This window comes from Sporosarcina sp. QA0331, assembly GCF_055808055.1.
This window is the reverse complement of the sequence record NZ_CM147850.1, coordinates 1,437,988-1,553,330: the sequence shown is the minus strand read 5'-3', so window position 1 is coordinate 1,553,330 and position 115,343 is coordinate 1,437,988. Positions and strand designations below refer to the sequence as shown.

At 43.9% G+C, this 115,343-nt stretch carries 104 protein-coding genes, 18 tRNA genes, 3 rRNA genes, 1 other RNA gene, 2 pseudogenes and 3 other annotated features (2 of these 131 only partly in view); of the genes and pseudogenes, 7 read left to right on the top strand and 121 right to left on the bottom strand.

All coding sequences use genetic code 11. The features are described from left to right. The 6 genes in view from yqeK to AC0L13_RS07490 are tightly spaced (at most 13 nt apart) and all read right to left on the bottom strand, a layout consistent with a single transcriptional unit that may run on beyond the window. On the bottom strand, positions 1 to 558 hold the 5' portion of the coding sequence (gene yqeK / locus AC0L13_RS07515) for a bis(5'-nucleosyl)-tetraphosphatase (symmetrical) YqeK (RefSeq protein ID WP_473645486.1). The gene continues 3 nt to the left of window position 1, outside the view; 558 of the gene's 561 nt are visible here — the first part of the coding sequence; it begins with the start codon at positions 556 to 558; its stop codon lies beyond the left edge, outside the window. Then, positions 533 to 1,117: a nicotinate-nucleotide adenylyltransferase gene (locus tag AC0L13_RS07510; RefSeq protein ID WP_473645484.1), complete on the bottom strand. Its 585-nt coding sequence runs from the start codon at positions 1,115 to 1,117 to the stop codon at positions 533 to 535. Before AC0L13_RS07510 ends, yqeK begins: the two co-directional genes overlap by 26 nt. 10 nt (positions 1,118 to 1,127) lie before the next feature. Then, the gene (gene yhbY / locus AC0L13_RS07505) at positions 1,128 to 1,415 is read right to left on the bottom strand and encodes a ribosome assembly RNA-binding protein YhbY (RefSeq protein ID WP_473645482.1); all 288 of its coding nucleotides are present in this window, start codon (positions 1,413 to 1,415) and stop codon (positions 1,128 to 1,130) included. Continuing rightward, the gene (aroE, locus tag AC0L13_RS07500) at positions 1,416 to 2,246 is read right to left on the bottom strand and encodes a shikimate dehydrogenase (protein WP_473645480.1); all 831 of its coding nucleotides are present in this window, start codon (positions 2,244 to 2,246) and stop codon (positions 1,416 to 1,418) included. It lies immediately after the preceding gene. Between the two features lie 13 nt (positions 2,247 to 2,259). Then, positions 2,260 to 3,375, bottom strand: a complete 1,116-nt coding sequence (yqeH, locus tag AC0L13_RS07495; protein ID WP_473645477.1) for a ribosome biogenesis GTPase YqeH — start codon at positions 3,373 to 3,375, stop codon at positions 2,260 to 2,262. Further along, a complete protein-coding gene (locus AC0L13_RS07490) occupies positions 3,363 to 3,878 on the bottom strand; it encodes a YqeG family HAD IIIA-type phosphatase (protein ID WP_473645475.1) in 516 nt (171 codons plus the stop codon). The genes yqeH and AC0L13_RS07490 overlap by 13 nt, the downstream gene beginning before the upstream one ends. A gap of 169 nt (positions 3,879 to 4,047) precedes the next feature. Here AC0L13_RS07490 and sigK point away from each other — a divergent pair, with 169 nt between their 5' ends. Further along, positions 4,048 to 4,749: an RNA polymerase sporulation sigma factor SigK gene (gene sigK, locus AC0L13_RS07485; protein ID WP_060206077.1), complete on the top strand. Its 702-nt coding sequence runs from the start codon at positions 4,048 to 4,050 to the stop codon at positions 4,747 to 4,749. Between the two features lie 237 nt (positions 4,750 to 4,986). Here the strand turns inward: sigK and mtnN are convergent, their stop codons facing one another. The 15 genes from mtnN to cymR all read right to left on the bottom strand — a co-directional run bounded on the left by mtnN (position 4,987) and on the right by cymR (position 19,814). Beyond that, a complete protein-coding gene (mtnN, locus tag AC0L13_RS07480) occupies positions 4,987 to 5,679 on the bottom strand; it encodes a 5'-methylthioadenosine/S-adenosylhomocysteine nucleosidase (RefSeq protein WP_473645473.1) in 693 nt (230 codons plus the stop codon). A 41-nt stretch (positions 5,680 to 5,720) separates the two neighbouring features. Next, positions 5,721 to 6,446: a YrrS family protein gene (locus tag AC0L13_RS07475; RefSeq protein ID WP_473645471.1), complete on the bottom strand. Its 726-nt coding sequence runs from the start codon at positions 6,444 to 6,446 to the stop codon at positions 5,721 to 5,723. Between the two features lie 67 nt (positions 6,447 to 6,513). Further along, complete coding sequence (gene greA, locus AC0L13_RS07470; RefSeq protein WP_473645469.1) at positions 6,514 to 6,990, bottom strand: transcription elongation factor GreA; 477 nt, start codon at positions 6,988 to 6,990, stop codon at positions 6,514 to 6,516. Between the two features lie 101 nt (positions 6,991 to 7,091). Further along, a complete protein-coding gene (gene udk, locus AC0L13_RS07465; RefSeq protein WP_473645467.1) occupies positions 7,092 to 7,730 on the bottom strand; it encodes a uridine kinase in 639 nt (212 codons plus the stop codon). A gap of 33 nt (positions 7,731 to 7,763) precedes the next feature. Next, the gene (locus AC0L13_RS07460) at positions 7,764 to 8,405 is read right to left on the bottom strand and encodes an O-methyltransferase (RefSeq protein WP_473645466.1); all 642 of its coding nucleotides are present in this window, start codon (positions 8,403 to 8,405) and stop codon (positions 7,764 to 7,766) included. A 28-nt stretch (positions 8,406 to 8,433) separates the two neighbouring features. Then, positions 8,434 to 9,552 carry an endolytic transglycosylase MltG gene (gene mltG / locus AC0L13_RS07455; RefSeq protein WP_473645464.1) on the bottom strand — a complete coding sequence of 373 codons (1,119 nt, stop codon included), beginning with the start codon at positions 9,550 to 9,552 and terminating at the stop codon, positions 8,434 to 8,436. Positions 9,553 to 9,651: 99 nt separating this feature from the next. Next, complete coding sequence (locus AC0L13_RS07450; RefSeq protein WP_381445312.1) at positions 9,652 to 9,945, bottom strand: DUF1292 domain-containing protein; 294 nt, start codon at positions 9,943 to 9,945, stop codon at positions 9,652 to 9,654. Between the two features lie 10 nt (positions 9,946 to 9,955). Further along, on the bottom strand, positions 9,956 to 10,375 hold the full coding sequence (gene ruvX, locus AC0L13_RS07445; RefSeq protein WP_473645461.1) for a Holliday junction resolvase RuvX: 420 nt from the start codon (positions 10,373 to 10,375) through the stop codon (positions 9,956 to 9,958). Beyond that, positions 10,372 to 10,644, bottom strand: coding sequence for an IreB family regulatory phosphoprotein (locus tag AC0L13_RS07440; RefSeq protein WP_060206092.1), 273 nt, complete (start codon positions 10,642 to 10,644; stop codon positions 10,372 to 10,374). The genes ruvX and AC0L13_RS07440 overlap by 4 nt, the downstream gene beginning before the upstream one ends. Positions 10,645 to 10,725: 81 nt before the next feature. Next, a complete protein-coding gene (gene alaS / locus AC0L13_RS07435) occupies positions 10,726 to 13,359 on the bottom strand; it encodes an alanine--tRNA ligase (RefSeq protein ID WP_473645459.1) in 2,634 nt (877 codons plus the stop codon). Positions 13,360 to 13,926: 567 nt separating this feature from the next. Further along, positions 13,927 to 16,380 (bottom strand): SF1B family DNA helicase RecD2, encoded by a 2,454-nt coding sequence (gene recD2, locus AC0L13_RS07430; RefSeq protein WP_473645457.1) that lies wholly within the window; start codon positions 16,378 to 16,380, stop codon positions 13,927 to 13,929. Between the two features lie 36 nt (positions 16,381 to 16,416). Then, complete coding sequence (locus AC0L13_RS07425; protein ID WP_473645455.1) at positions 16,417 to 17,070, bottom strand: tetratricopeptide repeat protein; 654 nt, start codon at positions 17,068 to 17,070, stop codon at positions 16,417 to 16,419. A gap of 11 nt (positions 17,071 to 17,081) precedes the next feature. Further along, a complete protein-coding gene (gene mnmA / locus AC0L13_RS07420; RefSeq protein ID WP_473645453.1) occupies positions 17,082 to 18,206 on the bottom strand; it encodes a tRNA 2-thiouridine(34) synthase MnmA in 1,125 nt (374 codons plus the stop codon). 20 nt (positions 18,207 to 18,226) lie between these two features. Then, positions 18,227 to 19,369 (bottom strand): cysteine desulfurase family protein, encoded by a 1,143-nt coding sequence (locus AC0L13_RS07415; RefSeq protein WP_473645450.1) that lies wholly within the window; start codon positions 19,367 to 19,369, stop codon positions 18,227 to 18,229. 25 nt (positions 19,370 to 19,394) lie between these two features. Next, positions 19,395 to 19,814, bottom strand: a complete 420-nt coding sequence (gene cymR / locus AC0L13_RS07410; protein ID WP_440501645.1) for a cysteine metabolism transcriptional regulator CymR — start codon at positions 19,812 to 19,814, stop codon at positions 19,395 to 19,397. A 154-nt stretch (positions 19,815 to 19,968) separates the two neighbouring features. Between cymR and AC0L13_RS07405 the strand changes: the two genes are divergently transcribed. Continuing rightward, complete coding sequence (locus AC0L13_RS07405) at positions 19,969 to 21,255, top strand: replication-associated recombination protein A (RefSeq protein WP_473645447.1); 1,287 nt, start codon at positions 19,969 to 19,971, stop codon at positions 21,253 to 21,255. 54 nt (positions 21,256 to 21,309) lie between these two features. Here the strand turns inward: AC0L13_RS07405 and AC0L13_RS07400 are convergent, their stop codons facing one another. Further along, entirely contained in the window at positions 21,310 to 22,215 is a 906-nt protein-coding gene (locus AC0L13_RS07400; RefSeq protein WP_473645445.1) for a chemotaxis protein, read from the bottom strand. An 86-nt stretch (positions 22,216 to 22,301) separates the two neighbouring features. Between AC0L13_RS07400 and AC0L13_RS07395 the strand changes: the two genes are divergently transcribed. After that, positions 22,302 to 22,439, top strand: coding sequence for a hypothetical protein (locus AC0L13_RS07395; RefSeq protein ID WP_473645443.1), 138 nt, complete (start codon positions 22,302 to 22,304; stop codon positions 22,437 to 22,439). Positions 22,440 to 22,468: 29 nt separating this feature from the next. Here AC0L13_RS07395 and AC0L13_RS07390 read toward each other — a convergent pair whose 3' ends face one another. From AC0L13_RS07390 to hisS, 4 genes are all read right to left on the bottom strand, one after another. Beyond that, positions 22,469 to 23,236, bottom strand: coding sequence for a tRNA threonylcarbamoyladenosine dehydratase (locus tag AC0L13_RS07390; protein ID WP_473645441.1), 768 nt, complete (start codon positions 23,234 to 23,236; stop codon positions 22,469 to 22,471). A gap of 96 nt (positions 23,237 to 23,332) precedes the next feature. Further along, positions 23,333 to 23,514, bottom strand: a non-coding RNA gene (gene ssrS / locus AC0L13_RS07385) — 6S RNA. 94 nt (positions 23,515 to 23,608) lie between these two features. Further along, positions 23,609 to 25,366 carry an aspartate--tRNA ligase gene (aspS, locus tag AC0L13_RS07380; RefSeq protein WP_473645439.1) on the bottom strand — a complete coding sequence of 586 codons (1,758 nt, stop codon included), beginning with the start codon at positions 25,364 to 25,366 and terminating at the stop codon, positions 23,609 to 23,611. A gap of 18 nt (positions 25,367 to 25,384) precedes the next feature. Beyond that, a complete protein-coding gene (hisS, locus tag AC0L13_RS07375; RefSeq protein WP_473645437.1) occupies positions 25,385 to 26,656 on the bottom strand; it encodes a histidine--tRNA ligase in 1,272 nt (423 codons plus the stop codon). Positions 26,657 to 26,722: 66 nt separating this feature from the next. Then, positions 26,723 to 26,957, bottom strand: a binding site (T-box leader). A 118-nt stretch (positions 26,958 to 27,075) separates the two neighbouring features. Between hisS and AC0L13_RS07370 the strand changes: the two genes are divergently transcribed. Further along, positions 27,076 to 28,617, top strand: coding sequence for an N-acetylmuramoyl-L-alanine amidase (locus AC0L13_RS07370; protein WP_473645435.1), 1,542 nt, complete (start codon positions 27,076 to 27,078; stop codon positions 28,615 to 28,617). Positions 28,618 to 28,720: 103 nt separating this feature from the next. Here the strand turns inward: AC0L13_RS07370 and dtd are convergent, their stop codons facing one another. The 7 genes from dtd to AC0L13_RS07335 all read right to left on the bottom strand — a co-directional run bounded on the left by dtd (position 28,721) and on the right by AC0L13_RS07335 (position 37,631). Further along, on the bottom strand, positions 28,721 to 29,161 hold the full coding sequence (gene dtd, locus AC0L13_RS07365; protein ID WP_473645433.1) for a D-aminoacyl-tRNA deacylase: 441 nt from the start codon (positions 29,159 to 29,161) through the stop codon (positions 28,721 to 28,723). A 16-nt stretch (positions 29,162 to 29,177) separates the two neighbouring features. Next, positions 29,178 to 31,373, bottom strand: coding sequence for a RelA/SpoT family protein (locus tag AC0L13_RS07360; RefSeq protein ID WP_473645431.1), 2,196 nt, complete (start codon positions 31,371 to 31,373; stop codon positions 29,178 to 29,180). Between the two features lie 129 nt (positions 31,374 to 31,502). Further along, positions 31,503 to 32,015, bottom strand: a complete 513-nt coding sequence (locus tag AC0L13_RS07355) for an adenine phosphoribosyltransferase (protein WP_473645429.1) — start codon at positions 32,013 to 32,015, stop codon at positions 31,503 to 31,505. Then, positions 32,006 to 34,354, bottom strand: coding sequence for a single-stranded-DNA-specific exonuclease RecJ (gene recJ, locus AC0L13_RS07350; RefSeq protein WP_473645428.1), 2,349 nt, complete (start codon positions 34,352 to 34,354; stop codon positions 32,006 to 32,008). Before recJ ends, AC0L13_RS07355 begins: the two co-directional genes overlap by 10 nt. Before the next feature lie 130 nt (positions 34,355 to 34,484). Continuing rightward, on the bottom strand, positions 34,485 to 34,823 hold the full coding sequence (locus AC0L13_RS07345; protein WP_473645427.1) for a LapA family protein: 339 nt from the start codon (positions 34,821 to 34,823) through the stop codon (positions 34,485 to 34,487). 97 nt (positions 34,824 to 34,920) lie between these two features. After that, complete coding sequence (secDF, locus tag AC0L13_RS07340) at positions 34,921 to 37,188, bottom strand: protein translocase subunit SecDF (protein WP_473645426.1); 2,268 nt, start codon at positions 37,186 to 37,188, stop codon at positions 34,921 to 34,923. Between the two features lie 131 nt (positions 37,189 to 37,319). Continuing rightward, complete coding sequence (locus AC0L13_RS07335; RefSeq protein WP_473645425.1) at positions 37,320 to 37,631, bottom strand: post-transcriptional regulator; 312 nt, start codon at positions 37,629 to 37,631, stop codon at positions 37,320 to 37,322. A gap of 96 nt (positions 37,632 to 37,727) precedes the next feature. On the opposite strand from AC0L13_RS07335, the gene AC0L13_RS07330 reads away from it, so the two are divergent. Continuing rightward, positions 37,728 to 39,245, top strand: coding sequence for a putative polysaccharide biosynthesis protein (locus AC0L13_RS07330; protein WP_473645423.1), 1,518 nt, complete (start codon positions 37,728 to 37,730; stop codon positions 39,243 to 39,245). Here the strand turns inward: AC0L13_RS07330 and AC0L13_RS07325 are convergent. From AC0L13_RS07325 to AC0L13_RS07120, 42 genes are all read right to left on the bottom strand, one after another. Further along, a complete protein-coding gene (locus AC0L13_RS07325) occupies positions 39,239 to 39,880 on the bottom strand; it encodes a DUF421 domain-containing protein (RefSeq protein ID WP_473645421.1) in 642 nt (213 codons plus the stop codon). The genes AC0L13_RS07330 and AC0L13_RS07325 overlap by 7 nt on opposite strands. A gap of 249 nt (positions 39,881 to 40,129) precedes the next feature. Then, on the bottom strand, positions 40,130 to 41,245 hold the full coding sequence (locus tag AC0L13_RS07320; protein ID WP_473645419.1) for an RNA-guided endonuclease InsQ/TnpB family protein: 1,116 nt from the start codon (positions 41,243 to 41,245) through the stop codon (positions 40,130 to 40,132). A 291-nt stretch (positions 41,246 to 41,536) separates the two neighbouring features. Further along, the gene (gene yajC / locus AC0L13_RS07315; protein WP_473645417.1) at positions 41,537 to 41,815 is read right to left on the bottom strand and encodes a preprotein translocase subunit YajC; all 279 of its coding nucleotides are present in this window, start codon (positions 41,813 to 41,815) and stop codon (positions 41,537 to 41,539) included. Positions 41,816 to 41,854: 39 nt separating this feature from the next. After that, positions 41,855 to 42,994 (bottom strand): tRNA guanosine(34) transglycosylase Tgt, encoded by a 1,140-nt coding sequence (gene tgt, locus AC0L13_RS07310; RefSeq protein ID WP_473645415.1) that lies wholly within the window; start codon positions 42,992 to 42,994, stop codon positions 41,855 to 41,857. A 38-nt stretch (positions 42,995 to 43,032) separates the two neighbouring features. Then, positions 43,033 to 44,073: a tRNA preQ1(34) S-adenosylmethionine ribosyltransferase-isomerase QueA gene (gene queA, locus AC0L13_RS07305; protein ID WP_473645413.1), complete on the bottom strand. Its 1,041-nt coding sequence runs from the start codon at positions 44,071 to 44,073 to the stop codon at positions 43,033 to 43,035. Positions 44,074 to 44,115: 42 nt separating this feature from the next. Next, entirely contained in the window at positions 44,116 to 45,120 is a 1,005-nt protein-coding gene (ruvB, locus tag AC0L13_RS07300) for a Holliday junction branch migration DNA helicase RuvB (protein WP_473645411.1), read from the bottom strand. Positions 45,121 to 45,151: 31 nt separating this feature from the next. Continuing rightward, the gene (gene ruvA / locus AC0L13_RS07295; protein WP_473645409.1) at positions 45,152 to 45,757 is read right to left on the bottom strand and encodes a Holliday junction branch migration protein RuvA; all 606 of its coding nucleotides are present in this window, start codon (positions 45,755 to 45,757) and stop codon (positions 45,152 to 45,154) included. A 286-nt stretch (positions 45,758 to 46,043) separates the two neighbouring features. After that, positions 46,044 to 46,766, bottom strand: coding sequence for a YebC/PmpR family DNA-binding transcriptional regulator (locus AC0L13_RS07290; protein WP_473645407.1), 723 nt, complete (start codon positions 46,764 to 46,766; stop codon positions 46,044 to 46,046). An 11-nt stretch (positions 46,767 to 46,777) separates the two neighbouring features. Continuing rightward, on the bottom strand, positions 46,778 to 47,665 hold the full coding sequence (locus AC0L13_RS07285; RefSeq protein ID WP_473645404.1) for a phosphotransferase: 888 nt from the start codon (positions 47,663 to 47,665) through the stop codon (positions 46,778 to 46,780). Beyond that, on the bottom strand, positions 47,655 to 48,785 hold the full coding sequence (locus tag AC0L13_RS07280; protein WP_473645402.1) for a LysM peptidoglycan-binding domain-containing protein: 1,131 nt from the start codon (positions 48,783 to 48,785) through the stop codon (positions 47,655 to 47,657). Before AC0L13_RS07280 ends, AC0L13_RS07285 begins: the two co-directional genes overlap by 11 nt. Before the next feature lie 185 nt (positions 48,786 to 48,970). After that, positions 48,971 to 49,852, bottom strand: coding sequence for a prephenate dehydratase (gene pheA, locus AC0L13_RS07275; protein ID WP_473645399.1), 882 nt, complete (start codon positions 49,850 to 49,852; stop codon positions 48,971 to 48,973). Between the two features lie 111 nt (positions 49,853 to 49,963). Continuing rightward, positions 49,964 to 50,419, bottom strand: a complete 456-nt coding sequence (locus AC0L13_RS07270; protein WP_440501602.1) for an ACT domain-containing protein — start codon at positions 50,417 to 50,419, stop codon at positions 49,964 to 49,966. Between the two features lie 45 nt (positions 50,420 to 50,464). After that, on the bottom strand, positions 50,465 to 51,757 hold the full coding sequence (gene obgE / locus AC0L13_RS07265) for a GTPase ObgE (RefSeq protein ID WP_473645396.1): 1,293 nt from the start codon (positions 51,755 to 51,757) through the stop codon (positions 50,465 to 50,467). 11 nt (positions 51,758 to 51,768) lie between these two features. Then, the gene (locus tag AC0L13_RS07260; RefSeq protein WP_473645394.1) at positions 51,769 to 52,293 is read right to left on the bottom strand and encodes a Spo0B domain-containing protein; all 525 of its coding nucleotides are present in this window, start codon (positions 52,291 to 52,293) and stop codon (positions 51,769 to 51,771) included. 186 nt (positions 52,294 to 52,479) lie between these two features. After that, the gene (gene rpmA, locus AC0L13_RS07255) at positions 52,480 to 52,770 is read right to left on the bottom strand and encodes a 50S ribosomal protein L27 (protein ID WP_041075331.1); all 291 of its coding nucleotides are present in this window, start codon (positions 52,768 to 52,770) and stop codon (positions 52,480 to 52,482) included. A 12-nt stretch (positions 52,771 to 52,782) separates the two neighbouring features. Then, the gene (locus AC0L13_RS07250; RefSeq protein ID WP_473645392.1) at positions 52,783 to 53,109 is read right to left on the bottom strand and encodes a ribosomal-processing cysteine protease Prp; all 327 of its coding nucleotides are present in this window, start codon (positions 53,107 to 53,109) and stop codon (positions 52,783 to 52,785) included. 6 nt (positions 53,110 to 53,115) lie between these two features. Then, positions 53,116 to 53,424: a 50S ribosomal protein L21 gene (gene rplU, locus AC0L13_RS07245; RefSeq protein ID WP_440501595.1), complete on the bottom strand. Its 309-nt coding sequence runs from the start codon at positions 53,422 to 53,424 to the stop codon at positions 53,116 to 53,118. A 13-nt stretch (positions 53,425 to 53,437) separates the two neighbouring features. Continuing rightward, positions 53,438 to 53,511, bottom strand: a sequence feature (ribosomal protein L21 leader region). Between the two features lie 41 nt (positions 53,512 to 53,552). Then, positions 53,553 to 54,167: a M50 family metallopeptidase gene (locus AC0L13_RS07240; protein WP_473645389.1), complete on the bottom strand. Its 615-nt coding sequence runs from the start codon at positions 54,165 to 54,167 to the stop codon at positions 53,553 to 53,555. Further along, positions 54,164 to 54,715, bottom strand: coding sequence for a peptidoglycan DD-metalloendopeptidase family protein (locus tag AC0L13_RS07235; protein ID WP_473645387.1), 552 nt, complete (start codon positions 54,713 to 54,715; stop codon positions 54,164 to 54,166). The genes AC0L13_RS07240 and AC0L13_RS07235 overlap by 4 nt, the downstream gene beginning before the upstream one ends. Positions 54,716 to 54,851: 136 nt before the next feature. Further along, the gene (gene minD / locus AC0L13_RS07230) at positions 54,852 to 55,649 is read right to left on the bottom strand and encodes a septum site-determining protein MinD (protein WP_473645385.1); all 798 of its coding nucleotides are present in this window, start codon (positions 55,647 to 55,649) and stop codon (positions 54,852 to 54,854) included. Position 55,650: 1 nt separating this feature from the next. Further along, on the bottom strand, positions 55,651 to 56,322 hold the full coding sequence (gene minC, locus AC0L13_RS07225; protein ID WP_473645383.1) for a septum site-determining protein MinC: 672 nt from the start codon (positions 56,320 to 56,322) through the stop codon (positions 55,651 to 55,653). 24 nt (positions 56,323 to 56,346) lie between these two features. Next, positions 56,347 to 56,865, bottom strand: coding sequence for a rod shape-determining protein MreD (gene mreD / locus AC0L13_RS07220; RefSeq protein WP_473645381.1), 519 nt, complete (start codon positions 56,863 to 56,865; stop codon positions 56,347 to 56,349). Beyond that, positions 56,862 to 57,758, bottom strand: coding sequence for a rod shape-determining protein MreC (gene mreC / locus AC0L13_RS07215; RefSeq protein ID WP_473645380.1), 897 nt, complete (start codon positions 57,756 to 57,758; stop codon positions 56,862 to 56,864). The genes mreD and mreC overlap by 4 nt, the downstream gene beginning before the upstream one ends. 18 nt (positions 57,759 to 57,776) lie before the next feature. Continuing rightward, positions 57,777 to 58,793, bottom strand: coding sequence for a rod shape-determining protein (locus AC0L13_RS07210; protein ID WP_473645378.1), 1,017 nt, complete (start codon positions 58,791 to 58,793; stop codon positions 57,777 to 57,779). A gap of 239 nt (positions 58,794 to 59,032) precedes the next feature. Further along, positions 59,033 to 59,710 (bottom strand): RadC family protein, encoded by a 678-nt coding sequence (radC, locus tag AC0L13_RS07205; RefSeq protein ID WP_473646888.1) that lies wholly within the window; start codon positions 59,708 to 59,710, stop codon positions 59,033 to 59,035. Between the two features lie 28 nt (positions 59,711 to 59,738). Beyond that, a complete protein-coding gene (locus AC0L13_RS07200; protein WP_473645376.1) occupies positions 59,739 to 60,338 on the bottom strand; it encodes a Maf family protein in 600 nt (199 codons plus the stop codon). Between the two features lie 100 nt (positions 60,339 to 60,438). After that, positions 60,439 to 61,107 (bottom strand): hypothetical protein, encoded by a 669-nt coding sequence (locus AC0L13_RS07195; RefSeq protein ID WP_473645374.1) that lies wholly within the window; start codon positions 61,105 to 61,107, stop codon positions 60,439 to 60,441. Positions 61,108 to 61,196: 89 nt separating this feature from the next. Then, entirely contained in the window at positions 61,197 to 61,952 is a 756-nt protein-coding gene (locus AC0L13_RS07190; protein WP_473645372.1) for a prepilin peptidase, read from the bottom strand. Beyond that, complete coding sequence (locus AC0L13_RS07185) at positions 61,949 to 62,632, bottom strand: pilus assembly protein PilO (RefSeq protein WP_473645370.1); 684 nt, start codon at positions 62,630 to 62,632, stop codon at positions 61,949 to 61,951. The genes AC0L13_RS07190 and AC0L13_RS07185 overlap by 4 nt, the downstream gene beginning before the upstream one ends. Next, positions 62,625 to 63,278, bottom strand: coding sequence for a PilN domain-containing protein (locus AC0L13_RS07180; protein ID WP_473645368.1), 654 nt, complete (start codon positions 63,276 to 63,278; stop codon positions 62,625 to 62,627). The genes AC0L13_RS07185 and AC0L13_RS07180 overlap by 8 nt, the downstream gene beginning before the upstream one ends. A gap of 3 nt (positions 63,279 to 63,281) precedes the next feature. Next, positions 63,282 to 64,235 (bottom strand): type IV pilus biogenesis protein PilM, encoded by a 954-nt coding sequence (gene pilM, locus AC0L13_RS07175; protein WP_473645366.1) that lies wholly within the window; start codon positions 64,233 to 64,235, stop codon positions 63,282 to 63,284. Positions 64,236 to 64,272: 37 nt separating this feature from the next. Beyond that, positions 64,273 to 64,740, bottom strand: coding sequence for a prepilin-type N-terminal cleavage/methylation domain-containing protein (locus AC0L13_RS07170; RefSeq protein WP_473645364.1), 468 nt, complete (start codon positions 64,738 to 64,740; stop codon positions 64,273 to 64,275). A gap of 119 nt (positions 64,741 to 64,859) precedes the next feature. Beyond that, on the bottom strand, positions 64,860 to 66,071 hold the full coding sequence (locus AC0L13_RS07165) for a type II secretion system F family protein (RefSeq protein WP_473645362.1): 1,212 nt from the start codon (positions 66,069 to 66,071) through the stop codon (positions 64,860 to 64,862). Positions 66,072 to 66,073: 2 nt separating this feature from the next. Next, positions 66,074 to 67,111 carry a type IV pilus twitching motility protein PilT gene (locus AC0L13_RS07160; RefSeq protein ID WP_473645360.1) on the bottom strand — a complete coding sequence of 346 codons (1,038 nt, stop codon included), beginning with the start codon at positions 67,109 to 67,111 and terminating at the stop codon, positions 66,074 to 66,076. A 10-nt stretch (positions 67,112 to 67,121) separates the two neighbouring features. Next, positions 67,122 to 68,780 carry a GspE/PulE family protein gene (locus AC0L13_RS07155; RefSeq protein WP_473645358.1) on the bottom strand — a complete coding sequence of 553 codons (1,659 nt, stop codon included), beginning with the start codon at positions 68,778 to 68,780 and terminating at the stop codon, positions 67,122 to 67,124. A 30-nt stretch (positions 68,781 to 68,810) separates the two neighbouring features. Further along, positions 68,811 to 70,193 (bottom strand): VanW family protein, encoded by a 1,383-nt coding sequence (locus AC0L13_RS07150; protein ID WP_473645356.1) that lies wholly within the window; start codon positions 70,191 to 70,193, stop codon positions 68,811 to 68,813. A 356-nt stretch (positions 70,194 to 70,549) separates the two neighbouring features. Then, the gene (locus AC0L13_RS07145) at positions 70,550 to 71,767 is read right to left on the bottom strand and encodes a hypothetical protein (RefSeq protein WP_473645353.1); all 1,218 of its coding nucleotides are present in this window, start codon (positions 71,765 to 71,767) and stop codon (positions 70,550 to 70,552) included. Positions 71,768 to 71,770: 3 nt separating this feature from the next. Then, the gene (locus tag AC0L13_RS07140; protein ID WP_473645351.1) at positions 71,771 to 72,253 is read right to left on the bottom strand and encodes a hypothetical protein; all 483 of its coding nucleotides are present in this window, start codon (positions 72,251 to 72,253) and stop codon (positions 71,771 to 71,773) included. Continuing rightward, on the bottom strand, positions 72,234 to 72,659 hold the full coding sequence (locus tag AC0L13_RS07135; protein ID WP_473645349.1) for a type II secretion system protein: 426 nt from the start codon (positions 72,657 to 72,659) through the stop codon (positions 72,234 to 72,236). Before AC0L13_RS07135 ends, AC0L13_RS07140 begins: the two co-directional genes overlap by 20 nt. Positions 72,660 to 72,783: 124 nt before the next feature. Next, positions 72,784 to 74,511, bottom strand: a complete 1,728-nt coding sequence (locus AC0L13_RS07130) for a sensor domain-containing diguanylate cyclase (protein ID WP_473645347.1) — start codon at positions 74,509 to 74,511, stop codon at positions 72,784 to 72,786. 20 nt (positions 74,512 to 74,531) lie between these two features. Continuing rightward, entirely contained in the window at positions 74,532 to 76,235 is a 1,704-nt protein-coding gene (locus AC0L13_RS07125; protein WP_473645345.1) for a sensor domain-containing diguanylate cyclase, read from the bottom strand. Positions 76,236 to 76,325: 90 nt separating this feature from the next. Then, positions 76,326 to 77,534: a bifunctional folylpolyglutamate synthase/dihydrofolate synthase gene (locus tag AC0L13_RS07120; RefSeq protein ID WP_473645343.1), complete on the bottom strand. Its 1,209-nt coding sequence runs from the start codon at positions 77,532 to 77,534 to the stop codon at positions 76,326 to 76,328. A 62-nt stretch (positions 77,535 to 77,596) separates the two neighbouring features. Between AC0L13_RS07120 and AC0L13_RS07115 the strand changes: the two genes are divergently transcribed. Together AC0L13_RS07115 and AC0L13_RS07110 are read left to right on the top strand one after the other, a co-directional pair. Further along, positions 77,597 to 78,463 (top strand): ATP-grasp domain-containing protein, encoded by an 867-nt coding sequence (locus AC0L13_RS07115; protein WP_473645341.1) that lies wholly within the window; start codon positions 77,597 to 77,599, stop codon positions 78,461 to 78,463. After that, a complete protein-coding gene (locus AC0L13_RS07110; protein ID WP_473645339.1) occupies positions 78,460 to 79,257 on the top strand; it encodes an ATP-grasp domain-containing protein in 798 nt (265 codons plus the stop codon). The genes AC0L13_RS07115 and AC0L13_RS07110 overlap by 4 nt, the downstream gene beginning before the upstream one ends. Positions 79,258 to 79,418: 161 nt before the next feature. Here the strand turns inward: AC0L13_RS07110 and AC0L13_RS07105 are convergent, their stop codons facing one another. The 46 genes and pseudogenes from AC0L13_RS07105 to racE all read right to left on the bottom strand — a co-directional run. After that, complete coding sequence (locus AC0L13_RS07105; protein WP_473645337.1) at positions 79,419 to 82,064, bottom strand: valine--tRNA ligase; 2,646 nt, start codon at positions 82,062 to 82,064, stop codon at positions 79,419 to 79,421. A gap of 66 nt (positions 82,065 to 82,130) precedes the next feature. Further along, positions 82,131 to 82,355, bottom strand: a binding site (T-box leader). A gap of 226 nt (positions 82,356 to 82,581) precedes the next feature. Next, on the bottom strand, positions 82,582 to 83,397 hold the full coding sequence (locus tag AC0L13_RS07100) for a hypothetical protein (RefSeq protein WP_473645336.1): 816 nt from the start codon (positions 83,395 to 83,397) through the stop codon (positions 82,582 to 82,584). Between the two features lie 102 nt (positions 83,398 to 83,499). Then, on the bottom strand, positions 83,500 to 84,792 hold the full coding sequence (gene hemL / locus AC0L13_RS07095) for a glutamate-1-semialdehyde 2,1-aminomutase (RefSeq protein ID WP_473645334.1): 1,293 nt from the start codon (positions 84,790 to 84,792) through the stop codon (positions 83,500 to 83,502). After that, entirely contained in the window at positions 84,793 to 85,773 is a 981-nt protein-coding gene (gene hemB / locus AC0L13_RS07090) for a porphobilinogen synthase (RefSeq protein ID WP_473645333.1), read from the bottom strand. Continuing rightward, the gene (locus AC0L13_RS07085; RefSeq protein WP_473645330.1) at positions 85,770 to 86,531 is read right to left on the bottom strand and encodes a uroporphyrinogen-III synthase; all 762 of its coding nucleotides are present in this window, start codon (positions 86,529 to 86,531) and stop codon (positions 85,770 to 85,772) included. The genes hemB and AC0L13_RS07085 overlap by 4 nt, the downstream gene beginning before the upstream one ends. Then, on the bottom strand, positions 86,524 to 87,453 hold the full coding sequence (gene hemC / locus AC0L13_RS07080) for a hydroxymethylbilane synthase (protein ID WP_473645328.1): 930 nt from the start codon (positions 87,451 to 87,453) through the stop codon (positions 86,524 to 86,526). Before hemC ends, AC0L13_RS07085 begins: the two co-directional genes overlap by 8 nt. 34 nt (positions 87,454 to 87,487) lie before the next feature. Beyond that, positions 87,488 to 88,318 (bottom strand): cytochrome c biogenesis protein CcsA, encoded by an 831-nt coding sequence (gene ccsA / locus AC0L13_RS07075; protein ID WP_473645326.1) that lies wholly within the window; start codon positions 88,316 to 88,318, stop codon positions 87,488 to 87,490. A gap of 41 nt (positions 88,319 to 88,359) precedes the next feature. Next, a complete protein-coding gene (gene hemA, locus AC0L13_RS07070; protein ID WP_473645324.1) occupies positions 88,360 to 89,694 on the bottom strand; it encodes a glutamyl-tRNA reductase in 1,335 nt (444 codons plus the stop codon). 190 nt (positions 89,695 to 89,884) lie between these two features. Further along, the gene (gene yihA, locus AC0L13_RS07065; protein WP_473645321.1) at positions 89,885 to 90,466 is read right to left on the bottom strand and encodes a ribosome biogenesis GTP-binding protein YihA/YsxC; all 582 of its coding nucleotides are present in this window, start codon (positions 90,464 to 90,466) and stop codon (positions 89,885 to 89,887) included. Then, positions 90,463 to 92,787 carry an endopeptidase La gene (gene lon, locus AC0L13_RS07060; RefSeq protein ID WP_473645320.1) on the bottom strand — a complete coding sequence of 775 codons (2,325 nt, stop codon included), beginning with the start codon at positions 92,785 to 92,787 and terminating at the stop codon, positions 90,463 to 90,465. The genes yihA and lon overlap by 4 nt, the downstream gene beginning before the upstream one ends. 121 nt (positions 92,788 to 92,908) lie before the next feature. Continuing rightward, positions 92,909 to 94,177, bottom strand: coding sequence for an ATP-dependent protease ATP-binding subunit ClpX (gene clpX, locus AC0L13_RS07055; RefSeq protein ID WP_473645318.1), 1,269 nt, complete (start codon positions 94,175 to 94,177; stop codon positions 92,909 to 92,911). 146 nt (positions 94,178 to 94,323) lie between these two features. Then, positions 94,324 to 95,610, bottom strand: coding sequence for a trigger factor (gene tig / locus AC0L13_RS07050; RefSeq protein ID WP_473645317.1), 1,287 nt, complete (start codon positions 95,608 to 95,610; stop codon positions 94,324 to 94,326). A gap of 110 nt (positions 95,611 to 95,720) precedes the next feature. Further along, entirely contained in the window at positions 95,721 to 96,698 is a 978-nt protein-coding gene (locus AC0L13_RS07045) for a tetratricopeptide repeat protein (RefSeq protein ID WP_473645315.1), read from the bottom strand. 140 nt (positions 96,699 to 96,838) lie between these two features. Next, a complete protein-coding gene (locus AC0L13_RS07040) occupies positions 96,839 to 98,485 on the bottom strand; it encodes a sensor domain-containing protein (RefSeq protein ID WP_473645313.1) in 1,647 nt (548 codons plus the stop codon). A 555-nt stretch (positions 98,486 to 99,040) separates the two neighbouring features. Further along, positions 99,041 to 99,301 (bottom strand): annotated as a pseudogene (locus tag AC0L13_RS07035) (FMN reductase); the annotation flags it as partial. Then, a pseudogene (locus AC0L13_RS07030) lies at positions 99,287 to 99,421 on the bottom strand (LLM class flavin-dependent oxidoreductase); the annotation flags it as partial. The pseudogenes AC0L13_RS07030 and AC0L13_RS07035, both read right to left, overlap by 15 nt. A gap of 53 nt (positions 99,422 to 99,474) precedes the next feature. Then, complete coding sequence (locus tag AC0L13_RS07025; protein WP_473645312.1) at positions 99,475 to 99,825, bottom strand: VOC family protein; 351 nt, start codon at positions 99,823 to 99,825, stop codon at positions 99,475 to 99,477. 196 nt (positions 99,826 to 100,021) lie between these two features. After that, positions 100,022 to 101,302: a cation:dicarboxylate symporter family transporter gene (locus AC0L13_RS07020; RefSeq protein WP_473645310.1), complete on the bottom strand. Its 1,281-nt coding sequence runs from the start codon at positions 101,300 to 101,302 to the stop codon at positions 100,022 to 100,024. A 143-nt stretch (positions 101,303 to 101,445) separates the two neighbouring features. Next, complete coding sequence (locus AC0L13_RS07015) at positions 101,446 to 102,330, bottom strand: response regulator (protein WP_473645308.1); 885 nt, start codon at positions 102,328 to 102,330, stop codon at positions 101,446 to 101,448. Continuing rightward, on the bottom strand, positions 102,312 to 103,607 hold the full coding sequence (locus tag AC0L13_RS07010) for an ATP-binding protein (RefSeq protein WP_473645305.1): 1,296 nt from the start codon (positions 103,605 to 103,607) through the stop codon (positions 102,312 to 102,314). The genes AC0L13_RS07015 and AC0L13_RS07010 overlap by 19 nt, the downstream gene beginning before the upstream one ends. Before the next feature lie 856 nt (positions 103,608 to 104,463). Further along, entirely contained in the window at positions 104,464 to 104,814 is a 351-nt protein-coding gene (locus AC0L13_RS07005) for a hypothetical protein (RefSeq protein ID WP_473645303.1), read from the bottom strand. A 474-nt stretch (positions 104,815 to 105,288) separates the two neighbouring features. Next, positions 105,289 to 105,360: transfer RNA gene (locus AC0L13_RS07000), tRNA-Glu, on the bottom strand. Positions 105,361 to 105,374: 14 nt separating this feature from the next. Continuing rightward, positions 105,375 to 105,465, bottom strand: a tRNA-Ser gene (locus tag AC0L13_RS06995). 9 nt (positions 105,466 to 105,474) lie between these two features. Then, a tRNA-Asn gene (locus AC0L13_RS06990) sits at positions 105,475 to 105,549 on the bottom strand. A 3-nt stretch (positions 105,550 to 105,552) separates the two neighbouring features. Further along, positions 105,553 to 105,629, bottom strand: a tRNA-Ile gene (locus AC0L13_RS06985). A gap of 1 nt (position 105,630) precedes the next feature. Next, positions 105,631 to 105,704 (bottom strand) — tRNA-Gly (locus tag AC0L13_RS06980). 6 nt (positions 105,705 to 105,710) lie between these two features. Then, positions 105,711 to 105,786: transfer RNA gene (locus AC0L13_RS06975), tRNA-Phe, on the bottom strand. An 86-nt stretch (positions 105,787 to 105,872) separates the two neighbouring features. Beyond that, positions 105,873 to 105,948, bottom strand: a tRNA-Asp gene (locus AC0L13_RS06970). A gap of 4 nt (positions 105,949 to 105,952) precedes the next feature. Beyond that, a tRNA-Met gene (locus AC0L13_RS06965) sits at positions 105,953 to 106,027 on the bottom strand. Positions 106,028 to 106,086: 59 nt separating this feature from the next. Then, positions 106,087 to 106,179: transfer RNA gene (locus tag AC0L13_RS06960), tRNA-Ser, on the bottom strand. 23 nt (positions 106,180 to 106,202) lie between these two features. Continuing rightward, a tRNA-Ile gene (locus AC0L13_RS06955) sits at positions 106,203 to 106,268 on the bottom strand. A gap of 11 nt (positions 106,269 to 106,279) precedes the next feature. Further along, positions 106,280 to 106,353 (bottom strand) — tRNA-Met (locus AC0L13_RS06950). 23 nt (positions 106,354 to 106,376) lie between these two features. Then, positions 106,377 to 106,452, bottom strand: a tRNA-Ala gene (locus AC0L13_RS06945). 85 nt (positions 106,453 to 106,537) lie between these two features. Then, positions 106,538 to 106,614 (bottom strand) — tRNA-Arg (locus tag AC0L13_RS06940). A 56-nt stretch (positions 106,615 to 106,670) separates the two neighbouring features. Then, a tRNA-Leu gene (locus AC0L13_RS06935) sits at positions 106,671 to 106,752 on the bottom strand. A gap of 28 nt (positions 106,753 to 106,780) precedes the next feature. Then, positions 106,781 to 106,856: transfer RNA gene (locus AC0L13_RS06930), tRNA-Lys, on the bottom strand. Between the two features lie 6 nt (positions 106,857 to 106,862). Further along, positions 106,863 to 106,938 (bottom strand) — tRNA-Thr (locus AC0L13_RS06925). A 25-nt stretch (positions 106,939 to 106,963) separates the two neighbouring features. After that, positions 106,964 to 107,039: transfer RNA gene (locus AC0L13_RS06920), tRNA-Val, on the bottom strand. 234 nt (positions 107,040 to 107,273) lie between these two features. Beyond that, a 5S ribosomal RNA gene (gene rrf, locus AC0L13_RS06915) occupies positions 107,274 to 107,389 on the bottom strand. Between the two features lie 87 nt (positions 107,390 to 107,476). Then, positions 107,477 to 110,410: ribosomal RNA gene (locus tag AC0L13_RS06910) — 23S ribosomal RNA — on the bottom strand. 357 nt (positions 110,411 to 110,767) lie between these two features. Continuing rightward, positions 110,768 to 112,319: ribosomal RNA gene (locus AC0L13_RS06905) — 16S ribosomal RNA — on the bottom strand. The 16S, 23S and 5S rRNA genes sit together here with 17 tRNA genes alongside, the layout of an rRNA operon. Positions 112,320 to 113,118: 799 nt before the next feature. Continuing rightward, positions 113,119 to 113,192: transfer RNA gene (locus AC0L13_RS06900), tRNA-Arg, on the bottom strand. A gap of 71 nt (positions 113,193 to 113,263) precedes the next feature. Then, the gene (locus tag AC0L13_RS06895; RefSeq protein ID WP_473645299.1) at positions 113,264 to 113,764 is read right to left on the bottom strand and encodes a metallophosphoesterase; all 501 of its coding nucleotides are present in this window, start codon (positions 113,762 to 113,764) and stop codon (positions 113,264 to 113,266) included. Further along, positions 113,761 to 114,375 carry an XTP/dITP diphosphatase gene (locus AC0L13_RS06890; protein WP_473645296.1) on the bottom strand — a complete coding sequence of 205 codons (615 nt, stop codon included), beginning with the start codon at positions 114,373 to 114,375 and terminating at the stop codon, positions 113,761 to 113,763. The genes AC0L13_RS06895 and AC0L13_RS06890 overlap by 4 nt, the downstream gene beginning before the upstream one ends. Further along, complete coding sequence (gene rph, locus AC0L13_RS06885; RefSeq protein ID WP_473645293.1) at positions 114,372 to 115,130, bottom strand: ribonuclease PH; 759 nt, start codon at positions 115,128 to 115,130, stop codon at positions 114,372 to 114,374. The genes AC0L13_RS06890 and rph overlap by 4 nt, the downstream gene beginning before the upstream one ends. Before the next feature lie 80 nt (positions 115,131 to 115,210). Then, a protein-coding gene (gene racE / locus AC0L13_RS06880) for a glutamate racemase (protein ID WP_473645291.1) crosses the window boundary here: on the bottom strand, positions 115,211 to 115,343 show its 3' end. It continues 689 nt past the right edge of the window; 133 of the gene's 822 nt are visible here — the last part of the coding sequence; the start codon falls outside the window, past its right edge; the stop codon is at positions 115,211 to 115,213.

Below are 115,343 nucleotides of genomic sequence, written 5' to 3'. Positions count from 1 at the left end.
AATTCGTTGTACGTGTTCATTATAGCATTCGATGGAGTCCGGAAAAACAGCCGCACGCCGATCGATTAAATAAAGCACCGAGTGAACGATGCAAGCTTTCATCGCCTCGTCAATCTGCTGTTCTGCACTAGTGCGCAATTCATCGATGCCCAGAAATTCTCGTCCCGGCTCAATAAGATCGGCAATGTAAATAAGCTTCTCAAGAGCGGACATGCCAGCTCTGCCTGTTGTATGATAGCGGATGGCGTTTAGGATATCCGGATCCTTTACGCCGAATTCTTTCTCCGCTATGATACATCCAGCAGCCGCATGCCAAAGTTCGTGATGGAAAGAAAAAAGCCTAGCGTCCTCACCATTCTCTTCAATTAGTCTACGCATTTCGGAAGGTTCCATGAATTTCGCAATATCATGGAAAAGAGCTGCCTGTTCTGCCTTTTCCACCGGCACTCCAAATCGCGAAGCCAATTCCTTAGCCGTTTCCGTAACTCTTAATACATGTTCAAATCGTTTTCTTGGTAATCTTTTTTCAAGTTCAATCCGTAACGGGCCGGTTTGCATAGAGTCCCTCCTGTCGGATATATGTCTCAATATCATCTGGAACGAGAAATTGGATAGTACCTCCGGTTTGCATTCGGTTACGAATCAAGGTCGAAGACAAATCAATTTCAGGAATTTGAACCATTGTAATTGGATATCGCGTTTCCCCTATTGTACCCGGTCTCGCTACACCAACAAACGTCACTATATTCATCAGCTCATCGATTTTATACCATTTGTGCAGCATATCAATCATATCGCCACCGATGATAAAAAAGAATTCCGTGCCCGGCTCTAGTTCCGTCAAAGCTTTCATCGTATCAAACGTATACGAGACACCTCCCCTATCCACTTCAAATGAAGATGAGTGTAAACCAGGAGTGTCTGATACGGCGATTTTAACCATTCGCAACCGTTGTTCAGGAGTTGCATCTGAAGGATCCGCCTTATGGGGAGGAATTGAAGTAGGCATGAGCCTTACTTCATCGAGTTGCAATGCATGTTTCACTTCATTTGCCATGATGAGATGCCCGATATGCGGTGGATTGAATGTACCGCCCAACAGTCCGACCTTTTTCATGTTGTCCCCCTTAAGGTAAAACGATCCGCTTTTTCTCCTTCGACTCTTTATACAGTACAAGGATTTTTCCAATCACTTGAACTACTTCGATTCCAGCCTCTTGAAGTTTTGCTGCAATATCATTTTTATCTTCTTCACAATTTTGAAGAATGCTCACTTTAATTAACTCACGGGCTTCCAGCGCATCTTCGATTTGTTTGATGATCGGCTCAGTCAAACCGCCCTTTCCAATTTGAAAGATAGGTTGAAGATGATGCGCTTCACTTCGCAAATAGCTTTTCTGTTTACCTGTTAACATTTATTTTCCTCCAAGTTCATTTGAAATTAATTCAATCATTTTCTTAGTATCAGGATAAATGCCTGTCCATAGTTCGAAGGCCAATGCACCTTGATGGACAAACATCCCGACACCATTGATTGTCTTGCTGCCAGCCTCTCGGGCATGGCGTAAAAATTCGGTTTCTAACGGATTATATATGATATCGGCTACAATTGTTCCGTCCGATATACGAGTCGGATCAAGCGGCATTCCACTTTGGGCAAAATTCATCCCGACCGAAGTCGTCTGAACAATCAAACCAAATTTTTCAATTGCCGCTTGTGCTTCTTCCGAAGAGAGAGCGGAACTTCCCGGTAAGCTTTCAGTCATTCGTTTTGCTTTTTCGATTGTGCGATTCGTAATGGTGATCGGTCCAAAACCCGCAGACGCAAGCGCAAAGGAAATGCCCGCTGCGGCTCCGCCCGCCCCTACGACAAGTAGATCGCCGACGCCATCATGTGCGGCTCCGATTTCTTGCAAGGATTTTACAAACCCGCGTCCGTCGGTGTTCGTTCCGAAAAGAGTTCCATCATCCAGAACCTTGACCGTGTTGACGGCGTTCATTCGTCTTGCTTCCTCGTCAACATGATCCAGGAATGGGATGATTGCACTTTTATGAGGCACCGTAACATTCCAGCCGCTGCAGCCTAATCTTTTCAAGCTGGCTACGGCATCCTTCAGATGATCCGACTCCACATGGACCGGTATATATGATGCATCGATTCCATTTTCTTGAAACCATATGTCGTGCATCATTGGTGATTTTGATTGCGCTATCGGGTCGCCAATGACTGCATACCATTTTTTCATGAAGCAATCCTCCTTAAATAAGGGATGGACGGAGCACTACATCGACTCCACGAGGTGCATGTACAGCTACGACGACTCCTGGGTGCTGCACAGTAATCCAACCCAACCCCGAAATGACAAGATCCATTTTCGGTTTTTTAATCGAGAATTCGTGCCTAACAAGCGGCGGCATCTTTTCTAGAGACTCACCACTTGGCGGAGAAAGCATTTCCCCTAAATGCGTTGCATATAACGAATCGGCATTCTCAAGCTTTGTACGGTGGATCGGTATTTCATTGGAAACATGTATGGTAAAGGATGAGCGATCCCCTGACAGAAAATCGAATCTCGCAAGACCGCCGATGAAAAGTGTCTGTTCTGCGTTCAATTGGAACACTTTTGGTTTAAGTTCCTTCTTTGGCGTGATCGCTTTCAAGTCTTTTGCATCCAAATGATGAGCCATCTGGTGGTCGTTAATAATGCCCGGTGTGTCGTAAATAGCTTTACCATCATCGAGCGGGATTTCAACTAAGTCGAGAGTAGTCCCCGGGAAATGAGAAGTAGTAATCACTTCGCCCATGCCAGTCGCATTTTTTATGATACGGTTGATGAATGTAGATTTTCCGACATTCGTACATCCAACGACATAGACATCTTTCCCTTTTCGATATTTATCAATAGCTTCGAGAGCTTCTTCCATGCCATGCCCTTTATGTGCAGAAATAAGCATTACATCAATCGGCTTTAAGCCAAGCTTCGCTGCCTCTGTTTTCATCCAGTTGATCAGTCGGTTGCGGTTAATCGACTTAGGCAGAACATCAGACTTATTGCCAATCAAAAGGATGTCTTTATTTCCGACAAATCGTTGCAAACCATTGATCCAGCTGCCATTGAAATCGAATATATCGACAACCTTAATAATAAGCCCGTCCTTTTCACCAATTCCATTCAGTATCGCAAGAAAATCATCACCCGACAAAGAGACGGGCTGTAGTTCATTGTAATTCCGAAGACGGAAACAGCGACGGCAAATCACTTCCTCTTTTTCCAAAGAAGCTGCAGGTGCATAGCCTTCTTTTTTCGGATCCTCTGTTTGGATTTCAATTCCACAACCTATACATGTAAGTCGTTCCAACCTTATTCCTCCCATTTAATCAAACCTTGTCTTTTCAGTTTTGCCATAATTCTTCTTTCAATCATCCTATTGAATTTTGTCACGAAACCATCCGAGCTTGCAACAGGAACTACGAGGATCGTATGTAGACCAAAACGGTTGCCGCCTAAAATATCTGTCATGAGCTGGTCACCAACCATTACGGCCTCTTCCTTCTGCAAGCCCATCTTTTCGAGAGCTTTTTTGAAATTCTTCCCTAACGGCTTCCGGGCTTCGCAAATGAACGGTGTGCCAAGCGGACCGCAGAATGCTTCGACCCTGCCTATATTATTGTTCGAAAGGATTGTCACTTGTAGACCAGCGTCCTGCATCATCTTCACCCATGCAATGATTTCAGGCGTCGCCTCTGGACGGTCCCATTCCACCAACGTATTATCCAAATCGGTGATGATCCCTTTAATACCTTTTTCTTTTAATTTCTCAGGTGAGATTTGAAATATATCTTTAACATATTCATCCGGCAAGAAATATTTATACAAGTTAACCACTCCGTTATTTCACTAATTGTATTCCGATTATACCATATTGACATCCAATGGCACGGATTGGACCAAGCCGTAATTCTGTTCGATTTCCATTTATGCAATATCGAATGTAAACAAGCAGTCATCGCATATGCTGTCATATAACGACACAGGAGGTGGACCGATGAGCGGGTTTGTCATGGCACTCGTCCAACTGTGGGTCGAAGTCCCTGCTATGGTCGGTTATATCAGGGGGCAGGCGTTCCGTCGACCGCTATCGAAAGCGGAAGAGGCTGATTGCTTGAAACGATTGGCAGAAGGCGATGAAAGTGCAAGAGATGAACTCATTGAAAGGAATATGCGCCTCGTCGCTCATGTCGTAAAAAAATTCCATCCAAAACACGAACAACTAGACGATTATATTTCCATCGGCACAATCGGGCTCATGAAAGCTGTTAACAGTTTTACACTTGATCGGAAGACGAAGCTTGCGACATATGCGGCCCGTTGTATCGAAAATGAAATTCTCATGTACTTGCGAACACAAAAGAAAGTGCAGAAGGATGTATCATTATTCGATCCAATTGGGACGGATAAAGATGGTCAGTCCCTTCAGATAGCCGATCTGTTGCAAACCGACGAGGAGGCGCCAATTGACACTGTCCAGCAGAAAGAGCAGAAAGAGAGACTGTATCGCCATCTCGGCAAACTGGACGGCAGAGAGCTGGAAATCATCCAAAGAAGGTACGGTTTACTCGACGACCAGCCGATGACACAGAAGGAAATTGCACAGCAACTGAACATTTCAAGAAGCTATGTCTCACGCATTGAAAAAAGGGCGATCGTGAAGCTGTATCAGCTATTTAAGCACGAGTATAACGAATGAAACAGATCTACAGCACAAATGAAAAGGCGTTTCCTGACGTGGGGCCATGGCCCTCGGAAAGGAAACGCCTCTTTATCGCTTCTTTTATACATGCCAAAATCAGTCTGCACTTACCTCACGAGCGATGACGACCGCAATAACTGTTGATACAAAGAATACTCCAGCCATTAAATAAAACATCCCTGACTACCTCCTTCGCAACAATATGTATCATGCTTTCATCATACCATAATCAATTTAGAATTTCGAGATAGCGTGCATGACAATTTCCGAAGAGTGTTTAGCCGCAAGCGGTAAAAATTCATCGAAGCTGATGGACGATTCCTTACCTGCGATATCAGACAATGCACGGATGACGACAAACGGCGTTCCGAACTGGTGGCAAACTTGCGCTACAGCTGCTGCTTCCATTTCCGCCGCAATCATTGCAGGGAATTGCTCCTTTACAATTCCAACCCGCTTGGCGTCACTCATAAAGACATCACCGGAAGCGATCAAGCCGACAGCATGTGCATACTCACCGATTTCCTCCACTGCCTCTTTTGCAATCTGGATAAGTCTTTCATCTGCCGGGTAGGAAGCTGGCAATCCAGGTACTTGACCGATTTCATAACCAAAGGCTGTTGCGTCGACGTCATGATGTCTTACTTCGTCTGAAATGACGACTGTTCCAACATCAAGAGATTCTTTGAAGCCGCCCGCTGAACCTGTGTTAAGGACTACATCCGGCGAGTAGCTCTGAATAAGCAATGTCGTCGCAATTGCGGCATTCACTTTCCCGATTCCGCTTTTCACGAGTACGACATCATGGGAGCCGATTTTTCCTTCAATGAATTCACATCCCGCAATTGTTTCGATTTCCGAGTTCTCGATTTTTCCTCTTAAAATTTCTACTTCTTGCTCCATTGCTCCAATAATAGCTATTTTCATCTTTAAAATCCTCCGACCGAACTAGTGCAAGATGACACTGTTCAATATTCAAAATCCAATGTATTCAAGATGTCCATCTGAACAGGCTTCCAACCCTTTCCATCGACCCATTCAAGATTAACGCGGTACTTCTCTGATTTGTCCTTCGTCGATGCGATTCCAATCGACTTCTGAGGACCTCCGCCATTTTTAATTTTCCAGAAGATCAACTCTTCTTCTGGATGTCCAACTGCATATGAGATTGCATTCTTCTTCTCATTCCAATCAACGGATTCTCCGTCATACTTAGATTCATGGACACCCGTTTGAGTGGTGCCGATCGGTCGCCATCCAGGATTGATTACAGTCTCCTTAATGATTTCATCGTTGTCCGGAACAATCGTTACATTGCCAGACTCCTCTTCATCTTTAGCTTCTTCATCACTGCTGTCTGACCCGTTATCATTCTCACTTTCATTTGAAGACTGACCCTCATCGTCACTTTCCTCTTCACTTGCTTCGCTCGATCCATTTTCATCCTCGGATTCGGAAATAGAGTCATCTTCCGCATCTTGCGTCTCATCGGTGGATGAACCGGCATCATCGAGTACCTCTTCTTCAAGGGCACTCTCTTTTCCGTCATCATCATTATTGCCAATGATGATAGAAGCGCCGACAATAATAATGAGCACGACGACAAGGCCAATCATAATATTCAATAGCTGGTTGCTCTTGTTGCGCATTTTCTTACGATTCACACGCGAGTATCTAGGATCATTTCCTTTCATATATCCTTCCCCCTATCTTCTTGCTAAAGAGTAATGGCCGCCCTCAATTGAAGGCGGCCATTTAAGGTCACTTAATTTCAACAATAACGACCGACATTTCCCCACCAGGAGTCAAAATCTTCACTTCGTCGCCTTTACTGCGGCCAATCAAGCCTTTCGCAATCGGGGAATCGTTGGAAATCAACCCTTCAATTGGATTTGCTTCGGCAGAGCCGACAATTGTATATGTCTCCTCGTCTCCATCGGGCAACTCCTTGAATGTAACCGTTTTCCCTAGTTGAACTTCATCGGTATTCATTTCGTCTTCTGTAATGATGACAGAGTTACGGATCATCGATTCCAATGTAGAGATTTTTCCTTCTACAAATGCTTGGTCTTCTTTAGCGGAATCGTACTCCGAGTTTTCCGAAAGGTCTCCGTAGCTTCGTGCAATTTTGATGCGTTCCACGACTTCTTTACGTTTTACGGTTTTAAGGAATTCCAGTTCCTCTTCTAATTTCTTCTTACCCGATGCTGTCATCGGATACTTTTTCTCTGATACCATCATACAACACTCCTCATATTCCTGTTCATAAAAACACTATGCCGCTCCTGCAAGAGGTATGCGACATAGTCTTATTTATATTGAATTCTGACTTTATCATATTACAATTTCGTTCCAAATTCAAGAATTGTTTTTATTTTCGTGACCATCAAATCGATTGCAACTTCATTATGACCGCCTTCAGGAATGATAATATCCGCATAGCGCTTTGTCGGTTCAATGAATTGATTATGCATCGGACGGACTACTGAGAGGTATTGCTCTATGACCGATTCAATCGTTCTTCCTCGCTCATGAATGTCTCTCATTAGACGTCTAATGATGCGTAAATCTGCATCGGTATCGACGAAGAGCTTAATGTCCATCAAGTTACGAAGCCTTTCATCCTCAAGTACGAGAATTCCTTCCAAAATGATGACGTCTTTCGGTTCAATCGGTATTTTTCGGTCAGATCTTGTATGAAGCGAATAATCGTAAACCGGCTTTTCAATCGGCTCCCGATCAAGAAGCTTTCCGATATGATCAATCAACAGATCTGTATCGAATGCAAGCGGATGATCGTAATTCGTCCGCAATCTTTCTTCAAACTCTAAATGAGATTGGTCTTTGTAATAAAAGTCCTGTTCGATGACGACAACGGAGTGCTCCTTAAAGACGTCATAAATTCGGTGCGTTACACTTGTCTTTCCTGATCCCGAACCACCGGCGATACCAATGACAAGAGGCTTTCTTTTATCCATTTCTTTTCCTCCCACAAATTACAGGGATCTTGCTCAGTCCCTCTTTTTCACAGCAACCAGGATTCCATCGCCGACTGGCAGCAATGATGTTTCGTAATAAGGATGCTTCATGACCCATGAAGTGAATTCCTTCAAATTACGAATCATCGTCCGATTCCGTTTTGGCACTTCTTCATCAGGCAGCATCACAGCACCATGCATAAACATATTATCACAATAAATGATACCACCCTGCGCCAAATGCTCTGAGTATTTTTCAAAGAATCGTTTATATTGTCCTTTAGCCGCATCGATGAAAAGGGCGTCATACTTCAAGGAAGGAAGCGATTCATCTGGTAGGAGAAGGGCATCTCCTTCAATGATGGTAACCCTGTCCCCGAAACCGCTTCGTTCAATATATTCCACTGCGGATGCATAGCGCTCTTTGTCCCTTTCAATTGTAACGACTGAAGTTCCCTCTAATGCAGATACCATCCGGATAGCAGAATAGCCTATTGCGCTTCCGATTTCAAGTATAAACTTTGGACGCTGAATCCTAAGGAGGCCAATAAATGTTTCTATTCCGCTACGGTCCATTATTGGAATACGATTTTGCGCTGCGAACTCCTCCATCTCACGAATCAGCGAGTTATCTTCTTCCCGCAGTTCCGAAATGTAGGCTTCAATGTCTTTCATTCAAAGCACTTCCATTCTTTTGAATCACTTAATCAATATATTTTGCCCGATTTGCCAAGTGCTCATCATAGGTCTTCGCAAAGTGATTATTTCCTTCCTTGTCGGCAAGGAAATATAAATAGTCTGTAATAGAAGGATCCACAACAGCCTCTATCGAAGATTTACCTGCATTTGCAATCGGACCTGGAGGAAGACCAGTGTTTACATACGTATTGTATGGATCCTGGATTTCAAGATCCTCAAAAAGGACTCGATCCTTATGTTCACCTAAAGCGTATAGTACAGTCGGATCGGTCTGCAATGGCATGCCGTCATCGAGTCGATTATAAAACACACTGGCAATCGTCTCACGATCCGTTTTTGCAGTCGCTTCCCTTTCAAGCAAGCTGGCGAAAGTGAGTAGCCAATGAACCGATTTTTCATTGCTTTCAAGATAGGCAAAATAAGGAGTAATATTATCAGATGTTGCATCAAGCATCGTCGAAACGACTGTATCGACAGTCGGCTTTTCTTCATAAAACGGATACGTCGCAGGGAATAAATAACCTTCCAGTGGATATCTGACGTCCTCGCCCAAAATTTCTTCCGTGAGAATGTTCGGATACCTACCCATCAAATCGGAAATCGTTTGCTCATTATTGACGTAGTCCAAAAACTCTTTTTTCGGAATGCTTGTCCGTTTTTCAACGATTGCGGCAATCTGGTCCAACGTCAAGCCTTCGGGAATCGTCATCGTGAATACAGGCGTTCTATACACTTTCCCCGTTTTAAGGCTTTCAATCAACTCATCCAACGTCATCGCTTTTGTTAAGCCGTATGTTCCTGCCTGGAATTGCGATTCATTGTTGAACTTCGCGTAATATTTGAAGATCTTAGCATCCTTGATGAGACCTTTATCTTCCAACATTTCTGAAATGGAAGTCAACCCAGATCCAATCGGAACTTCCACTTCAATCACTTCTTCCGAGTTGGGATCGACAGGTTGAAGGGCTCCAGTTATGTATTTATAGACCGCTCGACCTCCGATCAAGCCACCAATGATGAGAACAAGCGCAACAACAAACACGATACGCCTTACTATCTTTACTTCTTTCTTCTGTTCTATCATTTTTTCAAACATTTGATCCTTTTTCGAACCATTATCCATTTAGCATCACCTCATTCCGAACAATTACTATTTATTTATAGGTCCATGGCAGTGAAAAAGACGGAATGGCCTGCACCATTCCGTCCGTGCACATATGGATTATTCTTCGTCTTCGTCTTCTGCAAGGAAAGTGTTTAACATCTCTTCGATCATGTCCCATTCCTCGTCAGTTTCAATCGGCAATAGCTCACCGTCTTCGTTGTCTTCAGAAGGAATGAAAGCAGAAGCATGAATTTCAACTTCTTCATCATCGCCTACTTCTTCTTCACCCAAAATATGATATAAGACGTATGATTTTCCAAAATCCTCTGATTCAAATGTGAAGATTACTTCACATACATGCTCCTCACCGTGCTCATCAACGACTGTCATTGTTTCTTGTCCATGTTCCATTCTATTCACCTCATCTATTTTTTGAATCAAGATACCCTTGAAGTATCATGACTGCTGCCATCTTGTCGATGACTGTCTTCCTCTTTTTCCTACTCACATCAGCTGCAATCAACATACGTTCTGCAGCCATCGTCGTTAGCCGTTCATCCCACAATATTACAGGATGGCCAAACGTCTCTTTCAACATGTCAGCAAACTTTTCGGATGCTTCCCCTCTCGGACCGACAGAGTTGTTCATGTTTTTCGGATAACCGACTACGAAAGAGGTGACAGCATATTCAGTTACAAGTTCCTGAATTCTGGACATGCCAAATTGGCCGGTACTTTCATCGATTTTAATCGTTTCGATGCCTTGGGCTGTCCACCCAAGTGCATCGCTGATTGCAATACCGACCGTTTTGGATCCTACATCCAATCCCATTACCCTCAATTCGTCTTACCTCCGTTTTCACGGATATAAAACTTCACCAGTTCCTCGAGAATCTCGTCCCTCTCCAGCTTTCGGATAAGGTTACGCGCTTCATAATGGCGAGGGATGTAAGCCGGGTCGCCTGATAATAGGTAACCGACGATTTGGTTGATAGGATTGTAGCCCTTGTCTTCCAGTGCTTTGTGCACATGAAGCATGACTTGTTTCACTTCTTGCTCCATCGATTCTTCAGGAAAGTTGAATTTCATCGTCTTGTCGTATGAATTCATAGTCGACACCCCGCTTTCCAATCGTCCGTTTACAAATCGGATACCTTTCCCACTTGCTCTATACCCGACATCCATTTCCGTTTAAACGGATTTGACATAATCATACACGGAATGAAGTGCTTCATCAAGTTTAGAAGTATCTTTCGCACCTGCCATCGCCATGTCCGGACGGCCTCCGCCCTTGCCACCACAGAGAGATGCTACATGATTGACGATTTTTCCAGCATGGAAGTTCCCATTTTTCAAATCTTCTGTAACTCCTGCTGCCAATAGAACTTTCTCATCCGCAGCAGCACCTAGAACGATTACACCTTTACTTACTTTTTGCTTTAATTCATCGATCATTTGGCGAAGTGCATTATTGTCCTTCACATCTACCCTTGCCGCTAGTACCGTCATATCGTCAACCTGTTGAGCAGTTGCGAGAATATCCGTAAGCTGACTGTTTCCTAGCTTTGCAGAAAGTGATTCATTCTCGCGTTGAAGCTCTTTCATCTCCGATAAAAAAGCACCAACTTTCGTCACAACATCTTTCGGATTAGATTTCAATAATGCTGCGGCATTTGTAAGAAGAGTCTCTTCATTTTTAAATGAATGATATGCCTCCTGGCCTGTTACCGCTTCAATCCTTCTCGTTCCTGCCCCGATGCCGCCTTCCGATTCAATCTTGAAGAGGCCGATAGTAGACGTTGCTGGAACATGGCATCCACCACATAATTCAATAGAATAATCTCCAACTGATACGACGCGGACGATATCACCGTATTTTTCGCCGAATAAAGCCATGGCACCCATCTCTTTAGCCTCACTGATCGGTTTTTGTTCGATTTGAACCGGAATATCTGCCCAAATCTTTTCATTGACGATCGCTTCGATTTTTTCTAGTTCCTCTTTCGTCACTTGCCCGAAATGGGAGAAATCGAAACGCAGACGGTCAGGACCGACATAAGATCCAGCCTGATTGACATGCTCTCCGAGGACCGTTTTTAATGCTTTATGAAGAAGATGTGTTGCTGTATGGTTTTTAATCGTCATCTTACGTAATTCCGGATTTACTTCTGCTGCTACTTCAGCGTTCTCAGCAACTTCTCCTGAACGAACAACAGCTGTATGCAAATGTTGACCATTCGGCGCCTTTTTCACATCTTTCACATCGATGATGAATGCATCATTCGTAACGATTCCTTTATCAGCAATCTGTCCGCCGCTTTCCGCGTAAAACGGTGTACGCTCAAGCATGAATTGGATTTCATCGCCTTCCGTAGCATGGGCAACCAATTCACCATTATGCAAAAGTGCAATAATTTTTGTCTCGCAAGATAATTGATCGTATCCGATGAATTCACTATTTTCATGGATATTGCCAAGCACTTCAGATTGGACGTGCATCGAATCGACATCAAGCCGTGCAGCTCTAGCACGTTTCCGTTGATTATCCATTTCTTCATCAAATCCAGCACGATCTACCGCGACGCCTGCTTCCTCGGCAAATTCCTCTGTCAGTTCGAAAGGAAAACCATATGTGTCATAGAGCTTAAATGCATCTGCGCCAGAAACGATCGTGTTGCCACTTGCTTTCGCTTTTTCGATAACGCCGTTCAAAATCGCCAATCCTTCATTCAACGTTTCATGGAACCGTTCTTCTTCATTCTTAATGACCTTCATAATGAAAGCTTCTTTTTCCTTAACTTGTGGATAGAAGTCTTGCATCACTTCCCCTACGACAGGAACGAGTTCATACATGAACGGCTTGTTGATGCCCAATTGTTTTGCAAAACGGACAGCGCGACGTAGAAGTCTTCTTAAGACGTAGCCTCTTCCTTCATTGGAAGGCAATGCACCGTCGCCGATCGCGAATGCAACAGTCCGGATGTGGTCTGCGATAACTTTAAACGCAGTGTCCTTTACATCATCCTTGCCATACTTTTCACCTGACACTTTTTCCACTGAATGGATGATCGGCATGAAAAGATCTGTATCAAAGTTCGTAGGCACTTCTTGGATGACTGAAGCCATCCTTTCAAGACCCATACCTGTATCAATATTTTTCTTCGGTAGTGGGGTGTACGTATGATCTGGATTATGGTTGAATTCGGAAAATACTAAGTTCCAAATTTCTAAATAACGTTCGTTTTCTCCGCCAGGGTATAATTCCGGATCTGAGAAATCGTCGCCGAAAGATGGTCCGCGATCGTAGAAAATTTCAGAGTTCGGGCCGCTCGGACCTTCTCCGATATCCCAGAAGTTACCTTCCAATCGGATAATGCGTTCTTCAGGGATGCCGATTTTGTCTTTCCAAATGTCGTATGCCTCATTATCTTCCGGGTGTACGGTGACAGAGAGCAATTCTGGGTCGAAGCCGATCCATTTTTCATTCGTTAGGAAGTCCCATGCGCGGATGATTGCTTCTTCTTTGAAGTAGTCACCGATTGAGAAGTTCCCGAGCATTTCGAAGAATGTATGGTGGCGAGCAGTTCTGCCTACATTTTCGATGTCGTTCGTCCGGATTGATTTTTGTGCATTGACGATACGCGGATTTGTTGGGACTACACGTCCGTCAAAATATTTTTTTAGTGTTGCGACGCCGCTGTTGATCCAAAGAAGTGATGGATCGTCGATTGGGACTAGTGGTGCTGATGGCTCTTCGCTATGGCCATGCTCTTTGAAGTATTCAAGAAACATTCTTCTAATTTCAGCTGCTGTTAATTTTTTCATGAGTAATCCTCCTTAAATTTGAATACATAATGATTTTCTGGCTCCGCCGGTGCTCCCAACGCTTCGCTTTTGGTCGCAAAAGCCGTTCTTCGTTACGGCTTTCGCTCCAGGCGGACGCTTTCCAATCGAACCACGAAGAGTTCGATTTGCCGTATTTCTGCGTTTTTTGCAGAAATTAAGGCAGCCGTTTTGGCATTCCTGCTCGTAACGCTACGCTTTTACTCGCAAAAGCCTTTCTTCGTGACGGCTTTCGCTCCAATCCTAGATGACGAATCTTTCACTCCAACTAAAATAAATAAAGTGAAAATAAAAAAATCCCCGCCCCTGTACAAGGGACGAAGATTTTTCGTGGTACCACCCTAATTTACCGACGGAAAGCCGGTATCTCAAGAAGCCTTAACGCGGCTAACGGCAAGTGTTAGTTGCTCTCAGGAGTAGCTTTCCGGCAAATGGCCATGGGAATCCTTGCAGCCTAGGGATTCCTTTCTGAGCATGGCGATAGGCGTACTTTCTCCGTCATCGGTTTTTCTATGATACTTTGGATTATAGGGAATCCCCGTCCCCGTGTCAATCCTTCGCTTCCAGAAAATCAAAAGGAGTGACACCTTGCATACCGATCATCGGGTCGATTCCGAAAATCGTCTCCATCGTCAGCCTATACTCTTCCGGAATTTCCGGAGTTTCGCTAACAGCTTCGATCGGTTCAGCTTGTGGCTCATCGTCTTGCGGAGCTTCTATGGTCTCTTGATGGTTTTCGAGAGTGGATTCCTTTCGCAGCCGGTCTTTCAACGTCGTCTGCCGTTCCAGCTCATCCGTCCGGTTAATGCCGATTTTGAATTCTTCCGGCTCACCACAAAGAATTAGAAAGTTTCTAGCCCTTGTTATGCCTGTATATAAAAGATTTCTCCGAAGCATTTTCCTATACCCTCGAACTATTGGCATGACGACAATAGGAAATTCACTTCCTTGGGACTTGTGGATTGAACAGCAATAAGCGAGCGTAATTTGATTCAGATCATTACGCTCATACTCCACTTCGATTCCATCATAAGAAACAATGAGCAATTCCTTTTTATCGACTGTCTCCTTCGCCTTAATGATGGAAATGACTTCTCCCATATCGCCGTTGAATACGTTGCTTTCGGGTTGATTGACAAGCTGTAGCACTTTGTCTCCAATTCGATAGACGACATCACCAAAGATGACTTCTTTCCGGTCAGGCCCAGGCGGGTTTACCATCTGCTGGATCATCTTGTTCAATCCATCAATGCCTGCTGGTCCTTTATACATAGGAGCGAGCACTTGAATGTTTCTAATGTGGTGACCTTTCGAAACGGCGTTTTTCACGACCTGCTCCACCACTTCAAGTATTTGGTCTCCGTTTGCTTTTATGAAAGAGCGATCTGTCGTTTTTCTAGTGACATCATCAGTCCACTTTGCGTTCTTAATCATATGAGCCATTTCAATGATTGTCGATCCGGCGCTTTGTCGATAAATCTCAGTCAATTCAACGACCGGAATCTTTTCCGAGTCAAGCATATCCTTTAACACTTGGCCAGGACCAACAGGTGGAAGCTGATCTTGGTCGCCGACGAATAATACTTGGATATCATCATGTAAGGCTTTCAGCAGCTGATGTGCAAGCCAAGTGTCGACCATAGACATTTCATCGATAATGATAAGCCGGCCTTCCACTTCTCTACCGACTGCATCATCCTTTTCCTGTCCATTGAATCCGAGAAGCCTGTGGATAGTCATTGCAGGCAAACCTGTCGATTCAGACATCCTTTTCGCCGCTCGTCCAGTAGGAGCTGCTAACACGATCGGAAAGGTCTCTTCTTTATCCACATAGAATTTCGGGTCAAGTGATAGGCCGTGAAGCTCTGCATACACTTCCACTAAACCTCGGATGACAGTCGTTTTCCCTGTCCCAGGTCCACCTGTTAAAATCATTACAGGTGAATGGAGCGCTTTTTCAATGGCGGCCACTTGGGTTTCAGCATAGCTGACGCCAAGCCTCTCTTCCGCCTCGCCAATCGCCTTTCGGATTTCAGATACCGGAAACTTGTCGGAAAGATCATTCTCCATAATTCTTTCCATTTTAGAGGCGATGCCAATTTCCGAAAAATAAAGTGAAGGAATGTAAAGCCTTTTTCCTTCTCCGCACAGCTTACTCTCCTCAACCAATTCAATGATACTTCGGGAAATATTGTCGAATGGCACTTCTTCTGATTGGCTAGTTTCAAGCAACCGCTTCACTTCTGGCAGTACTATCTTTGCCTCTAAATAGACATGCCCAGCGGACTGAACTCCTTGGTTCATCGTATGAAGAATTGCGGCTTTTACTCGTGATGGATGTTTGCCAGTAATTCCGAGCTGTCTTCCCAATTCATCAGCCCGTTGAAATCCGACTCCCTCTACGTCTTCGATCAGCCTATATGGATTTTCTTTCAGCAGCTCGATGACTTCCTCCCGATACGTCTGGTAAATACGCATCGAAAGCTGGGGACCGAAACCCCACTCATTCAACTGGACCATGCTTCTTTCCAACCCGAGGTTTTCCTGAAGAACGGTGACGAGGGTCTCTTTCCGATCTTCCGACAGTTTTGGAACACGATCAAGCACATCAGGGTTTTCGAGAATCTGTTTAATGGCATCTTTGCCTAATGTTTTCACGATAGTGTCGGCAGTTTTCCTTCCGATTCCAGGAAAAAGATCACCGGATAAGTAATGGACGATTCCCGTTTCGGTTTCAGGCATTTCTTTGGTGAACGTGTGGACATCGAACTGCTGCCCATAAGTCGCATGATTGACAAGTCTTCCCGTCAATCTATAGTCGTCTTCGTTCGCCAAAGGAGGAAAATTTCCTTTAATGACAATTTCCTTATCCCCATAGCCACTATTCGTTTTACTTATTTTCATTTTCACAATGGAAAAGAGATTATCAGGATTATGGAAAATAGTGACGACTGGCCGTCCAACAATAAAAATCGCTTCATTATTTCCTTTTCCTTCAGCCATACAGATCACCGCCTTACGTTTCACCCATTTTAGACATTAACCCAATTTGATCATATCGAAAATATACCGTGCTTGTGTATAATCAGGTTCAATCGTGAATGCCTTTTCCAAATGGAAAAGTGCATCATCCTTCCGATCGGTTGAGACCGCATAAAGGACACCTAAATTATAATGGGCATCCGCATTCTCTTTATCTTTCTCTATGACAAACGATAATTCCTTCCTCGCTTCTTCAAAGAGCTCCATTTCCGCTAGTAAAATACCGTACGCTAAACGTATTTCTAAATCATCCGGCGCTAACTCTGCCGCTCTTTGAAAATACGGCAAAGCGAGCTTTGGATTGTCTGACTGTTTCAGGCTCTTTCCAAGCATGAAAAAAGCATCCGCTTCATTCAGACCTGCGTGAATCGCCTTTTCATACAATTTTGCTGCCTCTTCGAATCTCTCATTCGTATAATAAAGGTTTCCTAATCCATAAAGCGCGGAACCCGCGTTTTCATCCAAACTGATTGCTTTTTGGAAAAACCGTTCTGCCCTCTCTGTATCACCGGCTGAAGCGAAGACATTCCCAAGATTAATATAGCCGACCGGATTCTCAGGTTCCTGCTCTGCGGCTTTCATGAACGCTTCAATAGCCTTTTCGTATTCCCCTTCTTGCAGGGCTTTGATTCCTAATTCATTGTGTTCCATAATGTTTCCTCTCATCCTACATAATCTAATTGCATGCCATTTTTTATTACTTTATCGATCGTTCCTCCACCTAGACATTCTTCGCCATCATAAAAGACGACTGCTTGTCCCGGTGTGATTGCTCTAACAGGTTCAGCAAATATGACATTTGCATTGCCATCGCCTGTTAATTGAACCGTGACTTTCGTATCCGGCTGACGATAGCGGAATTTCGCTGTACATTCAAAAGTAGTAGGCATTGTGCGTGCAGTAGCAAAACCAATGTTAATAGCCGTCAAGCTATCGGAATAAAGTGCGTCATGATGGAATCCTTGACCAACGAGCAAAGTATTTTCCTTTAAGTCTTTACCGATGACAAACCATGGATCACCTGCGCCGCCAATCCCTAGCCCATGTCGTTGACCGATCGTATAATACATCAGGCCATCGTGTTTGCCGACCGTTTTGCCGTCCATTGTTTTCATTGCTCCTGGTTGAGCAGGCAAATATTGCCCTAGGAATTCCTTGAAATTCCTTTCCCCGATAAAGCAAATGCCTGTGGAGTCTTTTTTCTTTGCAGTCGATAGACCCGCACGTTCAGCAATTTGTCTCACTTCAGATTTCTCAAGACCACCAATTGGGAACATGACTTTTTGCAATTGCTCTTGTGATAATTGATTGAGGAAATAAGTTTGGTCTTTGTTTTCATCTTTTCCTCTAAGCATCGCAACACCTTGATCCGTTTCGACGACTTTCGCATAATGCCCTGTCGCTAGAAAATCCGCGCCGAGACTCATCGCATGGTCGAGGAATGCCTTGAATTTAATTTCTTTATTGCACATTACATCAGGGTTCGGAGTTCTCCCTGCTTTATATTCCTCTAGGAAATATGAAAAGACCTTGTCCCAATATTGCTGTTCGAAATTAACGGCATAATAAGGAATGCCGATTTCATTACATACGCTGATGACATCTTCATAATCTTCGGTTGCTGTGCAAACGCCGAATTCATCGGTATCATCCCAGTTTTTCATGAAAATGCCGATAACATCATATCCTTGCTCTTTTAATAGAAGAGCCGCGACAGATGAGTCCACTCCACCGGACATCCCGATGACTACCCGTGTTTCGGCAATTGGTTTATTTGTAGTTCTCATAGTATTCATCCTTTATCTTTTCATTTCACAAGACGCTTAATAATTTGTGTTGTTTTCATCGCTGCTTCGCGGATCGACTGTTCATCAAGTCCAAGACCGAAGCTGAAACGTACCGAGTTCCTCAGTTTTGGTGAATCGCTTCCCCACATTGCAGATAATACATGCGACGGTTCCAATGATCCCGCAGTGCATGCAGAGCCGCTCGATACCGCGATGCCCGCCATATCCATGTTGACGAGTAACGATTCAATTTCAGTTCCAGGAAAGCTGATATTCACAACATGCGGAAGTCGATCAACTTCATCCGCATTTACTTCGAAATCAATTCCTTCTTGACGGAAGATGTCAGTCATGATTGTTTTATATCGATTATATTTTTGATTGTTATTTTCAATTTCATTTCTAGCTATTTTTATAGCTTCTGCAAAACCTACAATGGCAGGGACATTTTCAGTACCTGCGCGTCTTTTTCGCTCCTGTTCTCCACCAAATTGAAGCGGAGTCGTCTGGAACCCTTTTCGTTGGTACAGGAAGCCGACGCCTTTAGGTCCATTCAATTTATGGGCAGAGACGCTTAGAAGATCAACTTGCAGTTCATGTACATCCAACTCCATAATTCCGAATGCTTGAACAGCGTCGGTATGGAAGACAGCTTGATGATCCTTGACGATTGCGCCGATCTCTTTAATCGGTTGAATCGTGCCGACTTCATTGTTGCCGTACATAATTGTAACGAGCACTGTTTGATCGGTCAGCGCATCGGCAACTTGTTCAGCACTTATCCTACCGTTTTCATCAACGGGCAAATACGTCACTTGAAAACCGCTTTTCTCCAACTCCTTGCACGAATTTAAAACAGCATGGTGTTCAATCGCTGTCGTAATAATATGATTCCCTTTTTCCTTCATGGCAGCGGCAGTACCAAAAACCGCAATATTATCGGCCTCTGTTCCTCCAGATGTGAAAATGATTTCATTCGGTTCGGCATGGATTGCTTCTGCCATCGTCTTGCGTGCGTCATCCAGCAATTTTCGGGAATTACGTCCAAAGCTATGGATGCTGGAAGGATTGCCGAAAACTGTATCCATCGCATTCATATAAACCGCACTTACTTCTGGATGGATCGGAGTAGTGGCGGCATGATCCAAATATATCGTTTGCATAATAAAACTCCTTTACTGATTAACTTCAAATGTAGAACATATATCCATCAAGATCAGTCGATTCATCCGATTCCACCAAATCTTTGATTGTCGTTGTATCTAGAACTTCGCGTATAGCGTCACCGATACGATTCCATAACGACTGTTGCGGAACTTTGTCGTCTTCGATTCCTTCTACGACCTGGATAGGGCCTTCGAGCAATCTGATTACGTCACCCGCGGTAATTTCGCCCGGTGGCTTTGCAAGTTTATAGCCGCCATAAGCACCGCGGACGCTCTTTACTATGCCGCTATTTCGTAATGCTGGAATGAGCTGCTCCAAATATGCTTCCGACAAATTATGCTCTTCAGCAATTTTTCGTAATGGCAACGGCCCTTCCCCGTACTTCTTCCCAAGTTCCACAACTACAGTCAGACCATATCGGCCTTTCGTAGAAATTCTCATATATAACCAACGTCCTTTTCTCGTCCATTTCACTTAGAAATTCATCGATTCACTTCAAAATATTATAGCATACCTGCCGTCAGGCTTCCTTCAAATGACTTCGGGCTTAACGTCGTGTATAATAGTGGAACGGATGTACGGGGGAGTGATTTGATTGCATAATGAACCGTTAGCGTTTCGCATGAGGCCTAAAAACATAGATGAAGTTGCAGGACAGCAACATATAATTGGTAAAGAAACGGCGCTTTATCGGATGATCAGCAAAGGACATGTCCCTTCTATGCTGTTATACGGAGAGCCGGGAATCGGAAAGACATCATTGGCATATGCGATTGCAGGTACGAGCCACTTGCCATTCATTGCATTGAACGCGACAGTGTCAGGGAAGAAGGATGTCGAGGATGTCGTTGCAGAGGCTCGGATTACAGGTAAAGTCATACTGTTCCTTGATGAAATCCATCGTTTCAATAAATTACAACAAGATACGCTGCTGCCTCATGTCGAAAAAGGATCAATCATCCTTATCGGCGCGACAACTGAAAATCCTTTTCACGATGTGAATCCGGCCATCAGATCTAGATGCGGTGAGATTCTTCAATTGAACCGGTTAGAGCCTGAAGACTTGGTCAAATTGCTTGAACGCGCATTACACGATGAAGAGCGTGGCCTAGGTAAAATGACGATAGCGATGACGGCTGACCAAATTCGTAAAATTGCAGAAGGCGTGAACGGTGATGCCAGAAAAGCGCTAACGTTATTGGAATCCATCATTTCTGCAAGCGATGAAGAAGAAGGCAAGATTGTTGTCGAAAACTGGCTGATCGATAATTTAATCGGGAGAATCGGGCTTGTCGGGGATAAAAAAGGATCGCATCATTATAATTTGCTATCCGCCTTGCAGAAATCGGTGCGTGGCAGTGATGTAAATGCCGCTATTTTCTATTTGGCCAATTTACTTGAGACAGGAGACCTCGTAGCGGTGTCCCGCCGCCTGCTCGTCATGGCGTATGAAGATATCGGCTTGGCAGCACCGGAAGTTGGCCCGCATGTGCTTGCTGCAACCGAGGCAGCTGTCCGGCTAGGAATGCCGGAAGCGCGAATTCCATTGGCGAACGCTGTCATTGAAATGTGCCTTGCCTCCAAATCGAATTCTGCATATAAGGCGATCGATTCTGCAGTGAAAGCGATCAACGAAGGAAAAACGGGAGATATCCCTCTTCACTTGCGGGATACTCATTATGCGGGAGCGGCTGAGCTTGGGCATGAGGGATACCGTTATCCTCACGACACGCCTGTCGGCACATTTGGTGGATGGGTAAATCAGCAGTACTTGCCGGATAAAATTAAGCAGGCAGAGTTTTACGAGCCGGTTATTGCGGGAGAAGAGAAACGACTGGCAGGCATTTATGAACGGCTGAAGGAATTTAAAAAGGAAAAATAAAGCATAAAAAGAGCACCCTCCTCACCGATGAAAAACGAGGATGGTGCTCTCATGTTATAAAATATACTTATCCATTTTGAGGACGAGCTCAGTAATTTCCGGTTTACTTACTTGATCATTAGCACCGACACTGATTCCCTTATGTTTCAGTTCGTCAGTGATCAATGATGAAAAGATAATTACCGGAAGCATCGCCAGTTCTTTGTTCGCACGGATTCTCTTCGTGAAATGGTGCCCATCCATTTGAGGCATTTCAATATCTGTAATGACAAGTTGGATTTCATCGGTCACCTTTTTACCATCATCGATCAAATTCTCCAAAAACGCTAACGCGTCTTTACCGTTTTCAAAGAACTCAATATTACCGTAACCCGCTTCTGTCAAAGTGTCGTTTAATAATTTCCGTAGCAACGGAGAATCTTCTGCTATGAGAATCTTTTTATTAGACCGTTCCCTTACGCCTAGCTTTCTGACTTCTTCGACTTGAATTCCGCTTTCCGGATTGATGTCAACGACGATTTTTTCAAAGTCCAAAAGTAGAAGCATGTCATTTTCACGTTTGATGACACCGATTACTTGGGAAGCGTCCCCAGCGTACAGATCTGCCGGTTTTTCAATTTGATTCCATGATACGCGATGGATTTGTGCAACTTCATGGACATGGAAAACGACTTCTTGCTTATTGAAGGCGGCGACGATGTATTTTCCTTCGTTTTTGCCGATTGTTTGTGGCAGCCCCATTACTTTTTCCATATTGACGACGGGAAGGACTGCCCCTCTGAGCTGAATGATCCCTTCGATGGATGGATGGGCGTGTGGGATGATTGTGATCGGTGTAGGAAGAATGATTTCTTTCACTTTGATGACGTTGATTCCGTAGCGGTTATCTCCCATTTGGAATTCAACGATTTCGAGTTCGTTCGTTCCGCTTTCGAGTAAGATTCCATCCTGTTTTTGCAATGGTTTCAATCCTTCCAATTTATATATTATAATGCATAAGTTTCATGAATTTTGACCTACTACATGATTGTATCAGGTGGAGAATGTTGGAACAAGGGAAAAATCAACAAATTGAAAATCGCCAGAACGGCTCCCTTTCCGCGGGTGTCGCCTTTTCTGACGATTTTCTAGAGAGAAATAAAATAAAAAACGACACAGGAAAGAATCCTATGCCGATCATTTAAATTATCTTAACAAGTAACCACGCTCTATCTTACTTCTTGTCCTTTACTCTTTCGATGTGAATGTCTTTTACGATGTCGTTGAGTACCCAGCTTGCGCAGACTAGACCTGCGACGGAAGGGACGTAGGAGTTTGATGCAGGTGGCATTTTCGCTTTGCGAATTTGCGCATCCGGGTTTCCGACTGTGTCGGCGACGTCTTCTCGGATGACGATTGGACTTTCATCAGAAAATACGACAGGGACTCCTTTTTTGATTCCTTCCTTTTTCAATCTGAGTCTAATCACTTTTGCGATTGGGTCGGTGTGCGTTTTAGAAATATCCGCTATTTGAAAACGGGTTGGATCTAGTTTATTTGCAGCACCCATGCTTGAAATGATTTTGATGCCTCGTGAAACACATTCTTTAATTAGATGGATTTTATAGCTGATCGTATCTGATGCGTCGATTACGTAATCCGGTTTGTAACTGAAAAATTCTTCGTACGTATCTTCTGTGTAGAACATATGAAGACCGATCACTTCGCAATCTTTGTTCACATCATGGATCCGTTCTTTCATCACTTCAACCTTTGACCGGCCGATCGTCGACAATGTTGCTACGAGCTGACGATTGACATTCGTAATGTCTACTGTATCTTTATCAATAAGAATAATCCGGCCGACGCCACTGCGAGCGCAGGCTTCTGCTGCAAATGAACCGACACCGCCAACGCCTAGTATAGCAACAGTCGTTTGACGCATTAAGTCGACGCCTTCCTTGCCTATAGCCAGTTCATTCCGGGAAAATTGGTGCAACAATGGTATTCCGCCTCTCCGTATATAAGTCAATATAAAACCCCTCCGCAGGACGCCAGAGGGGGATATAGTCTACCAAATGTTTGTAAAAGAATAGAAACGAATCCCGAATGTGCCGTCTTTGTAGTATCGTTTTGAACCCGCACTCAGCAGGTGGGTGCTTCATCAGTCTCTTCTGAAGTCCCTTACTAGGGCATTCCATCCAAGCCAGAATGAAAGCTCCCTACGATAAATATGTTCGGTCAAAACTGATTTGCAAAAAACGTACACTTCAGGATTCGTATTACTTGTATCCTATCATACATAAGAATTGCGTTCAACGATTTTACTTCCGCATTTTATTACATTTTTATTTCAATAGCTTGTCCATTCTACTTATTTCGACTGGATAGAAATCCCCAATTCGGAAAGTTGTGCGCTATCTACACTACTTGGCGCTTCTGTCAGCAGGTCGCTTGCACTTGCAGTCTTCGGAAATGCAATCGTATCACGGAGATTTGTCGAACCGGATAATAACATGACGATTCGGTCCAATCCAAATGCGATTCCGCCATGCGGAGGAGTCCCATAATCAAAAGCATCAAGCAAGAATCCGAATTGCTCGCGCGCTTCTTCTCCAGAGAAACCGAGCGCTTTGAACATCTTTTCTTGAACGTCGCGTTGATAGATCCGCAACGATCCACCGCCGAGCTCATAACCATTTAAAACAAGGTCATACGCTTGCGCCTTGACATCGTTAGGATTAGCTTCAAGGCCATCGACATCAGCAGGCATTGTGAATGGGTGATGGGCAGCAAAGTATCGTCCTAGCTCTTCGTCGTATTCGAATAAAGGCCATTCAGTCACCCAAAGGAAATTGAATTTCGTTTCGTCAATGAGATCCAACTCTTTGCCAAGTTTTAATCGAAGTGCTCCTAATGCATCGGCGACGACCGATTTCTTATCCGCCACGAATAATAAAAGGTCTCCTGCTTCTGCTTCAAGGGATTTCGCCAAGACTTCTCCCGCTTCACTTTCAAAGAATTTTGCAATCGGTCCTTTCAAACCTTCCGCATCAACTTTTAGCCAAGCTAGCCCTTTAGCTCCATAACGGGATGCAAACTCTCCAAGTGCATCGATATCTTTACGCGAGTAATTGTCCGATGCGCCTTTTACATTGATTGCCTTCACTTGCCCACCAGATTCGACTGCCCCTGCAAATACTTTAAAGCTAGAATCCTTCACGATTTCAGACACATCTTGCAGTTCCATTCCGAAACGAGTGTCCGGCTTATCTGAACCGAAACGTCCCATTGCCTCATCATATGGCATACGCTTGAACGGAATTTCTATATCGATTCCTTTAACGTCTTTCATAACTTTTTTCATTAGACGTTCGTTCAATTCCATAATGTCTTCGATTGACATGAAGCTCATTTCCATATCGATTTGGGTGAATTCAGGCTGACGGTCTGCACGAAGATCTTCATCGCGGAAACAACGTGCAATTTGATAATATCTATCGAAACCGGACACCATAAGCATTTGTTTAAATAATTGCGGAGACTGCGGCAATGCGTAAAATTCACCGGGATGCACACGGCTCGGAACTAGATAGTCTCTCGCCCCCTCCGGTGTTGACTTCGTCAAAATCGGAGTTTCAACTTCGAGGAACCCTTCCCCATCCAAGAAATTACGAACCGTTTTTGTAATGTCGGAACGCATTTTGAATACTCGTGCTAGTGCCGGACGACGGAGATCCAAGTAACGGTATTTCAACCTAAGCTCATCATTGACATCCGTTTCGTCTTCTAGCATGAATGGAGGGGTTTTCGCCTCATTGATAATGCGCAATTTTTCTACATGCACTTCAATCGAGCCGGTTTTCACTTTCGGGTTTTTCTGCTTCTCTTCACGCTCAACGATTCTTCCTGTCACTTCAAGAACATATTCATTGCGCACTGTTTCGGCGATTTCAAGCGCTTCTTTAGAGAAATCCGGGTTGAAAACGACTTGAACAATCCCTTCACGGTCCCGTAGATCAATGAATATGAGGCCTCCAAGATCTCGTCTTTTCTGTACCCAGCCTTGTAATGTAACTGTCTGGCCAATGACTTCCTCTGTCAAATGTCCGCAATAATGTGTCCGTTGCATATCGTTCATCAACCTTCCTTAATTCAACTGTTCTTTTATTTTTCCGATGATGCTTGTGTCTTCAATCGTTTCTTGGGAACCGTCGGCCATATTTTTCAGTTGTACGACTTTTCCTTCAACTTCTTCTTCACCGATGACGATGACCGCTTTCGCGTTGAAACGGTCTGCCGATTTCATTTGAGCTTTCATTTTCCGATCCATATAGTCCATGTCAGTACGAATGCCGGCATTCCTTAATTCGTTCAATATTTTGAAGCCTTTCCGGTGCGCCGATTCTTCGAGAGTGACGATATAGACGTCGAGTTCAGCTTCCTGTGAAAACGACTTCCCTTCTGCTTCAAGTGCTAGCAAAAGGCGCTCGATGCTCATCCCGAAACCGATGCCGGGAGCGGATGGTCCGCCGATTTCTTCTGCAAGACCATTGTATCTGCCTCCACCGCAAAGTGTCGTAATTGCACCGAAGCCTGCTGCAGTGCTCATAATTTCAAAAGCGGTGTGATTATAATAATCGAGTCCGCGAACTAAATTCGGATCAAGTTCATACGAAATGCCGATCTCATCCAAATAGCCTTTCACTTGTTCAAAATAAGCCGCTGACTGTTCATTCAAGTAATCGGCCAATGATGGCGCAGTATCCATCAGAGGATGTTCGCGATCCACTTTGCAGTCCAGAATGCGGAGTGGGTTTTTCTCTAGTCTTGATTGGCAATCGTTGCAAAACTCTCCAATATGCGGAGTAAAGTGTGCAACGAGAGCATCCCGGTGAGCGTTTCTTGATTCACGGTCTCCTAACGAATTAAGGACGAGCTTTATATCCGTTAAACCCGCTCGCTTATAAACACCCATCGCTAAAGCAATTACTTCGGCATCGATTGCCGGATCCGCACTGCCAATCGCTTCTACACCGAACTGGACGAATTGACGATATCTTCCCGCTTGCTGGCGCTCATACCGGAACATCGGACCTTGATAGTACAGTTTTACAGGCTGATCTGGATAGCCGAACATTTTATTTTCGACGAATGAACGTACAACCGGCGCAGTCCCTTCCGGACGGAGGGTCATCGAGCGATTACCCCGATCCGTGAACGTGTACATTTCTTTCGTCACAATATCGGTAGTATCCCCAACCGTTCGTTGAAACAATTCAGTTTGTTCGAAAATAGGTGTACGGATTTCCTTGTAACGGTATTTGTCACATACGTCACGAATGATCGATTCGACCTGTTGCCATTTCCACGATTCGGAAGGCAAGATATCTTGCGTTCCTCTTGGCACTTTGAAATTCATTTGACTTCCCCTTCTTTCGCTTTTTCTGAACCAGGAGAACAAAAAAAGCCCCCATCCCTTGTTTACACAAGGGACGAGAGCTTATGTCAGCTTCCGCGGTTCCACCCAAATTGGCACAAAATACATGCCCACTCGTACCCGGATAACGGCCGGTTCCGTCCATACCTACTGAAAAAAATTTGTTCAGCATGGAGCCTCAATGGTGTTGTTCACTATATCCGTCTGTAGAATGGATTTCAGCCACGTCCATCCCTCTCTTGTCAGCCTGCAATACAGTTACTTTCCATGTCTTCGGCAAATAGATGTTTTGAATTAAACATAATCTTAATCATTCAATCACGAAGTGTCAACCTTTTTTCATTTCATTGTGGTTTTTTCTTCACAAAACTTCTACAATGGAAAAAAGGGAGAGTGATAGATTGTCGAAATTTAGCAAGTGGATTCTAGCTATCATCCTTTTCGCTTCGATTGTTTGTGAGATGCCTACAATTTCTGCTCAAGGCGAAACAGTCATCATCAATACGAAATCCCTAAATGTCCGTTCAGGTCCAGGTCTCACCTATCAGGTAACCGGTTCTATGAAAAAAGGGGAACGAGCAGAAGTGCTATCCACTGCAGGCGATTGGCATGAAATCAAAATCGGAGCGGGTACAGGATGGATTGCTTCATGGCTTGTTGTCAACGAAGGAGCTACGAAGCAAACGGCAACGAATGCCGTATCGAAAGTGAATGCCTTGAACATCCGGACCGAGCCTTCATTAAACGCAGCGGTCATCGGACAAATGAATGCCGGTGAAGAGGCAGTGATGACAGGACGTCAAGGTGAATGGGCTTCCATCTCCAAAAATGACGTTGACGGATGGGTACATACTGATTACATCACTGAAATTCAACAGAGCGCAAAGGGACAAGCCGGTACAGAAAATAAGCAGCCGGAAGTGAAGAATCCCGGGCAATTTACAGTATCTGTCGATGCGCTGAATGTCAGAAAAAATCCAGACTTATCATCTAAGAGAGTCGACTTAATTCATAAAGGGGAATCTTACCAAGTCGAAGAAACTGATGGAAACTGGGTCCGTCTTTCTTTAGGAAAGAAATCCTCCGGTTGGGTGTATTCATTCCACGGAACATTGAGTGCAAAAAGCACAGCCGGCGGCAAAGCGACAGCTAGCAATAAACAAGTTACTGTATTAACGAATGGTACAAATTTAAGATCTTCTGCAACGACTTCATCGTCAATCGTCACAAGAGCGAATGCCGGAGAGAAATTAACAGTCGTCAGTGAAGACGGCGATTGGTACAACGTTTTATTATCTTCCGGGGAAACCGCTTATATTGCCAAGTGGGTCGTTTCAACAGGTAACGTGGCGCAGGTGGAACGTACTGACGATAAGAAGAATACAGCTAGGGCACCAGGCACGTTAAACGGTCTCACAATCGTTGTTGATGCGGGTCATGGAGGCAATGACCGCGGCACTACCGGAGCGCGAGGAACAGACGAGAAGCTATTGACATTGGCGACTGCAGAGCTATTGTCTGCAAAACTAAAAGCTGCAGGTGCCAATGTCGTCATGACGCGTGAATCAGACACGTACATTTCTCTTCGCAAACGCGTTTCCATCAGCCAGCAATCAAATGCCGATGCATTCGTCAGCCTTCATTATGATGCTAATCCTGATACATCGATCACTGGATTCACAACGTATTACACGCATAGCAATCAAAAATCGTTGGCATCTTCTATCAATGAAGGACTAGCCTCGACGATTAACTTGCGCAATCGCGGTGCGCAGCCGGCCAACTTCCTAGTATTGCGGGAAAATCGTCAAAATGCTGTTCTCATCGAATTAGGTTTTTTATCGAATCCGTCCGAGGAACGGATTCTGACAACCGAAATGTTCCGTGAACAGGCAACACACGGAATTTATCAAGGTCTGCTTGATCATTTCGATGCAGAATGACTTGCAACACCATGGGATTTGAAATTCCATGGTGTTTTTTTATTGTGGAATTATGCCTTTGCATTAAAAATCGCAGCCCGGTTTTACCAGGGCTGCGATTTAATCATTTCGATTCAACTATTATCGTTACAGGACCGTCGTTGACGAGGCTTACATCCATCATAGCGCCGAATACTCCGGTTTCCACCTTCAAGCCTTGCTGGCGGAGCGCATCGTTGAAATAATTCCATATTGGTTCTGCCTTTTCTGGTCTTGCCGCTTCGATGAAGCTTGGGCGACGGCCTTTTCTTACATCACCATACAATGTGAATTGGGAGACGGAAAGAATTTCGCCTTCCACTTCGTCGATGGCACGGTTCATCTTCCCTTCTTCGTCCTCCCATAAACGAAGGCCAGCAATCTTTTTCGCAACGTAGTCCGCGTCCTGCTCCGTATCCTCGTGCGTTATTCCGACAAGGAGGACGTATCCTTTCAAGATGGAACCGGTCACTTCGCCGTCAACAGTTACAGAAGCATTTCTGGATCTTTGTAAAACAACCTTCATGCAAACACCTTCCTGATTAATGAATCACCCGCTGGACAGAATAGATGTCGCGTATTTGTTTAATCCGGTCGACAATTCTATGCAAATGGGCAATATCCATAATTTTAATCGTCATACTTATCTTCGCAAGCTTATCTCGATCCGCTTTTCCGCTCACAGCGACTATTGGCGTTTTCGTATCCGCCACCATCATCATCACTTCATTCAGAAGGCCTTGGCGGTCAAATGCGGAAATCTCGATATCGACTTGGAATTCCTTGCGTTCATTGTTCACGCCAACCGACCATTCTACATCAATGAGCCGATCATTATCTTCATCGGTGAGGATATTCGGGCAATCTGCGCGATGTACTGAAACGCCACGGCCTTTTGTGATGAAACCGACTATCTCGTCGCCAGGAATCGGATTGCAGCATTTTGAGAGTCTGATGAGCAAGTTCTCAAGACCTTTGACGATAACGCCAGATTCTGTCGTTCGTATTTGCTGCGGCATTTTCATGTCAGATACGATTTTATCGATCGCGTCCTGTTGGTCGCGCTCCCGGCGAATCTTCTCCGCAAGCCTGTTGACGACTTGCTGCGCCGTGATGCCATTGGAACCAACAGCTGCATACATGTCCTCTTCTGAAGTAAAGCTGAATTTGTCGATGGCCCTTTGAATGTTTTCAGGAGTGAGGACGGCTTTCGGGTCGAATTCCTGCAGCTTCACTTCTTTTTCAACTAATTCAGAGCCTTTAATAATATTCTCTTCTCTCAGCTGCTTCTTGAAAAATTGACGGATTTTATTTCTCGCTTGTGATGTATTCGCTATTTTCAACCAGTCACGACTCGGTCCGAATGATTGCTTTGATGTGAGAATTTCGACAATATCACCTGTGAATAATTCCGTATCCAACGGAACCATTTTCCCATTCACTTTAGCTCCGATTGTCCGATTTCCCACTTCCGAATGGACCCGGTAGGCAAAATCGATTGGGACTGATCCTTTCGGGATTTCAATGACATCTCCATCCGGCGTAAAAACATACACCATATCCGAAAATAGATCGAATTTCAATGATTCCATGAATTCCTCAGCATTGGAGGATTCATTTTGGAATTCAAGTATTTCTCGGAACCATTTCAGCTTAGAATCAATATTATCCGGCTTCTCTGATACGGTTTTCCCCTCTTTATACGCCCAGTGTGCCGCTACCCCATATTCAGCTATCCGGTGCATCTCCTCAGTCCGGATTTGAACCTCGAGCGGATCTCCCGCCGGTCCGACTACCGTCGTATGGATAGATTGATAAAGGTTCTGTTTTGGCATAGCGATATAGTCTTTAAACCGTCCCGGCATCGGTTTCCATAACGTATGGATAATTCCAAGCACCGCATAACAATCCTTGATGCTTTTGACGATGATGCGGATAGCTAAAAGATCGTAAATTTCATTGAATTCCTTATTTTGAAGAATCATTTTGCGGTATATGGAATACAAATGTTTCGGCCGACCATTGATTTCAGCTTCAATGCCCATTTCTGCTATTTCCGCACGAATCGTTTCCATCACATTCAATAAATACTTTTCTCGTTCGTCCCGCTTTTTCTTCATCATATTGACAATCCGGTAATATTGCTGCGGATTCAAATAACGCAGGGCAGTGTCTTCCAGTTCCCACTTAATTGTGGAGATTCCGAGCCGATGTGCAAGCGGTGCGAAAATATCGAGAGTTTCAGCCGCTACTCTCCGTTGCTTTTCCTCAGGAACGTGTTTCAATGTCCTCATATTATGGAGACGGTCCGCTAGCTTGATTAGAATGACTCTGATATCTCTCGCCATCGCGATGAACATTTTGCGGTGGTTCTCTGCTTGTTTTTCCTCGTTCGATTTGAATTTCAGCTTTTCCAGCTTCGTCACGCCGTCGACGAGCATCGCCACTTCTTCACCGAAGTCACGTATGATATCTTCACGGCTTACGTCGGTATCTTCCACGACATCATGGAGAAATCCTGCGGCGACAGTGGAAGGATCCATCTGCAATTCTGCTAAAATGCCAGCTACTTGAATAGGGTGAAGAATATATGGTTCGCCCGAACTTCTGAACTGCCCTTCATGAGCAGCCTCTGCTGCCTCATACGCCTTTTTGACGAACGCGACATGCTGTTCATTCATATATGAGGCAACGATTTCAAATATATCTTCTGCCGTCATGTCACGATTTTTCGCCATTTTTCTACTCCTTTCGACTAATTCCGCAAAAAATTAAAGATAATTCTATTGTATGTATAAACAGATAAAAATGTAAAGCCCTTAGAACAAAAAAAGATCCTCCGCAACTTTTGCAGAGGATCTTTTTCATTAATAAGTGATAAGTGCTTGAATGTCGTAGCCTTTTAGTTTTTCACGGCCACTCAAATACGACAGTTCGATAAGGAACGCGCATCCAGCCACTACTCCACCGAGTTTTTCAACAAGTTCAACTGTTGCGCCGACCGTTCCGCCTGTTGCAAGCAGATCGTCCACGATTAATACACGCTGACCAGGCTTGATGGCATCTTTATGGATTGTCAATGAATCCTTGCCGTATTCAAGATCATACTCGACAGCTATCGTTTCACGAGGCAGCTTGCCAGGTTTCCGGACTGGTGCGAAACCGACTTCCAATGCGTAAGCGACAGGACATCCGATTATGAATCCTCTCGCCTCAGGACCGACGATAATGTCAGTTCCCACTTTCCTTGCAAATTCGACAATCTGATCGGTCGCATATTTATAAGCTTCCCCGTTATCCATAATCGTCGTAATGTCTTTAAAACTAATACCTTCTTTTGGATAGTCCGGGACGATCGTCACGTAACTTTTTAAATCCATAATTGTTCCTCCCTATTGACGGTTTCTTTGCAAATTCCATCAAACCAATTTTTCAATTCCATATATGGTGCATATACAAGCATCTTTTCCAATTCGATTTGACGCTCTCTCTGTTGATAAGAAGGCGCTTCAGAAAGACTTTTCTTCCCTGCGTCTTCCATTACATAAGCAAGACCATTCTCTATCTTAACAAATCCGAGCTCGGAAAACACCTTTGTCATGAAATAAATTGTGTCGATCTTCCAACCTCTATGCTTGGACAATTCTTGTACTTGCTTCCTTAAGTCAAATGTTCCCCGCTTCTTCAAAAAGCTATAATACCATCCGAAATGCTCCCGACTCGGAATTCCTTCGAAGTACAATGATTCATTCACGAAGAAATGAGCATAGACCCTTTTTGGATTCGTTCTTTCAATCAATTCTTTCATTTGCTCCGTCCCTGACGGCATATCTAAAATGATTATATGATCGGTTTCCGACAGTTCTACTTGGCCAAACTGATGAATTTGTACATGTTTCAAGATTGGCTGAAAATGGGCTATCGTTGTTTCCTGGAAGGCGATGAATAAATTACTTTTCTCTGGAATGATAGAAACCCACCGATTTGGCTCTCTTATACCACGCAAGTCGAAAAGCTGCCGATCCTTTGATTGGATATCGGTGAGCAGCATTTGCGGTTTTTTACGTCCATTCCACTCATTCACTTGCAGATCGCCCGTGACGGATAAAGTGACGCCAGGACTCATTTCGTCAGCGATATATCCATTACCAAAACCAATTACATCAAGGCTATCTGCTCCATCGGATAATTCCAGCTTTAAATGATTTTTTGCTGCTCCGATCTTCCTCACAGATGATACTGATAAGTTTTCGATTAAAAACACAGGCTTTTCGAATGATACACCGAATGGTCGGAGTAATTCCAATGCTTCCAAAACGTCGACATCGATTTCCCCGATTTCAAGCGGCACATCTATTTGCAATTGCGGAGTTAGCATGTCATCCGTCAAACACAACTTTCCTTGATCGTTCAACCGATTCCGTAAGGCCACCACATCATCTATCGACAACGACATGCCTGCCGCCATCTCATGCCCGCCATAATGTGGCAAAAGGTCACTAGCTTTCGAAAGCTCTTTGAATAAATCAAAACCAGCTATGCTCCGCCCGGAACCTTTAGCGATTCCCGTCGCATGATCTACGGAAAGGACGATTGATGGTCTGTAATACTTTTCGGTCAATCGGGATGCAACGATTCCAACTACCCCCGGATTCCAGCCAACGCCAGCAATGACAATGACATACGGCAACATATCGCCATACATGTCGATCATCGCCTGTTCAGCCTCATCCGCTATTTTTGTGACGAGTGCTTGTCTTTCTTTATTTAACGTATCCAATTGCTGAGCAATGGACATAGCTTCCATACGATCATCCGTTTTCAACAGATCGACAGCGGGATCCGCACTTCCTAAGCGCCCAGGCGCGTTCAAGCGTGGACCTATCATGAAACCGAGTGATTCCTCGGAAAGCGAATGTTGATCGGTTCCACTCACTTTGACGAGCGCCTGAATTGCAGGCCGTTGTGACAAGCGCATCCTTCTGATGCCTTCCTTGACGATGAACCTGTTTTCATCCTTTAGTGGAACTAAGTCGGCGACAGTGCCAATCGCAGCGATTTCGAACAGTTCTTCCGGCACTTCACCTAATAAAGCGCAAGCCAATTTAAAGGCAACACCAACACCCGCAAGCTCGCCGAAAGGATAGTTGCCTTCTGGATGACGCGGATGAATGATGGCGTCAGCAATCGGAAGTTCGTTACCAATTTCATGATGGTCCGTCACAATGATATCCATACCGACGGATTTAGCAAAGGCAACTGCCTCCAAGCCTGAAATCCCATTATCAACCGTGATAATCAGTTTTGTACCTGCCTTGTACAATTCGTCGAACAGCTCAATATTCGGTCCATACCCGTGTTCGAAGCGGTTAGGAATAGCAAAGTCGACGTTTGCACCAAGTTGTTCAAGAGCCGTTGTCAATACGGTAACACTCGTAACGCCATCTGCATCATAATCTCCGTAGACGGTAATCTTTTCCCCTGTTTCAATTGCTTGTTGAATCCGATTAACAGCTTTCTCCATATCAAAAAGGAGAAACGGATCATGCAGGCACTTGTCTTCCATATGTAAAAAGGACTTAGTCTCCTCTACATCCGTAAACCCTCGTGATACTAAGATCTTGGCATGGATGGAAGGGATACTAAGCTCTTTCATGAATGTATTTACGATTGTTTCATCTGGACGATTAATCGTCCAATTTTTCATCGATTCTATCATAATGGCTCACATCCTCTTATCCCCATTATATCGGAAGATGGCGGACTCTTAAAGGGGATAGCCAGTTTCACCATAAATAAATCGTTTATGTTGTACTGCATGAAAAAAGCACCCGAATAGGATGCTTTGTTTACGTTTCTCCTTCAAGCTTCTCCTCATTGGCTGCTGGATCAACTAGATGTTGCAATGCAGCTATTTCATTTTGCTGAGTTGCAATCGTAATTTCCTTCGCAGTCATTTCCTTTTTTAGTTCATTGATTTGCCGATTGGCATGGATGGATTTGAACATTGCTATGAAGCCGCTAATGGCTGCGCCGAGCAGTGCTGTGAAAAGAATGACGAGGATGAGTGGCAGATGCGCTTCTCCGAACAAGTAGTTCACTCGAACCGGGTCAACGTTAAGTATGGCGAATACAGCGATGATGATGGCGAAAAGAATACTGAATATTAACGACCATTGCATCTTCATTCTTCTCCACCTTCCTTTTTAAGCAAAATAAAAACAGGATATACGTTAAGTATACCCTGTTCCGTTGAGGTTTGAAACGTCGTCGGAGCCGTAGTTATTAGACGACAGGCTCGTCGGAACCCCATTGTTTTTTCTCTTTATCGACTTTCAACGTGCCTGTTTTTTGAAGCTCTTTCTTCTTCAGATCAAACCAGATTTGAGCTGAGATGAAGATGGAAGAATACGTCCCTGCGAGCAATCCGATCAGCAAGGCGATCGAGAATGGGCGGATCGCTTCTGCTCCAAGTGCAATCAGTGCGACTACGACAAAGACGACGGTCAACACTGTGTTCACTGAACGGCCCAAAGTTTGACGGAGTGACTTATTGACGATGTCCGCCAACGTATCCACATTATCGATTTTTCCAACTTTATTCAGATTTTCCCTGATTCGGTCGAATGTAACGATTGTATCGTTTATTGAATACCCAACAATCGTCAGTACGGCGGCAATGAATGTAATATCCACTTCCAGCCTCGTTATACTGAATACCGCAACCATGAAGAAAGCATCATGGATCAAGCCGATAATGGATGAAACACCCATGCGCCATTCGAAACGGAAAGCGACATAAATGACGATCCCTAGCGCAGCGACTAACAAAGCTTTCAATGCATTTTGCACGAGTTCTTTACCAACTGTATCGGATACTGTTGAAATATTCGGGTCTGCACCGAAGTGAGCTTCAAGATCTTTCTTGAACTTATTGACAGTTTCTTGACTAAACTCTTCTTTGTAACGTACAACGCCAATATTGTTCGTATCACCAGAAATGACAATGTCAGTTGCTGGGTGGCCAATTTTTTCAAGCGTACTTGAAATTTCCTCAGTCGTTACTGGAGAGTCCGATAAAATTTCAACACGCGTACCGCCTGCAAAGTCAATTCCGAGGTTTAATTTGAAAATACCGAGGACAACTATACCGGCAATAATCAAAGCCATCGAAATGACATAGAATTTCTTACGGGAATGAACAAAGTCGAAGCGATCAAATTTCGTTGATAGATCAAGGGTATCCACTTCTTCTTCAGGTGCGTGAACCCGCCTTTTCGAAATACCGAACAGGCCTGTCTTGCCATCAAGCATACCGCTATTAACGAGTAGACCTAACAATAAACGTGAGCCCCATACGGCTGTCAAGAAGCTGACTAAGATACTTATGATTAACATTGTTGCAAAGCCTTTGACGGAGCTTGTCCCGAAAATAAATAGCACGACAGCTGCGAGCAAAGTTGTTATATTGGCGTCCAAGATGGCAGTAAATGCAGATTTCGCACCTACCGAGAATGCCGTCTTCACTGATTTCCCTACACGCAGTTCTTCTCTAATCCTCTCGTATGTCAGGATATTCGCATCGACTGCCATACCGACCCCGAGCATCAGAGCTGCAATTCCCGGAAGTGTAAGAACCCCGTTAATGCTTGTGAAGACAGTAAGGATTAGGTAAATATAGACAGATAGTGTGATAACAGCGACAAATCCAGGAATACGGTAATAAATTAACATGAAAATGAAAATTAATGAGATACCAACAATTCCAGCAAGAATCGTTTTATCCAACGCCTGTGCACCGAATTGAGCACCAACAGAAGTGGAGTAGATTTCTTCAAGATGGACTGGTAATGCCCCTGCATTCAAGATGCCTGCCAAGCTTTTAGTTTCTTCCACTGTGAAGCTTCCTGAGATTTCAACATTGGATGAATTGATAACTTGACTTACATAAGGCGCGGAAATGAATTTCGGTTTTTCCTTCATTCTTTCCTCTTTGAATGAATCGACACCCTCTTCAAAGTCCATCCAGATGACCATGACATTTTCAGGAGCTTTAGCTTTAATTTCAGCTGTCACTTCGCCGAATTTATCTGGATCTTTCATCTCAAGCGTTACGACTGGATTACCACTTTGACCGAAGTTGGCTTTCGCCTTTCCTTCTTTCAAATCATTTCCATCCAACATCAGATTATCGTCTGCATCTCTGAATGTTAGATTTGCTTGCGTGGATAATAGTTCACGTGCTGTTTCCTGATCTTCCACACCGGCCAACTGCACGCGGATCCTGTTATTGGATTCGACTTGGATGACTGGCTCACTTACTCCGAGCACGTCAACACGGTTTCGTAATGCACCAGCTGTATCGGCCACAACATCTTCCGTAATTTTTTGACCGTCCTTGAGTGGCTGAACTTCGTATAGGACCTCAAAGCCCCCTTGTAAATCAAGTCCGAGCCTTACATCTTTTATAATCGGATTAACCGTAACGCCTATTAAAGAACCCAACAAGACAAGCAATAATAGGAACGATACGATCCGGCTTCTTTTTTTCATAAATTAGTTCCCCCTCTGTACGTGGAACGGTAAAACGTTTGCTATGTACAGTTTTTAAGAAAATACAACACTCCAATTATGAAACAGAGTATTGCATCTGTCAAATAGTTGGACATTCATTGAATATCTAATCATGACTTACTTTTCGGTGAAAGGAGCAGCTGGAGCTCATCGCTGTTCAAATCTGAGAACCAATTAGAATCCCTTTGTTCCTCGATTTGGGTATACGTCATGAATTCAGCAGGCGTCAATGCCAAGATGCCATTTACAATTTCATGGATTCGCATCGTAGACACATTTTTCTTCCGCCATTTTTTACGAATACAAAATTTCCAAATTTCTTCATTTGTCACTGTGTGGTAGCCATAAAGACGGAATTCATCCCTTTTGCTCTGAATAGCAGGCAGCGCATGTTTGAATATCTGCTCGAATTGAATCGTCACCTTTTCCATCCCTTTCCCGTTCAGTCGTAAATAGACAAACCTATGCATAGATTTAGTGTATACGAAATGACCGGAATTGAGAAGGAGTTGTTTTTATTGTCCACTTTCATCCGTGGAACTGCCATACTGATGATTGCCGTATTCATGACCAAACTATTAGGATTCGTCTATCGCATCCAATTCATGCGCGTCGCAGGAGAAGAAGCGGTCGGAATCTACATGACCGCTTATCCAGCATTCATATTCTTCTTGTCACTCGTCCAACTAGGCGTGCCGATTGCAGTTGCGAAGGTGATTGCGGAATTGAAAGTGAAAGGGGAAACTGCAAAGCTTCCCGCTGTCATGAAGACTGCGACTTTCATCACAATTTTCACAGGTGCGATATTCATCCCGCTATCCATTCTTTTCATCCCATATTTAGCCGAAACGTTATTAGGAAATGCAGCTACTTCCACTACGTTATATGTAGGAATCGCCATCATTCCGATCGCAGCTGTTTGCGGTTTGATCCGAGGATATTTTCAAGGGATAGTCAGAATTGAAGAAACGGCTTGGTCGCAAATTATTGAGCAGTTATTCCGAATCGTTTTGATTACATGGATGTTGCCTATTTTTCTAGTCCCTGATAACAACCCTATGAATGCCGCTTATGCGATGGGCATCACATTGCTTGCTGAGGGGTTGTCCGCCTGTTATTTATGGTTCAAATACCAACAGCATAAACGTCGTGACAGGAAGCCTGTCGTCAAAAAAGAACGCTATCCAATGGAACCGCTATTATCGATTGCGTTGCCGTCTTCTGGCAGCAGATTATTCGGCACGTTCACCTGGTTCTTGGAGCCAATCATTTTTCTTCGTGCCTTATCAATGGCAGGAGTCGGAGCAGTAGCCGCCACATCGCTATACGGGGTCATCTCAGGCGTTCTCATCCCTTTGCTGCTCTTCCCTTCATTCATTCCTTACGCTTTGTCTGTCGTGCTTGTGCCTGCCGTAAGCGGAGCTGCTGCTTCAAGCAATAAGAAAAGATTGCAAGAGCGTATCCATTTGGCGCTGCGTCTTTCAGCACTGACGGGAGCATTCGCTGCAGCTGTTTTTTATATTCACGGACAGGCGCTTGCCGAGAAGCTTTTTCATATTAGCGAAGGCGGTTCCTATATGACATTGCTTGCCCCTATATTTTTCTTTTATTACATCCAAAGCCCGTTATACTCCATTTTGCAAGCAACTGGGGATGCAAAGGCAGGAATGATGAATTCAGTATATGGTGGTATCGCTAAACTGGGAGTCATGTTCGTTTTAGCTTCTCAGCCCGGCTTACAGGAAACTGGGGCAGTGCTCGCAATCGGATTCGGAGTCCTCGTCACTTCTTTCCTTCATATCGCAACTTTACGGAAAAACAAAGCAGCAGCGGCCGGTTTCACGATGTTCGCCCTGCCTTATGTATCCTTTATCATGGTTGCTGTCATACGTCCTAGTTTCATACCAATCGGCAATTTTGGTCTGTTGACCGAATGCATCATTACGACCGCATTCCTTCTCGTCATTTTGCTGCTTTTCGGGCAAGTGAAGAAAAATGATGTTTTCATGCTAAAAAGATTGATAAAAAATTATTGAAAAGCTTTTTTCAGTTGAATGTGTATCTTCCCATTTTCGAATGAACAATAAAAGACTTGATCCACGTCACTTACACCTTGCTCTTTCAACTCTTGAATAAGCCAATCTTCGGATCTCCCGATCAATTTGATATGGCGGCTTTGAATGATTCCATCGGATATGAGAGCAAGGACCGGTTGGGCGTTTTCATATGTGAAGACCGACAAATTCCCAGAAGGCTCCAAATACGCATAGGACACATCGCGGATTGATCCGATTTGCTGCTCACGAAGCTGTTGAAATAAATCATCCAAATTATATCTTTGTTTTCTCATCTGCTCTTCTTGGATGATTCCATCTTGTATGATCAATGTTGGGTCACCATCGACAACATCTCTGAATTTTTTGCTCCTTAAGGAAAGGAAAGATGTCAGAAGCTGGATTACCAGTAGAAGGAGCACCGGAAAAATGGAGTGGCTCAACTTTTTATCGGGCGATTCCAATGCAACTGCTACGACCTCCGCCATAATGACAAAGACAACGACATCGATGACGCTCAATTCTCCAACTTCCCGTTTTCCCATCAGCCGGAGAATGATCAGGATGAACACATATAACAAAATTGTCCTGAATCCGATGATTAGAAGATCATTCATTAAGTATCCCTCCTCTTCAGGAAAGCATGCCTTTTCCCGTTCAGGAATATACCCAAGTCAACACCCCACCACTTAACACCCTTACAGGTTGTTTGAAGTGGGGGCTTGCGTCTGTCAGAGTTTGACAGTGCTTCTACCCTCGTAGATAGCAACTACGCTTGTTCCTACCCAGTAGTGCAAACGAGCGATGCTCTCCTACCTTAGTATGGTGGAACATAAGGACGGTTGACTTCGCCCCTGCCAAAGGAGTCATGCTCCTGTGGCAACTACACCCATATATTCAATCCCTTTACGGTGTAGATTCATTGCTCCTATACGGTCATCATTTGATTGGTATTGGCAATCTTTACACGTAAAGATGTGTAATTTCTTGTTTCGATTTGCTTTCTCCACATGTCCACATTTCGGACAAGTTAGAGAAGTGTATTTCGGGTCTACTGTAATTACCTTTTGGCCATTCATCTCAGCTTTATATTCAAGTAGTTGACGGAATTGGTAGAAAGCCCACGATACAGAAAGATAGCGGTTTTTCACCCGTACCTTTTCAGTTGCAGAACGAACACCAGTCAAATCTTCTAATACAAACATCGTACCTCTAGGGTATTTGTCAACGAGTGCCTTTGTAATTTGATGATTGACATCAGTTACATAACGGTTTTCTCTTGAACCTATTTGTTTTAGTTTTTTACGAGCAGACGGTGTTTGTCGTATTTGTAATTGTTTACGAGTGGCTGTGAACTTACCACGCTTATGTTTAACAACCTTTCCATTGTAAAAGGCAGTCTTTCCTTGACTATCATAAGTAGTCGCAAGAAAGTTGATTCCTAAATCAACACCAACGATATGGTTTACATTTACAAAATCCAGTTCCTGGAACTCCTTTGTCATTGGGATGTGTAAGAACCACTTATTATGCTTATGCACCAATTTTGCAGTACCGAATTTCCAAGTGCCATTGAAGTATTTCTTCATAGCCTTACGCTCATAATTTAGTTTCAAACGGCCATCCAATGTATTTACGCTAAATTGATTTTGAGTTAGTGAGTAATCTCGATTCCAAACAAGGTCATATTCAGGAGATTTAAATTCAATCAAAGACCATTCATGCCCATTCGATTTAGTGGACTTGTAACGAGCAATGACAGTTTTCATCACAGATTGAGCCATTTGGCTTTTTAGACCAAAACGATTACGTAATTGCTTATAGTACAAATCATTAAGCTTTGCTTGATTTACATTTTTCTTTTCAAATATATGTTTGGATAACCAGTTACAAGCCTTCCGATAAGCGTTAGTTGTCATCCTTAGACTTTCAGTGTGATGATCAGAAACGTAGATTTGTATTTTTGCAGTATTTGTTGACATGACTTCACCACCTTTCACCATCTCTATTATACCGAATTTTCAGTAAATGTTAAATAGCCAAAATAGAGATAGGAGGAGGCAAGGCGTAAGTTTCAGATACTTGATATGGTACAAAATTTACCTATTTTAAGCGTACCATACCGTATCTGAGGCAATTCCTCCCCCAATTATCGTTGGGCTAACTTCCTTCACACGATTGAAGTAGGGGTATCCTCGCCGATTTTTTAGGATGAAAAAGAGGCGGTTCACAGTTTCAATACTGTGAATCCGCCTCTTTGAACATGGACATTATTAAGATGCACTTGCATCCACAACACGTCCGACAGCTTGTCTATCGAATTGCAATGTTGTGCCGTCAGCGACTTTCAAAAATACAGATGTATCGTCAACAGCATCGATTACGCCGTGAAGACCGCCGATTGTAATGACCTTATCGCCACGCTTCAAACTTTCTTGCATTGTCTTTGTCTGCTTTTGTCTCTTTTGTGCAGGTCGAATCAACAAGAACCACATGATTGCGAACATCGCAATTATCGGAAGCAACGTCCCGAGCATACTACCATCATTCATTCTATTCCCCCCCTTTTCTCTCGGTTTATTATACAAGATTCAAAAGTTTTTTGCATTTGGTTTGTTGAATCCGTATTGTTCAAAAAATTCTTCTCTGAAATCGCCAAGACGATCATTCCGGATTGCATCCCTAATCTGCTCCATTAACCGTAGAAGGAAATACAGATTATGATAGGACGTCAAACGGATGCCGAATGTTTCATTCGCACGAATCAAGTGGCGGATATACGCTCTGCTATAGTTTTTACAAGCATAGCAATCACAATTCGGGTCCAATGGTCCGAAATCGCGTTCGTATTTCGCATTTTTCACGACGAGGCGGCCTTCACTCGTCATCAACGTCCCGTTCCGTGCGATACGTGTCGGCAATACGCAGTCAAACATGTCGACTCCGCGAATCGCTCCGTCGATCAAGGAATCAGGAGAACCGACCCCCATCAAATAGCGGGGTTTGTTTTCCGGCAATAATGGCGTCGTAAATTCTAAAGCGCGATTCATGACGTCTTTCGGCTCACCTACGGATAAACCGCCAATTGCATATCCTGGGAAATCGAGCGAGACGAGGTCTTTAGCACTTTGTTTGCGCAGCTCCTCGAACTCGCCGCCTTGCACGATCCCGAACAGCCCTTGGTCCTCAGGACGTGCATGCGCCTTCAAGCAACGTTCTGCCCATCTCGACGTTCTCTCGACACTAGCCTTCATATATTCGAATGTTGCAGGATACGGCGGACATTCATCGAAAGCCATCATAATATCCGAACCTAGGTCATTTTGAATTTCCATCGCTTTTTCAGGGCTTAGGAAAAGTTTGCTGCCATTCAAATGATGGCGGAAATGGACGCCTTCCTCTTCGATTTTACGGAATTCACTCAATGAAAACACTTGGAAACCGCCTGAATCCGTCAAAATCGGTCGATCCCAATTCATAAATTTATGGAGGCCGCCTGCTTCTTTTATAATATCATTTCCCGGGCGGAGCCAAAGATGATACGTATTGCCGAGGATAATTCCGGCACCCATCTCTTTCAATTCCTCAGGAGACATCGTTTTCACCGTCGCTTGAGTTCCGACAGGCATGAAAGCCGGTGTCTCAAAAGAACCATGAGGCGTATGGACGATGCCAAGCCGAGCTCCTGTCTGCTTGCATGTTTTTATATGTTCGTAAGTAATTGCTGCCATTTCGTGTGATCCTTTCTATTTCGAGGATTAGTACCTCTTTACTTTTTGTGCGGCTTGATGAACATCGCGTCCCCGAAACTGAAGAAACGGTACTTCTCCTTCACCGCTTCTTTATAGGCGGCGAGCACATTTTCACGTGTCGCCATCGCCGAAATAAGCATGATTAACGTCGATTTCGGCAAATGGAAGTTCGTCAACATACCATCGAGAATGCTGAACTCGTACCCGGGATAGATGAAAATTGACGTCCACCCACTAGTCGGCACGATTTTTCCGTCATTTTGCGAAGCGATCGTCTCTAGCGTCCTTGCAGAAGTCGTGCCAATCGCAATGACGTTTCCACCTCTCGCCTTTGCTTCGTTGATTGCGTTTGCCGCCTTTTCAGTCACTTGATAATACTCTGAATGCATTGTATGGTCTTCAATCGAATCTACACTTACAGGGCGGAATGTTCCTAAGCCGACATGCAATGTGATAAATTCGACGCCAACGCCTTTGTCCTTTATTTGTTGCAAGATCTCCTCGGTGAAATGAAGACCCGCAGTAGGTGCCGCGGCGGAGCCTCTTTCTTTCGCAAAGACGGTTTGATAACGCGATTGATCATCAAGCGTCTCTGTTATATAAGGAGGAAGGGGCATCTGCCCGAGAGAATCGAGAATTTCATAGAAAATGCCCTCGTACCGGAATTTAAATATTCTTCCCCCTTGTTCGAGGATCTCGGTGCATTCTGCTTCCAATCTGCCGTCTCCAAACGTTACAACAGTTCCGACCTTCACCCGTTTTGCAGGCTTCACGAGCGTCTCCCATTCGTCCGAGCCAGTCTCTTTCAGAAGGAGGACTTCAATCGACGCGCCTGTATCTTCCTTTGTGCCAATAAGACGAGCAGGCAGGACTCTTGTATCGTTCAAAACAATGATATCCCCTTCCTGCAGCTCGTCCACAATTTGACGAAACTGACGATGTTTTACGTCTCCCGTCACTTTATCCAAAACCATCAACCTGCTCGCTGTCCGATCTTTGAGAGGCGTTTGTGCAATGAGGCTTTCCGGTAATTCAAAATCAAAATCATTTACATCCATAATGCGGGTGAACTCCTTCTATCAATTATTGAACATCTTTTATTACGTCATCGAATCGGGCGGCGTGTAACCGAAGTGGTCATAAGCGAGTCTAGTAGCAATCCTGCCGCGAGGTGTTCTTTGGAGGAAACCGATTTGCAGCAAGTATGGCTCGTAAACGTCCTCGATCGTGATGGACTCTTCGCCAATGCTTGCGGCAATCGTATCGATCCCGACCGGGCCGCCACGGAATCGTTCAATCATACTGACAAGCAATTTATGATCAATGTGATCGAGACCATGTGAATCGACTTGCAGCATTTCAAGCGCTTCTTTCGCAATATTCATTGTAATACTGCCGTCACCACGCACTTGTGCGTAATCACGCACTCTGCGCAGAAGACGGTTGGCGATTCGCGGCGTTCCTCTCGAGCGCCTCGCTATTTCAACTGCTGCATTGGCGTCGATATCAACATCGAACAAGCTTGCACTTCTAATTACAATTTCCTTCAATGGGTCTTCCCCATAATATTCCAGACGGAGCGGTACACCAAAACGATCACGAAGCGGAGCGGACAAAGAACCAGCTCGCGTCGTCGCCCCAATCAATGTGAATGGCGGGAGGTCGAGACGTATTGATTTGGCGGATGGCCCTTTCCCAACAACAATGTCGAGACAAAAGTCTTCCATTGCCGGATAAAGCACTTCCTCGATTGATCGGTTCAATCGGTGAATTTCATCGATGAATAGGACGTCGCCCGGCTCCAATGATGAAACGACCGCTGCGAGATCGCCCGGCCTTTCGATCGCCGGCCCGCTCGTCATTTTTACATTGACGCCCATTTCGTTCGCTATGACAGTTGCAAGCGTCGTTTTCCCAAGACCTGGCGGACCATACAAAAGGACGTGATCCAAGCTTTCGCTCCTGCCTTTTGCCGCTTGGATGAATATGCTCAAATTGTCTTTTACAGTCTCTTGCCCAATATACTGATGCAATGTCTGAGGACGTAATGATTGTTCGAAGCTGTCGTCATAATTGGATTGTTCACTTGAAATGACCCGTTCCATACATACCGCTCCTCCTTCCTATTTCGATTTATTATTTTTGTTTCAATAATAGACGCAGTGCTAACTTCATATAGCCTTCCGTATCTAGGTCTTCCTTTTGCATCTCTGTCTTCACTTTTGCCAGTTCACGTTGTGAATAGCCTAGCGCCTGCAAAGCAAGGATTGCTTCTTCCAACGCGCCGTTTTCGGCTAATGAAAGCAGTGTCACGTCAGTATCCGGCAATTCAATTTCCGTGAATAAATCCCCGAGCTTCCCTTTCAAGTCAAGGATGATTTGACGTGCCGTCTTTTTCCCGACGCCTGGGAACTGGACGAGGAATGCTTCGTCTTCCCTTTCAATTGCACCGATGACTTGAGAAGGAATGCCACTTGCCAAAATGGCGAGAGCACCTTTCGGACCGATTCCGGAAACAGTGATGAGCTTCTTGAACAATTCACGTTGTTCTATCAACTTGAATCCGAGCAGCCACTGCATATCTTCACGCACATGTAAATAAGTGAATACTTGCTGTACTTCTTCCGTTTGATGGAAGGCATATGGATTAGGCGTCATGATCTGCCAACCGATGCCGCCTTGTTCAACCGTTATGTATTCGGGTGTCACCCGGGTAATTATTCCTTTTATATAATCGTACAAGCCATTCTCCCCCTAAAGTATCGAAACTATTATAGCATACGAACGGGTTTTCTACATAGAAAAGCGGAGGGTGGCGTTCAGCTGCGACAGCAGGGCAAAGATGTGCTCGTAATGCTTCGCTTTTACTCGCAAAAGCCGTTCTTCGTTACGGCTTTCGATGGAGGGCTTGGACAAAAGGCGCTTTTTGCCTTTTGCTTCAAGACCGAAGCGACCCGAGCTGCTGCCATCCGGAGCTGGACAATAAAAAAGCCGCAAAATAAAAAAAGCCGCTGGAGAGGCGGCTCATTCATTGACTTGCATTATGATAAATATTTTGTACATCATCATCGTCTTCTAATGCATCAATCATCTTTTCAAATTGGTCGGCATGATCGCCTTGCAATTCCGTATAGATCGTCGGAATCATTTCAACTTCCGCCGAAATGAATTCTATTCCTTCAGCTTCCAAAGCTTCTTTTACTTCCATGAAGCTGGACGGTTCTGTAATAATTTCTAAGCCTTCTTCTGTCGACTCGATGTCCTCAGCACCCGCCTCCAACGTCGCAAGCATGATTGCTTCCTCATCGGTGTCAGCAGTACGCTCGACAAACAGGCGTCCTTTACGGTTGAATAAATAGCCGACTGATCCGCTTTCTCCCAAGCTTCCGCCATTTTTATTGAAAGCTACACGGATATTCGGTCCTGTACGGTTTCTGTTCTCTGTTAGACAATAAACAAGAACAGCTACTCCTCCAGGTCCATATCCTTCATAGACGACTTCCTCATAGTTTTCATCCGCACCTGCGCCAGTCGCTTTATCGATAGCTCTTTTAATGACATCATTTGGCACGTTGAAGCCTTTTGATTTCTCGATTGCAAGACGGAGTGCGGGATTCATGTCAGGCTCTCCTCCACCCGATTTTGCAGCAACATATAGTTCCCTCGACATCTTTTGAAAGATTTTGCCTCGCTTCGCGTCTTGCGCGCCTTTACGGTTTTGGATATTTTTCCACTTTGAATGGCCAGCCATTATGCATCCTCCTACTTCATGTTCCGTTCTACATCATACCATAACTTCGGCCATGAAGAGAGGGCATACTCCGTAAAGGGGATGAGCTTTCTAGAAAGATTTTCCTGCTTCGCTTCCGGCATATTTAAAAGATGCAACCATTCCCTTAACATCTCATTCGGATACAGGAGCATAGATTTAGATGCGTTATCGAGATCATTTAAAGACAACTGCTCGGCCAGTAGGAACTCCAAATTGTAGCAGACATTTGGCAAGACGCGGTGCATCCAAAGCGCCAATTCGGTTCCAGGGGGCCCAGTGCACGCAAGGTCGAAATCGATGAAGCGAATTAAACCGTTTCCATCACGAAGAATATTATGATGTACGACATCCCCATGAAGCAACGTATAGCCCGAAAGCTTCCGATAGTTCTTTTTCAGAATGGGAAGAGCCTCTTCCCCATACATGATTATTTCATCAATCGCTTGTTTCCTTATGAATTTCCCGAAAGCTTCCCGATTATCAATAAAGCGTTCTAATCTTTCTTGCCATTTGTCCAAGAGCTGATATCTATGCAGATAAGGGGAGGCGTCCCAATCGATCTGCTCCTTTGTCCGATGCAGCGCTTGAAGAGCCAATAAGGAATCGGTCCGATCGATCCGCCGTCTGAAGTTGACGGGCTTTGTTCCTTCAATCCACGGCTGCATGATGAATAACGGATCCTCTGTCGGAATGATCGGTACAATATTAGGAAATCGGATCGCGTGCAACTGTCGGTGTACATATTCTACTTTCACCGCTGTTGAACGCGTCGTATACCTCTTTAACGAATAGGCGGATTCCCCTTCGACCATCTTCCATACATTTTTCTTTACTTTCCGGATATTCTTTTCCAGCGCCATACGCCGGTCAGCAACCACATCCGTGATTATCCATAGGATAGAAAGGATGCATATGCATCGGATTCATTTGCATTGGATTCATTTGCATCGGACTTACTTCCATTGGATTCATTTGTGTAGGATACATTTGCATCGGACCTACTTGCATCGGCATCATATAATTCGCTTGCATCTCATTTGGACCAAACCCGTAAAATCCATGGTGAGGGCATCCACAGTGATGAATAGGCATCGGAGGACATGGATAACCGAAAAAGAATGGTTGCTGAGGTTGCATCATCATCTCGCTTGGATTTTGAAACTCCGGTGATACCATTTGGGGCACATATCCCTGCTCCTGCGGGTATTGAACCATATCTTCTGGTGATTCAAGTGGCATCATCGGTGACTCCATCAATTCCCATCCTCTGACCGGATAAGGCGGGGAAACTCCAGGTCCTCTTCCTGGATAGATTGGTGACTCTTCAAATTCTTCCAGGTCTTCGGTAATTTCAATCGAAGGTGGTTTCACTCCTAATTTAGCTGGCGTTGTCGGCATTTCCTTCGCTGGCATTACTTGAGAAGGCATGGCTTGTGGCGGCATGGCTGGCGTTGGCATAGGCGCCGGCATTTGTTGAGTGAAGCTTGGAAACGGCAGCGGTACACAATCCGCATCGTAAATAGGCATCCACCCGCAAGGTACAGGCATAATTGGTTGGAAAAATTGTGGCATTGCCATCGGCGGTGTCGGAACGGCAGGCGGTATAGACGGCAAAGGTTGAACTGGTTGAGCCGGCGGAGGTGTCGCAACAGGCGGCTTCTGAACAGGCGCACTAGGCATAGGCATAGGCTGCTTCGGCACGGATGGCGGCTTCGGCATTTCAAATATCGGTTTTTCTTTAGGCAATGGAACCGGTTGCTTCGGCTTTTCCATTACAGGAGGCGTAGAAGGCTTTACTTTCTCAGGCATTTTTTCTTTGCCTTTTTCACTAGGCAGAGGTGCAGTTTTCTTCTTTGGCAGAAAAATCTTCATACCCGGAACGATATAATCCGGATTTGCCAAATGGGCATTCACCCTTTTCAAATCTTCAAAAGGGATACCGTACTGTCGTGCAATTTTCCACAACGTATCCCCTTTTACAACAATATGGACATCCACTAACAAAATCCCCCTTCCATCAATCCATCGTATGAACGAACGCCCGTCTATGTGACGCAAATTTAAGAAAGACGCCCTCTCTCTTAGTATGTATATTGTGGAAATGTCTCGATTATTCATTTGAAAAATTGATGGCCTTAGGCTTTCTTACCTTTCAAATGAAAAAACCTCCAAGCTAATAAAAATTAGCTTGAAGGTCTATGTTCATATGGAAAATATGAACCGAATGATTGAACCGTGCAATTAAGCGCTGCAAGTTCCTCGAGGGCGCCTCTCATCATCGGGTGCTCTTCGCTTTCTAACACGTCGATGATGAAAAAATAATTTCCTAACCCAGTTTTCATGGGCCGTGATTCGATTTTGCTTAAATTCAGCTTCCGCCATGCAAACACTGATAATATTTGATGAAGCACACCTGAACGGTCGTCTTCGGGTAACTTTATCATTAATGTCGTTTTCGGCGCTTCTGAATGACCTGGAACTTCCAAATGGCCTTTTCTCAATGATAAGACGACAAACCGTGTATGGTTGAAATGAAAATCGTGTATATTTTCTTCAGCGATATGTAAGCCGTACTTTTCAGCAGCCAATCGATTTCCGATTGCGGCGATACGTAGCTCCGGATTTTCAGAAATATACTTTGCAGCTGCAGCTGTCGATGTTGTCTGAATCAAAGGCGTACGGCGGTAATGATATTGCAAATATTTATGGCATTGTGCAAGTGCATGTGGATGAGAATGGACCGATTCGAGCTTCTCTAAATGATCCTTCTGCTTCTTATTCACCATCAGATGCTGTTCAATCGGAATCGAAATTTCCGCATTGATATACAACTCGCTACCATGGAATAAATAATCAATTGTCATCGGCACTGAGCCTTCCAACGCGTTTTCAAGCGGTACAATCGCATAGGCGACATGTCCTTCAGTTACAGCTTCTATACAATCAGGTATCGTCGGCTGGGGCACTAAGCCTTCTGTTCCAAAAAGGTGAGTTGCCGCCACATGAGTAAATGATGCTTCAGGTCCCAAATAGGCGACCGTTGGCTTGTAATCCTTTTCGCTCATCCCAGTTCCTCCATCTAGTTGCTCTACTTTATTTTTCTATCTATGTTGTCCGCCTAGGGCGCTATCCCCGATAAACGCCCTCCGCTTTTAGCGTTACCCAGCTACAACGCTTTAAAGAGCTCCCGAGCTGATCAAATGGACGGAATCTATGAAATTCGGCGCTTTCAACTTTTGCATAAATTCCTCCATTTTGATCTGCATCTCGGTGACATCAAGTGACAACGTAATATTAGCACGACCTTGCACCGGGATTGTCTGGTGAATGGTCAGCACATTACATTTCGCCTCCGAAATGATCCGAAGAATCGTCGCAAGCGATCCTTTCCGGTCCTCGAGTTGAATAAAAATCGTCAACACTCGTTCACGAGCGATCGATTCGAACGGGAAGACAGTATCCTTATATTTATAATAAGCACTGCGGGACAATCCGACTCGCTTCGTCGCTTCCTGGATTGTCCTTTCCTCCCCGCTCGCTAGAAGCCTTTTCGCCTCTAACATCTTCAGCATCGATTCCGTAAGTACATCTTCCCTTACAAGATAAAACTGCCCTTCCCCCAATGGCCTCATTGAATGCCTCCTTGCAACAATTCATTACTCATCCTCGATAATACCTTATTCGAGGAATTCGAATTCGAAGTCGAGGATTCTAACAGTATCCCCGTCTTTCGCACCTCGCTCGCGAAGAGCGTCGTCAATACCCATTCCACGCATTTGACGTGCAAATTTACGGACAGATTGATCGAAGTTGAAGTCGGTCATCTTGAATAGACGTTCGAGAGTATATCCTGATAGGACATATGCTCCATCATCATCTCGCGTAATCTTGAAGTCGGCAGTTTCAGCTTCGTGCTTATAAAGAACTGAACGATTTTCATCCTCTTCTTCGATTTCATGCATCGGGAATTCCGGAGTCGTTTCAAGCAAGTCGGCAACTGTAAATAGCAGCTGATCCAAGCCCACACGTGTAATCGCAGAAATAGGGAAAATCGTTGCATCTGCATCGCCAAGCTTTTCTTTGAACAGTTTTAAGTTTTCTTCTGCTTCCGGCATGTCCATTTTATTTGCAACGATGACTTGAGGACGTTCCATCAAGCGAAGATTGTATTTCTCCAGTTCTTCGTTGATTGTAATGTAATCTTCGTACGGATCCCGCCCTTCCATTCCGGACATATCGACGACGTGGATGATGACTCTTGTCCGTTCAATATGCCGCAAGAACTGATGGCCGAGACCGACGCCTTCATGCGCTCCTTCGATAAGACCTGGTAAATCGGCAAGAACAAATGTCCTTCCACCTTCCAACTCCACCATTCCGAGATTCGGCACGAGCGTTGTGAAATGGTAATCGGCAATTTTCGGTTTTGCTGCGGATACGACAGATAATAATGTCGACTTTCCGACGCTCGGAAAACCGACGAGACCAGCGTCTGCAAGCACTTTTAATTCAAGTGTAATTTCCCGTTCGACACCTGGTTCTCCTTTTTCCGATAACTCAGGTGCAGGATTTTGCGGTGTAGCGAAACGTGAATTCCCTCGTCCGCCTCGTCCGCCTTTCGCGATGACGGCTGTCTGGCCATGTTCTACGAGGTCAGCGATGATATGACCAGTTTCTAAGTCCTTGACGATCGTACCCGGAGGAACTTTAACGACCATGTTCTCTCCGCCTTTGCCGTGCTTGTTTTTACTGCCTCCGTGCTCTCCACGCGGGGCTTTGAAATGTCGCTGATAGCGAAAATCCATCAGCGTCCGTAATCCTTCATCGACGATGAAAACGACGTCCCCGCCTTTTCCTCCGTCCCCACCAGCAGGACCTCCGTAGGCTACGTACTTCTCGCGGCGGAATGCGACCATTCCATCGCCGCCGTCGCCGCCTTTGACATATACTTTAACGTGATCGACAAACATGTTTTTTCCTCCTATCGTCCACTTAATGTGAACGTCCATTGCTTCTCTTGCAAAACTCCACTCATTTCAAACCCATCGTCCGTATGTGGTAAATTTGGCGATTCGGTAAATGAGAGAGGCCCTTCGATGGTCAATTGAAGCGACCATTGTTCTTCAGTAGCTTTTACTACGATATGGACGATATATTCATCCATTGGATCGACTGATTCTCCGACGATGCCGATTAACCGTTCTAAATAATCGGCAATCACTTCATCATTTGCAGTCCGGTTTCCTGCTATAATGTCGCATTGCAACTTTTTCGAGAAAGCCGTATGTCTCCATTCAAATGTACTAAGCCAAATTTCCGTCTTCGGCAGGCGAAGCTTTTCCAACATGGATAGGTGCCGCATGCGTTCCGTCGCTTCTAATAGCGTATTTCGGGCTTCAGGCATTTTCCCGAGATCCATATATAATAACATTAATTGCAATTCATTTAAAAAATCATGGCGTGCAAATTTCAGTGCTTTCCCAATCGTCAAGTCTTCCGATTCCATTTTCTCACCGCCAAATGTATCATATACTACAGTATAGCATCCCTTTCACAAAATTCGTCAAAGATATGGATTAATTTATTGGTGTTATGTACTTCGGTGATAATGGATCGGTACTAATTGTAGATAAAACCAAAAATAAAAAAGGACTGCACGTAAAATGCAGTCCTTTCAATGTTAGTCATAACATTAAGCTTCTTGAGCTACAGGGTACACGCTCACTTTTTTCTTGTCGCGGCCAAAACGCTCGAAGCGAACTACGCCATCAACTTTTGCGAAAAGTGTATCGTCCCCACCGCGGCCAACGTTTTCACCTGGGTGAATTTTTGTTCCGCGTTGACGATAAAGGATAGAGCCGCCAGAAACGAATTGTCCGTCAGCACGTTTAGCGCCAAGACGTTTCGATTCGGAGTCACGACCGTTCTTTGTAGAACCTACCCCTTTTTTCGATGCGAAAAACTGGAGATCCAAACGTAACATCAGTGCCACCTCCTATCGGTTAAAAATAAGTTTTATATGTTGCCCGTAATCTTGTTCAATCGTCTGTAATGAAACAATCATCGCCTTCACAATCAATTGAATTTCCTTATCTTTTTCCGTTTCCGGAAAAACCACTTTCAAATAACCTCCATCTGATCCTTGTTGGATGCCAGGAGTTATGCCAGTGAGTGCAATGACAGCATTGACGGCTCCAAATGAAACCGCGGATGCGCCTGCACAGACAAGATCTTTTCCATGTTCTGCGAAATCGGCATGGCCTTTCATCTCAAATGAGCTGATCCGGCCGGATGGTTGTTCATTAATACTGATTTTGATCATGTCGGCTTACGCGTTGATGCCTTCGATGACAACTTTTGTGTATGGCTGACGATGACCTTGCTTTTTGTGGTAGTTCTTTTTCGGCTTGTATTTGAAAACCGTGATTTTTTTGCCGCGGCCATGCTTAACGATTTTACCAGTAACCGTTGCACCTTCCACGAATGGAGCGCCGACTTTCACGTTTTCTCCACCAACGAATAGAACTTTGTCGAATGTTACAGTTTCCTCAGCTTCGCCGACTACTTTTTCGATGTAGACTTCTTGGCCTTGTTCGACTTTGATTTGTTTTCCACCAGTTTCAATGATTGCGTACATACTTGCACCTCCTCAATAGACTCAGACTCGCCTTCAAAGGTGATCCTAACGGATGCTTGTACCTTGTCAGTGCGGTTGTAGCACAGGTGCGCTACAAACAATAACATTAAAATATTACCACGCACAACTCATGGCGTCAACTGTTTTCTTTTCAATTGCTCATAAGCCTGTTCGTACTTACGAAACTTGAAGGCAGATATGTTTTGAATCAATAAAAATAAAGCAAGAGTAAGAAAGAGGATCGTTTCAGGAAGTCCAAGAAGAAGCAAAAGGCTGCCCGCTATTAAAACCGATATGGAAAAAATGAGATATGCAGATCTCACTTTATATTTCCTCTCATCTGTTTCAAGCATAGCGCTAATAGCCTGTCCACCGTCTAGAGGTAAAATAGGCAATAAGTTCAGCAAGAGAATCGCTACTTGAATGCGAAGGAATTGTTCGTTCCCTGGAAAAGAAAATACCTTCGACAGCAGGAGGAGAAAGAATGTAGCAACAGGACCCCCAATGGCAACGAACACTCTTTGCCTTCTCCCGTAAGAGTGCCTATTAGGTATCCTCAGTTCTCCTCCATACGGCATGATTGTGCACGAGCGGACCTTCATGCCAACTAATTTCGCAGTAAAAATATGGCCGCCTTCATGAACGAGAAGTGAAATGAAGACGAGAGCGTAAAACGCTAATCCCCCTGTAATCATCAGCAAGATGAAAAAGGGTGCCAATATAGGATGGAGACGAAGCTTCATTTCGAATCTTCCGAGAAATAAGTAGCCAAAACTTCAGCCTCCAATACGACTCCTTCCCGCTTCACTTTTAAATAGATTGCTTCTTCGTTCATAAGGGCAAGCGTGTCCCCCTTTTTTACGGTCGAGTAAGGGAGCTTCGAAATCGATCCGACAAATCCATATGTCACTTCATCTCCATCATCGTATAACACCGTAATTGTTTTGCCTGATTGCCGGGTAAATCCAGTGAATACGATAAGCCCGTCCCCTTGTGCGATAATCGGCATCGGATGAGCATAGGAAGCGATTACGCCATCCTTGTAAGGCTGCATCGACTCATAAGCTGCGAATGGAAGTTCCTCTACAGATTCGGCGGATACTGTAATTGCATCCTCTTCTGGATCTCCTATAATGGAAGCGACCCACTTTTTCATGACGAGAAAATCTTTGCCTGTCGTTATATATTGGGTAACAGGCTTGTTGATGACTCCGATTTCTTCTAATTTGGCAAAGCTGAATACGCCAATCGCTACTATGATTGCAATGACCCATTTTGTTTTCCATTTCACCCCGCCACACCACCTTTTTTCTCAGTATATGACGGGTGTACTATGAATATTATGGGCAAATGTCCAAGGAAACTGTTTATTATAGACATTCGATGAACGCAACAAAAAAAGAACCCTTGTTATCAAGGGTTCCCGTTTATTTAGCAAATAAAGATTTCAACTTCCCGAAGAATCCGGGTTTGCCTTCGTCTAATGACATGAGTGGTACGGATTCGCCTAAGATCCGGCGGGCAATGTTTCTGTAGCCAATTGCTGCCGGGTTTGATGGATCCATTACGACTGGTTCTCCTTTATTCGATGAGGAAATGACTTTTTCGTCATCGAGGACAATTCCAAGCAGATCGATTGATAAATGAGTCGTAATTTCATTGACATCCAAAGCATCGCCGCTATTGACTAGACGGCTTTTGATCCGATTGATGATCAGCTTCGGAGGTTCAATGTCCTCTTGCTCCAACAGACCAATAATACGGTCTGCGTCTCTCACTGCTGAAATTTCAGGTGTTGTGACGACGATTGCACGGTCTGCACCGGCAACCGCATTTTTATATCCTTGCTCAATACCTGCAGGGCAGTCTATTAAAATATAATCATAGTCACGTTTTAATTCGTTGACCAATTCTTTAATTTGTTCTGGTTCAATTGCATTTTTATCAGTTGTCTGAGCAGCCGGAAGCAAAAAGAGTCCATCTTCAAATCGCTTGTCCTTGACGAGCGCTTGATGGATTTTGCATCGGCCCTGAATTACATCGACGAGATCGTATATGATACGGTTTTCAAGACCGAGGATGACGTCCAGATTGCGGAGGCCGATATCCGTGTCAACGAGACACACTTTTTTTCCTTGAAGAGCCAATGCTGTCCCAAGATTTGCAGATGTCGTCGTTTTACCGACTCCACCTTTTCCAGACGTTATAACGATTGCTTCACCCACACTAGCTCCCTCCTTTGAATGTCGACAGATTAGGTCGGAGAATCCGAAGCTCCTGTAAACGGTCGATGGCAATGAAACCGTTCGGATGTATGTATGCGCATTCCATCTCCGGTTGTTCTGACAAAATTGTCAGCTCGTCAGTCATTGTTTCCAGTCTATCCGCTATCATCAAATGCGTCGCCTCAAGCCACGAAGCCGCGATTACCGCTTCTTCATTGCCAGTAGCACCCGCATGAGCGATCCCTTTTAATCTTCCTAATACGTAAATGCTTCCCGCGGCCTCGACACGGCCGTTCGGATTGACATCGCCGATTACGACAAGATCTCCATCAGCTTTAACGACCTGACCTGAGCGGACGATGCCGATATAGGTCTCCGATTGATTCTCCAATACTTTACGGTTGCATTCCTCTATTGTAATGACTTCGCTTTGAATCTTGGAAACTCGTAAATGCGGCGATTCGTGAACGACATTCATAATTTCCTTTAACTCTTCTTCATTACAATAACGATTTCCGGTATGCACCTTCACTTCAGCAAGCCCTTCAAGACTATTTTCGCTGACTTTATTGCGGAGTTCTGCAATCATGTCCGAATAAGCGCATTTGTCGTCAAGTCGGAGGACAAGCCCGTCTTTTGTCCCTTTTATTGTTACATAGTGCTGTTTCGTCATTTGCGTCCCTCACAATTTTCTTGATTATATTCCGGCTTTTTGCAGTCCTCTTTCATCGATCAACCGTTTGAATAAATACCCGAACATCGCCACGAAAATAGAATTGGCAATTATTGTCGGCATAAGTCGGATGACGATAAATTCTTCGAAGCCGATTGCCGTCAATGCAATCAGGCTGGCAAAGAAGAACGACAACAGTTCAAGCAACGCAATCATCACCATTGATAAAAGCATGACGGTAAGGATATGGCGATGGATTTGCCGGATGATCAAAGCGGCAAGATAGCAGATTACCGGATATAAAAAAGTATATATACCAATAATATCAATGTGATACATATCATACAAGAGTCCAAGTACGATTCCATAGAGGATTGCACGTCTCCGTCCATAATAGACGGTGATGAAAATCAGATAGACGATAACGAAACGAGGGACGAGAGTGTAAGATACATCTGCAATCGACACAGGTGAGAAGAGACTGAATACCGGTTCGAGGAAAAATAATATGACAGCAATAAGAGGGATTATGAACCTAATCATGATCCATCATCCCCCTCTTCGTCCTCACCAGGGACTATACCGTCTGTACCGCTTGTAACGCCGGTTGACCTCTGAACGACCATTACATGATCCAACATGGAGAAATCTGCAGCCGGACGAATATAGGCTAACTTCGTCAATCCAAAATCATCCGTTGACACTTCAGTCACTTCCCCGATGAGCAAACCTTTCGGGAAGATTCCGCCTAAACCGGATGATTCAACCTTTTGACCTTCCTTGACGTCAAAATTCGAATCGATACGTTTCATTATCAATTCGCCGCGGGCAGGGTCATATCCTTCTATCAAACCGAAAATCGCTTCTTCACCAGGAATGACTGCAGCAACCCGGAAGTTGCTGTTTTCAGTCGATAACAGTTCCACTGTTGATGTGAAAGCAGTGACAAGCACGACTTTTCCGATGAGGCCGTTTGCGGTTATGACGGCCATATTCAGCTCAACATTTGCAGCAGTACCTTTATCGATAATGATTTTTTCTTCCCATTGGTCGGGATTTCTCGAAATGACAGTCGCTTGAATAGGCTCATAATCTCTAAGACTTTCTTTCTTGTCAACGATTTCACGGAGTTTTTTATTATCCGCCTTCACATCCGCCAGTTCTGCTTGAGTAGAGGCATATTCTTTTAATCGCGCTTTTAAATGCTTGTTTTCTTCATATGTATTCAAAATGCCATCGATTTTATCTAATGTGCCCGTAATATAATGTGCCGGTTTCGAGAAAAGAGATTGCCCGAAACCGACGACGTCTTTCACTATTTGCTCTGGAAGGGTGGCATTCTGCCTGTCTTTTAAGGAGAATGAAATCAATGCCACGAGGACAATGACGCCCACAAGCAGCAAAATTAACCGTTTATTCGAAAAAAATCGCGGCATTGCCCAAATCCTCCCTCATTACCTAGCTTGCATCTTTTTGATCACTTCGAAATTATCGAGTGCTTTCCCTGTTCCAATCGCTACGCAATCAAGCGGATCTTCAGCGATGAAAACAGGCATATTCGTTTCATCAGAAATAACCTTGTCCAAGTTTTCAAGAAGCGCTCCCCCGCCTGTCAAGACAATTCCACGTTCCATAACGTCCGCAGAAAGTTCAGGTGGTGTAGCTTCCAATGTTTTCTTAACGCCTTCAATAATTTGTGTAATAGATTCACGAAGTGCTTCAACGATTTCATCTGAAGAGATTTCCAATGTTTTTGGTAGGCCAGTTAACAGATCACGACCTCTAATTTCCATCTTTTCAGGTTTAGCAGATACTTTCGCAGAACCGATTTCAATTTTAATAGCTTCCGCAGTACGTTCACCGATCGTCAAATTATACACTTTACGGATATAACTTATGATCGCGCCATCCATCGAGTCACCGCCGACACGAATCGATTCGCTCGTAACGATTCCTCCAAGAGAAATGACCGCAACTTCTGTCGTACCGCCACCTATATCGACGACCATGCTGCCAGTAGGTTCCCAAACTGGTAAATTAGCACCGATAGCAGCAGCAAAAGGCTCTTCAATAGTAAACGCGTCTTTAGCACCGGCTTGTCTTGCCGCATCAATAACTGCGCGCTGTTCGACAGATGTAATGCCGAAAGGAACACATACCATGACGTTAGGCTTCTTCCAAGCGCTTCCCGCAGCTTTTGTCGCTTCTTTCATATAATGCTCGATCATTGCTGTCGTAATTTCAAAATCCGCAATAACTCCATCTTTCATTGGTCGAGTCGCCACGATAGAACCCGGTGTACGTCCAATCATATTTTTAGCCGCTGAACCGACTGCCACGATTTCATTCGTCACTGTGTTTTTCGCTACGACGGATGGTTCTCTAAGAACGATCCCTTTTCCTTTAATGAATACCAATGTATTTGCTGTGCCGAGGTCGATCCCGACATCTCTTGATCCTAATCCAAACAAATTTGTTCTTCCTTTCTATTCGACCGCATAAAATGGTCTTCTTGAAATCATACACCACATTATAACGGATTGGAGAACAAATTCACAGTGTCAATAGCAATAGTAAGTATTTTGATGCTAATGCCTTCCTATCAAATGCAACCCCGTCAAGCTATAGAATTCCCTTTATACTGTAGGGTTATAGGCACTTTCTCACTTATTTATACAAATAAATCTGTTTCCAGTTTAGGAGTTAATTGCTAACTCATATACCCCTTTTCCTTAAGACTAATGAAACGATGGTCGCCAATAATAAGATGATCCAGCAGCTCGATTCCGATAATGGAGCCTGCTTCAACTAGCCTATCTGTAACCTCGATATCCTCTGGGGAAGGCGTGGGGTTGCCACTTGGATGATTATGTGCACAAATTATTGAGGCGGCGGATCGTTTCACTGCTTCACGGAAAATCTCCCTAGGATGGACGATTGATGAATTTAAGCTACCGATGAAAATCGTCTGTTTATGCAACACTTCATTTTTTACATTCAAAAAAAGAACGACGAAATGCTCTTGGACAAGGGAAGACATATCCGTCATCAAATAAGCAGCGGCATCTTCCGGCGATTTAATGACATAGCGTCCTTCCGAATGTTTACGATAAATCCTCTTTCCAAGCTCCACTGCAGCAAGGATTTGGACAGCCTTCGCTTCTCCGATGCCTTTAATGGCCGTCATCTCTTCCACGGTCGCATCTTTAAAATCTTGAATTCTGTCGAAGGATTTCAATATCCGATTGGCAAGCATCAAGACTGACTCTTCCTTCGTGCCTGTCCTCAGCAGGATAGCCATGAGCTCCTGATTCGACAAACTTCCGGCACCTTGGCGAATAAGCCTTTCGCGGGGTCTATCCGCGATATGTACATCCCGGATCATCATCTGCTTCTTCACATCGACTGTCAAAGAATCATTCACCTTCCTTCAACAGGATGATGCCTTCATTGCGTAATGTCTCGACCAGTTTCGATAAAGGCAATCCAACAACATTCAAATAGTCCCCTTCAATTTCATCGACAAGAAGCGCACCCGCTGTTTGGATGCCGTATCCGCCTGCTTTGTCCAATGGGTCGCCTGAGTCGACATAAGCCCGAAGCAACTGTTCATCTAGTTTCTTGAAAGTCACTTTTGTCTCGACCGAAAACACTTTCGACAATCCGCTTCCAAGAATACACACACCCGTGAAAACCGAATGGGTGTTACCGGAAAACTTCCTTAGGAAGCTTTCGGCCTGTTCTTTCGAAGATGGTTTCGGATAGACCTCCCCTTCAAACACAACAATCGTGTCCGCCGCAACGACGACGGCATCCGGTTTTTCTTTCGAAACGGCAGCTCCTTTTTTCATCGCAAGCTTCTGGACGTACTCCTCGAAATCCCCTTCCGTCCATTCCACAACTTCTTCGACATTGCTCGGCATCGTTTCGAAGGGAATGCCAATGTCTCTCAGCAGCTCCTGTCTCCTTGGAGAGCCAGAAGCTAAAATAATCGGTACTTCCGACATGAATTCCATATAAGCAACCTCCTTTTTCTATCCTTATCATACTGTAGAAGAAGCATAATGGAAATTTTCATAAATCGGCAATAACTTGATTTTGCCCCGTTTTCCAGCTTTAAAAATTAATTTTCGCGCACCCATCCTTATTGGAATAATTCGAAATTAGGTGAAGTCGGATAATACGTAAATCCGAAGTGAACGCTGTTAGACCCAGTATGTTCTTGTGGAATTCAGCGATCTTTTCATCATCCGCTTCTCCATCTGCGGCAGTTGTCAAAACTTTAATTTTAGCTAATTCAGTTTCAGCTAAAACGCTTATTAATTTTCCAGCGCCCACGTTGGAACATGACGATGCATCAACGAAAAATGGCTTTCTAAACGTCATTTCGTATTCGCTCACTTCAATTTCATCTTCCTGAATGCCGACCTCACTCCACACATAGAACTGTCCTCCGATTTGTAAAATGGCTGCTTTTGCGAGACTTACATCTTGCGCAAGGAAATCTTTCGCTGATTCTACGGATGAAAACACTCCATGCTGCTTAGCAAACAGTTTGAGTGGGGCTTCATCTGCAGAAACGGCTGGACCGGATGCCGGAGTTGTTTCACCGGAAGTCGGCGGATCTGCCGCCACTGTCTCTTGTTCGACCGCTTTTTCCTTCCCTATCCCATTCGTCCCGACGATAATTAAACCTACTATCACTACTGCAGCGATGCCGATTAGTACGCCGTGAAGCATCGCCATCGCAACTGTCACTTTCGAATATTTCTTTCTGAAATTCATGCCAGTCCACCCCGTTTTTAGTAACCGTATCAAACTGGACATGAAAAAGAACAAGACGTATGTCGCCTTGTCCTAAATAATTTATCGACTTAAATGAATAATTGCTGATACCATTCGACAAAGTCTGCTCCGAAGAAATACGAAAGGACCGCTGCCGCTGCAATGGATGGTCCGAAGGCAACAGGGGTCTTCTTGCCTTTCCCGGTTTTCTTCAGCACGTATATGCCGACGACAGAGCCAATCAGCGACGCGAGGAACAACGTTAAAAGCGTATTTATCGTACCGAGCACAAGACCGATGACAAAGAATAATTTAATATCCCCTCCGCCCATTCCGCCTTTCGACAAGACAGCAATGAGAAAGAGCACGATAAAACCGACAGCGGCTCCTAACAAGCTATCCCACCAAGGCGACGTCGGAATGATCCATCGAAGGATTAAAAACGCGATGGCAAACGGCAGAAGCACTTTGTCCGGAATGATCATATACGCTATATCTGACACAGTAATGATGACGAGCAATGAAACGAAAAGCAAAGCGATAATCAATTCATATGTAAAACCGATATGGTAATAAGAAAATGCGAACAAAACCCCAGTTAGGAATTCCATTAAAGGATACATCGGGCTAATTTTTTGTCCGCATCCCCTACATTTTCCGCGCAGAGCAATATAGGAGAAGATCGGTATCAAATCGAGCGCACGCAGCTTCCGATTGCACGTAGTGCAATGAGATGGCGGTGAAACGATCGATTCCTTTTTCGGTACACGAAGGCCGACGACGTTAAAGAATGAGCCGAAAATGATGCCGTATATGAAAATTAAAATTACCCACACAATACTCATTCATGATCACCCAATCCAGGCATTTGATTAATCGGCGTCGGATCTTGTTTGCCTGCCGGCACCGGCGCGTCCACTTTTGGAGCTTCATTTTCAAGATTACCCAAATCCGGCCGGAAAAACGCATGGAAAGTAATTGTGAGATCCATCAAGTCGCTCTCCTGTTCGAACGTCCTCACTTCCGCAGGCGCCGTGAATTCAATACGATCCATAATGAATATTCGTTCCATCTTTTCAATTTCTTCGATGAACCGATCGATCTGACTATATTTATCCGCCTGTAAATGCACTTCCGTAACGACAGCTTGCACATTCTCAACAAGCTCAGGCGGATTTTCCATTAGCGTTTCTTCAAGTGAAAAATTCACTTCATTCACTAGTGTATCTGATTTCACTTCCGCTTTCTGCACTTGTAGGAGAATTAGATCCTCAAGCGGCTTTACAGGCAGCTTTTCCTGCAAAGGACGAGAATTAGATAATCCGGATCGACTTTGCTGCGCCTCTTGCCGCTGTAATGCAAAAAGGACATCTCTTTCATTCACCAACGTCTGCTCTGCACGTTCACTCGACTCTTTCGCAGGAGCATAGATTTGAAAATACGAATATGCAGCGAGGACGATTAGAAATACGATCGCCAAAATGAGCAGTCCCATCTCCTTTTGACGTTTTGTCATATTACTCATCGGAGTCAACCTCCTGCTCAACTGTTTCGTCTGTAGCTTCTACTTCGTCCGTTCCTTCAACTTCTTCTGTACCTTCAACTTCGACGACAGCACCACGTTCATCTATGTATTCAATATGATAGGTCGCTTCAAAACGCGGCAGCGTCGTCAAGTCTATTTCCTCATCCAAACTTTCAGCGACTAACGACTCCATCGTAGCCGAAGAGACAACTGTCGAAGATTTGATTCTCGTTAAATAATAGGCTGCGTCGGATTTGTTGTCGAATTGGACGATGACTGTTGACTCGTGAGGTGCTGTAAATTCGAATGAAACAAAGAATCCGCGCTCCGGCAATAAAGCGATCATTTCGCGCAATAAAGGCAATGTATCGAACCGATTCGCCTCCGCCCATTCTACGGTCGATGCAAGTTTTTCACGATCATCTGCATTTGTTGAAGGCTGGATATCCTCACGAATCGCTTCTTGGCTTGCATGCATTGCCGTGATTTGCGTTTCTGTCCGAGCTGCCTCTTTCGACAAAGAAAGGGATAGTATAAAAAGAACAGCCCAAAAAAGAATAGCCGCACCTAAAACAATGAGTGCAGCGATAAGGAGCGTCGATCGCTCCCTTTCCTTTTCGGGCAATAAATTAATATCAACGAGCATGTACTACACCTCTTTCAATGCCAAACCGATCGTCCGGTTGAAGGTTGCGGGCAACTGTCGTCCATCTTGAAGCTCCAACGGTCTTTTCAGCAAGCGTTCCGCTTGGATTGAAAACCGCTCTCGTATGGTGGACAATAAATTTTCCATATCCCTATATTCGCCATTAACGAGCAAATGGGTAATGGAAGCATTTCCGTTATGTAAATTATATCGATAGAAATTCATCAGCTTTTCAAGTTCCATTACAATCGTTGTCGGCGTAATGGAATGGGGATCTGCATGGACATCCGCAACAATCGAAAGATCGGCTGATTGTGACAAATCGACCGGTCTCATGAAAAGTGGGTAATGCTTATGGAAGATTGATACAGTTAAAACACCGTCATGCATATCGGCGATCAAAACATGCTCATGCCCTGAAAATTGATACACTTTGTACGCAAGCCGATAAAGAGCGAGCGGTCCGATATCAGCAACGACAGGATTGAGTTTAACCGCTTTAAGAACGTCCTCGTACTGATCCAAAATACTTTCCTTCGATGCAATCAAAATCGCTTCCTTGCTTTTTTCATTCAACGTGCATGGGATAACGTCAAAAACCGGATCATCAAACGGCAAATAAATCGTCGAACCGATTTCAATGAAAAAATGCCCCTTTAGCTCATCCGGTTCAACATCATCCGGATAAGGCACTTTACGAATCATCACATATGTATCGGGAGCAAGGAATTGGACATCACGCTTCGCGATGCCCCACTCCTTCAAATGCCCTTCCAAAATGACCACAAGCGCTTCTGCATCGACAATCTTCCCCTCGACGACTGTGTTAGGAGGAAGCACAACTTCCTCCGCACAATCAACGACAAACGGTTCAGTCGACTTCAACCGGACAAACCGGACGGCATCATCTTCAATTGTAAGTGTTGCCGGCTGTTTGCGGCGGTTGAATAGTGGCATGTATATTCTCCTAACTGAATATATCTAAATCCGATTATTAATCTACCTTCGGTTGTTCTGCGGATGCTCCTGGAATAGTTTTATTGCCATCAGAGCTTCCTTTTTGCTTGTCCGCATTAATCGCTTCTAGTGTTGCAGCACCATCAGTAAATGTTACAGTTTTACCATCGGAATATTCTGATGATACCCCACTAATTGACTTATTTGCCTTCGTGACTTTCATTGTATCCGCCAATTTTCCTTTATTATCGAGATACCCACCATCAACTAATTCTTTAATAGTTACATCATCCTCGGTGTCATCTTCCACGAAATATATATTGGCTGCATTTAAAGCATTAATAGCATCCGCTTTAACAGCATTATATTTAGTGTTCTCAATGATATTCCCTATCGCAGGCACAGCAATCGCTGCAATAATCCCTAAAATGACAATTACCGCTAAAAGCTCGACAAGCGTTAATCCTTTTTCATTTTTCAATCGTTTTTGTAAAAACTTTTTCATCATTCTTCCTCCTTATTCTACCTTATTTTCATTTTCAAATTAAGAATACCAAACTACTAGTAGAAATGAAACTATCAACCTACCTATTTATATAACTATTTATTTTTCGACAAAATTCGTTACATATTATCTATTTCAGTGAATAAGCTAAACATCGGCAATAGAATCGAAAGTACTATAGTTCCGACCAAACCTGCCAAAAGAACTATCATTAAAGGCTCGATTAATGCTTTAAGCCGATCTGTAGAGGCATCGACTTCTTTTTCATAGAAATCAGCTACTTTACCGAGCATTGCATCAAGTGACCCTGTCTGTTCCCCAATTGCGATCATATGTGGAATTAACGGAGGGAACGCCCAGTGGCCCGCCATCGGTTCTGTTAATGAACCGCCTCTTTCCAATGACTGTCTAGATTCACCGACAACCCGCGAAATGACTTCATTTTCTACAATTTTCTCCGTCATCGACAATGCCTGTAAAATCGGCACGGAACTTGCAAATAAAGAACTAAGCGTTCTCGTCAACGTCGAAAGAGCTGATTTTTTCATAAGGTCGCCAAAAATCGGGATTCGTAATAGGAATGAATCAAGTATGTACTTCCCTTCCTTATTGCTGCGCATCATCAATATACCAACTACAATTGCAGCCACCAAAAGGATGAATACATACCAATAACCAACCATAAATTCACTTGCCTTCAAGACAAACTGTGTCAGCCAAGGAAGTTCTCCTCCAACGCTTGCGAAAAGATCAACGAACATCGGGACGACGAAAGTTAACAGGAAAATGACAACTCCGATTGCGACGATTCCTACGACGATCGGGTAAGACATCGCAGAAATGACTTTTTGCTTCGTCATATGTGCCTTCTCATAATGTTCGGCAAGTCTGTCCAAAGAATCATCGACCGTACCTGACATTTCCCCCGCTTTGATCATATTGATGACCAATGGTTCAAAGGCTTTTGGGTGTTTCATTATCGTATCCGACAACGCCCCGCCACCTCTGAGATCATCACCAATAGAAACTAAAATCTTTTGGAACGGCTTCGATTCGACTTGCAAAGATAGTATGCGAATCGATTCTACAATCGTGACGCCTGCTCGAAGCAATGTCGAAAATTGGCGGAGAAACATAATGAACTGTGTTCGCTTGATCGGTTTTCCGAGATGGATTTCTTTAGTAAGAACCGTTTCGGCTTGTTCCGTTAAATTAGTGACACGGATTCCTTGGTTCTTTAATTTCAATGCGGCTTCCCGCTTATTCACAGCGACAACAACGCCGGATCTTTTAGATTTGGCATCACGACCATCATATTTGAATCGAGCCATTGTCAGTCATCACCTTCGATATACGGCATTGCTGTCTCGTAAGAAATAAGTCCGCGGTCAAGAAGTTGTCTGACCGAAGTTTCCATCATATGCATTCCCATTGAACGATTCGTCTGAATGATATTCGGAATTTGATGCACCTTTTCCGAACGGATCAGGTTCGAAATCGCAGAGTTGTTAATCATCAACTCAGTAGCAACTCTTCTACCCTTCCGGTCTACTGTTGGAAAGAGTCGTTGCGATAATACAGCTGTCAATACGCCAGCTAACTGAACACGGATTTGGGATTGCTGACCGTGCGGGAAGACGTCGATGATCCGATCAATCGTTGAAGCCGCACTCCACGTGTGTAGTGTTGCCAGGACAAGGTGTCCAGTTTCAGCAGCAGTAATAGCGGTTGAAATCGTCTCCAAATCCCGCATCTCCCCGACAAGGATGACGTCGGGATCCTGTCGTAAAGAAGCCCGTAATCCGTCAGCGAATGAACTTGTGTCAAAGCCAACTTCCCGTTGGTCAATGATAGATGCTTGATGAGAATGTACATACTCGATCGGGTCTTCAAGAGTGATAATATGTTTGCGCATCGTTTCATTCATATAACGTATCATCGCCGCTAGTGTCGTTGACTTCCCTGATCCTGTTGGTCCTGTCACCAATATGAGCCCTTGAGGAGTTTCGGCCAACGACTTTAAAGACCCAGGCACTTGCAATTCATCGATTGAAGGAATTAAAGTAGGGATTGTCCTGAACGCTAACGAAATCGAACCACGTTGTTGAAACGCATTCACACGGAAGCGAACGATATCTTTCAATTCATATGAATAATCGATTTGCCCTTTTTCTAGAAATGTCTTGAATAACTTTTCTGGGATTGTCGTTTTAGCCGCTTCGTCCGTGTAAGAATCATTTACGGGCTGATCACCGTAACGCTTTAATTCCCCATGGATTCTGAAGACAGGCGGCACGCCGACTGTCAAATGAATATCAGACGCTTTCAGTTCAAATGCTTTTTTCAATATTGAATCTATCATTTCATTCATTTCTATACCCCTATTCCAAAAGTGAAACACGCAGCACTTCTTCAGTCGTCGTAATGCCACGTTTCACTTTATCCAATCCATCGTCGATCAAAAATATAGTACCATTTCGCGTTGCAATTTCACGCAGCATTGCGGGAGTTCCGTGGTTATTGATCACTTCACGCATCTCATCGTTAATAATAAGAACCTCATGGATGGCGACACGTCCACGATATCCGGTCATATTGCAAGCGGCACAACCTGGCCCGCGGACAACCGTTTCGATCTCTTTGCCACGTTTCGCAAAAATCTCTTTTTCACGGTTCGACGCCGACATTTCCCTACCACAATCTCGACAAACACGCCGAATTAGCCGTTGCGCGATAATTGCGTTGACAGAAGCTGTCACAAGAAACGGTTCGACTCCCATGTCGATCAATCTAGTGATAGAAGCGATAGAGTCGTTTGTATGGATCGTGCTAAGGACGAGATGACCAGTCAATGAAGCGCGGATTGCGATTTCCACCGTTTCTCGGTCACGAATTTCACCGACCATGACAATGTCAGGGTCTTGACGTAAGATCGATCGCAAACCATTTGCGAAAGTTAAACCGACTGCGGGATTAACCTGGATTTGATTAATGCCTTCCAGTTGATATTCTACCGGATCCTCTACAGTGATAATATTCACTTCTTCTTGGTTCAATTTATTAAGTGCCGCGTAAAGAGTAGATGATTTACCCGAACCGGTTGGACCGGAAATCAATACAATCCCGTTTGGTCGTTCAATCTCCTTCATGAACCGCTCCAAATTCACGGGGCTAAAGCCTAATTTCGTTAAGTCATTCAAAGAGCTACTCAAATCCAAAATCCGCATAACGACTTTCTCGCCAAATACTGTAGGCAGTGTTGACACCCGTAAATCGATCGGGCGGAAGTCAATTGTTGCCTTAATCCTTCCGTCCTGTGGAACTCGGTGCTCTGTAATATCGAGACTCGACATGATTTTAATACGTGCTGTGAGCATTGCTTGCATATGTTTTGGCAAATAGCGTTCCGTCTTTAGCATCCCATCTACTCGCAACCTTATGACGACTTGATGCTCCTGTGGGTCAATATGTATATCACTTGCCTTTTGTGTAATCGCGGATGACAATATCTGGTTAACAAGTCGGACGATCGGCGAATCAAGATCCGTCAATTCATCTTGCTGCTCTCTCGTTTCCTCAGGTTGCTCGATAAAAAAGTCTTCAAGCAAGTCATCTTCATAATACTTTGATATCGTCCGTAAAATATCGTCCTTTGAGGCAATCGCCGTTTCAATGTGAAAACCTGTCGACAAACGCAAGTCGTCGACGGCCAAATAATCCATCGGGTCGGACATCGCTACAAATAGCCTGTCCCCCTCCGCCTTCAATGGGACAAGCAAATTCCGCTTCGCAAACTCTTTCGGAACGACATTGAATAGCTTTGGATCGAACGGATACCTGAAAAGATTGACGTGTGGAATCCCAAGTTGGAATTCCAGCACCTCAATCAATTGCTGTTCCGTAATATAACTTCTCTGAAGAAGTGCATCCCCGAGTTTTTGATCCCTCGGCTTTTCTTCCAATGCAGTTTGAAGCTGCGAGTCTGTAATGAGACCCGATTCAACAAGTAAATCGCCTAATCGTTTCCGTGTTGTCGCCATCATCATCCCTCTTTCACTTCTAGACGTATATCATTTCCCTGATATCGGAAGGCCGCTTTTATCGTAAATTATTTCCCTTTCAGTTGCCCCTTCATTGACAGTCCCATCTTCACTGTCTGAGTTTTGAGAGCCGTTAATATTGTTGGAGTTATTGGAGTCACTTGATTCTATTTCTCCACTGTCGATATTTCCAGATTTCGTGTCAGTAGCAGCTTCACCGTTTTGCGGAGGAGTGGTACTTTCGCTATCTGTACTATCAGTCACCGAAGTATCCCCTTTTAATAATGGATGGATTTCGATTCGATTAATTGGTGCATAAAAATCTTCGGAAATGTCTTCAGTGTCAACAATTTGACCGTCGACAGAGAGTGTCCGTTTAACGATTGCTTCAATGCCTTCCTTTCCATCCTGAGAAACAACGGCTTGTCCCTCATCAATGAATGCACTGTATTGCTGAACAATTCTTGGTTTATATGTTTCAATATTAGTCGTGCTGGGTTCGTATGTGTAATAGAACGGCATGCCTTCGATCGATAGACGTATTGCTCCAGCAGACCAAGCCGCATCCATAGTGAATCCCGTCTTGTTCGGGTTTGTGAATTTAAAATCAAGGCCTAAAGTTTGATTCATCGCGGCTTCAAAGCCCGGTTGGATGTTTGAAGATAAGGAAGCACTAATATTACGTTCATCAATCTCAAAATTAGTCTGTAAAACGGCAGAGTATAGAATAGAAGAAAGCAATGTCATTTCTTCATCCGTAAGCGGTCCAACTTCTTCACTTGTTAACAGCTCCATCATTGAAAACGATGCATATGGCTGAATGATCACTCCGTTAAGGGCATGGATTGCTTTGGATAGAGACGGAGATATTGCGTCAATACTATATTCTGAAGATGCTACTACTTCATTAGATATATCATTTGCTAGATAGTCAGTAATATGAACATTTCTTGGCAGGATTCCTGTTTGTAGCTCTTTTTCAATTCCTTCAGAAACCGATTCGATTGCATTTTCTGAGAACTGAATGCTCGGTAGTTCTTGATTAAGAACTGTTTTCAATCCATCGCGCGATATATTTGCAATGATTGGATTGTCTTCACCTGAATTCGCATTAGCTAAGGACATGTCGATATTGAATGAGATTGTTTCAGGCGGAAGTTCGAACAGAATGTCCTGATAAATCAAATTCACTTCCAATTTAGACTGAAGCACCGAAAAATCGGATTCTAATTTGGATTTGGCTTGTTTTGTTTTACTGTCTGAAATGTTGAAAGGTCCGATATACGTATGGTTGGTAAATTTTTTACTCTTGAAGAAGCCATCATTCGCATAGGCGCTCTGAAAAGAGAAAGCAGATAATGCAAGTAAAAGCATTACCAATAGCAAACCCCATATTTGTAGTTTATTTTTCATCCGTTCAATCACCCTTTGGCTATAAAGTAAAAGATACTTAATCCATTACTTAAAATCTACTTTCTAGGTAGGATCTTACTAATTGAAAGCATCCGGAAATTATGGTATTAATTGTTCATTGGCTATACGTTGATAAGTTTATTACATCTTCGACTAGCCGATTTAATGCATTCGGCAAATATAACTGAACTGTTATTTAGTTTTTAACACTTAGCCTTTAGCATATTTCTACAGAATGTTGAAGCAATTAGCTGAAACTTAAATCCAAAAATCTATTTACTTAATTATAGGTTCATAAAAGTATATATAAAGATTTTCCTGTAGTAGTCCAATTGCTGAAAAACAATTTTAATTTATTAATAATAGGTTACGTCTTTTGTTAGTGGCTTTTTCCATTGAACCTCTTCAATACTTTCTCCTCCCCCACACTTTTTCCATATTTCACTTGATGAAACCCCAACTGCATCTGCCAAGCCAGCCAGAGTTGGATTATTTTTATTCTCTTCAATTACGTAAAACAATTTGCTTCCATCAGAAATTGTTAAATCACCATCGAATTTAACATTTCCGCCAATACAAACTAACGAATTACTTTTAATCTCAAATTTTTTAACTGCATGAAAGGCTCCAGCTATATAAAAATTTGATTTTTCCATTTTTACGTTCATCAAGCTTTTGAAGCTACCGCTTACCTTTAAAGTGGAATTCTTAACACCATTCATATTGCTATGCACCTCTAAACTACCGTTAACAGAAACTGTTGAATCCTCAAATTGATTGAAATTGGAAACTACCATCCCTCCGTTAGAGTATATAGTTGAAGAACGGATATCAAGATTTCCATTTGGCTGAAAGTAGGGAAAAGGAAAATAAACAGTCGATTTGTTCCAAATCTTCTTCACTTTAGAACCATTTCCCACTTTACACTTCTTATTTCTCAAATCATCACTTTTACATTCATCCACACCAATGTCCGAAGGGTAGAAATTAGTCATATCAATTGGATTACTTAAACTTCCGCTTTCCCCTTTTGCATTTTCATAATCAGGTATTATGAATACTTGTTTAAAGGCTATCCTTACTTCTTTTCCTCCATCAACTACAATACCTTTAGATTCGCCTGAGAAAACAATTTGACGATCTCCAGAACGTGTTAAATTCATGTTATCAAATTGATAACTATATTTATCTAAAAATATTTGAGGAAACCTTATAGTGTCTTTATTTATTTCATCTATCTTTTGTCGCAAATAGACAATGAGTTCTCCGCTTAATTTTTCATGAATGGAGTTGTAGTCAACTTTTTTATTGTTAGGTGTAGCCTGAATTAAATTCCTCGCTAAGCTATCTAGCTCAATTTCTTTTTGATAATACTCGTTAACAAGGGCCTGAATAATATAATCCACCCCAGCCTCGGCCGCCATTACTGTAAGTTGGTTCTCATCCACTTTGATTTCTTGCTTTGCATTTCCAAGTGAACCTCTTATAAAGACAGCTGAAACTACCATTATGAAAACAACTAAAAAGAGGACTGTTAATAATGCGTATCCCTGTTCGTTATGGCTTTTCCGCATTCTTCACTCCTCCTTCTCCACTTTATATCTAGAGATGACTGTTGAGACACTTACCTCTAGTTTGTAATTACTCGGATCAGCAACTACTAGGTCAACATACAAAGAAGAATCTGTTGTTTTCGCTTTAACTTCGTGCTCTGTTGGTAATCCACTAATTTCAAATTCAGATCCTGAACCGATTTTCTTATCTGATTGAGTGACAGCTCCCAGACAATCCGTCATCCAAATTTCCCCGTCTCTCTCCTTCAACTTATATGCATCACATTTTCGGTGAATTTGTTGAAGTTCTGTAATTATATAATTAGCCTCCTGCTGCATTCTTAATTTTTTTGTTTCCGTTATATTGTAATTCATGCTTGTAAGTATTGTTGCCCAAATTAATATAATGACAAGTGCGGTTAATAGAAGTACGGCCAATACCTCTACTAGCGTCATCCCTGATTGCCGTGAACTATTGTTATGTTTATTATCTACTAACTTCAACATAGCCGAAAGTCTCACTGATAACTTTGTCATCTTTTTGAATCGATATATTGACTTCATGCAGACTCAACTCACCTTCAGCATCCCCCGCTGGCAATGCGGCTTGTTTTTCAATTCTATATTCCACTTCTCCAAATTCACTTTTTTCGGTTCGGATCCAGGCCTCATTTTTATCGATATAACCATTTTCCGAAGTGAAATCACTTAGAGAGTATGATGAGTTTCTATAGTTATCCAGAAGCACCCTTGCCTCGTTCATTACACTCAGCTTGGTCCCCGTTTTCTCATTAAAATTCGTCATCTCCGGGAAAATCGTCATAAACCCAACAAAGACGATGCCTAAGATGACAAGCGCGGCCAGGATTTCGACGAGGGTCATCCCTTTTTCGTTTCCTTTATGGCTTTTCATCTCAACATCGCCTCCCTTTTTATGTATCTATTACTTACAGCATACAAAATCCTTTTAAACTAATCAACTAGTCTCTTTCAATAGTAAAAAAATCACAGAAAAAGACCGGCGTCATCTGCCAGTCTCAATTCAATATACCCACATACTCTTCTTCATAAACGCCTACCCGATTGCGACCTGCTTGTTTCCCGCCAATATAAAGCGCTCGGTCTGCATTTCGCAGCAATTCCTTACCATCTTTTGCATCCATCGGTAATGTAGCGACACCAACACTGATTGTCATTTCGACGATTGCAGGTACCCTGTCTTCGGATAGGTCCGGTATGATTTCGAAGCTAGACTCTTCCATCTCTTTTCGAATCTTTTCCGCAAACTCCACTGCATCTTCTTTTTTATAATTCGGCATGATTATTACGAACTCTTCGCCACCGTACCTAGCTAAAGTCATTTCGGATGTTTGGCAACTCCTTAATAGAGCTGCGAATGCGCAGAGCAGATCATTCCCGCTTTGGTGCCCGTATGTATCATTGATTGACTTGAAATGATCGATATCCAAAATGATCGTAGACAATGTAGAAATTTCCCCGGTATGATAGCGTATCATCTCCTCATCCAATTTAGACTCCAAGTAACGGAAATTATAAAGTCCAGTCAAGCCGCATCTCACACTTTTTTCTACTGTTTTTTCATAATACCTTGCCCTTTCAACCGCGGTTGCAAAATAGCCTGTTAACAGATCCACCATCTTTACATGTACTTCCTCGAACGCGTATCTTTGTTGTGATGTTAGAATAAGGAAACCTTCCGTCTTCTGATTTCTTTTGATGGGTGCCGCCATAACACTTTCCACAGCGTCGCCAAACGTATATCCTCTTAGTGAGGCAACGTTTTTTTTATTCAAGAAAAACTTAGTCATTTCCAAGTCCAAGCCATCTCCATCAGACATCTTTTGCGGAAATGAAAAATTATTAGCAACCCCGCTTCGGAATTCCCCTTCGTTATGAGCAAGCATGACAAGATTTTCACCCATCCTTAAATCGACGATATAGGCGCTGTCATAAGGTATTACACCATTAATTTTATTGATGAATGTGTGCATAACATCATCAACTCGTAAGCTATCTGCCAGCTGATGACCGATAACCGTTGATGAAGACAATACTTCATTCAATTTATCGGATTTCATATAATTGCTTGAAACGAGTAAAACAATAATAAACGGAACGCCAATGAGCAAAAATGCTTTACTGCCGAATTGTTGCAAGAGAAGACAAAAAGTAATAGCGAAAGGTAAAAGGAGAATTGAAGAAACATAATCCCACAATACTACTTTCTTCATTCCTGCTGTAGTTATCTTCATCCATCTGAAAAACATATAAATGACAACACTATTGACCAATGAATAGGCAGAAGCATAAATAAAGCCAGCCAGTAGGAATGTCCCTAATGACATTTCTTGAAGTGAACCTCCGAAAGCATAAAATATTGCACTGCTTATTACAGAAACAATCGCAAAGTTAATAGAGTTAAATCCAAACCTGAACGCTTTCGGTGTCGAAGACTTCATCGTGTAAAGCAGTACAAAACTTACAATTTGCATGTACATCATTTCAGCGACAATGCCATATTGAAAAAACAGCGAGAAGATAACCCATCTCTCCAACGTCATGCTTACCCTATCCAGTGAAATCGAAGTCATTAACGTCCCGATAAGGATAGCTAAATAAATGACCATCTCTACGTAATTAAGTGACTTCGACGGAAAATAGTTGAGGGCAATGTAAAACATTAAAGGAACAACAAGGAGCCACAAAACATACACAGCTCTTTTTTGTCTAGCTGTAACTATCAATTCCTATCCCTCCCCCTTCGTCATTTAACGTATTCAGCCACCCGGTCTCTTCCCGCCTGCTTCGCACCTATATATAATGCACGGTCCGCATTGCGAAGCAGATTCATCGCTTCGTCCGTATCCGTTGGTGCGTTCGCAACGCCGACGCTTGATGTGATCGATACTTTCACCGGATATTTATCATCACCCAAATCGGGAATGATTGTAAATGCATGCTCTCGTATGAGCAATCTAAGTTGTTCAGCAAATTCAACTGCTTCCGCTTTCGAAAAGCCCGGCAATATATAGACGAACTCTTCCCCTCCATAGCGCCCGATTGTTCCAAGGTCCGGTAAGTTTTTCTCCAAGATTCTTGCAAATCCATATAAAATATCGTTGCCGCTTTGATGGCCGAATGTGTCGTTCACTTTTTTAAAATGATCAATATCAAGCATGACGACGGATAAATCATCGATATCTCCCAAGCGCATCCGTTCCATTTCAAAGTGCAGCTTTTCTTCCAAGTAGCGATAATTGTACAGCTTCGTCAATGCGCATCTTTCGCTTCTTTGCAATGCCTCTTGTACATATCGAGCCTTCTCTAAAGAAACAATATAATATGATCCGAGCAAATCCAAAATCTTCAGCTGGTAATCTCCAAAAGCAGATTTCCTATTGGATCCTAATAGAAGAACGCCATTTGTTTTGTCGTTATGCGCCAATGGGATACAAAGAACACTTTCCAAGTCTTCTAAAAGCGAAGTTGTCGCATATTGCTCCCAGTCTTTTCTCTTCGAATAGATGACCGGTTCCTTTTTCTCCAACACCATCCCTGCAATCCCTTCCCCGATTTGGACAGTTTGATATGGCCGATCGACAAAATGCCTTCCTTCATACCATTTCTCCAGTTCCAGCCATTGATCATGATTCGTGAAAAGTAATGCATAATCTGCCTTGAATAATTCACTCGTCTTCGTAATGAACTGCGTTGTCACTGTCTCTTCGTCCGTCATGACAGAAAGTTCACTTCCGATTTTGCCAGCTTTCTTAATATATTCATTAATTTTTTCAGAACGCCCATACAAGCGAATAATCGTTATCGTCATAAAAAAAGGAAAACCTAGCAGTAAGAAAGATGCGATGCCAACCATGTTCAGCATTAAATAAAATGTTAAAGCCAATGGCAAAATGAGAATGAGCGTCGAATACTCAAAAAGCAGATCTTTTTTCGTATAAGGATTCTTTGCCCCCCTCATCTTAAAATATGTATTCAACAAGCCAATATTTGCTGTTGTATGGACAAGCCGATATACCGCCACGCCTATTAGAAGTGGCCAAAAGTCCATCGAACCAGTTGTGCCGCCGACTACGTTAAATGCGCCCGCAGCGACAATCGATAAAATGAACATCATGATGGAATTCAGGAAAAATCGATGTGATTGCTTCTGGTACCTTTTTGTTACAAAGAGGCTTGCGAGAATAGACAACTGCATAACGACCATTTCAATCGCAATTCCATACATGAGGAAAACAGGTAATGTGACCCACATGACTAACGTGACAGGTTGTCCATTCCTTTTGATTGGGAATAGAGCAGTTAACACACCAAAAATAATAAAAAGCATCAAGTAGACAACATTGATGCTTTCAGGCATCCGGGTTAGAAGGAAATAAGCAATTCCAGGTGGAACGATGAGCAACCAAGTAATAAAAAGTAAGATTGTAGACCACTTTTTTTCAGACACCGTTCATTCACCCCTTAAAAAATATATGAAATACATGCGAAATGATATGGTGTTGTCCAAATTGAAAGTGATCATGTCTTATAGGTGAACCTAGTTCAAAAGACTACTGACCAAATAAAGCGAACCTGCGACTATTATCTTCCTATCATTTCCCTTTCTTAGTATTATAGTATCATCAAAATGTTTTGTCACCCTTTTTCTATTATACTGACAACTAGACATTAATTCCTCTCCAGTGGCAGCTTGTGGATGAGGAAACGTGACGAAAGTAAAGGAAGCCGCTACAGGAATCAACTCATCTAATGTTTTCTTTATATCTTTTGTTTTCAACATGCCGATGACAAAGTCGACTTTTTCTCCGGGAAACTCAGATTTGATCGTCTCAGCAAGCATTTTAGCGGCAGCGGGGTTATGCGCTCCATCTATAACAACCCCGTCGGCGATTTCTTGGAACCGATACGGCAAAGAAGCCGTCGCCACGCCCTTTGCAAGAAGTTCAACATCCACTTCCAGTCCTGCTTGCAGCAACGACTCAATTGCAAGTGCCGCGTTGACAGTTTGATGAGGTCCTTTCAGCCTACGTTCACGGATTGGCACTCGAATTGATTTCCCGATTAACTCTTCATCATTCGTTGTGAAATCATCTCCGTAAGCAATAACTTCACTGTTCGTCTCCTCCGCTTTCATTCGAACGACGTTCATAGCCTCTTTTGGAAGCGGACCAATGACTACAGTCGTATTTTCTTTAATAATCCCCGCCTTATGTCCAGTTATCTCCTCAATCGTTCCACCAAGAAAACCGATATGGTCAAGCGCAATTGATGTAATGACTGATACGAGCGGCGAAACGACATTCGTGCTGTCTAAACTGCCCCCCATCCCGCATTCGAGCAAGATATAATCAGGAGCTAACCGTTCGAAAGTAAGGAATGCCGCAACTGTCAACAATTCAAAATCGGTCAACGTTCCGCTCAATCCTGACTCTTTCATTTTGAGGAACGTCTCGTCCATCTCTTCCGGACTGATCGGGAGTCCATTTATACGAATTTGGTCATGCACATCTACCAACGCCGGTGACGAGAAGACGCCTGTCGAAAATCCATGCTCTTTTAAGATGGATTCCATGAAAGCGATCGTGGAGCCTTTTCCGTTTGTTCCCGCCACATGAATGACATGTAGGCCCTTTTCTGGGTTCCCAACCTTTCGAAGTGCTGCACGGATGCTATCAAGACCCGGTTTTATTTCAACATCACTAACTATGCCAAATCGCTCTTTATATTCATCAAATTTTGGAATCAATTCACTCGCCCCTTATGGTAAAATCAGCTTAGAAATAGTATATCACGGCCGGAGGGAACGAAATGAAAAATTGTTGGGTCATCTATAATGGGAGTTTGACGAGCGATAAATTTCGCGATCAGGCGGAACTTTTACGAGACGCCGCCGAACGGGCAGGTGTCAACGCTACCCTGAAAAAGAACTACGAAGTGCTTATGGCCCTTAATGAAAAGCTGGAAGTCCGACCTGACTTTGTCGTCTTTCTTGATAAAGATATCCTGCTGGCCACATTTTTGAAAAATGCTGGTATCCCTGTCTTTAATGACCCCGAAGTAATTGAGACATGTGATAACAAAGCGAAGCAATACATACAACTGGCAAAGAATGATATTCCAATGCCCGAAACAATCATCGCGCCGAAAGTGTATCCGAATTTCACAATTGAAGGATCGGGCTATTATGAAAAGGTTCTTGAAAAACTAGGTTTGCCGATGATTATTAAAGAAGGCCACGGTTCATTCGGCATGAAAGTGTATTTGATTGAAACAGAAGAGCATTTCTTTACAAAAGTAGATGAATTGCGTGGAGTCGATTATGTATTTCAGCAGTTTATTGCGACGAGCAGAGGACGAGACATCCGTGTAAATATTGTTGGCGGCGAAATTGTCGCGGCGATGTATCGGTCTTCTGAAACGGATTTTCGAGCAAATATTACAAACGGCGGAGTGGCTAGTATGATTGACCTAACTCCCGAGCAGGAACAATTGGCGATACGCGCGGCTGATGCGGTGAGTGCAGAATTTGCGGGTGTCGATCTTTTGTTTGGAGAAAATGAAGCACCACTCGTCTGCGAAGTGAATGCCGCAGCGCATATCCGCAATATTTATAACGTGACGGGCATCAACGTAGCGGACAAGATGATTGATTACATTTTAGGTAAGCTTACATGAAAGGGCATGTTTATTACACATTAGAGGAAGCGGAACGCAATCGCGGATTTATCGATGATTTAATGATACATGCAACGAAGATGGATATTGCATTGACGTTGCTAATTGATGAGGAAGAGCCGGATGATGATTCCGATTTCATTTTATTCCGAGACAGAAATCGTGAGCTTTCGGAAAAATGGGAGTCTGCAGGATTCCGGATGATCAACCGGTCGGAAGTGAACAAAATCGCAAATGATAAGTTGAAAACTTATGAACTAGCTTCGTTGTTAGGGGTTCCTGCAGTTCCAACAAAAAGGGCTAGCTCTTTACTAAACATTCCCCCTTACCCTGTTGTGTTGAAAACAATTGATGGACATGGGGGCAGCGAAGTTTTTCTTTGCCATACAAAGAATGAAGCAAAAGAATTTTTCGCTCGATTCGAAGGTAGACGGACAATTGTACAGCCATATATCGAATCGGAATCTGCGGACGTCCGTGTTTTTATGCTCGGTAAGGAAGTGTTAGGAGCTGTCAAACGAATTGGAAATGACTCCTTCAAGTCGAATTTTACCCTTGGCGGGACTGTGGAGAAATACACTCTTTCGTCTTGGCAGGAAAAAGAGGCCTGTAGGATAGCACAAGCGTTAAAAAGCGATTATATAGGCATCGACTTTTTGTTATTGCCTGACGGAGGTTGGATGTTGAATGAGATTGAAGACCCGGTTGGCGCAAGATCCCTTTACATGACGCATGATTTTTCAGTTGCTGAGAAAGTGCTGGAGTATGTGAAGAGTGAATTGTATAGGTTATAAGCGCTTTTTGAGATTTTTGAGCACTTTGTCGATTTTATGAGTGCTTTTCGCGATTTATGAGCACTTGCGCGATTTTATGAGCGTTTAGCAAGATTTATGAGCGCTCGCAAAAAAAAAGAGTTGGTCAACTCCACTGCTGGAGGACCAACTCTTTTTCTTAATTAAATCTCTTTTAATTCTTCAATACGGCGTTCAACTGCCGCTTTCTTCTCCAAGTAATCCTTCTCTTTCGCACGCTCTTCTGCAACTACTGCTTCAGGAGCTTTTGAAATGAATCGCTCATTGGAAAGTTTCCCTTGAACACGTTTCACTTCGCTTTCCCATTTCGCCAATTCCTTCTTCAATCGCTCGATCTCTTCATCAAGATTCAACAATCCTTCGAGCGGCAAGAACAATTCAGCCCCCGTAATGACAGCTGACATCGATTTGCCTGGCGCTGCAATACCAACTCCGATTTCGAGTGTTTCCGGATTACAGAAACGTTCGATATAGCTGCGGTTCGCTTCCAAAACAGAAACAGTTGCTTCATCTTTCGCAGAAATATAAAGCGGTACTTTTTTGCTCATCGGCGTATTCACTTCAGCACGAATATTACGTACTGCGTGGATAAGGTCTACGAGCAGCTTCATATCAGATGCTTTTTCTGTATCTGTCAATGCAGGATCAGCTGTTGGCCAAGCAGCAACCGTAATCGACTCCCCTTCATGCGGAAGGTTCTGCCAGATTTCCTCCGTAATGAACGGCATTAATGGATGCAAGAGGCGCATCGTGTTATCGAGGACGTATGCAAGAACCGAACGTGTCGTTTTCTTCGCTGTTTCGTCTTCACCGTACAACGGCAATTTCGCCATTTCGATATACCAGTCACAGAAATCATCCCAAATGAAATTGTACAGCGCACGGCCGACTTCGCCGAATTCGTATTTCTCGGCAAGCTTCGTTACTTGTTCGATCGTTTCATTCAATCTTGTCAAAATCCATGCATCTGCTACAGATTTCTTACCTGACAGATCGATTTCTTCATACGTCATGCCATCCATATTCATCAAAGCGAAACGTGAAGCATTCCAAATTTTATTCGCAAAGTTCCAGATTGCTTCAACTTTTTCAGTTGAATAGCGTAAATCTTGACCTGGCGATGAACCAGTCGCTAAGAAATAACGCAATGCGTCCGCTCCATATTTGTCAATCACTTCCATCGGATCGATTCCGTTGCCGAGTGATTTCGACATCTTCCGGCCATCTTCTGCACGGACAAGACCGTGGATGAGTACATCTTTGAATGGTCGTTGATCAGTGAATTCGATGCCTTGGAAGATCATCCGGGATACCCAGAAGAAAATGATATCGTAACCAGTTACGAGCGCATCTGTCGGATAATAACGTTTGAATTCTTCATTGTCCAGATCCGGCCAGCCCATCGTCGAAAACGGCCATAATGCAGACGAGAACCATGTGTCAAGAACATCTTCGTCTTGGTTCCAGTTTTCGAGATCTTCAGGCGCTTCGTGTCCAACGTACACTTCGCCTGTCTCTTTATGGTACCAAGCAGGAATGCGATGTCCCCACCAAAGCTGACGAGAAATACACCAGTCATGGATGTTTTCCATCCAGTTCAAATAGGTCTTTTCAAAGCGTTCCGGAACGAAGTTGACTTTTCCTTCGGATTGCTGAAGTTTGATTGCTTCTTCTGCTAGCGGCGCCATTTTAACGAACCATTGCGTTGACAAATATGGTTCGACGACAGCTCCACTACGTTCAGAATGCCCAACAGAATGCAAGTGATCTTCGATTTTGAATAAAACATCGAGATCCTGTAAATCTTTGACGATTGCTTTTCGGCATTCGAAGCGATCCATCCCTTCGTACTTGCCTGCAAGTTGGTTCATGCTGCCGTCTTCATTCATAACAAGAACGCGAGGCAAGTTATGGCGATTGCCGATTTCAAAGTCATTCGGGTCATGTGCCGGTGTAATTTTTACTGCACCGCTTCCAAATTCCATGTCGACATAATCATCTGCAACAATCGGAATTTCCCGTCCGACAATTGGCAATGTAACCGTTTTGCCGATTAAATGCTTATAACGATCGTCTTCCGGATGTACTGCTACCGCAGTATCGCCAAGCATTGTTTCAGGACGCGTCGTTGCAATTTCGATGCTTCCCGTTCCGTCAGCGAGTGGATAGCGCATATGATAGAATGCACCCTGAACATCCTTATGGATAACTTCGATATCTGATAGCGCAGTTTTCGTTGCCGGATCCCAGTTGATAATATACTCACCACGATAAATAAAGCCTTTTTCGTAAAGTTTTACGAAAACTTCGCGGACAGCTTTTGACAATCCTTCATCTAACGTGAAGCGTTCTCTTGAATAATCAAGTGCTAGACCTAATTTCGACCATTGCGCACGGATATGGCCAGCGTATTCATCTTTCCATTTCCATGTTTCCTCTAGGAATTTTTCACGTCCAAGATCGTAACGGGATTTTCCTTCTTCACGAAGTTTTTCTTCAACCTTTGCTTGTGTCGCGATACCCGCATGGTCCATTCCTGGAAGCCATAAAGCATCATAACCTTGCATCCGCTTCATACGGATAAGAATATCTTGCAACGTCGTATCCCAAGCATGCCCTAAATGGAGCTTTCCTGTAACATTCGGCGGTGGAATGACAATCGTGTACGGTTCTTTCCCGCTTTTAGGCTGTGCTTCGAAGTATTTCCCTTTCAGCCACCATTCGTAACGACCCGCTTCAATCGATTGCGGCTCATATTTCGTTGGCATTGACAAGTTTTCTGTTGACATATGAACTCCTCCTCTTTACTTGCACGTACTGCTTTTAAAAGTGAATACAAAAAAACTCCATTCGTCAAAAAGGACGAAGGAGTTATCCGTGGTACCACCTTTATTCACGCAAACTAAAAAAATGTTTGCGCCTCAATAATAAATAACGGTTTCAAACCGGCTTCCGCTACTCAAAATTCACGGAAACTGCTCCTGGGTGACTTTCTGTAAATTCATTTATAGGCCCTCTCACCGACGGCGCCCTCTCTTGGATAAATGAAACTTACGTACTTTCCCGATCAAAGCATCATTATATAGTTATGAGTATTATATTCGATTAGAGGAGATTTCGTCAAGTAAATATGAAAGGAAGGTAATTATGAGAAAGGGATATAATCCTTATTTATTGCCCCCGTGGCTACGGAAGACAAGGTTTTATTGCAAAGGTATCATCATCCCAATCGCTGTTTTTCAGCTCATTAGGGTTTTAATCGTCCCTACCACGGGTGATTTCCTCCTATTATGCACGCTTATAGGTTTAACTTTCCTCCTTTACAAAGATATCATTTGAGCGGAATCTTGTCGTCGTCCATTCATCCGGCAACGTTGCGATGTATGACAGCATATCATCATGGTCATTCCACGAGCTGCTGTCATGCATTGCAGTTGTCTGCAGAACTTGGACAGGCTCAGCTGCTGCCCGACTTTGTACAGCCTGCGCTGTTCGAGGTTCGGAAACTTGAACGACTTGTTCCTGCTCTTGCATCCCTGCTGCGACTTTTTCCTTTGGTGTTTCTTGAACTGCTACAGCTTCCGTCTTCTCTTCTACGGATTCTGCTTCTTTATTCGCTTCTGATAAAGATTTGTTGTTGGCAGTCTGCACATTGGAAGTTTCGTTGGAGGCAGTTTCATTACTTGTGTTTGCCGCTTGTTCATTACTTGCAGTTCCCTCGGTCGAATCCTCTCCATACGTACAGTTCACATTCCAAGCAACTGTGAAGGAACCTTGTCCGTCAAATGTTGTTTTGACATCAGTCGCTTCAATATGCAATGGATGTTCAACTTCTGGAGGCAAATCGATATATAAAGGCACCGCATATTCGAAATAGCCCGTTTCTCCCTCAAGCTCCACATCATCTACAAATACAGCGTCTGATGGAAGTGTCTCACCCCGCTCTCCTTCGGTGAAATCGACCTTGGCGGCGATATGATAAATTCCAGAAAGCCGGACCGCATCTTCAGATCGCTTTTCAGTAAATCCTGCTTTCACTTTAACTAAACGTGCATCCTTTGGCACTCCGACGTTTTCAGGAAAATAAAAGACTTCTTCCATATTCCATTGTAGCTTTTTCATTCCATTTCCCTCCCCGGTTTCATTCACTTGCCATTATATGCATCGAGAAGGATAGGTAGAATAAAAAACCACCCAAGTCGATCGACAACGGGTGGTGTGGGATTATCGCGCCAATTGGGCGAATACTTTATGGAATGCTTGGACGGTTTGTTCAATATGCGCTTCCGTGTGAGTTGCTGATAAGAACATGCCTTCAAATTGGGAAGGCGGCAGGAAAATGCCTTCTTCCGCCATAAGACGGAAGTATTCTGCAAACAGTTCCAAGTCGGATGTTTTCGCTTGGTCATAATTGTATACTTTTTCATTTGTGAAGAAAAAGCCGATCATAGAGCCAGCACGGTTCACAGTATGCGGGATATTGTATTTCGTCGCAGCTTCACGGAAGCCAGCCTCCAACTGATCACCAAGCTTTTTGAAATGGTCGTATGAAGCAGGAGTCAATTTTTTCAACGTCTCAATGCCTGCTGTCATTGCCATCGGATTTCCGGATAATGTCCCTGCTTGATAAACAGTTCCTGCAGGTGCGACATTTTCCATAATTTCTCGCTTACCGCCATATGCGCCGACAGGAAGTCCGCCGCCGATCACTTTGCCGAGGCAAGTGAGATCCGGTGTAATTCCGAAATAACCTTGCGCACAATTATAATCAACACGGAAGCCCGTCATCACTTCATCAAAAATAAGCAATGTGCCGTTCTTCTCGGTCAATTCACGCAACCCTTCAAGGAAGCCTGGCTCTGGTGGTACAACTCCCATATTACCTGCAACCGGTTCGACAATGACACCTGCTATATCATCACCGAACTGTTCGAATGCAGTCCGTACGCCATCCATATCGTTATACGCCACTGTAATCGTGTTCTTCGCAATGCCTTCAGGAACTCCTGGGCTATCCGGCAAACCTAGCGTAGCGACGCCAGATCCTGCTTTAATGAGAAGTGAATCGCCATGGCCGTGGTAACAGCCTTCAAATTTCAAAATCTTGTTGCGGCCTGTATATCCGCGAGCTAAACGCAATGCGCTCATTGTCGCTTCTGTACCTGAAGAAACCATGCGGACAACCTCGATGGAAGGAACACGGTCAATTACAATTTGCGCAAGTTCATTTTCCAACAATGTCGGCGCTCCGAAACTTGTACCTGTCTCAGCCACTTTCTTGATGCTCTCAACGACATCTGGATCGGCATGCCCTAAAATCAACGGACCCCATGAAAGGACGTAGTCGATGTACTCATTGCCATCGATATCTTTAATGATCGGCCCTTTTCCGCTTTCCATGAAAATCGGATCCATGTTGACCGATTTGAAAGCGCGGACAGGAGAGTTTACACCACCTGGCATTAACTTTACTGCTTCCTCGAACGCTTGCTTAGATTTTTCATAACTTTTTCCCATTCATTTTCCCTCCAGCCAACGCGCTGCGTCTTTTGCATGGTATGTCATAATAAGATCCGCACCTGCGCGTTTCATACTTGTCAATGTTTCCAATACAATCTCTTTTTCATTGATCCAGCCATTTTGTGCAGCTGCCTTCACCATCGAATACTCACCGCTCACATTGTATGCGACGACAGGAAGAAGGACGTTGTTTTTTACATCACGCATAATATCTAAATAGGACAAAGCAGGTTTAACAATTAGGAAGTCCGCGCCTTCCATAACATCAGACTCCGCCTCGCGAAGTGCTTCCATCCGGTTGGCAGGATCCATTTGATACGTTTTACGGTCGCCGAATTGCGGAGCTGAATCAGCAGCATCACGGAATGGTCCGTAGTAAGCTGAAGAATATTTAACCGCATATGACATGATCGGCACATTTTCAAAACCAGCTTCATCAAGAGCTTCCCTAATGGCGATAACAAATCCGTCCATCATATTGGAAGGAGCGATAATATCTGCTCCCGCTTTTGCTTGGCTGACCGCAGTTTTTGCCAACAGTTCAAGCGATGGATCATTCAATACGTCTGAGCCATGAACGACTCCGCAGTGCCCATGATCCGTATACTCACAAAGGCAAGTGTCGGCAATGACAACTAACGATGGATGCTTCTCTTTGATAAGACGAGTCGCGCGCTGTACAATCCCTTCATCATCAAAAGCTCCTGTGCCAGTCGCATCTTTCTCTGCAGGAATGCCGAATAGGATGACGGAAGGGATGCCTAATGAAACGACTTCCTCCACTTCCTCCATCAAACGATCAAGTGACAATTGGTAAATACCCGGCATCGAGCTGATTTCATTTTTCACATTTTCGCCTTCGATGACGAACATCGGATAAATAAAATCCTCTTTATGCAAAATTGTTTCCCTTACCATCGATCGCATTGTTGCTGAGTTGCGCAGTCGACGATTACGTCGGAATTGTAGTTGAGTCATTGGATATCTTCCTTTCGTTTCGCCAAAGCTATGACGAGTTCCTTAAGAGTATAAATTTCAGGCTTTACATCCACTTCTGCCCCTGCATCAAGTAAAGCTTTTTCAGTGACATGTCCGATCGCTCCGAGCGTATAGCCTTTCCAACCGACAACGGGAACGACGCCTTCTTGAAAAACGCGCACCGCCGAGGGGCTGGCGAATAAAACAGTGTTGTTTTTCTCGGTTTTCAATATCTCGATAATTGAATCTACCGAATCCAATTTGGCATCTGTTTCATAGACTGTCCATTCTTCCACTTGAAACGGTAGTTCTTCACGGATGATGCTGCCCGCTAAGTTTCCTTTTAAAAACAACACACGCAGCTTTCTGTTTTCCGTAGGCTTGAATTGCTTGACGAAAACGTCGGCACTGAAAATGGACGGAATAAATTCCACCGTAAAGCCGATCTTCTCTAACGCTGCCGCGGTCTGTGTACCGACAGCAGCAATTTTGGATGGAAACTGTTGAGATGTTACATCGAAGCGTTTCATTTTTGAATGGAATGCTTTCACAGCACTTTGGCTTGTGAAAATTAACCAATCAAATTCTTTACATCTTTTCAGTTCAAATTCATCAGTCCGCTCTTCAATTTCATTCACTTGAATGAGCGGCAAGGAGTATGGGATGCCTCCGTATTCCTTAACAAGATCGAAAACTTCCAGTGATTTCGGTGTCCCTGTGAAAATTACAGATTCACCTTTCAAAGGCAAATCAGGCATCCATTTCCGCCTTCACTTTCTCAATCACTTCTGCAGCCCCTTCGGCACGTAGAGTGGACGCGACAGATTTGCCTACCTCGATCGGATTTGTACCGCGAACCGTCTTTTTGAAGACTTGTTTTGCATCCGGCGAAGCGATAAACCCTGTAAACTCGATTTCCTCGCCATCATGAACAGCAAATCCTGCAATCGGAACTTGGCAAGAGCCGTCCATTTCGGATAGAAAAGTTCTTTCCGCATCAACTTCAAGCCATGTCTTATCGTCGGAAACTTTTTTCAGTTCGGCAAGCAGTTCTTCATCATCGTTTCTGCATTCAATCGCAAGCGCTCCTTGGCCAACTGCGGGAATACAGTCTTCGATGGACATATATTCAGTAACGATATCGTCGCTCCACCCCATCCGCTTCAAGCCTGCGGCAGCTAGCAGAATCGCATCATATTCTCCATCTTGCATTTTCTTCAATCGGGTATCGATATTGCCTCGTATCCATTTAATTTCAAGATCTGGACGTAGCATGAGCAGCTGTGAGCTGCGGCGCAAACTAGAAGTTCCAACGACTGCCCCTACCGGCAAGTCCATGAATTTCACATGACCTTTTGAAATGAATGCATCACGAGCATCAACCCGCGGCGGGATACATCCGATTGTTAGCCCTTCAGGCAAAACAGCTGGCATATCCTTCATACTATGGACAGCAAAGTCGATCTCTTTGTCGAATAACGCTTGCTGGATCTCCTTGACGAATAAGCCTTTGCCTCCCACCTTTGAGAGCATTACATCGAGGATCTTATCCCCCTTTGTCACAATTTCCTTTACTTCAAATTCAAAAGGCGCACCCGCTGCTTTCATTTGGTCGATAAACCAATTCGTTTGTGTTAGAGCGAGCTTGCTCCTTCTCGATCCTACGATGATTTTTCTCAATATGATCTTCCTCCTATTGAAGTACTCTTAAAACTCAAATCCAAAAATGGAATTGCGATAATCTGCTTCCAAGAAAAAAGTTGACGATAACAAAAAGAAAAGCGAAGACGTTCGCCCAAGCAAAATCGTTCGCTGTCAGTCTACCTCTTCTTTGTAAAAACAATACTAAACTATAAAGGATAATGACGAGGAAAGACCCGATAATCTTCATGTCAGAAATCATCCAGTCATCCAACGCGACTGTCGCCCACTGAATCCCTAGCACAAGGCTGATGAACAATACCGGGATTCCCGTGTAAATAGATGCTTTCATCCCCGATAAAGATTGCTGCAGTGATGGGAGCCGTCCGAATTGCTTAGTCCACTTTTTCTTTTTCAACACTTTATAGACGAGCAAATAAAGAATTGCGAAAACGAAAGACATCGCGAATGCCGCATACGAAAGAATCGCAAATGTAATATGAATGAAAAGCAATTCTGAAATGAGCGATTCTCCGACAGGCGATTTTTCAATTTGTGTCGGCGTGAATGTATGGATTGTCATAAAAATAAATCCGATAACATTTAAAAAGAAAACAGCGAACCCAACCTTTGAAAACACTTGGAGGATTATCGATAACGATATGAGCAGCCAAGCATAGAAATAGATCCCTTCGTAAAGGGAAAGGACCGGGAATCGCTGTGTATCAATCACCCGCGCTATGAGGTAGCCGCTTTGCATCACATAGACGACCGATAAAATCCATAATGCACTGCGATGGGCGATTTTATTACTGTTCAAATAATCAATGAAGTAAAATACGAGGCTCACCGCATACAGGACGACGATTACTTCGTGGAATCTCGCCATAGTCATTTCGGCCATGATGCAACCTCTGCCTTTCGCAAGAATCTAAAACTAATTAATTACGCCTCGGCTAAATTAGGCGATTTGACAATGGATTGGGCTTTCGCATGGACGACTTCCTCTTCCGCGTCATCAGCCAATCCGAATATTTGCTTGAACAAGGTCAATTTTTCTGCTGCCTTTTCATCCAGTGCCAGCTCTTTAGCTTGCAAGATCGGATCTTTCAGCATTTGATTGACGATCGACTTCGTATGTTTGTTCAATAATTTCTTTTCACGTTCCGTTAAGTTCGGCATTTTATTTTCAATACTTGCCATTGTTTCCGCTTGGATTGAGAGTGCTTTTTCACGTAATGCAGAAATGAGCGGCACAACACCAAGCGTCGCAATCCATTCCTTGAAGTCGACAACTTCTTCTTCAATCATCAAACCTATTTCTTCCGCAGCGCGTTTACGCTCCGCCAAGTTCGCTTCGACGATTCCTTGCAAGTCATCAATGTCATAAAGGAAAACATTCGGCAAGTCGCCAATTCTAGGATCCAAGTCTCGAGGCACCGCGATATCGACCATGAAAATCGGCTTTCCTTTACGGAGCTTCTCGACGTATTGCATCAATTCGAAATCAATGACAAAATCGGTTGCACCCGTTGAGCTGATTAAAACATCGGCTTCCAATAACGTGCATTGTAATTCCTGCATTGGCTTCGCTACGCCTCCGAATTGCTTCGCCATTTCTTCCGCCTTCGACAATGTACGGTTGACGACTGTCACTTTTCCTGCTCCGCTGCCGTGCAAGTTTTTAATGGCCAATTCGCCCATCTTCCCTGCACCAAGAATGGCAATATGCTTATTATTCAATGAACCAAAGATTTTCTTGCCAAGCTCGACTGCGGCATAAGATACAGAAACAGCATTATCTGCGATAGCAGTTTCTGAATGTGCCCTTTTCGCAAGTGTAATCGACTTTTTGAACAATTCATTGAAGACTGTTCCTGTCGTTCCGATGTTTTGCCCTTCCAGGAAGCTGTTGCGTACTTGTCCTAAAATTTGCGTTTCACCTAGCACCATCGAATCGATGCCTGCTGATACACGCATTAAATGTTCAATAGCTGCATCATTTTCATAAATGAGCAAATGAGGGGATAATTCCTCAAGCTCCATGTCGAACCAATCCGCTAAAAACCGTTTTACATAATAACGGCCAGTATGGATTTGATCCGCCACTGCATATATTTCAGTACGATTGCACGTAGATATGATGACATTTTCCAAAATACTCTTCTCTTTTTGCAAAGCTTCCATAGCCTTTGGCAGTTCAGCCTCTACAAAAGATAATTTCTCCCTGATTTCTACTGGAGCTGTTCGGTGGTTGACACCGACCACGATAGTATACATAAGGTGTTCACACCTCTCCCGTTCTTTTTAACATATACGATTATAACATATCATGCTTTTTATAACGGACAATTTTGTGACTAACTCTTGAATTATCAACGGTTCATTCCCTGTTTTTGTAATAATTCTAATGTAATAAGGTTCGCTTAATCTAAAATCCGGATGAACGTAGATCTCATCCGGATTTCCATTACATTCTATTTTCTATTTCACGCCACGCCTCATCCATTCCAATCCCTTTTTCAGAAGAGAAAAGGACTAAAGGATCTCCAGCTCGCATATTCAATTCATTTCTCACGATTTTCTTATGTTTTTCCCATTTGCCTTTCGGAATTTTATCCGCTTTTGTCGCGATAACGATTGTAGGGATATCGTAATGACCTAAGAAGTCATACATAATACAATCATCAGCACTTGGTGGATGACGAAGATCAACGATAAGAACGACGGCGCGAAGTTGTTCACGTCCCGTTAAATACCTTTCAATCATCTTTCCCCAAGCTTCCCGTTCCGATTTCGATACTTTTGCATACCCATAGCCAGGTACATCGACGAAAAATAATTTTTCTTCGATTTTGTAAAAGTTCAACGTTTGGGTTTTACCCGGCTTCGAAGATGTACGAGCCAAGCTTTTTCTTCCGATCATTTTATTGATGAACGAAGATTTCCCAACGTTCGAACGGCCAGCCAGTGCAAATTCCGGGAAGCCGTCATCCGGGTATTGCTCAGGTTTTACTGCGCTCATAATCATTTCAACTTGATTGACTTTCATTCGGAAGCCTCCTCCAATGCGTACGCCAATACTTCCTCAGCATCTGAGACAAGCTTGAATGTAAGCTCATTACGCACACTTTCTGGTATATCTTCGATGTCTCTTTCGTTTGCAATTGGCAAAATAATTGTCGTCAAGCCTGCGCGATGTGCGCTTAAAGACTTTTCCTTCACTCCGCCGATTGGCAGCACTCTGCCACGGAGCGTGATTTCGCCTGTCATACCAACTTCCCGCCTGATCGGACGTTTTGTTAACGCCGAAACGAGGGCAGTCGCAATTGTCACTCCTGCAGATGGGCCATCTTTCGGGACAGCGCCTTCCGGAACGTGAATATGGATATCGTTCGATTCGTGGAAATTAGGATTAATATGAAAATCCACAGCCTTTGATCTAACATACGACAACGCAGTTTGCGCGGACTCCTTCATGACATCACCCAATTTACCCGTCAATATGAGTTTACCTTTGCCGGGAGACAATGAAACCTCGATTTGAAGTGTATCCCCTCCGACAGTCGTATATGCTAAACCAGTTGCAACACCGACCTGATTTTTCTTTTCTGCTTGTCCATAAGTGTGTCTTTTCTTGCCTAACAGTGCATCGAGAGTTTTTACGCTGACCGTAATACTTTTCTTTTCTCCGGTTACGATCTGCTTTGCCGCTCTCCTGCAAATCCTCGCAATTTCCCTCTCCAACCCCCGGACGCCGGCTTCACGTGTATAATAACGGACAATATTCCGGATTGCATCGTCGCTAAAACGGACTTGTGATTTTGTTAATCCGTGCTCTTTCAACTGTTTCGGAATAAGATGGTTTTTCGCAATAGACCGCTTTTCCAGTTCAGTATATCCCGGAATCGAAATGATTTCCATGCGGTCCCGTAAAGGTCCAGGAATGGAACTTAAATCATTGGAAGTAGCGATGAATAAAACATTCGACAAATCATATGGCTCTTCAATATAGTGATCGCTGAACGTCGAGTTCTGTTCAGGATCTAGAACTTCCAGCATGGCCGAGGACGGATCTCCTCTGAAGTCATTGGACATCTTATCTATTTCATCAAGCAGGAAAACAGGATTAATCTTGCCAGCTTTTTTCATACCTTGAATGATACGTCCTGGCATTGCACCGACATATGTACGACGATGCCCTCTTATTTCAGATTCATCACGTACGCCGCCAAGTGAAATCCGGACAAATTTACGGTCCAATGATTCTGCAATCGAACGAGCAAGTGAAGTTTTCCCGACCCCTGGTGGTCCATCAAGACATAGAATCGGTCCACGCAATGATTTCGTCATTTGGCGGACAGCAAGGTATTCCAAAATACGTTCCTTGACTGAATCAAGACCTTCATGGTCGCGGTTCAATATTTCCTCGGACCTTTTAATATCCAATTGATCCTTCGATGCATCAGACCATGGTAAAGCGATGAGCCAATCGATATAATTCCGGATCACTCCACTTTCAGCGGAGGCAGAGTGAGCCTTTTCATAGCGATCCAATTCCCTAAATGCTATTTGTTTCACATTTTCGGGCATGCCCGCTTCTTCAATTTTTTTCGTGAGCTCCACGACTTCAATACTTTTTCCATCTTTGTCGCCAAGTTCTTTCTGAATAGCTTTCATCTGCTCACGAAGATAAAATTCCTTCTGCGTCCGTTCCATCGCTTCTTTCACACGAGCGTTAATTTTCCGTTCCAACGCAAGGATCGCTTGTTCATCATGCAATTTATTGATCAGAAATTCCAAACGCTTTTTTACATCAGTAATTTCCAGTATTTCTTGTTTAGCAGATAATTTTAGTGGAAGATGGGAAGCGATCATATCTGCAAATCTGCCCGGCTCTTCAATTGTAGCAATGGAATCGAATGTCTCTTGTGACACCTTTGCTGAATAATTAGTGTAGTTCTCAAAATAAGGTAATAAAATCCGCATTAGGGCGATACATTCCGCATCCACTTCTGTATCATCAGGAATTCTTTTCACATCAACAACTGGGTAGAGATCCGCCTCTTCATAATTAGACCATTCCGCCCGTTCAATGCCTTCGATATAGAGACGGTACGTTCCATTGTTCAGTTCAGTCAATGACTTTACATAAGCCAAGAGACCAATTTGGTATAAGTCATTAGCTTCCGGATTTTCCACGCTCGTATCTTTCTGTGAAGCAAGCATGATGTAATTGCCGTTTGCAATTGCATGTTCTACCGCGAATACGGAGCGCTCTCTCCCGACGTCAATATGTAAAACCATCGTCGGGTAAACCAACATCCCGCGCAAAGGCAATAAAGGCACGTTCAGCTTTTCTTGATTTGGCATGCGGAAGTCACCTCCATAAGTTATGTATATCCATTATGTACAAATCATATAAGGTGGAAAAAGCCGACAACCGATGAGCGAATGTATCGCTCCGTCGGAGTCAGCTTTATCCCTCCAATTTTCAGGCCGTATTCTTCTCTTGATCGAGATCTAACTGTGTTCCATCTTCTCGATAAAGGATCGGACTTGACTTTTTCAGGACGGAATCTTTCGTAATGATACATTCTGTCACTTCATCAAGTGATGGAAGCTCATACATGATATCCAACATGATGTTTTCGATAATGGAACGCAATCCACGTGCGCCCGTCTTCCGTTCAATCGCTTCCTTGGCAATTTCCATAAGAGCATCCTCTTCAAAGCGCAATGTAACGCCATCCAATTCAACCATCTTCTGGTACTGTTTAACGATTGCATTTTTCGGAACTGTAAGGATTTGATAAAGAGTCGCTTCGTCCAATTGCTCTAATGTTGCAATAACTGGCAAACGGCCGATGAACTCTGGAATCAGTCCGAAACGTTGTAGATCTTCTGGAATCAGTTTTGAAAGCAAGGACGCTTCCTCTTTTAATTCCTCATCTGCATTCGTGCCAAAACCGATAACTTTTTGCCCTGTACGGCGTTTAATGATTTCTTCCATTCCATCGAATGCTCCGCCGACGATGAACAGGATATTAGTCGTATCGATTTGCAAGAATTCTTGGTGTGGATGTTTACGGCCGCCTTGCGGTGGAACGCTTGCAACCGTGCCTTCTAGAATTTTCAAGAGGGCTTGCTGTACACCTTCACCCGATACATCACGCGTAATCGATGCGTTTTCCGACTTACGGGCAACTTTATCGATTTCGTCAATATAGATGATCCCTTTTTCAGCACGTTCGATATCGAAATCTGCGGCTTGGATCAATTTCAATAAAATATTTTCAACGTCTTCACCGACATAACCCGCTTCTGTCAATGAAGTTGCGTCTGCAATAGCGAAAGGAACGTCGAGAATACGCGCCAATGTTTGCGCCAACAACGTTTTACCGCTACCAGTAGGTCCAATTAAGACGATATTCGATTTTGCAATTTCCACATCGTCAACCTTGCTATTTGTATTGATACGTTTGTAGTGGTTGTAAACTGCAACAGCCAATGATTTCTTAGCTCGATCTTGGCCGATAATATATTCATCTAAAATGCCTTGGATTTCACGTGGTTTCGGAACATCCTTCAGCTCGAAGTGTTCATCAAGGCCTACTTCTTCCTCGACGATTTCCGCACAAAGTTCAACACACTCATCACAAATATAAACACCCTGACCTGCAACGAGTTTTCGTACTTGGTCTTGGGTTTTACCACAAAAAGAACAACTTAAATTATCTTTTTCATCATTAAATTTGAACATCAAGCTCACCCCTATTCAAGTGACAATCTTACAAGATTCCCCCGTTTTTATCAACTATTTAGAACTGCTCTACTATGCTTTCCCAAAAATCCTCGCCTATGAAAAACAAGGCACGGAAACCCGCACCTTGTATTTTTCATTACCCATTATTCAGTGACTTTTGCATTTTCAACTAGGAATTCAACTGTCTTGTTGAAACGCAAGTCGTTTTCAAGTACTCTTGTTCCGCCTAGTGTTTGTTTAATTTGGTCAACTTCCATACCAAATTGTTCAGACATTTTTTCAAGCTCAGCATTGATTTCCTCTTCAGTCACTTCGATACCCTCAGCAGCGCCGATTGCTTCAAGCGTCAAGGAAACACGGACACGGCTAAGTGCATCGTCTCTCATTTGCGCGCGCAATGCAGCTTCATCTTGACCTGAGAATTGGAAGTACAAGTCAAGGTTCATGCCTTGCATTTGTAGACGTTGTCCAAACTCATCCATCATGCGGTCCACTTCGGAATCAATCATTACTTCAGGGATATCGATTTCAGCGTTTCTTGCTGCAGCTTCTACAAGATCGTCACGCATTGCTGTTTCAGATGCGCCTTTCTTATCTTGTTCAGTCTGTTCTTTCATTTTTGTGCGAAGTTCTTCAAGGCTCTCGACACTCTCATCGATTTCCTTTGCAAGCTCATCATCAAGCTCTGGAACTTCCTTCGATTTGATTTCATGTACTTTTACTTTAAATACAGCAGGTTTTCCAGCCAATTCTGTTGCATGGTACTCTTCAGGGAAAGTGACTTCAACGTCTTTTTCTTCGCCTTGTTTCATACCGACGACTTGCTCTTCGAATCCTGGGATGAATGAACCAGAACCGATTTCAAGGTCGTATCCTTCAGCTTTACCGCCTTCGAACGCTTCGCCATCGACGAATCCTTCGAAGTCGAGGTTGACAGTATCGCCGTTTTCAACAGCGCCGTCTTCCTTTACAACCATTTCAGCTAATGCTGTCTGGCGATCTTTTAATTGCTGTTCGATTTCTTCGTCTGTCACTTCAGTTTCCTGACGTGTCACTTCTAGGCCTTTATAGTCTCCAAGCTTCACTTCTGGCTTCAATGTGACATGTGCTTTGAATACTAAAGCTTTGCCTTTTTCCATTTCATCGATTTCGATTTCTGGTTGAGCGATCGGCTCTACGTCAGCTTCGTCAAGAGCGTTTGAATACGCTTCTGGAAGGATGATATCTAGAGCATCGTTATAAAGCGCTTCTACACCATACATTCTTTCGAACATTTTGCGAGGCATTTTTCCTTTACGGAAGCCAGGCGCTTGAACTTTCTTTACAACTTTCTTGAATGCTTCGTCGATTGCTGCGTCTACTGTTTCAGCAGGAACTTCAACTGTAAGCGTCCCTTTATTTCCTTCTTCTTTTTCCCATTTAACAGACATGTTAATACCTCCGAATCATAATGACCAATATATTTTCTCACGTTTATACGCTATTTACAACCATTACAGTATATCATAGACTTTCGATCTTTCAACAGATTTCCTGCATATCATCTATCTGTCTGTTCATCGACAGATCTGATCAAAGAATTCAATTCCGTGTCAGTAACCGGCTCACCAGTGAACATGCTTTCTATGTATTCTGTATACGCATCGGCAACTTCACAAGCTGTAAATCCATCCCAACAAAAAGGATAGGCAATGATTCCATAACGCAGACTTGCATCAATCGCCATTTGCATCCTAGTTGGGTCTTTCTCAAATAGCTCTCCTATCTGATTCACTACATCAATCGAACGTTCATCTTGACTCGGAAGTTCGAGATCTGCAGGAATGACAGTTTTTGAATACCCAAATTTCCGGACTGTCACTTCCTTTTCAAATCCTGAATCACGTAGAAGAACAAGTGCATATGTTTTGACGATCGGATGCAAGTTTTCCGTTCCGACAATTTGCGCTAGGAGTTTTTTGATAGTCTGATCTAACTCGCTATTTTCAAAAACTGCAAGCATTTTCTGCTGTGTTTCAGTTGTTTCTTGCACGAATTCATCTAATGTGAACAAGTCATGTTTTTTGGGTTCTCTTTCTTCACGTATATATCTATAGGAGAGTCTTTTATTCAAGTCCCGTAAATAGTTGAATTTCTTCACTGTGTCGGGTGGGACGATACCTTCATCTAGGAGAGTTTCAATCGTCATTTCGACTTCTTCGTAATCCTGAAGTTGAATACTAATTGCTAAATACAATTCCATGGCGTCAAGATAATCCGTCGTTCCGCTATGTAATAGTTTTGTTGCCACTTCTTTCGCCAATGGGAAGTTTTTTGTTTCGTACAATGAAACTGCGTAAGGCGCCAATAATCGGGTGTTGTCAGGGTCGAAATGGTACGCCTGTCCGAACGCTTCAACAGCTTCCGCGTAGTCGGTATCTTCTACTGCATCCAATCCTTTTTCGATCAGCCGTTCCAAGGCACCAGGAAACACGACGATGTTATCCTTTTTAATTAGCCTTCCATATCTATGCCTCACTGGATTCACCTTCTTTCATCCATCCACTATAACATATAGCATTTTCCAACCGGAAATGAATTATTCACTTCAGATTATATAAGTATGTATTAAAAAGTTGACAACAAAGTCGTTCATACAACTTTTTTGTCAACCCAATTTTAATTAGAGTAAGTCCTATATGTGTTCCGACCGTTTTCTTTCGCTTTGTATAATGCACTGTCTGCATTTCCAATTAATTCATCCATTGAAATGCCGTCTTTTGGGTACGCCGCGATGCCAATACTTGAAGTCGTTGTAAATGAGTGTTCTCCGATTTGCCATAATTCCTGCAAGCTATCTAAAATTCGTTTTCCAATCGTTATCGCTTCATTTTCATCCGTATTAGGAAGAAGGACGAGAAATTCGTCTCCGCCTTGACGAACAAATACATCACTTTCACGAAGCGAAAGTCTAACCTTTTTAGAAAACTGTTTCAACAACTCATCACCGACGGAATGGCCAAGTTGATCATTCACCCATTTAAATTCATCAATATCCATATATAACAAAGTACATTTTTCTTTATTCCGTTTAGCTTCTTTCAATGTTTGGCGCATGATTTCTTGGAATAGTCTCCGATTCGGCAATCCTGTCAATTCGTCATGGAATGCCATTTGCGTCAATTTTTCACGCATCATCTTTTTTTCTTCGATGACACGGGAGACGACCAGTACAAAACCTTCACCCTTTTCTTCATCTACAAAATAAGATCCTTTCGCTTCAAGCCATATCCATTCTTTCTTTTTATGTTCATACCTAAACTCCATATCAGCAGAGCCTTTTGAACGGAATAAAGAAAAGAACAACTTTTTGACCTCTGGTAGATCTTCCGGATGGATTATATTGAAGGCATTTTTCCTATCATAGTATTCCAATGGAAATCCTAAAACCCGAGTTGTGGAAGGCGATGCATAGATGATGACTCCTTTTGCATCTACAATTGTGACGAGATCCGTCATGTTTTCGGCAATTAAACGATATTTTTCTTCACTGCGTATCAATGCCTCTTCGTATCGTTTTCTCTCGGAAATATCACGTGAGATTCCTGAAAATGCGATAACATTGCCTTGGTCATCATGAAGGGGAGATAACGTAATACTGACAGGTATCAATGTGCCATCCTTTTTATAACAATCCACTTCCAACCCTTTAATGCTTAGGCCTTTCAATACAAGTGCACGGTCTCTTTTCACTTGTTCCATTCGTTCCACTGGGATTGTCGGCATCGGTTTCCCTACTATTTCTTCCTCTTTCCATCCATACATTTCCTCAAAGGCTTTATTCACCTGCAAGACATTGCCATCCAAATCGATAATATCCATCGCTTCTGCCGACGACTCGTAAAAGAACCCTAATTGTTGTGCTGTTTTTTGCAATGCATTCTTCGTTTCAACGAGTTCGGTAACATCATTAACGATAATCATTATATTTTTCGTTTTCTGTGTATTAATAAATAACGGTATATTTTTCACTTGCAAATGAAGTGACTTCCCCTTTTTATCGTAGGCACTCACGCTATAGGAACAATATTCCCCGTTCATTGTTTTAGCGAAAAAGTGAGCTGCTTCATCCATGAATTTTGGGTCAATAATCTTTCGTAAGTTAATGTCTTCCCATTCGGAAGAAGAGTAGCCAAATAAGTCCGTAGCTGCTGAATTTACATAAAACATTTTTCCTTTTTCTCCTATTAGAAAGATAGGATCGGGACTATGAATTAACATGGATTGATACATTTCATTCGGAATCCCTTTAATTAAACTTTCCATTTGTATTACTCCTTCTATTAATGACTACGTGACTATGGCTGGTAAAAAGGACTGTATTACATGACAAATAATAAGCAGGGAGGAGTTATACCATAACCTCTTCCCTGCCTTTATTTTCGACATATTGAGCCGTCCTTTTACTGTTTGTTAGTAATACTTTATATTATATACATACCCATCTTTCCACTTCTATCAACCTTTATTTCTAAGAAATTTATCAATCATTCCACTCGTAACACCACGGATAGTCTATAACACCTATTATCGTTTTTTTGTTAGGCTGTTTGACCCTATCGAAAAGTGGGTATATAAGCCATAGAGGGGTGAGTGTCATAAAAGCATTATATTTATTGGAAATTGAAATTCAAAAATTACAGAGGGATGTCATGAGATGTCCTGATAGATTAAGATCAATTATATATTCTGATATACGGTTGCTTAAAAATGCAATCGAGCTTTGCAACAATGAAAGTAATGAAATGTATTGTTAAACGAAAATAAGGATGGCATTTACCTTCGACTTTACTAAGGTTAATGCCATCCTTATATATATCATTAAAAGTCATATTCTTCGTCTTTTTTCGCACGGATGAACTCATAAGCTTCGACTGTCATAACCGTATCTTCGACTAACCGGTCTAAACGGAAAAGAATATCATCATTCACGATTTCTTTACGTGAAAAATCTTTCTCCTCAATAAATACAAACGTTAGAACGTTGTGAGCTTTCATATACGCTAAAATTGGTTTTAATTGTTGCTCGACCATTAAATAATGCTTGGCTGTACCGGCTGTCACAATTGTGATTTCAACCTTGCTAGTTGCTTGTGCAATAGCACCAAGCACGACAGTATGGGCTTGTGTTGTAAAGTATGTTTGATGACTTTCTCCGACGCCAAACACATCAATCCCTGCTTGTTCTGCCAATTTGCTCGCTAATCAATGAAGAAACAGCGGACGCCCGTACTATACTGGCGATCCGCTGTTTATTATTTCTCCCAAATCTCAATCCATCTTCCTTCTGGATCAGAAATCCAAACAAATGTCCCATACTCACTTTTTTCAGGTTCTTTTACAAGTGGTACTCCAATTTTCTCGAAGTGCTCCAGCCACCCCTCAATGTTTTCGACTTGGAAATTAAACATAACGGGCTGTTCTACTGGAAAATAACTACTCCCCTCTTCGAAAAGAGAAAATACCGTTTCGTTATCTGCATCCGGTTTTATAATACTGCCATTCCAATCATTCATTGAAATCTGAAGTGTTTCTTCATACCATTTTTTTAATACATATATATCCTTAGATCTCAAAAAGACCCCACCAAAACCTCTAATTTTCATTTTACTAACCCCTATTCATAAATAATGTATACCTGCTGCTTTGTTTGCATCACCCGCCGCAATCTCACTTGTATTTCCATTGTACTTATCGAATAACGTAAATACAACTTCCTAACAATCAAACAAAGAACGACCGGAAACATTGATATAACAAAGTTTCCAGTCGTTCTTTTGTATTTAATTACTGCTTGTACAATTAAATTGATTCACCAACCGGGTCCACCGGTGTATGTTTGCTATTGTCTTCTGTTCGGAAGCGACCTTCCCACTTAGCCATAACCACTGTAGCCAATGCATTCCCAAGAACGTTAACTACTGTACGTCCCATATCGAGCAGTCGGTCAACACCAGCGATGAATGCAAGTCCTTCTAAAGGAATTCCTACTGTGCCAAGCGTTGCAAGCAATACTACGAAGGAAACGCCAGGTACACCAGCAATACCATTAGAAGTAACCATCAGTACTAAAACTAATGTGACCTGTTCCATAACGCTCAAATCGATGCCATACATTTGGGCGATAAAGATCGCTGCAAGTGCCTGGTATAATGTCGAGCCATCCAAGTTGAAGGAGTAACCTGTAGGTATAACAAACGACACGATGTCTTTCGGAGAACCGAATTTCTGCATTTTCTCCATAAGCTTCGGCAAAACAGTTTCAGAACTGGATGTCGAATAAGCTAAAATAAGTTCATCTTTCAACAGTTTAATAATGCTGAAGATACTTGAACCAACAATCTTCGCAATTCCGCCTAGTATGACGATGACAAAGAAAATCATAGTTGCGTACACAAGAATCATCAATTTACCGAGCGGCACTAATGATTCGAGTCCAAATTTCGAAACAGTTACACCGATCAAACCAAATACACCGATCGGAGCAAATTTCATAATCAGGTTTGTTACCCAGAACATCGCATCTGCAGTACCTTGGAAAAAGGCAAGTACAGGCTTTCCACGTTCCCCAATGGAAGCGACTCCTAATCCGAATAATACGGAGAAAAAGATAACTGCAAGCATATCAGCCGATGCCATCGACTGAATAATGTTGCTTGGAACGATGCCGACTAGGACATCCATAAATCCTTCGTTTTGGACACTTTCAGTCGTTTGGACATATGAGTCAATATCGCCTTTTGCCAATGTCGACATATCAATGCCTTCACCTGGTTTGAAAATATTTGCTGCAGATAAACCAACGATAATCGCGACTAATGAAACAACTTGGAAATAGATCATTGTCTTTCCGCCAAGTTTGCCTAATTGTTTCAAATCGCCAGTACCTGCAACCCCAACGATCAACGTCGAGACGATGATTGGCACAACAATCATTTTAATCATATTAATAAAGATTGTACCTAGCGGCTGTAAATACGTTTCTATTCCGGGGTGGCCATAAAAGATTGCCCCAACGATAATCCCTGCTATTAATCCGATAAGTATTTGATAAGCTAATGGAATTCTAAATTTCTTTTTCATCTAGTTGCCTCCCTCTTTTGCCATTGAAAGCGTTTTCTTCACTTTCATTAGTGTAAGGAGGTCTTACTGAATCCTACAAAATCCGACAAATCATAGAAACATTTTTTCCGACTGTCGAATGTTCATAAAAATCGGTCATACTGTTAAAGCTTCGTATACATTTCTTCCGTTTCAATATAAAGCACTTGCAGGAACTTCTTAATATTGATTTTCACGCGGGCGGGTGTTGGAAGATCTTCTTCGATTTGCTTCATGCGGAGGCGTATGTCCTGGAAGTCAAAATAGCGTGGTGCATAATATTCGAATTGAGGCGATGTATAATCGACAACTCCCATTGATGCTAAGTTGTTGACTGCTGCGACGATTGTTCGTCGAATCCGCTGTTCAATCGCTTTACTTTCTTTCGCAACATCGACATTTTGCATTCCTCGAGCAACCGACTCATACAAATCTTTTAAATGGGGCAATAGCGCTATCCGATCTTGGCGGTTCATTAGAATCTCCATAATCGCCACGATGTCATCGCTTCCCGTTTCACCGATAATTCCCATATCATTCAAAATGGATCGAACGATATCATTAACACTTTTTCGTTTTGGTTGTTCTAAAGGTGCGCCGATATTCGCGAGCGAGTCACGAATCGTTTGCAACGATTTTTGAAGTTGATAGTTCTCCTTCGTCTTCATTAAAATACTGCGCACTTCCACACGATTAATCGGCTTATGAATAAAGAACTCTACACCTTTTTCATATGCTTCGCCGACCATTTCCTTATTTTCAATTTGAGAAATCATGATGAATTGCCCTTGGAAACCTTGATTTCTCAATTGCTCCATCGTTTCAATCCCATCAAGTGCAGGCATGAGGAAGTCGATCAATACGACGTCCGGTTGTGTAGAAAGAACGGGCGTAATTGCTTTCAACCCAGTTTCTGCATCGCCAGCCACATAACCAAGCCCTTCTTCATTAATAATTTGCTCCAGCATCCGCCGGCATGCTAAATCATCATCTACGATGAAATAACGCACGTTTCATCACCTTCCTTTCGAATAATATGAGAAGGGATCCGAATTTGAAAGATCGTTCCTTCTTCTGGTGTTTCAATCTGGATTTCCCCCCGCAGCATTTGAATGATTTGTTTAACGTGGGAAAGGCCGATGCCTGTTGCCGCCACTCCTTGTTCATTAAACTTCGTCGTGTACCCCGGTTCAAATAGAATAGGGATATCCTCTTTTCGAATGCCTTTACCTGTGTCCTGGATCTTAATCCATAGATTATCCGCTTCCTCAGTCACTTGAAAGGCAACAATACCCGTGGTAGCGATCGACTCAACGGCATTGGCTGTCAAGTTATTCAATAACGCCAAAAGCGGGATATGCTGATTCGTTTCAAAATCAACCATCATCTTTAAACGGAAATCGACCTTGCGTTTCAATAAGTCGCTATATCTACGATTCGATGTGATAACGATATCAAACAGATCGGATAATAAAAAGCGCTCCGTACTCGTTTCTTTCGTAATTGCAGACAATCCTGACAGTATGCGTTGAGAGTCTTTTTTCACTTCATGGATTTCTTGTGCAATGGCAAGTGCCTGCACACTTAAGTCATGCAATTCGTTTTGTTTTAATTTCCGATACAAATCATGGCTTGCAGCTGTCACTTGCTCAATATGATTCATCGACTTCTGTAAATAAAGCGACTCCGCATACAAATTCGAACCAATTCCAAGCATTTCCTTCATGCGCTTTTTTTGCTCAGACAACATGAAAGAACTATATAATCCTACGACAAAAAAACTACGAAGTGTGGCCACGCCGCCTAGCAACACCCAATCTTTCCACATGAGGGCTTCACGGTTCAGCAACCATATGCGCATGACATTTTCTACACCGTTGCCTATAAACTCAAACAGTACCGCAAATGCCCCTAACAAAAGCGGTGCCGACCGGTAGTTGTCAAGACGAACGATATGGAAGCCTAACGTAAAGACAATATAATACAACAAGACAGGCAAATGATTTCGGAAGCTTTCCAAGAAAGTCGCAGGCGTCGCCGTCATATCAAAGCTGACTCGGAAGACAACGACAGTCAAGCCTGTAACTAGACCTGTCAACAGTAAAGAGCCTGCAGGTCGTATGAGGAGAAGCAGAAAAAAAGTAATCGTGCCTAAACTGAAACGGAATGTCTCTCCGTAGAACGGAATAAGTTTTAACTCCCCTGCGGCCGCTGTCAGCAAAGCAGTCAATAATAAAGCCGCCGCATCTATTTTATAATCTTTTTGGGTTACATGCTTAGGTAACATACAATATCTCCTGTGATTAAAATTAATCTTCTAGAGAAATTATAGCACGACAAATAATTAATCGTTTTTTAACGTACTATGTTAAAAAGAAAAAGCGATACAACTGTGACTATCCTTGATTCCATTATTTATTTAGAAAGTATAGAGATTCTATAGTAGTTGCCTCTTCTCTCGAACACTTCTACAAAAAAAAAGGTGGCCGTAAAAGCTTAATACCAACGTTTACGGCCACTTTTATCTTCTAATTGTTGTTAGATTCGATATACAAGTTTACCAATATCATCTAAATTACCACGTATCGCTAGACGGCGATCATGCAATATCAGAAGAAGAAGCATTCCCATTATCACACCCAAACGATGCCTGTCCGGGTCAAGCGCACCAGTACTACGGGATATTCTAGGGAAGGTAAAGCATCGAGCCGAGTAGCGGTTAAAGCGGAAGAGAGGTCATTTGTAATGAGCATTTCCGATGAAATCCAGGTTACATCATCGGAAGTAGGAACCGCTTGGATCCACGGCGGTATGTCAAAACTAGTATGCCATAAGCGCCTCAAGAGACCATACACTACACTCAACGATAGCAGATGCCACCATAAATCACGATCATGCATCAATATAGGTAGGATCTATGCCAATCGTACCGCCAGCAGCCCCGTACAATTTGACGACTCCAAGGAGAATACAACCGAAAGCTACGATTACAGCCAAAGTTTTCTGTAATTAAAGAGTGTTTCCAGGCTGCTCTCGGTAGTAAATTTTGCCGCCAAGAGCTTCAGGCCATCTTGCCTTTACGTAACCTGCCAAGGCGATTGGAAGAAAGATTCCTATACCAAAAAAGGAATATAATCAAATACCTACTCAAATATCCAGATATCTGCGGCACCAGCCTCTTGATCCTTAATAATTGCCGCTGGACCAAGAATTGTGCTAATAACAGCATCGGCACGAGCAATCCTGTACACCATCCATATAGGCAAAGCTACAATCCACGCAGGAAGCCTCTCACCCAATGGCCTGCAAAACGCTATTGCCAACGCTATACCATTTGCTGCAAGAACTGCAGTGACATCGTTAATTATTCGCCAACTCGGTTCACCCATTTGCTCAGTCGGCAGGAACAGACCAAAAGTCCAAATGATTTTAATTAGTAAATATGGCGTAACTGCTAAGGCTGCTCCATAGCCACTAATTCGCCTCAACTTCATTTATCTTGAATCATTCGGATGTTTCGTTACTGTAATGACAACCACTCTCCCGTATTATCTATTATTACTAATCCCTTCAGCTATTCTGAGTGACCAATAGGAATCTAATTGAATAGGACTGTTTAGCAAATAGTATAGTACTGATAATAGTGTGTGATTGTCTTGTAGCCACATGAAAAACTATGCCCTTCATTTAATCAATAGAATTATAACCTATCAGTCAGAAATTCCTTACACTTTTCATTCCGTATACCTTTATTTAATAGTGGTGGAAGCACAAAGCAAAATCCGACTTCCTCATTTGATCTTGTTAGGACTTGCCTGAACACCAACGGCACTATGGAACGACTTGCTGATATGAATTCATGTACAGGATAGCTAGTTCAAAAATCCTGTTATTTTAGACAGGCTTGGATGGAAAAAAAAATATCCTATCAAGTTTATGAATAACTTGATAGGATATTTTTTATTGTATGACCCCTACGGGATTCGAACCCGTGTTACCGCCGTGAAAGGGCGGTGTCTTAACCGCTTGACCAAGGGGCCAACTGATGAACTTATGGCGGAGAAGGAGGGATTCGAACCCTCGCACCGCTTTCGCGACCTACGCCCTTAGCAGGGGCGCCTCTTGAGCCTCTTGAGTACTTCCCCGTATAAAATTGGCTCCGCAGGTAGGACTCGAACCTACGACCGATCGGTTAACAGCCGATTGCTCTACCACTGAGCTACTGCGGAATATGGTGGGCCTAAGTGGACTCGAACCACCGACCTCACGCTTATCAGGCGTGCGCTCTAACCAGCTGAGCTATAGGCCCATGGAGCGGGTGAAGGGAATCGAACCCTCATCATCAGCTTGGAAGGCTGAGGTTTTACCACTAAACTACACCCGCAAGGAATGGTGGCTCAGGACGGAATCGAACCGCCGACACAAGGATTTTCAGTCCTTTGCTCTACCGACTGAGCTACTGAGCCACATTGACATAGAAAGCTGATAATTTCTATAGAGTTACTTAGAAATCCGCAATCATCAAATCGTAAATACTATGTAATGAAATAAATGGCGGTCCCGACCGGGATCGAACCGGCGATCTCCTGCGTGACAGGCAGGCATGTTAACCGCTACACCACGGGACCATTTTGGTTGCGGGGGCAGGATTTGAACCTGCGACCTTCGGGTTATGAGCCCGACGAGCTGCCACTGCTCCACCCCGCGATAATGTTAGTTGTAGGAACTATAAATCTTACGTAAATTGTATGTTTGTTTTAAAATAATGGCGGAGGAAGAGGGATTCGAACCCCCGCGGGCTTTAACACCCCTGTCGGTTTTCAAGACCGATCCCTTCAGCCAGGCTTGGGTATTCCTCCGTGAAAAATATAGATACTGATGAATTTCACAAGATTTGAACCTGTGATTAGACGGTTATAGGCCGACTGCTCTACCAACCGAGCTAAAAGCACTATAAGATGGCGGCAGAGGGGATCGAACCCCCGACCTTACGGGTATGAACCGTACGCTCTAGCCAGCTGAGCTACGCCGCCAGAATCTTGATATAAGCGTTTATTGGTGGAGCCTAGCGGGATCGAACCGCTGACCTCCTGCGTGCAAGGCAGGCGCTCTCCCAGCTGAGCTAAGGCCCCATGAATTGATTGGGATTCAGGATTTATTCGAACCTGCGCCCCCTTGGTCCCTACCAAGCTGAGCTACTTCTCGAAATAATGTAAATGGCGCGCCCGACAGGAGTCGAACCCATAACCTTCTGATCCGTAGTCAGACGCTCTATCCAATTGAGCTACGGGCGCTATATAACGTAATAACTGATTCCGAGAATTAGAAATAAATCGTACTGCATTGAGAGTGCGGGTGAAGGGAGTCGAACCCCCACGCCTTACGGCACTAGATCCTAAGTCTAGCGTGTCTGCCAGTTCCACCACACCCGCATATCATATAAAAGTCAAACAGTAAAAATGGTGAGCCATGCAGGATTCGAACCTGCGACCCTCTGATTAAAAGTCAGATGCTCTACCGACTGAGCTAATGGCTCAAAATGTGGTGCCGGCGAAAGGACTTGAACCCTCAACCTACTGATTACAAGTCAGTTGCTCTACCAATTGAGCTACACAGGCACATAATACGTAAATTAAAACGATATGGTGGAGGATGACGGGTTCGAACCGCCGACCCCCTGCTTGTAAGGCAGGTGCTCTCCCAGCTGAGCTAATCCTCCATGTTTAAAGTGTGATAAGCTGCGCATCTCTTTGTCAGCTTCATTCACTCACTCGGTCACGTACTGAAGTACGCTCCCTCTTTCCTTCAATCGCTTCCGCGACCTGCTTGCTTCTCCCACTTTAAACGGAGAGTCGCAATAAGCTTCTCATCACTGCATCATCTTCGCACGTTCAGTTAAGTACACTTGTACAGTCCTATTCGTCTTCGACTAGCTTATGTAATGAATTGGTTAGCCCGGCGACGTCCTACTCTCACAGGGGGAAGCCCCCTACTACCATCGGCGCTGAAGAGCTTAACTTCCGTGTTCGGTATGGGAACGGGTGTGACCTCTTCGCCTTCGTCACCAGACTATGTATGAACGATGCTTGTTCGTTCAAAACCGGATAAAACCAACATTGTTGCTGAACTCAAGTTCAACCGTACTTCTTAACTGATAAGGTTAAGTCCTCGATCGATTAGTATCCGTCAGCTGCACGTGTCGCCACGCTTCCACCCCGGACCTATCCACCTCATCTTCTTTGAGGGATCTTACTTACAAATGTAATGGGAAATCTCATCTTGAGGGGGGCTTCATGCTTAGATGCTTTCAGCATTTATCCCGTCCACACATAGCTACCCAGCGATGCCTTTGGCAAGACAACTGGTACACCAGCGGTGTGTCCATCCCGGTCCTCTCGTACTAAGGACAGCTCCTCTCAAATTTCCTGCGCCCGCGACGGATAGGGACCGAACTGTCTCACGACGTTCTGAACCCAGCTCGCGTACCGCTTTAATGGGCGAACAGCCCAACCCTTGGGACCGACTACAGCCCCAGGATGCGATGAGCCGACATCGAGGTGCCAAACCTCCCCGTCGATGTGGACTCTTGGGGGAGATAAGCCTGTTATCCCCGGGGTAGCTTTTATCCGTTGAGCGATGGCCCTTCCATGCGGAACCACCGGATCACTAAGCCCGTCTTTCGACCCTGCTCGACTTGTAGGTCTCGCAGTCAAGCTCCCTTATGCCTTTGCACTCTACGAATGATGTCCAACCATTCTGAGGGAACCTTTGGGCGCCTCCGTTACACTTTAGGAGGCGACCGCCCCAGTCAAACTGCCCACCTGACACTGTCTCCTGCCCGGATCACGGGCAAGGGTTAGAAGTCCAATACAGCCAGGGTAGTATCCCACCATTGCCTCCTCCGAAGCTGGCGCTCCGGATTCCAAGGCTCCTACCTATCCTGTACAGGCTGCACCGGAATTCAATATCAGGCTACAGTAAAGCTCCACGGGGTCTTTCCGTCCTGTCGCGGGTAATGCGCATCTTCACGCATATTATAATTTCACCGAGTCTCTCGTTGAGACAGTGCCCAGATCGTTACGCCTTTCGTGCGGGTCGGAACTTACCCGACAAGGAATTTCGCTACCTTAGGACCGTTATAGTTACGGCCGCCGTTTACTGGGGCTTCAATTCGAAGCTTCGCTTGCGCTGACCTCTCCTCTTAACCTTCCAGCACCGGGCAGGCGTCAGCCCCTATACGTCACCTTACGGTTTTGCAGAGACCTGTGTTTTTGCTAAACAGTCGCCTGGGCCTATTCACTGCGGCTCTCTCGGGCTTTAACACCCTACCAGAGCACCCCTTCTCCCGAAGTTACGGGGTCATTTTGCCGAGTTCCTTAACGAGAGTTCTCTCGATCACCTTAGGATTCTCTCCTCGCCTACCTGTGTCGGTTTGCGGTACGGGCACCTCCCGCCTCGCTAGAGGCTTTTCTTGGCAGTGTGAAATCAGGGACTCCGGGGACAATTCCCCTTGCCATCACAGCTCAATGTTATAGGAACGGGATTTGCCTCGTTCCACACCTCACTGCTTGGACGCGCATGACCAACAGCGCGCTCACCCTATCCTTCTGCGTCCCCCCATTGCTGATAACGGCGGGGAGGTGGTACAGGAATATCAACCTGTTATCCATCGTCTACGCCTTTCGGCCTCGACTTAGGTCCCGACTAACCCTGAGCGGACGAGCCTTCCTCAGGAAACCTTAGGCATTCGGTGGAAGGGATTCTCACCCTTCTTTCGCTACTCATACCGGCATTCTCACTTCCAAGCGCTCCACCAGTCCTTACGATCTGGCTTCGACGCCCTTGGAACGCTCTCCTACCACTGACACCATAGGTGTCAATCCGCAGTTTCGGTGATCCGTTTAGCCCCGGTACATTTTCGGCGCAGCGCCACTCGACCAGTGAGCTATTACGCACTCTTTAAATGGTGGCTGCTTCTAAGCCAACATCCTGGTTGTCTGGGCAGCGCCACATCCTTTTCCACTCAACGGATACTTGGGGACCTTAACTGGCGGTCTGGGCTGTTTCCCTCTCGACTACGGATCTTATCACCCGCAGTCTGACTCCCAAACATAAATCATCGGCATTCGGAGTTTGTCTGAATTCGGTAACCCGGGATGGGCCCCTAGTCCAAACAGTGCTCTACCTCCGAGATTCTTTCGTTTGAGGCTAGCCCTAAAGCTATTTCGGAGAGAACCAGCTATCTCCAGGTTCGATTGGAATTTCACCGCTACCCACACCTCATCCCCGCACTTTTCAACGTACGTGGGTTCGGGCCTCCAGTAAGTGTTACCTTACCTTCACCCTGGACATGGGTAGATCACCTGGTTTCGGGTCTACGACCCCATACTCATTCGCCCTATTCAGACTCGCTTTCGCTGCGGCTCCGCATTCGCTGCTTAACCTTGCATGGAATCGTAACTCGCCGGTTCATTCTACAAAAGGCACGCCATCACCCATTAACGGGCTCTGACAACTTGTAGGCACACGGTTTCAGGTTCTCTTTCACTCCCCTTCCGGGGTGCTTTTCACCTTTCCCTCACGGTACTGGTTCACTATCGGTCACTAGGGAGTATTTAGCCTTGGGAGATGGTCCTCCCGGATTCCGACGGAATTTCACGTGTTCCGCCGTACTCAGGATCCACTCTGGAGAGGACGAACTTTCGACTACGGGGCTTTTACCCGCTATGGCGGACCTTTCCAGGCCGCTTCGTCTAATCCGTCCCTTTGTAACTCCGTATAGAGTGTCCTACAACCCCAGGAAGCAAGCTTCCTGGTTTGGGCTCTTCCCGTTTCGCTCGCCGCTACTAAGGGAATCGATGTTTCTTTCTCTTCCTCCGGGTACTTAGATGTTTCAGTTCTCCGGGTGTGCCTCGTTCACGCTATGTATTCACGTGAACGTACTGCCCCATTACGGGCAGTGGGTTTCCCCATTCGGAAATCTTCGGATCACAGCTTACTTACAGCTCCCCGAAGCATATCGGTGTTAGTGCCGTCCTTCATAGGCTCCTAGTGCCAAGGCATCCGCCGTGCGCCCTTTCTAACTTAACCTTTATACGGATTTCGATAAGCTTCGCATTACTTTGTCAGCTCCTTCACTCCGGTCCTCACGTGCGTAAGCACGCTCCGGTCCTTGTTCGGTCGCTTCCTCGTCCTGCTCGCTTCTCGCAATCCTCGGGTGAGTAGTGGTACTTAGCGATAAGCACACAATCTACTCGTTAAAAAAGTATTGTTCAATCACAAAAGTGATCGACTCGGTTGATTACTTGATGTTTTGTTGCTTCAATGTCGTTTTATCCAGTTTTCAAAGAACAAGGTTTTGAAAGGTCATCAGAAGATGAACCTTCAAAACTGAACGCAAAACGTCAACGTATGAACCGGAGGTTCATATTCCGTAATTATCCTTAGAAAGGAGGTGATCCAGCCGCACCTTCCGATACGGCTACCTTGTTACGACTTCACCCCAATCATCTGTCCCACCTTCGGCGGCTGGCTCCCGTAAGGGTTACCCCACCGACTTCGGGTGTTACAAACTCTCGTGGTGTGACGGGCGGTGTGTACAAGACCCGGGAACGTATTCACCGTGGCATGCTGATCCACGATTACTAGCGATTCCGGCTTCATGCAGGCGAGTTGCAGCCTGCAATCCGAACTGGGAACGGTTTTATGGGATTGGCTCCCCCTCGCGGGTTCGCAGCCCTTTGTACCGTCCATTGTAGCACGTGTGTAGCCCAGGTCATAAGGGGCATGATGATTTGACGTCATCCCCACCTTCCTCCGGTTTGTCACCGGCAGTCACCTTAGAGTGCCCAACTGAATGCTGGCAACTAAGATCAAGGGTTGCGCTCGTTGCGGGACTTAACCCAACATCTCACGACACGAGCTGACGACAACCATGCACCACCTGTCACCGCTGTCCCCGAAGGGAAAGGCGTATCTCTACACCGGTCAGCGGGATGTCAAGACCTGGTAAGGTTCTTCGCGTTGCTTCGAATTAAACCACATGCTCCACCGCTTGTGCGGGTCCCCGTCAATTCCTTTGAGTTTCAGCCTTGCGGCCGTACTCCCCAGGCGGAGTGCTTAATGCGTTAGCTGCAGCACTAAGGGGCGGAAACCCCCTAACACTTAGCACTCATCGTTTACGGCGTGGACTACCAGGGTATCTAATCCTGTTTGCTCCCCACGCTTTCGCGCCTCAGCGTCAGTTACAGACCAGAAAGCCGCCTTCGCCACTGGTGTTCCTCCACATCTCTACGCATTTCACCGCTACACGTGGAATTCCGCTTTCCTCTTCTGTACTCAAGTCCTCCAGTTTCCAATGACCCTCCACGGTTGAGCCGTGGGCTTTCACATCAGACTTAAAGGACCGCCTGCGCGCGCTTTACGCCCAATAATTCCGGACAACGCTTGCCACCTACGTATTACCGCGGCTGCTGGCACGTAGTTAGCCGTGGCTTTCTGACGAGGTACCGTCAAGGTACGGGCAGTTACTCCCGTACTTGTTCTTCCCTCGCAACAGAGCTTTACGATCCGAAAACCTTCTTCGCTCACGCGGCGTTGCTCCATCAGACTTTCGTCCATTGTGGAAGATTCCCTACTGCTGCCTCCCGTAGGAGTCTGGGCCGTGTCTCAGTCCCAGTGTGGCCGATCACCCTCTCAGGTCGGCTACGCATCGTCGCCTTGGTAGGCCGTTACCCCACCAACTAGCTAATGCGCCGCGGGCCCATCCTGCAGTGACAGCCGAAACCGTCTTTCAGAGTTCTTCCATGCGGAAGAACCGATTATTCGGTATTAGCCCCGGTTTCCCGGAGTTATCCCCATCTGCAGGGCAGGTTGCCCACGTGTTACTCACCCGTCCGCCGCTAATATCAGGGAGCAAGCTCCCTTCAATCCGCTCGACTTGCATGTATTAGGCACGCCGCCAGCGTTCGTCCTGAGCCAGGATCAAACTCTCCATAATACCGGCCGGCGATACGCAACGCATTGCGTTGTCGATTTCGTTCGATCAGTCACGTACTGATGTACGCTCCTTCCCTCTCTCACTCATCTCCTAGCACTGCACTACGTCTCCCCAGCCGGAAGAGAAACTTGAATAGCTCGAGTTTCTTGCTGGCATCATTTAAGATGTCAATTTTGAATCCGAAGATTCGTTTTGTCTCTTCACCGACAGGGTCGGCTATGAGACTTTATTTGTTGACGTTTTGCTGTTCAGTTTTCAAGGTTCATTTCGTTGTCGCGATTTTTCTCGGCAACTTTTATATTGTATCAAGTTATTCTCTTAGCGTCAATAACTTTTTTCATTTAATTTCTTTCCTTCTTATCTCAGAAACGCAAGATCTTCTATCTTAGTATCAATAGATAATTAGGCATCGTTTTCGCTCTTTGGAAAATGCGACGTTTAATAATATACACTTTAATTCTATCGATTGCAACATTTATTTCAAAAAATGTTTTGCAAAGTTCTAGGGACCCTATGCAGACACTCATAGGAATCACTTTCATTAAGTTGCTGAAATCCCAGTATCACCTCTCTGAAGTTACTCATCCACCACTACTTTCTATTTGAAATTCTATTTTTGCAATTGATCATTTCTCTCTGAAGATGCTTGTAAAAGTTGTTCCAGAAAAGTTGCTTCGCTTTAGAAACTTTTTTCTTCCCTCTTCTAACGTATGCTAAAAAAGAAAAAAGCACTTCACACCCTGTCATTAAAGGGTATGAAGTGCTTTCGGTTCAGACTTAATCTATCTGAACCTTGATACGTCCCAGGAGGGATTCGAACCCCCGACCCACAGCTTAGAAGGCTGTTGCTCTATCCAACTGAGCTACTGAGACATGTTGTTTGGCAACTACTGATTGCCTAACGACAAGTTTTATTATAGGCATGCTCATTGGAAAAGTCAACGCTAATTTGCGATATTTTTCATTTCAACTGTAATTACTGTTTCCATATCCATGTTTTTGAAGGAAATTCTGTATCCATCGTTCCATTCCACCTCAGCAAAAGTCGGCTGTTTACCTGCTCTTGGGAGCAATGTGCTTCCCGGATTAACAAATAATATTCCTTCACTCAGCTCAGCACCATACGAATGCGAATGACCAAAAAGAACAATATCTGCGCCTATTTCCTGAGCTTCATAATATAAAGGCAGCATCGTCCGTTTGCAATCATGCTCATGCCCATGGACCATCCAAATTTTCTTGTCACCGACTTCAACTACAATCGAATCCGGAAAACGTCGATCTCTGTCACAGTTTCCTTTTACGATATGTAGATTTTGCAAAATTGGATCATCCGATGATAGTTCACTATCTCCGCAATGAAAAATAGCATCCGCCTGCAATGCGGAAACGGCCTTCACCGTTTCCTTATCGCCGTGCGAATCGCTCAAGACGATGATTTTCATTGCTTCTCCCCTAACGAATCTAGCAGCTGCGGCAAACGCTCCTTCAACTGTCGAAGGGCTGCACCCCGATGTGAGATCAATCCTTTTTCCTCCGGAGACAATTCAGCCATCGCCTGTCCCTTCTCAGGAGAATAAAATATCGGGTCATAACCGAAACCGTTCGTTCCTCTTCTCTCCTCAAGAATCAATCCTTCACAGCTTCCCGAAAATGTTACAGTTTCCACACTCGGACCTGCAACAGCAAGCACACAACGGAAACGAGCCGTGCGCTCTTCCTCTGGAACTCCTTGAAGCTCGGACAGCACTTTGTCGATATTGGCATCGTCATTCTTCGGCTCGCCTGCGTAACGCGCAGAATAGACACCCGGAGCCCCTTGCAGTCTATCGATTTCCAATCCACTATCATCTGCGATGACCATAATGCCTAATAACTTCGAAACCGTTTCAGCCTTTAAGATCGCGTTTTCCTCAAATGTAACGCCAGTCTCCTCAACATCAATGTCTTGATCAAGATCATTCAATGTTTGCACTTCGAAACCGAATGGACCGAAAAGTGTTTCGAAATCTTTCGCTTTCCCTTTATTATTTGTCGCAATTAATATTTTCTTCATTGTTCTTCGCCGCCCTTTCCGCCAATAAGCGTGCCGATTTCTCCTAATGCACTCCTTTGGATGCCGATCAATCGTTGAATACCTAATTCCGCGAGTTCGACGAGATCATTCATTTCCTGCCTTGTGAATGTCGCTTCTTCACCAGTCCCTTGTAATTCGACAAATTCTCCTGCGCCTGTCATTACGACATTCATATCAACAGCCGCTGCCGAGTCCTCAGGATAATCAAGATCTAAAATCAAGACGCTTTCTTCCGTCTTCCCTACACTGATAGCAGCTAAATAGTCTTTAATTGGGAATTGGCTTAAGCCCTTCTCCTTCGCTAATTTAGAGACAGCGATGCTCATGGCAACAAACGCACCGGTAATGGATGCTGTCCTTGTCCCACCATCTGCTTGGATCACATCACAGTCAATCCATATCGTCCGTTCTCCAAGCGCTCCAAGATCGATTACAGCACGCATCGCGCGTCCGATCAAGCGCTGAATTTCCATCGTCCTTCCGCCTACTTTTCCGCGTGAGGATTCCCGTTGAGTCCGCTGACCGGTAGCACGAGGGAGCATGGAGTACTCTGCGGTCACCCAACCTTGTCCACTTCCTCTTAAAAACGGTGGAACTCTGTCCTCAATGGATGCTGTGCAAATCACCTTCGTATTCCCTACAGAAATTAAAACCGAGCCTTCCGGATGGATCAAATAATCCGTCTCAATCGATACTGGCCTTCCCATATCTGCAGTTCTTCCATCATGCCTCATATTGGATACCCTCCACAAATCAAATTCGTCCTCCATCTTACCATATTCATTTTCGCTATAGCAAAACCCTGAAGCCTAATTTAAGCTTCAGGGTTCTGCAGAACAATATGTCTGACATCAGGATTTTCAATACCGAGCCAATCGATCGCAATCGATTCGAATCCTTCCAATTGTCCAGTCGTATAAAATATCGGCTCTTTCCTTTCACCGGAG

Coding starts and splice junctions, on each gene's coding strand:
- ruvB (WP_473645411.1), bottom strand. CDS start 45,120: ATGGAACGGGTCATTTCAAGTGAACAATCCAATTATGACGACAGCTTC.
- AC0L13_RS07025 (WP_473645312.1), bottom strand. CDS start 99,825: ATGAAAATTAGAGGTTTTGGTGGGGTCTTTTTGAGATCTAAGGATATA.
- AC0L13_RS07360 (WP_473645431.1), bottom strand. CDS start 31,373: ATGGCGAAAAATCGTGACATGACGGCAGAAGATATATTTGAAATCGTT.
- AC0L13_RS07345 (WP_473645427.1), bottom strand. CDS start 34,823: ATGAAGATGCAATGGTCGTTAATATTCAGTATTCTTTTCGCCATCATC.
- AC0L13_RS07195 (WP_473645374.1), bottom strand. CDS start 61,107: ATGAATTTCAGAAAGAAATATTCGAAAGTGACAGTTGCGATGGCGATG.
- rplU (WP_440501595.1), bottom strand. CDS start 53,424: ATGTACGCAATCATTGAAACTGGTGGAAAACAAATCAAAGTCGAACAA.
- AC0L13_RS07415 (WP_473645450.1), bottom strand. CDS start 19,369: ATGCAAACGATATATTTGGATCATGCCGCCACTACTCCGATCCATCCA.
- radC (WP_473646888.1), bottom strand. CDS start 59,710: ATGATGATCCGGGATGTACATATCGCGGATAGACCCCGCGAAAGGCTT.
- clpX (WP_473645318.1), bottom strand. CDS start 94,177: ATGTTCAAATTTAATGATGAAAAAGATAATTTAAGTTGTTCTTTTTGT.
- AC0L13_RS07185 (WP_473645370.1), bottom strand. CDS start 62,632: ATGAGTAATATGACAAAACGTCAAAAGGAGATGGGACTGCTCATTTTG.
- greA (WP_473645469.1), bottom strand. CDS start 6,990: ATGGTATCAGAGAAAAAGTATCCGATGACAGCATCGGGTAAGAAGAAA.
- tig (WP_473645317.1), bottom strand. CDS start 95,610: ATGTCTGTTAAATGGGAAAAAGAAGAAGGAAATAAAGGGACGCTTACA.
- AC0L13_RS06895 (WP_473645299.1), bottom strand. CDS start 113,764: ATGAAAATCATCGTCTTGAGCGATTCGCACGGCGATAAGGAAACGGTG.
- AC0L13_RS07460 (WP_473645466.1), bottom strand. CDS start 8,405: ATGAAAGACATTGAAGCCTACATTTCGGAACTGCGGGAAGAAGATAAC.
- AC0L13_RS07170 (WP_473645364.1), bottom strand. CDS start 64,740: ATGAAAAAGTTTTTACAAAAACGATTGAAAAATGAAAAAGGATTAACG.
- AC0L13_RS07140 (WP_473645351.1), bottom strand. CDS start 72,253: ATGTTGAAGTTAGTAGATAATAAACATAACAATAGTTCACGGCAATCA.
- recJ (WP_473645428.1), bottom strand. CDS start 34,354: ATGATAGAATCGATGAAAAATTGGACGATTAATCGTCCAGATGAAACA.
- AC0L13_RS07110 (WP_473645339.1), top strand. CDS start 78,460: ATGAAAGGGCATGTTTATTACACATTAGAGGAAGCGGAACGCAATCGC.
- AC0L13_RS07115 (WP_473645341.1), top strand. CDS start 77,597: ATGAAAAATTGTTGGGTCATCTATAATGGGAGTTTGACGAGCGATAAA.
- AC0L13_RS07145 (WP_473645353.1), bottom strand. CDS start 71,767: ATGCGGAAAAGCCATAACGAACAGGGATACGCATTATTAACAGTCCTC.
- alaS (WP_473645459.1), bottom strand. CDS start 13,359: ATGAAAAAATTAACAGCAGCTGAAATTAGAAGAATGTTTCTTGAATAC.
- AC0L13_RS07155 (WP_473645358.1), bottom strand. CDS start 68,780: ATGGCGACAACACGGAAACGATTAGGCGATTTACTTGTTGAATCGGGT.
- rpmA (WP_041075331.1), bottom strand. CDS start 52,770: ATGTTACGTTTGGATCTCCAGTTTTTCGCATCGAAAAAAGGGGTAGGT.
- mreD (WP_473645381.1), bottom strand. CDS start 56,865: ATGATTAGGTTCATAATCCCTCTTATTGCTGTCATATTATTTTTCCTC.
- secDF (WP_473645426.1), bottom strand. CDS start 37,188: ATGAAAAAAAGAAGCCGGATCGTATCGTTCCTATTATTGCTTGTCTTG.
- AC0L13_RS07040 (WP_473645313.1), bottom strand. CDS start 98,485: ATGGAAAGTTTAATTAAAGGGATTCCGAATGAAATGTATCAATCCATG.
- AC0L13_RS07180 (WP_473645368.1), bottom strand. CDS start 63,278: ATGCTCGTTGATATTAATTTATTGCCCGAAAAGGAAAGGGAGCGATCG.
- lon (WP_473645320.1), bottom strand. CDS start 92,787: ATGCCAAATCAAGAAAAGCTGAACGTGCCTTTATTGCCTTTGCGCGGG.
- minC (WP_473645383.1), bottom strand. CDS start 56,322: ATGACGAAACAGCACTATGTAACAATAAAAGGGACAAAAGACGGGCTT.
- AC0L13_RS07020 (WP_473645310.1), bottom strand. CDS start 101,302: ATGAAAAAGAAATTTAGAATTCCATTAGCTTATCAAATACTTATCGGA.
- yqeH (WP_473645477.1), bottom strand. CDS start 3,375: ATGGGAGGAATAAGGTTGGAACGACTTACATGTATAGGTTGTGGAATT.
- queA (WP_473645413.1), bottom strand. CDS start 44,073: ATGGATGTAAATGATTTTGATTTTGAATTACCGGAAAGCCTCATTGCA.
- pheA (WP_473645399.1), bottom strand. CDS start 49,852: ATGAGCGAAAAGGATTACAAGCCAACGGTCGCCTATTTGGGACCTGAA.
- AC0L13_RS07105 (WP_473645337.1), bottom strand. CDS start 82,064: ATGTCAACAGAAAACTTGTCAATGCCAACGAAATATGAGCCGCAATCG.
- AC0L13_RS07160 (WP_473645360.1), bottom strand. CDS start 67,111: ATGAATGAAATGATAGATTCAATATTGAAAAAAGCATTTGAACTGAAA.
- AC0L13_RS07085 (WP_473645330.1), bottom strand. CDS start 86,531: ATGCCTGATTTGCCTTTGAAAGGTGAATCTGTAATTTTCACAGGGACA.
- AC0L13_RS07150 (WP_473645356.1), bottom strand. CDS start 70,193: ATGAAAAATAAACTACAAATATGGGGTTTGCTATTGGTAATGCTTTTA.
- mtnN (WP_473645473.1), bottom strand. CDS start 5,679: ATGAAAATAGCTATTATTGGAGCAATGGAGCAAGAAGTAGAAATTTTA.
- AC0L13_RS07190 (WP_473645372.1), bottom strand. CDS start 61,952: ATGAGTATTGTGTGGGTAATTTTAATTTTCATATACGGCATCATTTTC.
- AC0L13_RS07240 (WP_473645389.1), bottom strand. CDS start 54,167: ATGAAGCTTCGTCTCCATCCTATATTGGCACCCTTTTTCATCTTGCTG.
- ccsA (WP_473645326.1), bottom strand. CDS start 88,318: ATGGCCGAAATGACTATGGCGAGATTCCACGAAGTAATCGTCGTCCTG.
- pilM (WP_473645366.1), bottom strand. CDS start 64,235: ATGCCACTATTCAACCGCCGCAAACAGCCGGCAACACTTACAATTGAA.
- mltG (WP_473645464.1), bottom strand. CDS start 9,552: ATGGATAATGGTTCGAAAAAGGATCAAATGTTTGAAAAAATGATAGAA.
- hisS (WP_473645437.1), bottom strand. CDS start 26,656: ATGAATTTCAAAGTGCCAAGAGGAACGCAAGATATCTTGCCTTCCGAA.
- dtd (WP_473645433.1), bottom strand. CDS start 29,161: ATGAAGGTTGTTTTACAAAGATCCAGAAATGCTTCTGTAACTGTTGAC.
- AC0L13_RS07135 (WP_473645349.1), bottom strand. CDS start 72,659: ATGAAAAGCCATAAAGGAAACGAAAAAGGGATGACCCTCGTCGAAATC.
- mreC (WP_473645380.1), bottom strand. CDS start 57,758: ATGCCGCGATTTTTTTCGAATAAACGGTTAATTTTGCTGCTTGTGGGC.
- obgE (WP_473645396.1), bottom strand. CDS start 51,757: ATGTTTGTCGATCACGTTAAAGTATATGTCAAAGGCGGCGACGGCGGC.
- hemB (WP_473645333.1), bottom strand. CDS start 85,773: ATGACTCAACTACAATTCCGACGTAATCGTCGACTGCGCAACTCAGCA.
- AC0L13_RS07200 (WP_473645376.1), bottom strand. CDS start 60,338: ATGGAATTCATGTCGGAAGTACCGATTATTTTAGCTTCTGGCTCTCCA.
- hemL (WP_473645334.1), bottom strand. CDS start 84,792: ATGGGAAAAAGTTATGAAAAATCTAAGCAAGCGTTCGAGGAAGCAGTA.
- AC0L13_RS07425 (WP_473645455.1), bottom strand. CDS start 17,070: ATGGAACACAATGAATTAGGAATCAAAGCCCTGCAAGAAGGGGAATAC.
- yihA (WP_473645321.1), bottom strand. CDS start 90,466: ATGAAAGTCAATCAAGTTGAAATGATTATGAGCGCAGTAAAACCTGAG.
- AC0L13_RS07440 (WP_060206092.1), bottom strand. CDS start 10,644: ATGAATTCATACGACAAGACGATGAAATTCAACTTTCCTGAAGAATCG.
- recD2 (WP_473645457.1), bottom strand. CDS start 16,380: ATGGCTGAAGGAAAAGGAAATAATGAAGCGATTTTTATTGTTGGACGG.
- AC0L13_RS07320 (WP_473645419.1), bottom strand. CDS start 41,245: ATGTCAACAAATACTGCAAAAATACAAATCTACGTTTCTGATCATCAC.
- AC0L13_RS07475 (WP_473645471.1), bottom strand. CDS start 6,446: ATGAAAGGAAATGATCCTAGATACTCGCGTGTGAATCGTAAGAAAATG.
- yhbY (WP_473645482.1), bottom strand. CDS start 1,415: ATGTTAACAGGTAAACAGAAAAGCTATTTGCGAAGTGAAGCGCATCAT.
- tgt (WP_473645415.1), bottom strand. CDS start 42,994: ATGGCAGCAATTACTTACGAACATATAAAAACATGCAAGCAGACAGGA.
- AC0L13_RS06890 (WP_473645296.1), bottom strand. CDS start 114,375: ATGAAGAAAATATTAATTGCGACAAATAATAAAGGGAAAGCGAAAGAT.
- AC0L13_RS07250 (WP_473645392.1), bottom strand. CDS start 53,109: ATGATCAAAATCAGTATTAATGAACAACCATCCGGCCGGATCAGCTCA.
- AC0L13_RS07290 (WP_473645407.1), bottom strand. CDS start 46,766: ATGGCTGGCCATTCAAAGTGGAAAAATATCCAAAACCGTAAAGGCGCG.
- cymR (WP_440501645.1), bottom strand. CDS start 19,814: ATGAGAATTTCTACGAAAGGCCGATATGGTCTGACTGTAGTTGTGGAA.
- AC0L13_RS07260 (WP_473645394.1), bottom strand. CDS start 52,293: ATGGAATCGGAAGACTTGACGATTGGGAAAGCACTGAAATTTGCACGC.
- aspS (WP_473645439.1), bottom strand. CDS start 25,366: ATGCAACGGACACATTATTGCGGACATTTGACAGAGGAAGTCATTGGC.
- AC0L13_RS07100 (WP_473645336.1), bottom strand. CDS start 83,397: ATGAAAAAGCTACAATGGAATATGGAAGAAGTCTTTTATTTTCCTGAA.
- AC0L13_RS07165 (WP_473645362.1), bottom strand. CDS start 66,071: ATGGCTCGATTCAAATATGATGGTCGTGATGCCAAATCTAAAAGATCC.
- hemA (WP_473645324.1), bottom strand. CDS start 89,694: ATGTATACTATCGTGGTCGGTGTCAACCACCGAACAGCTCCAGTAGAA.
- aroE (WP_473645480.1), bottom strand. CDS start 2,246: ATGAAAAAATGGTATGCAGTCATTGGCGACCCGATAGCGCAATCAAAA.
- sigK (WP_060206077.1), top strand. CDS start 4,048: ATGAGCGGGTTTGTCATGGCACTCGTCCAACTGTGGGTCGAAGTCCCT.
- AC0L13_RS07005 (WP_473645303.1), bottom strand. CDS start 104,814: ATGAAGTTGAGGCGAATTAGTGGCTATGGAGCAGCCTTAGCAGTTACG.
- udk (WP_473645467.1), bottom strand. CDS start 7,730: ATGGATAAAAGAAAGCCTCTTGTCATTGGTATCGCCGGTGGTTCGGGA.
- AC0L13_RS07450 (WP_381445312.1), bottom strand. CDS start 9,945: ATGGAACATGGACAAGAAACAATGACAGTCGTTGATGAGCACGGTGAG.
- yajC (WP_473645417.1), bottom strand. CDS start 41,815: ATGAATGATGGTAGTATGCTCGGGACGTTGCTTCCGATAATTGCGATG.
- rph (WP_473645293.1), bottom strand. CDS start 115,130: ATGAGGCATGATGGAAGAACTGCAGATATGGGAAGGCCAGTATCGATT.
- AC0L13_RS07510 (WP_473645484.1), bottom strand. CDS start 1,117: ATGAAAAAGGTCGGACTGTTGGGCGGTACATTCAATCCACCGCATATC.
- mnmA (WP_473645453.1), bottom strand. CDS start 18,206: ATGAGAACTACAAATAAACCAATTGCCGAAACACGGGTAGTCATCGGG.
- AC0L13_RS07010 (WP_473645305.1), bottom strand. CDS start 103,607: ATGTTACCTAAGCATGTAACCCAAAAAGATTATAAAATAGATGCGGCG.
- AC0L13_RS07325 (WP_473645421.1), bottom strand. CDS start 39,880: ATGAATGATCTTCTAATCATCGGATTCAGGACAATTTTGTTATATGTG.
- AC0L13_RS07355 (WP_473645429.1), bottom strand. CDS start 32,015: ATGGATTTAAAAAGTTACGTGACGATCGTCCCGGACTATCCAAAAGAA.
- AC0L13_RS07270 (WP_440501602.1), bottom strand. CDS start 50,419: ATGAGGCCATTGGGGGAAGGGCAGTTTTATCTTGTAAGGGAAGATGTA.